This is a genomic window from Demequina litoralis (assembly GCF_030418455.1).
GTDB classification, from domain to species: Bacteria; Actinomycetota; Actinomycetes; order Actinomycetales; family Demequinaceae; genus Demequina; species Demequina litoralis.
Genome location: NZ_JAUHPW010000010.1, coordinates 1 through 112,441, shown reverse-complemented (window position 1 = coordinate 112,441; position 112,441 = coordinate 1). Strand labels below are relative to the sequence as shown.

The window sequence follows — 112,441 nt, the reverse complement described above, 5'->3', positions numbered from 1 at the left end:
GCCGCCTGGCGGGGGCTCAAGGAGGCCGCGACCGCGCTGCAGGCCCTGCAGGTCAGGAACGGCGCGATCCCGGATGCCTCCGCCCACGCCTCCGCGCGCGGCCACGTCGACACGATCGTCGCCGCGATCCGTGCGCTCGCGCCGCTGTTCCCCCACGACGCCGCGTACCTGGAGGCGCTCCCCCGCGACTTCGCACGCTGGGTCGAGGGCGGCTTCGGGGAGCCCGACTTCCTCGACTCCCTGGTCGCGTTCCAGCCGCAGCGCCACCGCGTCGACGGCACCCGCCACCTGGTCGTCTTCCCCATGTACACGCAGAACGGCTCGTCGAGCCGTCACGTCGAGGCGCTGCTCGCGGAGGCGATCTGGCCCGACTTCGTCGCGGCGCTCGAGGCCGGCGACTACGGCAACGCGCTGTTCGTCTCGCTGCGGCTCGTCGACTTCACGCCCGGCTACGACACGAACTCGGCGGTGCTGTTCCCCGAGACCGTCGCGATGCGCGAGATCCCGGCGTTCACCTGGGGCGCGATCTTCCAGGACCGCGAAGCCGCGCGGTACCGCCGCGTGGTGGCGGCCGCCGCGGAGATCACCAAGCTCGCGCTGCCAGCCGACGCCGCCGCGATGCTCGAGGACCAGGCGCTCGCCGAGCGCACCTTCGTGATGTGGGACCTCATCCACGACCGCACCCACATGCGGGGAGACCTGCCGTTCGACCCGTTCATGATCAAGCAGCGCATGCCGTTCTTCCTCTACACGCTCGAGGAGCTGCGGTGCGACCTCACGGCGTTCCGCGAGTCCGTGGGGATCCAGCGGCGGCTCGACGCGCGCGCGGCCGCGGGCGAGGAGCTCTCCTCGATCGAGGCAGACACGCGCAGGCACGCGCGGCTCGTGCAGTACGCGGTGCTGTTCGACCGCATCTTCCGGTTCCCCCTCACGGGGTCGCGGGTGCGCAACTACGACGGGCTGGGCGGACAGCTGCTGTTCGCGTGGCTGCACCAGCGGCACGTCATCGAGTGGCGCGACGTCGAGCTCAGCATCGACTGGGAACGGGTCGCCGACGCGGTGATCGAGCTGAGCGACACCATCAACGCGCTGTACTGGGAGTCGATCGACCGGCCGAAGACCGCGCACTGGCTCAAGGCGCACGCGCTCGTGTCGAGCGTCGTGACGCCGCATCCCGCGTCGGTGTGGGCGCAGGGCCTGCCGCGCGAGGTGCTGGCCGGCCCCCCGAAGGGGTACACCGACCTCGTCATGGACGACGAGTTCCCGCTGTCGATGTTCTTCGAGGCGCTCGACAGGAAGATGCGGCCGGTCATCGAGTCGACCGCCGGCATCCGTTCCACGGCTGGATGACGATGCCGGACCTGACGGGGCGGACGGTGCTGGTCGCGGGGGCGACCAGCACCGTCGGCCACGCGGCGGTGCGCGCGCTCGCCGAGGCGGGTGCACGGGTGGTCGCGGTGGGGCGTTCCGAGGAACGGCTCGCGCCTCTCGTCGCGCTCGGCGCCCGGGGCGAGGCGGCGGACCTCACCGACGAGGCTGCCGTCGAGGCGCTGGCGGGGCGCCTCCACGGCGACGGGCTGACGGTCGACGGCGTGCTCCACCTCGTGGGCGGGTGGCGCGGCGGCGGCGGGCTCGCGGGGCAGACCGAGGCGGACTACCGCGTCCTCGAGGCCTCGCTCACCGCGCTGCGCCACGTCTCGCGGGAGTTCTTCGACGACCTTGCGCGCTCCCCCGCCGGCCGGCTCGCCATCGTCTCCTCGACGGCCGTGGAGCGTCCGCTCGCGGGCGGGGCGAGCTACGCCGCCGTCAAGGCGGCGAGCGAGGCATGGGTGCGGGCGGTGGCGCACGGATTCGAGAAGCACGCCCGCGACGCCGGGGAGCCGGGGCACGCGGCGGCGGTCGTGCTCCGGGTGACGAGCCTCCGCGGGCTCGAGGAGGCGGTCGCCGGTACGTTCGTGGGGCTGTGGGACGCGGGCGCCGAGGCGAACGGATCCGCGGTCAGGATCAGCGCCGACGAGGGCGCCGGCGAGGCCTGAGACCGGTCGGGGAAAGCGAAAGGCCCGGTCCTCGCGGACCGGGCCTTCGCACTCCGTACGCCCCCAGGGACTTGAACCCTGAACCCACTGATTAAGAGTCAGTTGCTCTGCCAATTGAGCTAGAGGCGCTCCGTACCGCACCGCGGCACGAGAGACAACCTTAGCAGGCTTCGCCAGGGAATGTGAAATCGGCACCCGGGTGCGGCCGCCGCTCCCGCGCCGTCCGTCGGCGCGGCTACGGTGGACCCCATGACCGACACCCGTCTCAGCGTGGGCGACACGGCCCCCGACTTCACCGCCCCCACCGATTCCGGCACCTTCACCCTCGCGGACCTCCGTGGCAAGAAGGTCATCCTGTACTTCTACCCCGCCGCGATGACCCCCGGCTGCACCACGCAGGCGTGCGACTTCCGCGACTCGCTGGACGCGCTGCACGCGGCCGGCTACGAGGTCGTCGGGATCTCGAAGGACTCGCCCGCCAAGCTCGCGCAGTTCCGCGAGAAGGAGGGTCTCACCTTCACGCTCGTCTCCGACGAGGACCTCGCCATCCAGAACCTCTACGGCGCGTGGGGCATGAAGAAGCTCTACGGCAAGGAGGTCGAGGGCTCGATCCGCTCGACCGTCGTGGTGGCCGAGGACGGCGCCGTCGCGCTCGCGCAGTACAACGTCAAGGCCACGGGCCACGTGGCGAAGCTGCGCCGCGACCTCAAGCTGGGCTGAGCGCCCGCCCCCACCCCACCACCCCACCCGTCGCCCCCGCCGGGCCTCGTTCGGGGGAACTCAGCGACGGTTTCCGGAGGTTCGCGACTCCCGCGGGAACTCGGCGACGCCCGGCGCCCGTATCCTTGACCGCGCGCGCGAGTGGCGGAATTGGCAGACGCGCTGGATTTAGGTTCCAGTGCCTTCGGGCGTGGGGGTTCAAGTCCCCCCTCGCGCACCTGCGACCCCGCACCGGCCCGCCCGGTGCGGGGTCTTCCGCATCCGCGCTGGTCGCCACCACAATGGCGCCGTGACCCACGACCTCCTCACGCTCGCCGCGGCGGGCTTCGTCGCGGGCCTCGCGGTCGCGATGCCGCTCGGCGCGGTGGGGCTGCTCATCCTGCGCGAGTCGATGGCGCAGGGTCTCCGCTCGGGCCTGGCCGCCGCGGCCGGCGTGGCGTCCGTGGACCTGGTCTACTGCGCGGTCGCCGTCGGCGTCGGCGCGTACTTCGTGGACGCGCTGCAACCGTGGATGACGACCATCGGGGTCGTCTCCGGCGTGGTGATCATCGGCATCGGCGTGACGCTGCTGCGCGACGCGCTGCGGCCCCCGGCGATCGAGGCCGGGGAGACGGTGGCCGGACGCCCGTGGCGGATCTACGCGCGCTTCGTCGGGCTCACGGCGCTCAACCCGGCCACCGTGGTCTACTTCCTCGCCCTCGCCGGCGTGGTCACCACGGTGACGACGGCCGCGTACGGTCCGGCCGTCTTCGTCGTCGCGGCCGGCGTCGCATCGCTGCTGTGGCAGGCGGGGCTGGCCATCGCCGGGGCGGCGATCGGCGCCCGGGTGTCCCCCCGCATCGTGCGCGCGCTCGGTCTCGCGGCGGCGGTCGCGGTCATCGCGCTCGGCCTCGCGGCGATCGCGGCCGCGCTCGCCGCCTGAGCCCGACCCGCGCATCGTCCCAGCTGCACGCTCGCACCGGCGTACGAATCCGGCCCCGCGCGCATCGTCCCTGGTCCCGCCAGACCGCCCGGGCCGGGTACGCCGGTTGCGACGAAGGAGGGGGGCGGCCGCCCCGACACGGCGAAGGCCCGGCCCTCCCGAGGGAGGAGCCGGGCCCGCGTGCGTGAAGGCTTAGTGCTGCGAGGCCTCGTGCTCGGCGATCTTCGCGCGGACCTCGTCCATGTCGAGACCCTCGACCGCGTCGACCAGCTGCTGCAGCGCCGGGCCGGGCAGCGCGCCGGCCTGGTTGAAGACCATGATGCCGTCGCGGAACGCCATCAGCGTCGGGATGGCGGTGACGCCGTACTTGATCCCGAGCTCCTGCTGCGCCTCGGTGTCGACCTTGGCGTGCACGATCTCCGGCTTGGCGTCGGAGGACTGCTCGAAGATCGGCGCGAAGCGCTTGCAGGGGCCGCACCAGTCCGCCCAGAAGTCGACGAGGACGATGCCGTCCTTGCTCACGGTCTCATCGAAGGTCTCGGTGGTCAGGTCGATCGTTGCCATGGGTTCCTCTCTTCGGCGTATACCCCGGGGGGGTATCCTACCATTCCCCTCAGTACGGTGTTTCGATATCCAGGTTGTCACGTCCCGGCGCGGTTGTGGGACCACGCGCGGTCAGGAGGTAGAAAAGACTCATGACCGACATGGCCGAGCTGCCCGACGAGCCGACAGGATGGCTCTCCGACCGAGAGCTGAAGCACGTCCGCACCCAGCTCCCGATGCTGTATGTGAACGTGATCCCCGTCCGGATTAATCCCATGGGCGAGATCACCGAGGTAGGGCTGCTCCTGCGGGCCTACGACGGGGTGATCTCCCGCGCGATCGTGGCGGGCCGCGTGCTCTACCACGAGCGGATCCGGGACGCGATCGTGCGCAACCTGGAGAAGGACCTGGGCCTCGCGGCCATGCCGCAGGTGCCGGTGTCCCCCGTGCCCGTCGCGGTCGCGGAGTACTTCCCCACCAAGGGCGTCACGCCGTTCCACGACTCGCGCCAGCACGCGACCGCGCTCGTCTACGTGGTGCCGGTCGACGGCCACTGCGAGCCGCAGCAGGACGCGCTCGACCTCACGTGGCTGTCGCCCGAGGAGGCGGCGAGCGACGACGTCGCGGCCGAGATGGCCGGCGGCCAGCACGTGCTCCTGCGCCAGGCGCTCGCCCTGTGCGGCGCGCTCAGCTGACGGGCGGCAGCAGCTCCGCCAGCTCGGCCCACCACGCGAGCCGGGTCGCGCGTCCGTCGTAGGACGCGCGGCCCTGGTTGCGGCCGCTCGGGCTGGGCAGCACGAAGACCCGCGCGCCCGCGAACGTCCAGTCCTGCGCTCCCAAGCCCGGGCGCGGCAGCCCGAGCCACCGCGCGGCCTGCGTCCCGGCCTCCTTCGAGGTGAACGCGATCCAGGCGGGACGATGCGCGTCCACCTTCGCGGCGAGCGCGGGCACGTCGTAGGGCAGGCCGCGGTCGTGGCTCTGCGCCATGGTCTTCACCAGGTCGGTGAGGCCGATCCCGTGCGCGGTGACCCGCGCATCGTCCTCCGGCGCGAGCGCCACGGGGACGATGCGCGCGGCGGCCAGGTACTCCCAGAAGCGGTTGCCGGGGCCGGCGTAGTAGTGGCCGCGGGCCGCCGAGGCGAGGCCGGGCGCCGTGCCGCAGAAGACGGCCCGCAGGCCGGGCGCGAGGTGGTCCGGGAGCACCGGCCGGTCCGCCTCGCCCACGGTCAGCCCCCGAGCACCGCCGCGACGTGCGGCGCGAGCTCGCGGAACGCGCGGCCGCGGTGCGAGATCTCGTTCTTGCGCGCCGGGTCGAGCTCCGCGTTGGTGACGGACTCGCCCTCGGCGACGAAGATCGGGTCGTAGCCGAAGCCGGACTCGCCGGCGGGCTCGCGCGTGAGGCGGCCGGGCATGCGCCCGATCACCACCAGCTCGCCGCCGTCCGGCGTGACGAGGGCGGCGGCGCAGACGAACGCCGCGCCGCGGTGCTCGTCGGGGATGTCCGCCATCTGCGCGAGCAGCAGCTCGAGGTTCTCCCGGTCCGCGCCGTGGCGGCCCGACCACAGCGCCGAGAAGATGCCCGGTGCGCCGCCCATGACGTCGACCGTGATTCCCGAGTCGTCCGCGATGGCGGGCAGGCCGGACGATGCGGCGAGCGCGCGGGCCTTGATGAGCGCGTTCTGCTCGAAGGTGACGCCGTCCTCGACCGGCGAGGGGGCGCCGAGTTCGCCGGCGGAGGCCACGTCCTCGCGCGCCAGGCCGGGGACGGCCGGGGCGAGGATGCCCCAGATCTCCCCGACCTTGTGCGCGTTGTGGGTCGCGATCGCGAGGCGTGCCACGGTCAGGCCTGCGTGGGCTCGAGGGCGAGCGCCTGGAGCACCGCGAGGTCCGCGTTGCCCTGGGTCGCGAGCGCGAGCAGCGCGTCCAGCTCGTCCTTGGAGAACGGCGCGCCCTCGGCGGTGCCCTGGACCTCGACGAAGCCGCCGACGCCGGTCATCACGACGTTCATGTCGGTCTCCGCGCGGACGTCCTCGACGTACGGCAGGTCGAGCATGGGGGTGCCGTCGATGATGCCGACCGACACGGCCGACACGGAGCCGGTGAGCGGCTGCGCGCCGCGCTTGATCGCGCCGTGCTCGCGACCCCACTCGATCGCGTCCGCGAGCGCCACGTACGCTCCGGTGATGGCGGCGGTGCGGGTGCCGCCGTCGGCGTCGAGCACGTCGCAGTCGAGCACGATGGTGTTCTCGCCCAGCGCCTTGACGTCGATGATCGCTCGCAGCGAGCGGCCGATGAGGCGGCTGATCTCGTGCGTGCGGCCGCCGATCTTTCCGCGCACCGACTCGCGGTCGTTGCGCGTGTTGGTGGCGCGCGGCAGCATCGCGTACTCGGCGGTGACCCAGCCCTCGCCGGAGCCCTTCTTCCAGCGCGGCACGCCCTCGGTGAAGGACGCCGAGCACAGCACGCGCGTGCCCCCGAACGTCACCAGGCAGGAGCCCTCGGCGTTCTTCTGGAAGCCCCGCTCGAACGAGATGGGGCGGAGCTGGTCGGGGGCGCGGCCGTCGGCGCGGGTGATCGTCATGGTGACGAGCCTATCCGGGGCGCCTCGGGCATCTCTCCACGCGCGCGAGGCGCTCCCCCACCAGCAACCGGGCGTGTCGCCGGCGAGTCGCGCTCGCGCGCCCCGAATCTCGAGGCCTCAGGCGGGGTCGCGTGGAGAGGTCACCGGGGGGTCAGAGCACCACGGTGCGGCCCGGGGCCGCGAGCGCTACCGGCGCCCCGTAGGCGACGGCCGCGAGCTCGAGGGTCGGCGCGGGGTCCACCCAGGACGCCACGTGCGTGACGACGAGCTCGCCCACGCCGGCGTCGCGTGCGAGCGTGCCCGCCTGCGTGCCGTTCATGTGGATGCCCTCGGGGTTGACGCGCGAGTGCGCCCAGCCGGCCTCGGCCAGCAGCACGTCGCAGTCGCGCGCGAGCTCGAGCACCTCGTCGCAGCGGTCGGTGTCGCCCGTGAACACGAGCGTCGCCTCGCCGTTCGCGGCGGACGGTCCCGCGACGCGCACGGCGTTCGCGGGGACCGGGTGCCAGGCCCGCGCGAAGGTGAGCGAGAAGGGGCCCACCTCGACCGCATCGTCCGCGTCGACGGGCATGTAGGCGAAGGGCTCGAGGTCGCCGCGGTCGCCGCCGCCGGCGATCTCCATGATCCGGTCGTCGATACCCGCGGGGCCGTAGAGCGGCAGCGGCGGGAGACCGTCGTCCTTGGCGGGGCCGTAGCGGCGCAGGACGGACAGCGCGGCCAGGTCGGCGCAGTGGTCGGGGTGGCCGTGCGACACGACCACCGCGTCGACGCGGGCGGGGTCGCAGTAGCGCTGGAGCGGGCCGATCGCGCCCGAGCCGAGGTCGAGGACGATGCGCCACGTGCGCCCGTCCGCATCCTCCGCCTCGACGAGGTAGCAGGAGGCGGGAGAGTCCGGGCCCGCGGTGGAGCCGGCCGAGCCGACGACGGTGAGCCTCATGACGCGGCCCCGACCGTGGGCAGCGGCTCGACCTGCGTCACCACAGGGCCGAGGAAGCGCTGCGCGAGCGCCTCGAAGCGATCCCGCGGCCCGGTGGCGTAGAAGCGGTGGGTCGGCGCCGCGGCACCGGAGTTCTCGAGCCCGTTGGCGGCGAGCACGCGGTAGACGTCGCGCGCGGTCTCGGAGGCCGAGTCGACGAGCGTGACGTCGGGGCCCATGACGTACGAGATCGCGCCCGCGAGCAGCGGGTAGTGCGTGCAGCCGAGGATGAGCGTGTCGACGCCGGCCTCCTGCAGCGGCTCGAGGTACTCGTGCGCGACCCGCAGCACCTCCGCGCCGGAAGTCTCCCCCGCCTCGACGAGGTCGACGAAGCGCGGGCATGCCTGGCTGGTCACCTGGATGTCGGGGGCCGCGGCGAGGGCGTCCTCGTACGCGCCGGAGGTGACGGTCGCGCGGGTGCCGATGACGCCGACGTGCCGGGTCCGGGACAGGGAGGCGGCGCGCCGGGCCGCGGGGATGATGACCTCGACGACCGGCACTCCGCGCTCCTTGGAGAACCGCTCGCGCGCGTCGCGCAGCACCGCCGCGGACGCGGTGTTGCACGCGATCACCAGGGTCTTCACGCCGTCCGCGACGAGCGCGTCCATGATGTCGAGCGCGTGGCGTCGCACGTCGGCGATGGGGAGCGGCCCGTAGGGCCCGTGGGCGGTGTCGCCCACGTAGTGCACCGACTCGTGCGGCATGGTGTCCATGATCGCGCGGGCGACGGTGAGGCCGCCCACGCCCGAGTCGAACACGCCGATCGGCGCGTCGTTCATCGAGTTCCTCCTAGCGTGAGCGACACCAGGGACTCCTGGAGCCACGTGAGCGCGTCGTAGACCATGCCGAGCCACAGCCGCTCGGGGTCGATGCCGACCTCGGCGGGCGAGGCCTGCTCGAGCGCCGCGGTCGCACGCGAGATCTCCTCGTGGAGCGCCTCGGCGTCCTCGTCGCGCTCGAGCCCGAGCCGCGACGCGAGCACCAGCCGCACGTCGGTGAGCGCGGCGGCGGTGGCCATCACCTCGGCGGCGGGCACCACCCACTCGGCACCGTCCGCGCTCAGCTCGTCCCAGATGCGGCGCAGCCGTGCGAGCTTGGACGCGCGCAGGTCGTCCTGGGTGAGGCGGCGGAACTCCTCCGCGACCTCGCGGTCCTCGGGCGCGGCGTTGGGCAGCAGGCGCAGCAGCGCGGGGTCGTCGGGCTCGGCGGGTGAGTCCGCGAGCGCGTCGAGGAAGGCGAGCGCCTCGGCGAGGTCCTCGCGATGCGGCAGCGACGAGTGGCGTTCGGCGCCGAAGTCCTCGCCGCCGAGCAGCAGGCCCACGTCCGCGACGATGCGCGCGATGACGAGGCGCTCGTCGTCGTCGAGCGTCGCGACGGCGGCGCCGTCCCGCTCGGCGAATCCCTTCACTTGCCGCTCCGCTCGAGGGTCGCCCACAGGCCGTAGGAGTGCATCGCCTGGACGTGCACCTCCATCTGCTCGCGGCTGCCTGCGCTGAGGATCGACCGGCCGTTCTCGTGCACCTCGCGCATGCGCGCCTCGGCCTCGTGACGGGGCAGGTGGAAGTACTCCTGGAACACGCGGGTGACGTAGCTCATGAGGTTGACGGGGTCGTTCCACACGATCGTGACCCACGGCTCGCTCGCGCGCGTGCCGACGCCCGCCTGCGTGTCGAGCCGCTCCTGGGTGCCCATGGGACCAGGGTAAGGCCGGGACCGGCCGCGGCGAGGTTACTCGTCGTCGTCGGATCCGAACGCGGCGTCGAGGATCTCCTTGCACGCCGGGCACACCGGGAAGCGGTTCGGGTCGCGCCCGGGGACCCACACCTTGCCGCACAGCGCGATGACGGGCTCGCCCGACATCGCCGACTCGAGGATCTTCTCCTTCTTGACGTAGTGCGCGAAGCGCTCGGCGTCGCCGGGCTCCACCAGCTCCTGCGTGTCGGTCCGCTCGATCGTCGCGGTGCCGCCCTGGGGCTGCGTCATCGGCTCAAGGGTCTCGCTCATGCCGACCATCGTACGCGCGCCGGCTTCGCGCGGGTCATGGCGCGGGGACGATGCGGCGGCCTGTCAGGCGACCGCCGCCAGCAGGCGGCCCGACCGGCGGTCGTAGAGGGCGCCGGCGAGCCGCAGCGCGCCGACGTAGGCGCCGATGCCCGCCACGAGGCCCGCGGCGCACGCGAGCCAGCCCCACGCGGGCGCGAGCGTGAGCGACAGCACGAACGGGATCACCACGAACGGCACGAGCCCCACCGCGACGAGGGACGACGCGAGCTGCGCGGCGAGCCCGGCACCCACGGCGCCGACCTCGGCGCCGAAGGGGCTCGCGCCGGGCGCGGGCGCGCGGTACGGCAGCAGCACGGCGCTCACCGCGGCGACGGCGAGGCTCACCCCGAGCACGCCGACGCAGGCGCCGAGCAGGCCCGGCGCGTCCTGCCATCTCCCGGTCCAGATGAGCGTGCCCGCCGCGGCGGCGAGCACGACGGGGAGTGCCCAGCCCGCGGCCGCGGCGAGACGCCCGCCCATGACGGCCCGGCCGAGGCGCCCCGACACCACGTCGAGCCACAGCCCCGTGGAGTCGAAGGCGACGTCGTTGTGACGACCCCAGCCGATGGTCGCGGCGAGCATGAGCGGCACCACGTAGGCCCAGCGGCGGTCGAGGTCGAAGACCGGCATGACGAGCGCGAAGAAGAAGGCGGGCAGGAGCAGCACGCCTGCGAGGGAGGCCAGGTAGCGCGGGTCGGACGTCCAGGCGCGCGCGAGGCGGGCGTGCACCGCCGCGGCGGCCGCGTCGCGCGGCGTCGCGGGCGTGCGCGTGGGGTCGAGGACGCGGTCGTGGTGGCGTCGCGCGCCTCCGCCGCGCCCGAGCGGGGCGACGAGGCTGCGGGCGACGTTGTCGTGCCACACCGCGAGCAGGGCGAGCGCCCAGCCGGCCTGGACCGCGAGCCGCCAGCCCGCGCCCAGCCAGTCGCCGTCCGCGGCGGCGCGCGGCGCGGCGGCACCGGCGCCGAGCGGCGAGCTCGCGAGGCTGGTGAGCAGGATCTCGACGTCCTCGCCGAGCACCTCGGTGAGCCCGTCGCGGAACAGCACGAGCGCGACGGGGGCGATCGCCGCGAGCCCGACGAGCATCGCCGCGGCCGTCGCGGCCTTGGCGCGTCGCGACGACAGCAGCCGTGCCGCCCAGGCGGCGCTCACCCGTGCGCCCAGCACCATCGAGGCGAGCATGAGCGCGAGGCCGAGCAGGCCGGTGAGCAGCACGCCGGCCCCCTCGCCTCGCCACGACGAGCCCAGGATGCCGAGGAGCAGCGCGAAGAACAGCGCGGGCAGCGTGAGGAACGCGGCCGCCACGAGCCCGGGCATGATCGTCCGCGCCGGGACGCCGAGCGAGCGGAAGCGCGCCGGCTCGAGCGTGTCGTCGAGCCCCGACACCACGAGCGGGACGGTCGCCCAGCCCACGGTGAGGACCGCGCACAGGGCGACCAGCGCATCGGCCCGGATGCCGGCGTCCTGGCCCGCGAGCGCGGCCTGCGCGATGAGCAGGGTCGGCAGCATCGCGAGCGCCCACAGCAGCCCGAGCACGAGCACCACGGCGCGCCACCAGTCGCGCCGCAGGAGGTGGCGCGTGGTGCGCAGGCGGATCCCTACGACTGTCGCAACCACGTGAGGTCCCGCTGGTCGCGGACGTCGCCGACGAGCGCGACGAAGCGCTCCTCGAGGTCCCCTCCCCCGCGCACGTCGCCGAGCGGGCCCGCGTCGAGGACGCGGCCCGAGCCGACGACGGCGACGTGGTCGCACAGCCGCTCGACGAGCGCCATGACGTGCGAGGACATCACCACGGTGCCGCCCGTCTCGACGAAGGCGGACAGGATGCGGCGGATCGCGCCGGCGGACACCGGGTCGACCGCCTCGAAGGGCTCGTCGAGCACGAGGACGCGGGGCGCGTGCACGAGCGCGCACGCAAGCCCCACCTTCTTGGTCATGCCCGCCGAGTAGTCCATGACGAGCACCGAGCCCGCATCCTCGAGGTCGAGCGCGGCGAGCAGGTCGTCCCGCCGGGCGCGCACGGTGTCACGGTCGAGCCCGCGCAGGCGGCCGGCGTAGGAGATGAGCTCGGCGCCGGTGAGCCTGTCGAAGGTGTGAAGGCCGTCGGGCAGCACGCCGAGGAGCGGCTTCGCGGCCTCCGGCGCGGCCCACAGGTCCACGCCGAGGACCGCCACGGAGCCCGCGTCGGGCTCGAGCAGCCCGGTCGCCATCGACAGCGTGGTGGTCTTGCCCGCACCGTTGGGCCCCACGACGCCGTAGAAGGATCCCGCCGGGATGTCGAGGTCGACGCGGTCGACCGCCAGCGTGGAGCCGAAGCGCTTGGTGAGGCCGCGGAGGGCCAGCGCGGGGACGGTGGTCACCCGGTCAGCGTATCGCCGCGCTGCCAGGCGCGTTGCGCGAGCGGCGGCCGGGGCATGGCGGGAACGTCGGCGCATCGGATATAGTTAACGCTACAACCAAAATGGCGACGAGAGCATGAGGAGCACGGGATGGGCACGTCGGAGCAGGACCGGATCGCGTCGGGCACCCGGATGGGGCCGGTCGAGCTGCGCGTCGACGACCTCGCGACGATGCTCGCGTACTACCGCGACGTGCTCGCGCTCGAGGAGATCCGCGTCGACGGCGCGCGCCACGTGCTGGGCCGCGGCGGCGTGGAGACCGTGGTGCTCACGCCCACCCGCGGCCTGCCGCGCTTCGACCGGCGCGGCGCGGGCCTGTTCCACACCGCCGTGCTCTTCGACTCGCGCGAGGGCCTCGCCGCGGCGGTGCTGCGCGTCGCACAGGCGGCGCCCGGCTCGTTCACCGGCTCCGCCGACCACCTCGTGAGCGAGGCCTTCTACTTCGACGACCCGGAGGGCAACGGCGTCGAGCTCTACTTCGACCGGCCGCGCACCTCATGGGCGCGCGACGCCGCGGGCCGCCCGCTCATGGGAACCGAGCACCTCGACGTCAACGGCTTCCTGCGCACCCACCTCACCGAGGCCGAGGCGACGGCCCCCGCGACCGCCGCGAGCGTGGGCCACGTGCACCTCCAGGTGGGCGACATCCCCACCGCGAAGGACTTCTACATCGGCGCGCTCGGCTTCGACGAGGTGCTCGACATGGGCTCGGCGCTGTTCGTGTCCGCCGGCGGCTACCACCACCACGTCGGGCTGAACACGTGGAACTCGCGCGGCGCGGGCCCGCGCGCGGCGTCGCTCGGGCTGGGCACGATGGACATCGTCCTTCCCACCGCGGACGACCTAGGCGCCATGCGGGAGCGGCTCGCCCACCGCGGCACGGCGGTCGCCGACGACGGCCGCACCGTCGCGGTGCGCGACCCATGGGGCTCGGAGATCCGCGTCACCGTCGCCCGCTGAACCCCGCACAGACGACGTCATCCCAGGATGACGGGCGATCGGGCGCGTCCCCGTGACACCTAACCTACGGTCGCGTAGGGTTGCGGCATCGACGGCACGGTCGCCCGTGCTCACCCCGGCTGGGAAGTCGCCGCACGAGCCTGGAGACCCATGACAGACGCACCGCGCCTGCCCGCATCGTTCCCCGTCAACCGCATGACCTCGTCGTTCGCCGAGCTGTCCGCGACCATCCGCGACACCGGCCTCATGCGCCGCGCCTACGGCTTCTACGCCGGCTTCGGCGCCGCGCTCGCGCTCGCGCTCGGCGGCCTCGTCACCGGCTTCGTGCTGCTGGGCGACTCGTGGTTCCAGCTGCTCATCGCGGCGGGCCTCGGCATCGTGCTCACGCAGGTCGCGTTCCTGGGGCACGAGGCCTCGCACCGCACCGTGCTGGCGTCGGGCCCGGCGAACGACCGCCTGGGCCGCCTCCTGTCGACCGTGATCGTGGGGATCAGCCACCAGTGGTGGATGACCAAGCACACGCGCCACCACGGCAACCCCAACCGCGTCGGCAAGGACCCCGACATCGAGCGCGACACCATCTCCTTCCTCGAGGACGATGCGGCGCGCGCCCGGGGCCCGCTGCGCTGGCTGACGCAGCGCCAGGGCTGGCTCTTCTTCCCCCTGCTCACGCTCGAGGGCCTCAACCTCCACTACCGCTCGATCGCGTCGCTCGTCACCGGCGGCACGCGCCGCCAGCGCTGGATCGAGCTGCCCTCCATCGCGCTGCACTTCGGGCTCTACCTCGTGCCGGTCTTCCTGTTCCTGCCGCTGGGCATGGCCTTCGCGTTCGTGGGCGTGCAGATGGCGGTCTTCGGCGTGTACATGGGCGCCTCGTTCGCCCCCAACCACAAGGGCATGGCGATCGTGGGCCGCGACGAGCGCCTGGACTTCCTGTCGAAGCAGGTGCTCACCAGCCGCAACATCCGCGGCGGCTGGGCGATGTCGATCCTCATGGGCGGGCTAAACTTCCAGATCGAGCACCACCTGTTCCCGTCGATGGCGCGGCCGCACCTCGCGCGGGCCAGGGAGATCGTGCGCGAGCACTGCGCGACGCTCGGGATCCCCTACACGGAGACCTCGCTGCTCGAGTCCTACGGGATCGTGATCGCGTACCTCAACCGCGTGGGCCTCGCCGCGCGCGACCCCTTCGACTGCCCCGAGCGCGTCGCGATGGGGCGGTAGCGGGACCGCTCAGCGGCCGGGCGCGGTGACGAGGTCCGCCTCCGCGTTGGCGACCACGGGCTCCGGCTCCTCCATGAGCTCCTCGGCGCCCGCCGCATCGTCCTTCGAGAGCTTCCCTGCGACGTAGGCGTAGGCGAGGCCGATGACGATGGCGCCGCCCACAAGGTTCCCCAGCCCCACGAAGGTCATGTTGGTGGCGAAGTCGCCCCACGTCACGTCGCCGCCGCTGAGGAGGCCGATCGCGAACGTGGTCATGTTCGCGACGACGTGCTCGAAGCCGGCGGCGATGAAGGCGAGCACGCCCCAGAAGATGATGACGGCCTTGGCGACCTCGTTCTTGAGGCGCGCGGCGGCCCAGATCGCGACGCACACGAGCACGTTGCACATGACGCCGCGCCAGAACAGCTCGGCCGGGGTGTGCGCGATCTTGCCCGCGAGCGTGTCGACGGCGAACTCCCCCGCCGGCCCGTGCGCGAGGATGCCGGTCTGGATGATCACCCACGCGAAGGCGAACGCGCCGAGCATGTTGGAGAAGAAGATCCCCAGCAGCACCCCGCCGGCGCGCAGCCACGAGATGGTGCGCCGCACGGCGCCGAGCGGCAGGATCATCATCGCGCTGGTGGCGAGCTCCGAGCCCGCGAAGACGACGATGGTGAGCGCCGCGGCGAAGACGCTTCCCGCGACGAGCTTCTCGAACGGGTTGCCGTCGACGTGGAGCGGGCCCGCGGCCGACCACATGAGGACGTCGCCGACACCGATCCACATGCCCGCGAGCATCGCGGACACGATGAGCCGCACCGGGGTGCGCGACAGCGTCGCCTTGGCGTGCGCGGCCTTCGCGTGGACGTCGACGGTTTCGGGGAGAGTCAGCACGGGTCAACGGTACGGGCGGGCGCGGCGTCGCAGCAGGTACGGAGGTCCCGGCGCGGCGGGCCCGCTCAGCCCGCGGTGAGGACCAGCGCCCCGGTGTAGGCGATCCACGCCGCCAGGAGCAGCCCGCCCTCGAGCCGGTTGATGCGGCCGTGGTCGCCGGGCCGGTAGCCCATGAGGAGCAGGGCGCCGGTCATCACCAGCAGCACCGGCAGGTCGCGGGTGACGGCCACCTGGTCGACCGCCATGGGCGAGATGAGGGCGGCCAGGCCCACGACCGCGAGGGTGTTGAAGATGTTGGAGCCGATGACGTTGCCGAGCACCAGCTCCGTCTCGCGGCGGCGCGCGGCGGCGACCGCGGCGGCGAGCTCGGGCGCGGAGGTGCCGATCGCGACCACGGTGAGGCCGATGACGAGGTCCGACCAGCCGAGCCGCTCCGCGATCCCGACCGCGCCCCACACGAGCAGGCGCGACGCGACGACGAGCAGCGCCATCCCGCCGAGCGTCCACGCCCACGCGGCCCGCCGCGTCATGCCGGCGCGACGCTCGCGCTCCTCGACCTCGATCGCGAGCTCGTCCTCCGGCTCGCCCGGTCTGCGCCGGCGGCCCGCCCCGATCGACCACGCGAGCTGCGCGCCGAGGACGAGGAGCAGGACCAGCGCGTCGAAGCGCGAGATGCTGCCGTCGAGCATCACCAGCCCGAGCACCAGCGTGATGCCGAGCAGCACGGGCATCTCGCGGCTGAGGACGCCGCGGTGGACGATCACCGGGATGAGGATCGCGGTCGTGCCGAGGATGAGCCCGATGTTCGCGATGTTGGAGCCCATGGCGTTGCCGAGCGCGATCTCGGGGTTGCCGCCGGCCGCCGCGAAGGCGGACACGACGAGCTCCGGGGCCGACGTGCCGAAGCCGACGACGAGCATGCCGACCAGCAGCGGCGCCATGCCGAGGTGGGTCGCGACGGCCGATGCGCCGGACACGAAGCGGTCCGCGCTCCACGCGAGTGCGGCGAGGCCCAGGAGGGTCGCGAAGATCGCCGCCGTCATGCTTCGAGCCTAGTGACGGGGCGCGGCGACGCTCGCGGCGGCGTCCCCTAGAGCCACCCCTTGCGCACGGCCGCGGCGCCCAGCTGCAGCCGCGTCTCCACGTCGGCGCGGTCCATGAGCTCGCGCACCCGGCGCTGGACGGTGCGCATGGACACCCCGGTGCGGCTCGCGATCGACCCGTCGGTGAGCCCCAGCTCGAGCAGCGCGAGCACCTCACGCTCCTCGGGCTCCAGCTCGGCGGAGGCGACGCCGCCCTCCGCGGCGGGACGCAGGTGGGCCGCGCTCGACCATGTGCGCTCGAACAGCGCCACGGCGAGCGACACGAGCCCACCAGCGTTCAGCAGGAGCGCGCCCGAGGTCTGGTCCTGACCCGCCGCCGCGAGCGGCACCATCGCGACCGCGCGGTCGACGACCAGCAGCCGCGTGGGGAGCTCCCCCGCGACCCGTACCTCGAGGCCGTCGGCGATCGCCTCGCGAACCGCGTCGATCACGCCGGGGGTGTCGAGGCGCGAGCGCTCGAGCACGTACCGGTATCGCACACCGCGGTCGATGGCGACGGACTCCTCGACGTTCTGGTCGCGATCGACCACCGCGGCGTCGCCCTTGACGAAGAGCAGCACCTCCGTGCGGGCGCTGCGCTGCAGCTGGTTGAAGCGGTGCCGCACCGCCTCGGGTCCGCGCACCACGTCGACGACGTCGGCCTCGCCGGAACCGGCGTCGCGGTACTGCTGCTCGAGCAGGAGCATCTCCGCCTCGGCGCGGCGCAGCATGTCCTCGTGCTCGAGGATCAGCGCCCCGAGCGCGACGTCCGGCGGCGCCGCGACGTAGTGGTCCGCATGGGCGCCGTCCGTCGCGACCAGCCCGTTCTCCGTCAGACGCCTGAGCGCGTGGCCGATCTCGTTGGCCCGGATCCCGAGGTCCGCGACGATGCGCTCCATCGAGGCGGCACGATGCCGCACCAGGTGCTCGTACACACGGTGCTCCACGGGCCCCAGGCCCAGCACGTCGAGTCCCATCACGTCTCCCACCCTGGCGCGTCGCGCGCATCGTCCCGTCCCGGGGCGACGGCGAGAACCGGCCATGTCACATATGCGACACCCTATGTCGTTACGTTTGCTGTCACTGTTGCGACACCCACCTTTCACCCCTTTTCTCCAGGAAGGGCGACACCTGCATGTCACTCCCCCTCATCCCGCGACGCGGCGCCTCCCGCGTGGCCGCCGGCGCGGCCACCGCGGTGCTCGGCTGCGCGCTGCTGGTGCCCGCACCGGCCTTCGCGGCCAAGCGCGCGGACGCGTCCGACGTCCTCGCGGCCACCACCGCCGCGGAGCGCCAGGCGCTGGCGCACGCGATCCAGCTCACCGAGCCCGACGAGGTGCACGTCGACTCCAGCGTCGACCTCACGTCGACCGAGCCCGCCGACGTCATCGTGCTGCTGCGCCAGCCCGTCGCGGCGACCGCCCAGGCGCTCGCCGCCGAGGCAGGCACCGCGCTGTCCGCCAAGGACGCCAAGGCTGCGGTCAAGGCCTCGCAGGCGCGCTTCGCGGACTTTGCCAAGGCCCAGGGCCTCGCGAAGGGCATCACGACCGCGTACACCGAGGCCCTCAACGCCGTCGCGCTCACGGCGACCGGTACCGAGATCGCCTCGCTGCTCGACTCCGCCGACGTGGCCGGCGTGTGGCCGAACGAGGTCCTCACGCTCGACCTTCCGGAGGAGACCGAGGCGGGCACCACCGTCACCGGCGGCGGCACCACGTACGACGAGGTCGCCGCGCTGCACGACGCGGGCATCACCGGCGAGGGCGTCAAGGTCGGCGTGCTCGACACCGGCATCGACTACCGCCACCCCGCCATCGCGGACGTGTACGTGGGCGGCTGGGACGCCGTCGACGGGGACGACGACCCGATGGAGACCACGTACGCGGACTGGAAGGCCTCGGGCATGCCCGAGAAGTACTCCGGCTCGCCGTACTACACGAGCCACGGCACGCACGTGTCGGGCATCATCGCCGGCCAGGACGCCTCCTTCGGCGGCAACAGCGCCTGGGGCGTCGCCCCCGACGTGGAGCTCTACGGCTACCGCGTGCTCGGCCCGTACGGCTCGGGCTCGACCGAGGACATCCTCGAGGGCATGGAGCGCGCGCTGGTCGACGGCATGGACGTCGTCAACATGTCGCTCGGCGGCTCGTACAACGACCACCAGTCGGCGCTCTCCCTCGCCGCGGACAACCTCACGCTCGCGGGCGTGACGACCGTGATCGCGGCCGGCAACGACGGTGCGAACGGCGCCGCCACGCTCGGCTCGCCCGGCACGTCGGCGCTCGCGATCACGGTCGGCGCGAACGACAGCTCGATCACGCTCGCCGCGACCGAGGCGGCCGTGGGCGAGGCCGAGGCGTCGCTGCGCCTCGTCGCCCGCCAGCGCGACGAGGCGTCGGTGACCGACCTCGCGGGCCAGACCCTCCCGATCGTCGACGTCGGCGACGGCACGTCGTCCGGCTACATCGGGAAGAGGCCCCAGGGCGCGATCGTCCTGATCGAGCGCGGCGGCACCACGTTCACGAGCATGGTCACGTACGCGCTCCAGCGCGGCGCGGCGGGCGTGCTCGTCTCCAACGACCGCGACGGGTACATCGAGTACTACCTCGGTGAGAACGACGCGTACGCACCCGCGTTCGGCATGACCCAGGCCGACGGCGCCGCGCTGCGCACCGCGCTCGCCGCGGGCGCCACCGAGGTGACGTTCGGCGACATGGGCACCATCACCACGGACGGCGACGCCCTCGCCGACTTCAGCTCGCGCGGGCCGTCCAACGGCACCACCGACATCAAGCCCGAGCTCACCGCCCCCGGTGTCTCGACGATGTCGAGCGTCCCGACCTGGGACATCGACCCCAAGGGCGACGTCGCCTACGCGGACGCCTACGGCCGCAAGTCCGGCACCTCGATGGCGACGCCGTTCGTCGCGGGCGTGGTCGCGCTCATGCTCGGCGAGGACCCCTCGCTCACGCCGGCGGACGTCAAGACCCGCCTCATGAACACCGCCGACGACCTGCGCGACGACTCGGGCGTGTTCGAGTCCGGCGCCGGCCAGGTGGACCCCCGCCAGGCGGTGCACGGCACCACCGACGCGCAGGTGATCGACGCCCTGTGGGCCGCCGAGGCGACCCACGGCAGCTCCGACACCGTCGACGACATCACCGGCGCGCTGTCGCTCGGCATGCTGCCGGCGACCTCCTCCTCGACGGTCACCCGCGACATCGAGATCACCAACCGCTCGGCCTCGTCGCAGACGTACACGCTCGCCCTCGACACCGCGAACGGCGCGGGCACGGCCGACTTCGACGCCTCCGGCATCGAGGTCTCGTTCCCGAGCCGTGTCAAGGTGAGCCCCGGCTCGACCAGGCATATCAAGGTCGTCGTGGACGTCCCCGCGGGCACCCCGACCGGCACCTACGGCGCCTTCGTCGAGATCGCCCAGGCGGCCGAGGAGGCGCTGCGCCTCCCCCTCGGCCTCCGCGTGGACGATGCGGCGTTCACCGACTTCACGATGCTGAAGCCGGTCATGTCGACCGCCGAGAACGTCTACGACCCCGCGGCGAAGTTCTCGCTGGGCGTCGCGACGCCCACGCGCACGATCGACCTGTTCGTCGTGGACGCCGCGACCGGTGAGGACGTCGGCTACGTCGGCGGCCTGTCCGCGACGCTCATGAAGGACGGCCTGCGCTACGGCGCCTTCGCCTGGTACGGCGAGTACCTGCCCCTGACCGGCGACAAGGACTTCCCGATCGGCCACATGCCCGAGGTCGTCGAGCCGGGCCTGCACACGCTGCGCGTGGTCGGCACCGACGACTCGGGGACCACGTTCGAGGCGACGAACCACGTCTACGTCGACAACACCGCGCCGGTGTTCACGACCAGCCTGGACGACGCGGACGTCTACGAGTTCGCCAACGGCCAGTCGACGTTCGAGCTGACCGGCTCGCTGGTCGACGGCGACACCGAGGCGATCCGCGCCGCGGGCATCGACATCGACGAGTCGGACAACGCGATCCAGATGTTCTCGACGACGATCACGCCGTACAAGACGATGCACCCGGAGGCGGACGGCTCGTTCACGACCGACGTGTCGCTCTTCTGGAGCCCGGTGCAGTCGCACCGCTTCCTCGGCATGGACGCGGCGGGCAACATCGGCGAGCTGGTCCAGTCGATGTGGTTCAAGGACACGCAGGCGTACGTCCTGGGACGCGCATCGTCCACCGAGGCGCGCGCCGGCGACGAGATCACCATGTCGTTCTCGACGAACAAGGCCGACATGTTCGGGACGATGACGCTCGAGGTGCTCTACAACCCGCGCGACACCACGATCCTCGACATCACCGAGCAGGAGGCGTTCGCCGCGTACGGCCGCATCTCCGGCGAGATCACGGACGTGGCCATGGGCTCGAGCTACCGCAAGCTCCGCGTCCCGATCACGTTCGACGGCGCGACCGAGTACACGGGTGACGACCTGCCGCTCATCGACGTGGCGTTCGAGATGCCCGACACCATCGCGGCGGAGACCACCGGCTTCCTCACGGTGAGCACGTACGTGCAGCGCACGGACGGCCGCTACGTGTCGATGCAGCGCCACTTCGACATCGTCGAGGCGCTCGCGCCGACCACCACGGTCACGGGCGGCTACTACGCCCAGGGCCTGCTCACGGCGGCCGGCTACATCGACACCGAGCGCGACTACTCGGCCGTCGGCGCCACCGCGACCCTGACCTCCCCCGAGGGCGACGTGCTCCCGCTGTCGGTGGGCGCGGACGGCACCATCGGCCGCGGCGGCCTGACGCTGTTCGACGAGGAGTGGCAGCTCGAGGTCACCCTGCCGGGTCACCTCGCGTGGCACCAGCCGCTCACGCTCTCGCGGACGGCCGAGGACGGCGAGGCCGCCGGCACGATCGTCTCTATCGCGCCGCAGCTCGCCGCGGGCGACGTGAACGGCGACGACGTGGTCGACATCCTCGACGCTGTCGCGATCCGCGACGCCGCCGGGACCGCCGACCGTGCTGCCGACATCAATGCCGACGGGACGGTCGACGCGGCCGACCTCGCGTTCGTGGAGTCCAACTTCCTCGTGCGCAACCCGACGGTGGCCGACGTGCCGACGCCCCAGACGAAGTACAAGGGCGTGACGCTGGACCAGGTCCTCGCGACCTTCGCCAGCTGACGCAGCACCTCACGGAGGGGGTCGGGGCTCACGCCCCGGCCCCCGCCGTCGTGTCGGTGGGCTACAGCCCGGCGACCCGGTCCTCGGGCGCCGTGAGGCCGGGGTTGGCCTCGAGGTACGCGACGAAGTTCGCGAGATCCTCGGGACCGCCGAGCAGGTCGGTGCCGTTGGTGAAGGCGGTGAAGCTGTCGCCGCCGCCCGCGAGGAAGTTGTACATCGCGACGCGGTAGGTGCCCGCGGGGTCGATCGGCTCGCCGTTCAGCATCATCGAGCCCTCGACGACCTTGCTGCCCTCGGGCTGGGTGGCGTCCCACGTGTAGGAGAAGCCTTCGGAGACGCCGAGCGCCAGGTTCGGGCGACGCCGGTCGGCGACGTACTGCTGCTCGAGTGCCGCCTCGATGTCCGCCCCGGTCATGTCGACCGTGACGATGAGGTTGCCGAACGGGTTGACGTCGTACGCCTCGGCGTAGGTCACCTCGCCGTCCGCCTCCTCGTACTTCGGCGCGAGCAGCAGGCTGGCGCGCACGCCGCCGATGTTCATGAAGGCGATCTCGGCGCCGCCCTCGTCGGCGTCATCGGTGCCCCACAGGATGGCGTCGGCGACCAGGTCGCCCATCGGCGTCTCGATGCCGCGGTCCCCGCTCTCGTCGCCCGTGATGTCCTCGTCGACCGACCCGACGACGCGAGCCGCGAGCGGGCCGGAGAGGGCGTCCCACTTCTCGACGATGGCCGTGATCGAGGGGTCGGGGTCGACGTCCTCGACGATGTGGTTGACCGCGGTGGTGCGCCCACGGTCCACGTCGCCGGTGCGGCGGTCGATGACCAGGGTCGTCTCGGTCACCACACGGCCGTAGGACGCCGCCGAGGTCACGAGCCTCGGGTCGCCGTCCGGGTCGTCGAACGCGCAGACGTACGGCTGGTGGGTGTGCCCGGTGACGAGCATGTCGATGGCCGGGTCCATGCCCTCGGCGATCGTCTCGATCGGGTCGGAGACCTGATCGCAGTCGCTGACCCCGCCCTCGACCGGGATGCCGCCCTCGTGCAGCAGCACGACGATGGCCTCGACCCCGCGCCTCTGCAGCTTCGCAGCCTCCGCGTTGGCGGTCTCGACCTCGTCGAGGAAGTCGACCGACGCCACGCCCACGGGGCTGACCAGCGTCGGGGTGTCCTCGAGAGTCATGCCGATGAAGCCGATCTTCATGCCGGCGACCTTCTTGATCGTGGTGCCCGGCAGCAGCGTGCCCGAGCCGTCCTTGTTCACGACGTTCGCCGCGAGCCAGGAGAACCCGGCCCCGTCGTACGGGTCGTCGGCGAAGTAGCAGCCGTCGACCGGGTGGCACCCTCCGTACTGCATGCGGAGGAGCTCGTCGGTGCCCTCGTCGAACTCGTGGTTGCCCACGCTCGAGACGTCCAGCCCCATCGCCTCGAGCGACTCGACGGACGGCTCGTCGTGGAACAGGCCCGACAGGAACGGCGAGCCGCCGATGAGGTCGCCGGCGGCCACGGTGAGCGATCGCCCCTTCGGCGCGTCCTCGCGCAGCTGGTCGAGCATCGTCGCGAGGTACTCGCCACCTCCGGCCGCCTCGCTCTCGTAGAAGTCGTCGGTGTCGGGGGACTCGAGGTGACCGTGATAGTCGTTGAAGGACAGGAGCTGGACGCTCTGCAGCGGGCCAGACCCCTTCCCCTTGCCCGGCTCCGCGTTGCCGCCCTTGGCGGCGAGCGCCGTACTCGGCGCGGCCAAGGCGAGAAGGGCCGCGGCGGCGGCCGCAGCGGTGAGGCCGGCGACGCGGCGTGATGCGTGAATCATGCGTTGATCTCCTGTTCGTAGGCTCCGGGGACGGAGAGTCTGCGAGCGGGCCGGTCAGCCTTCGACCACCGCGTCTCTCAGGAAACGTACTATCTCCACGGTTCGGGCAAAAGTGGAGAAACCCGACGTTCAGGCGGCATTCATGGAGACGTCGGCTCCCGCTCCCTTCGGGAGCCTCCCGTCCAACGCGGCACCCGCGGGGACGATGCGCTGGCGGCTCGGCAGGCGCCGCAAGACGCGCGCCCCGCCGCGCACGGGAACCCCGGGTTCACCGTCACACCTGGTAAAGTGCCCATATGCACCCGAGCGCAGCGCGGGTCGCGGCGGTTGCCGCGGCGGTCCTCGCCCTTGCCGGGTGCGCCGTCGCCGACCGGGGCGCGGCGACCCCGCACCTGCCGGACGGCGTGACCGCCTCCGCGTCCGCGATCATTGAGGGGCCGCTCGTGTCGGAGGAGTCCTGGGGGCACCAGTGCTTCTCCGTCGAGACGGAGGATGGGCCGGTCGCGCTCATCGCGGGCCACCTCGCATCGTCATGGCCCAACGGCAACCACCTCATGGACCCCGCTCCCGACGGACCGATCGCCATCGCTCGCGACGAGCACGTCGAGCTCGCAGGCGAGCGGGTCTCGGGCGAGGAGTACGACGACATGCGCGGCCGCTGCCCGGACAAGGACGAGTACTTCGCGATCGCCGGGGTCGTCTCCGTCGACGGCGAGCCGGTCGAGGACGAGCAGCCCGGGCGCGCGAAAGCCCCCGGCGCCGCGAGGGCGTCGAGGGCTTTCACCAACCGTGGAGATGCCGGGAATCGAACCCGGGTCCGCATGTCCAAACCGAAGTCTTCTCCGGGCGCAGCCTGAAGAAGGTTTTCTCGGCCCCTCACCCACCATCAGGCAGGTGGTGAGCGGGCCCAGTCATCTAAGAGTCCCGCAGCCCCCGGTGACGAAGGGCTGAAGCAAGTTCCCTAGTCGACGCCAGGATCCAGGACGGGAACACGCCTGGGCTGACGGACTTCATGGCGCTCGCTTAGGCAGCGAGGGCGAAGTCGGTGCGCTTGGAATCGGCACCTATTGGTTTGCAGGGGTCGTTAACGAGATAACCCTGCGTTCTCGGCCCGCTTCCCTTCGGAAGTAAACACACGTCGAAACCGATCATCCCCTGTGCAGTTATGGCACCAGTCTACCGGGACGACCGACACCGCCCAAGACCCGGGCGGCGGGCACCCTAGAGCTCCAGCCGCACCGCGGTCTCGAGCGCGACCTCGATGGAGGCGTGCCAGCCGTCCTTGAGCGCGGAGTTCTTCTCCGAGTACAGGCTCGCGCCCGCGACCAGGTTCGACGAGCACGCGCAGATCATGCCCGCCCGCAGCCCCCGCAGCCGAGCGACGACGTACATCGCGGAGCTCTCCATCTCGACGTTGAGGATCCCCATGCGCGACAGCTCGGCGATCCACTCGGGGCCCTCGGCGTAGAACGCGTCGTCGGTCGCGTTGATCCCGGAGAACACCCCGCGGCCCGTGCCCTCCACCAGCTCCTCGGCCACCTCGCGGAGGGACGATGCGATGGTGAGGTCGGGCACCGCGGGGAAGCCCGGGTGCACGTAGGCGGCGGTGGTGCCGTCGTTGCGCAGCGATCCCTCCGACACGAGCAGGTCGCCGGGCTCGATCCCGGGCTGCAGCGCCGCGCTCGAGCCGACCCGGATGAATGACGTGACGCCCACCCGTGCGAGCTCCTCGACCGCGATCGCGGTCGACGGGCAGCCCATGCCGGTGGACGTGGCGGTGATGAGCCGACCCTTGTAGTACCCGGTCATGGTGCGGTGCTCGCGGCGGTGGGCGACCTCGGCGACGTCGGTGAGGTGCTCGGCGATCATGGGCACGCGGAACGGGTCGCCCGGCAGGAGGGCGACGGTGCCGACCTCCCCCGGTGCGAGGCCCACGTGGTACTGGCGGGCATCGATCCCCGCGGTGGACTTGTCGACGATGGCGGGCTCGGACATGAGCGGTCTCCGGCGCAGGACCCGAGGAGCGGGGCCCGCCCCTAGCGGAGGGCCTGCGTGGGACCGATGCTAGCCCGCGGGTGTTTCGGGGGCGTTGCCCGCGCGCACCGAGGGGAAGCCGGCGACGATGCGCCAGATCCAGGTCGCCGCATCGTCCGCCCGCGGGCGGTCGGCCATGGTGAGCCACTCCCCGATCACGCCGAGCACGAGGCCCGTGATGCCGGCGGCGACCACGTCGACCGGGACCGAGCGCGGCACGATCGGCTCGGCCGCCGGGGCGAGGTCGCGGATCGCGTCGCGCGCGTTCGCCCGCAGCCGGGACAGCACCGCGCCGTAGCCGGGCTCGGTGAACACGCGCGCGTAGAGGTCGGCGTTCTGCTCGATGTGGCGGAGGAACACCACGAGCGCCTCCGGCGGCTCGTCGGAGCCGAACTCGATGGAGTCGAGGCTCGCGCCGGCCTCCTCCGCGAAGAGGTCGAGCGCGTCGGCCAGCAGCGTCTCCTTGTCGGAATAGTGCTGGTAGAACGTGCTGCGGTTGACCCCGGCACGCGCCGCGATGTCGCTCACCGACACGTCGTCGACGCCGCGCTCGCGCGCGAGCGCGAAGAGCGCCTCCTGCAGGCGTCTCCTGGTTTTGACGATGCGCGCGTCCACGCGGAGATTGTGGCACCTCGGCACCCGGTTCACCAAGCGATAACCAACATCTGTCGTACAACTCGCCGATCTGTCCTACACTGACCGCAGGCCCTGCCGTCCGTCCCGGTGCACCCGCCCGCGCGACCGTCGGCCGGCCACGGCATCGTCGCCAGTCCCCCTCCTGGACCCCATGAGAAAGGCTCCCCTGTGGCCCACCTCCTCTACCGCATCGGCCGCGCGTCGGCCATGCGGCCGATCGTCGCGATCATCGCGTGGATCCTCGCCCTCGGCATGGCCGGCGGCGGATTCGTCGCGTTCGGCGGCACCCTCACCGACAGCTTCTCCATCCCCGGACTCGAGACCGAGGAGGTCACCGACCAGCTCAAGCAGGAGATCCCCGAGCTCGCGGGCGGCTCGGCCCGCGCCGTCTTCCAGACCGAGGACAGCTCGGAGTTCACCGCCGAGCAGATCCAGGGCGTCAAGGACGCGCTGACCGCCGCGGAGGAGGTCGGCTCCGTCACCGGCTTCGTCGACCCGTTCGACACGCAGCAGCAGCTCGAGGAGCAGATGGCGCAGCTCGAGGCCGCGCCGCAGCAGATCGAGGACGGTCGCGCGCAGATCGCGGACGGCCAGGAGCAGCTCGACGCGGGCCAGGCGCAGCTCGAAGCCGCCCGCGAGCAGCTCGAGGCGAACCAGGCGCAGCTCGACGCCGCCATCGAGGCGGCCAGGCAGGACGCCACCTACCTGCTCGCGCAGCAGGAGTTCCTCAACCAGCAGGCGCAGCTCGACGAGGCCTCGGCGCAGCTGGACGAGCAGCAGCAGCAGATCGACGCACAGCAGGCACAGCTCGACGAGGGCCTCGTCGAGCTCGAGGAGCAGGCCGCCCAGCTCGAGCTGGGCGCTCAGCTCGCGGACGCGACCTCCGGCATCCGCAGCGTCTCCGAGGACGGCACGACCGCGCTCGGCATCATCCAGTTCGACGCCAGCGTCTACGAGGTCGTCCAGGAGGACAAGGACGAGGTCATCGCGCTCGTGAGCGCGGCCGTCCCCGCCGGCGTCACCGTGAACTTCTCGGCGGACATCGCCACGAGCGTCGAGGGCGTCCTGGGCGTCGGCGAGGTCGTCGGCGTGCTGCTCGCGTTCGTCGTCCTCATGGTGATGATGCGCGCAATCTGGCCCGCCCTCATGCCGATCATCACCTCGGTGCTCGGTGTCGGCGTGGGCGTCGCCACGGCGCTGGCGTTCTCGGGCGTGGTCGAGATGTCCTCGGTCACCCCGATCCTCGGCGTCATGCTCGCGCTCGCCGTCGGCATCGACTACTCGCTGTTCATCGTCAACCGCCACCGCGAGCAGTACAAGCGCGGCATGCAGCTGCACGAGTCGATCGGCCTCGCCAACGGCACGTCCGGCAACGCCGTCGTGTTCGCCGGCTCGACCGTCATCGTGGCGCTGCTCGCGCTCAACATCACGGGTATCCCGTTCCTCGGCATCATGGGCACCGTCGGCGCCTTCTGCGTCGGCATCGCCGTGCTCGTGGCGGTGACCCTCACCCCCGCGGTGCTCGGCCTCATCGGCCACCGCGTGCTCGGCAGGAAGGCGCGGGCGACGATCGGCGCGCCCGAGCACGCCGAGGCCCCGATCGAGCCGATGCGCACCGGTCGCGCGCTCCTGCGCCTCACCGCCGCCGTCATCGGCCTGCTCATCCTCGCCATCCCCGCGATGTCGATGCGCCTGGGCCTGCCCGACGGCACGCAGGAGCCCACCGACTCGACGCAGTACATCGCCTACAAGACCGTCGACGAGAAGTTCGGCGAGGGCGTCAACGGCACGCTCCTCGTCACCGCGGAGCTGCCCGAGGCCGTCGCGGACGAGGACCTCCTCGCCGCGCAGGTCGACATCGCCACCGCGCTCATGGCCAACGAGGACGTCTCCGCGGTCGCCCCGGCGGGCGCGTCGGAGGACAACGGCTTCCTCGCCTTCCAGGTGATCCCGAACGAGGGCCCGTCGAGCGAGTCCACCGTGGCGCTGGTCGAGGACCTGCGCGCGCTGTCGCCGCTCGAGGACGGCACCGTCATCGGCGTCGCGGGCGAGGCCAGCGGCAACATCGACGTCTCGCAGAAGCTCGACGAGGCGCTGCCGCTCTACCTCGCGATCGTGGTGGGCCTGTCGATCATCATCCTGATCGTCGTGTTCCGCTCGCTGCTGGTGCCGATCATCGCGACGCTCGGCTTCGTCCTGTCGCTGTTCGCGGCGTTCGGCGCCGTCACCGCGGTGTTCCAGTGGGGCTGGCTGGGCTCGCTCTTCGGCGTCCATGACCCGGGCCCGGTGCTGAGCTTCCTTCCCATCCTGTTCACGGGCATCCTGTTCGGCCTCGCGATGGACTACCAGCTCTTCCTCACGACCGGCATGCGCGAGGCGTACGTGCACGGCATGGACGCCCGCCGCTCGGTGGTCGCGGGCCTGCGTCACGGCCGCGCGGTCGTGACGGCCGCCGCGATCATCATGATCTCGGTGTTCGGCGGCTTCGTGTTCTCGCACATCGCGATGATCCGCCCGATGGGCTTCGGCCTCGCGATGGGCGTCCTCTTCGACGCCTTCGTGGTCCGCATGGTCATCGTGCCGGCGATCATGCACCTCGTGGGCGAGAAGGCCTGGTGGCTGCCCGCGTGGCTCGACCGAATCCTCCCGAACGTCGACGTCGAGGGCGCGGCGCTCGAGCGCGAGCACCCGGTGCCTCACACGGAGGACGCGGAGGCCGCCAAGGCCTGACCCGCGTCACCGCCCACGATTCCCAATGACACGAGTGACTGCTGTGACTGGCGCCCGGCGGGCGCCGAGTCACACACGTCACCTTTGTCATTGGGAATCGTGGCGAGCGGGTCACCAGCCGCCGCCGCCACCGCCTCCTCCGCCGCCTCCGGAGAAGCCGCCCCCGCCGCCGAAGCCCGAGCCGCCGGAGGAACCGGGGGTCGGCGCGCTCATGGCCGCGCCCGCGAGCGTGGCGAACTGGTCCATCCGGTGGCCGAAGCCCGCCGCGTGCATCCAGAACATCCCGTAGGCCGCCCCCCGGTACCAGGTGGGCTCCGCGAGGCGCACGCCCTGCGCGGCGAGCTGCTCGAACTTCTTGGCCCACTGCTCGGTCACGCCGAACGCGATCGCGTACGGCAGGTAGCGACTGAAGATGTCATGGCCCTCCTCGAAGCGCAGCTGGTTCGCCTCCGCCTTGTCGAGGTAGAGCTCGAAGCCGCGGGTCTGCGCGAGGATGCGCGAGCCCTCGGCGGTGCGCGCCGGCGCGACGCTGGTGGTGGCGAGCACCACCAGGCCGAGCAGCACGAACGCGAGCGGGACCAGCGCGATCGTCGTGCCGAGCATCACCGCGGCCAGGGTCGCGAACCCGCCGCCGACGAGCAGCGCGACCCCCGCGCCCGCCCATGCGCCGCGTGCGTGCGAGGGGTTGCCGCGGAACCAGCCGTGGTTCGTCACGTTGCGGTACAGCTGCTTCTGCACGGCCTGCATGTCCGCGTGGAAGGTGGTCTTGAGCTCCCCGAGCGTCACCGCGGAGCGCCCCTCGAAGACGGCGTCGAAGAGCATCTGCTCGTACGGGAACAGGCCCTCGTCGGCCTCCCGCTGCTTGACGAACCGGTAGTCCTTCTCCCCCGCCTCCTCGACCACGAGGTAGCCGCGCACCGCGAGGTCGACGATGGTCGCGGTGACGTCGCGCGTGTCCGCCTTCTCGTCGATGAGCGTGCCGAGCTGGCCCGGACGCAGCCCGTCCGGCGGCGCGAACGCGACCGCGACCGGCGCGCGCTTGTCGCGGCGGCGCACCGCCGCATCGTCCCCGACCGCGGGACCGACGCCCGGGGTGAAGTCCGCGTACTCGACGTCGGCGCCGGCGCCGCGGATGCGCCGCACCAGCACCGCGAGCCCGCCGAGCAGGAGCACCAGGAAGCCGCCCACGGTCCAGCCGTTGAGCCGGAACGCGTGCGCGAGGTCGCTGCTCTCGGTGAGCGCGGGCGCGGTGTCGTACGTGCCGGACGGATAGAGCACCGCGACGGTGAAGGGCTCGCCCGGCTCGAGCGACGCCTGGGTGAAGGTCGCGTCCGTGCCGGTGACGGTCGCGCCGTCGCACGCCGTGTCCGCGCCGGACGGCCCGGCCCAGCACGCCGCGTCGACGACGTCGGCCGCCCCCACCACCGTCACGCTCGCGTCGCGGACCGGCGTCTCCCAGCCGTCGCCGATCGCGTTCCAGTAGAACTCGTCGCCCGCCTCGCCCGTGTCCGTCTCGTCGGCGGTGGTCTCGTTCATCACGTGGTGGACCGTGTACTCGAGGACGTACGTCTGCACGCCGTCGACGTCGCCGATGCCCTCGTCACCCACGCGCACCACGAGCCAGTACTGCCCCTCCTCGAGGTACACCTTCGCGGGCGCGCCGCTCGGCGACGAGGCGCTCACGTCCGTGATGTCGTACAGGCGGTCCCAGTCGGCGTCGTAACCCTGGCGGATGGGCAGCTGCCAGTACGGCCCGTGACCCGGCTCGTTCCCGAAGTCGAAGTCGATCTCCACGCTCACGCGTGCGGAGCCGTCTTCCTGGAGCGCGTACGTCGCGACCCAGCGCTCGACGCTGCGCCCGCCGTCGGGCGCCGCGGCGTGGGCGGCGGCAGGCGTGAACGCCGCTACCAGGGTGATCAGCAGGGACAGGACGATGCGGACCATGGCCCCATCATGCCGGGTGGACGATGCGACGGTGACGCCACGCGCCCGCCCGGGCCGCGCATCGTCCCGCGTCAGCGGTTGATGTTGCGCTGCACGCCCAGCGAGCGCTCGGCCTCGCGGCGGTCCTGCTTCTCGCGCAGCGCCTGACGCTTGTCGTGCTGCTTCTTGCCTCGCGCGACGCCGATCTCGAGCTTGGCGCGGCCGTCGAGGAAGTACAGGCGCAGGGGCACGATCGTGTAGCCCTTCTCGCGCGTGCGTTGCAGGAGGTCCTCGATCTCGTGGCCGTGCAGCAGCAGCTTGCGCTTGCGGCGCGGCGCGTGGTTGGTCCACGTGCCCTGCGAGTACTCCGGGATGTGGATGTTCTCCGCCCAGGCCTCGCCGCCGTCGACGTAGATGTAGCCGTCGCCGATGACCGCGCGGCCCTGCCGCAGCGACTTCACCTCGGTGCCGGTGAGCACGATGCCCGCCTCGAGCACGTCGTCGATGAAGAAGTCGTGCCGCGCGGCGCGGTTGGTCGCGACCACCTTGATCCCCTTCTCGGCCATCGCTCACCTCCTCGCGCGCATGCGGCCATGCGCCCGGTCCCGGGCGCGACGCACCAGTCTAGCGGCCCCGGCTACCCCACCAGGGTCATCGGGTCGACGGTGTTGCCGTTGACGTAGACCTCGAAGTGGAGGTGGCAGGCGGCGGACGTGCCGGTGTTGCCCGCGTAGCCGACGAGCTGACCCTTGGTCACGTACTGGCCGCTGCCGACCGCGAAGCTCGAGAGGTGGTTGTAGCTGCTCATGAGCGACTTCCCGCCGAAGTAGCCGTGGTCGATGAGCACCGAGTTGCCGAGGCCCAGGCGGTACGTCGCCCACTGCACGCGCCCCTCGCGGGCCGCGTAGATGGGCGTGCCGCAGTAGGCGCGCATGTCCGTGCCGGCGTGGAGGCGCCAGTAGTGGAGGATCGGGTGGAAGCGCATGCCGTAGCTCGACGTGATGTAGTGGCTCGGCGCGGGCCACCCGAGGGCGCCCTTGACGAGGCCGCTCGAGGAGCCCGAGCTCGAGCCGCTCGACCCGGAGCTCGACCCGGAGCCGCCGTTGTTCTTGGCGGCCTCCTCGGCGGCCTTGCGGGCGGCCTCCTCGGCCGCCTTGCGCTTGGCCTCCTCCTCGGCGAGCTTCTTCTTGACGAGGTTCTTGATCTCGTCGCGGACGGCCTCCTGCTTCGCCGCGATCTGCCGCTGCCGCTTGAGCTCCTGCTGCTTCTGCGCCTCGAGCTCGGCCTTGATGGCCTGCTGCTTCTTCACGAGGGCGTCGAGGGCGGCCTTCTTCTCGGCGGCCTTCTCCCGTAGTCGCTTGGTCTTGACGACGAGCGCGTCGGCCTCGGCCTTGAGCTCGACGATGTACTCGCGGACCGCCTCCTGGCGAGCGCCGCGGTTGCGGTTGACGGCGGCGATCTCCTCGACGTCCGCGAGCGCGTTCGTCTGCACGCGGGAGGCGTTGTGCTCCTCGGCGAACTTGTCGACGAACTCCTGCGACGTGCTCGCGCCGAACACCAGGCTGAGCGCCTCGTCGTCGCCGACGCCCTGGTACTGCGCGCGGGCGAGCGCGGCGATGATGTCCTCGAGCTCGTCGATGCGGGACTCGTCCGCGGCGATCTGCTCGGTGATGGCGGCGTCCTGCGCCTCCGCCGCGGCGAGCTTGTCCGCCACGAGCTTCTGCTGGACCAGCGCCTGGGCGACGGCCTCCCTGGCCGCGTCGAGCTCGGCCTGGGCGGCCGGCAGCTTCGCCTCGGTCTGGCGCAGCCGGCGGGCGGCCTTGACGATCGCCTCGCTCGTGTCCTCGAGGGCGGCCTCCAGGTCGTCGAGCTGCTCCTCGTACGTGTCCTGCCTGTCCTTGGCCCGCTCGATGTCGTCGTCGTAGCTCGACGCCGTCTGGAACCCGCCGACCGCATCGGCGCCGGACACGAGGGTGCCGGTGACGAGCGCGACGAGGAACACCGCGACGGCGGCGATGAGCGACGGGCGGAGGCGGGCCATCATGCGCGCGTGTACCTCCCGAGCGTCACGACGGAGGCGATCGCGGCGAGGCCCACGGCGATGACGAGCAGCCACGGTGCGACCGACCACACGTCCTGCGTGCCGATGTACTGGACCCACGTGACGGAGCTCCGCAGCCAGTCGTCGATCAGGTAGCGCACGCCGAAGAACAGGCCCGCGACGGCGAGCAACGCGCCGCCCGTCGCGGCGACGGCGCCCTCGAGCATGAACGGCATCTGGATGAGCGAGCGCGACGAGCCCACCATGCGCATGATCTGCGTCTCGCGGCGGCGGCTGAGCGCGCTCAGGCGGATGGTCGTGGTGATGAGCAGCATCGCGGCGAGCAGCATGACGGCGGCGAGGGCCGCGGCGACGATGGTGGCGGCGTTGAGGAAGCGGAACAGCTCGGAGAAGATCTCGCGCTGGTCCCGCACGACGTCGACGCCGGGCAGGCCCTCGGTCGCGTCCGCGACCACCTGGTACTGCTCGGGGTCGGCGAGCTTGACCCGGAAGCTGGGCTGCATCTGGTCCGCGGTGAGCGAGGACCAGATGCCGTCCTCGTCGTTGGCGACGAACTTGTCGAAGGCCTGTTCGCGGGACTCGTAGTAGACCTCCTGCACGAGGTCCTTGAGCGCGCCGTCCTCGAGGACGGACCGGATCGCGTCCTCCTGGGCCACGGTCACCGGGCCCTCGGCGCACTGCTCATTGCGGGAGCTCTCGGGGCACAGGAAGATCGAGATCTCGACCTTGCCGTACCAGTCGTCCTTGAGCTGGTCGATCTGCATCTGCGTGAGCGCCGCGGCGCCCACGAACATGAGCGACACGAACGTCACCAGCACGACGGACAGCGCCATCGTGCTGTTGCGGCGGAGCCCGTTGACGACCTCGCCGAGGATGAACCGCAGCCTCATACTCGCTCCAGCCCGTAGACACCGCGGTCCTGGTCGCGGACCAGCTGGCCGCCGCGCAGCTCGATGACGCGCTTGCGCATCTGGTCGACGATCTCGTCGTCGTGCGTGGCCATGAGCACCGTGGTGCCCGTGCGGTTGATGCGGTCGAGCAGGCGCATGATGCCCACGGAGGTGCCCGGGTCGAGGTTGCCGGTGGGCTCGTCGCACAGCAGGATCGGCGGGTGGTTGACGAACGCACGCGCGATCGCGACGCGCTGCTGCTCTCCGCCGGAGAGCTCGTGCGGGAAGCGCTTCTCCTTGCCGGACAGGCCCACGAGCTCGAGCATCTCCGGCACGGTCGACTGGATGTGGTGGCGGCTCTTGCCGATCACCTGGAGCGCGAACGCGACGTTCTGGTAGACGGTCTTGTTCGGCAGCAGGCGGAAGTCCTGGAACACCGCGCCGATCTCGCGGCGCAGGTGCGGCACGCGCCACGCGCTCAGCTTGTTGAGGTGGCGGCCCGCGACGTACACGTCTCCCCCGGTGGGGCGCTCCTCGCGCAGGATGAGCTTGAGGAACGTCGACTTGCCCGAGCCGGACGAGCCCACGAGGAACACGAAGTCGCCGCGCTCGATCTCCACGGAGACGGAGTCGAGCGCGGGACGGGCGCCCCGCTTGTAGACCTTGGTGGCGTTGTCGAGTCGAATCATGATGTGCACGGGCGCGAGGGGTAGGACCCGCACCACGTCTGCATCGTAGGAACGGGTCCCGGAGCCGCCCGGGAGGCGCGCCGCGCCGGGCGTGTCCGGTACGTCACACACCAAAAGTTCGCAAAGCGCCAACTATCCTGCGCATCGTCCCGTGCCGGGTCCCGCGCATCGTCCCGTTTACCTGTCCACGCGGGCGAGGCGCCCCTCCACGCGAAGCCCCCGATGTGAACGGGAACATGCCTGGAAACGACGGGAGTCGAACGCGCCCGCGTGGAGGGGTAACCGGGGTCAGCCCTCGTTCTGGGAGGACCGGCGCCAGCGGATGCCCGCGTCGATGAAGCCGTCGAGGTCGCCATCGAAGACGATCTGCGGGTTGCCGACCTCGTAGCCGGTGCGCAGGTCCTTGACGAGCTGCTGGCCGTAGAGGAAGTACGAGCGCATCTGGTCGCCCCAGCTCGCCTTGATGTCGCCGGCCAGCTCCTTCTTCTGGGCGGCCTCCTCCTCCTTCTTGAGGAGCAGCAGGCGCGACTGGAGCACGCGCATGGCGGCGGCGCGGTTCTGGATCTGCGACTTCTCGTCCTGCATCGACACGACGATGCCGGTGGGGAGGTGGGTGAGGCGCACGGCGGAGTCGGTGGTGTTGACCGACTGGCCGCCCGGGCCCGACGAGCGGAACACGTCCACCTTGATCTCGGACTCGGGGACCTCGATGTGGTCGGTCGACTCGATCTGCGGGATCACCTCGACCGCCGCGAAGGAGGTCTGGCGCTTGTCGGCCGAACCGAACGGGCTGATGCGCGCGAGGCGGTGCGTGCCTGCTTCGACGGACAGCGTGCCGAAGGCGTACGGCGCGTTGAGCTCGAAGGTCGCGGACTTGATGCCGGCGCCCTCCGCGTACGAGGTGTCGAGCACCTTGGTCTGGTAGCCGTGGCGCTCGGCCCAGCGCAGGTACATGCGCAGGAGCATCTCGGCGAAGTCGGTCGCATCGTCGCCGCCCGCGCCCGAGCGGATGGTGACGACCGCGTTGCGCTCGTCCCACTCCCCCGTCATCAGGGTGCGGATCTCGAGCGCGGCGAGGTCCTTCTTGATGCCCGCGAGGTCGGCCTCCGCCTCGGCGAGGGTGTCCTCGTCCTCGCCCTCGGTGCCGAGCTCGACGAGCACCTCGAGGTCGTCGATGCGCGAGCCCATGCGCGCCACGCGGTCGAGCTCGGCGTTCGCCTGGCTCAGCTGGCTGGTGACGGCCTGCGCGTTCTCCTGGTCGTCCCAGAGGTCGGGCGCGGCGGCCTGCTCCTCGAGGTCGGCGATGCGCGCCCTCAGCTTGGTCGGGTCGGTCACCGCCTCGATCTGGGAGAAGGTCGAGCGGAGCTCCTGGATCTCGGTCGCGAAGTCGGTGGCCACGAGCGTCAAGTCTAGTGGCGCGCGTGCGGGACCTCGCCCGCTGACGGCCTACTCGCCCGTGACGGCGTCGAGCGTGTCCTTCGCGGAGCCGACCGCGTCCTCGACCTGCGTCCTGGCGTCGTCGATCTTCTGCTTGGCGTCCTCGGCCTTCTCCTGGATCTCCTCGGCGCGCTGCGAGGCCTCGTCCTTGATCTCGTTGGCCTTGTCGATCGCACTGCTGACGCCCGCGGTCGCGGACGCGATGGCCTCGCGCGGGTCCGCGTCGCCGCAGCCGGAGAGCAGGGCCGCGAGCGCGGCGGCGGTGACGGCGGCGGGGACGATGCGGCGGTTCATGGCCCCCATCATGGCAAACCCGCACACCCCCGCGGACCCGCACGCGCATCGTCCCCCGCCTACCCCGCCGCGCCACCCGCCCGGCCTGTCACACCTGTCACCTGTGTCATTGGCAGTCGTGGGTGGGGACGACACAGGGCCCCGACACCGGATGGGTGTCGGGGCCCTGAGGGAGGGACTTCCGGGGCCGATCAGCCCCAGGAGCCAGCTTGGGTCAGGCCTTCTTTGCGGAGGCCTTCTTGGCGGGGGCCTTCTTGGCCTCGACGGGGGCCTCGGCCTTGCGGTTGGCCTTCACGTCGTCCCAGCCGATGCCGTAGTACGCGGCCTCCATCATCACCTTCATGTCCTCGAGGATCGGAAGGCGCGGGTTGGCCGGCGCGCACTGGTCGGCGTAGGCGTTCATCGCCAGCGTGTCGAGCGAGGCCATGAAGTCGGTCTCGTCGACGCCCACCTCGCGGAACGAGCGCTCGATGCCCACCTTGTTGCGCAGCTCCTCCACCGCGGCGGCGTAGGACTCCACGCCCTCCTCGGGGGTCGAGGCCGGCAGACCGAGGTGCTTGGCGATCTCCTGGTAGCGCTCCGGCGCGACGTAGGACTCGGCCTTGGGCCACGAGGCCGGCTTGGTCGGGACCTTGCCGTTGTAGCGGATGACGTGCGGCAGGTAGATCGCGTTGGTGCGGCCGTGGGCGACGTGGAACGTCGAACCGGTCACGTGTGACATGGCGTGCACCAGGCCCAGGAAGGCGTTGGCGAAGGCCATACCGGCGATGGTCGCCGCGTTGTGCATCTTCTCGCGGGCCTTGACGGCGCCGCCGCCCACCGTGACGGACTCCTCGATGTGCTCGAAGACCATCTTGATGGCCTGCAGCGCGAGGCCGTCGGTGTAGTCGTTCGCGTAGACGGAGACGAACGCCTCGGTCGCGTGGGTGAGGGCGTCGAAGCCCGAGTCCGCGGCGACGCGCGAGGGCAGGTTCGCGGTGAGGACCGGGTCCACGATCGCGACGGTCGGCGTGAGCGCGTAGTCGGCGAGCGGGTACTTGCGGCCGTTCTCCGGGTCGGAGATCACCGCGAACGGCGTCACCTCGGAGCCGGTGCCCGACGTGGTCGGGATGCAGACCAGCTTGGCGATCTCGCCCAGCTTGGGGAACTGGAAGGCGCGCTTGCGGACGTCGAAGAACTTCTCCTTGAGGTCGGCGAAGTCGATGTCCGGGTGCTCGTAGAGCAGCCACATCACCTTGGCGGCGTCCATCGGCGAGCCGCCGCCGACCGCGATGATCGTGTCGGGCTTGAAGGCGCGGAGGGTCTCGGCGCCCTTGCGGACGGTCGCGACGCTCGGCTCGGGCTCGACGTTGTCGATGATCTGGACCGACACGTTGTTCGAGCGGCGGTTGAGGACGTCCAGGACCTTGTCGACGATGCCGATGCGGGTCATGGTCGCGTCGGTCACGATGGTGACGCGCTCGACGCCGTTCATGTCGTGCAGGTACTGGATCGCGTTGGGCTCGAAGTACGTCTTGGCCGGCACCTTGAACCACTGCATGTTGTTGTTCCTCCGGCCGATGCGCTTGACGTTGATCAGGTTCACCGCGGTGACGTTGTTCGACACCGAGTTGTGGCCGTAGGAGCCGCAGCCCAGGGTCAGCGAGGGCAGGAAGGCGTTGTAGATGTCGCCGATGCCGCCGTGCGAGGAAGGCGAGTTCACGATGACGCGGATCGCCTTGACGCGCTTGCCGAAGTCCTTGATGAGCTCGTCGTCGGTCGCGTGGATCGCGGCCGAGTGGCCGAGGCCGTGGAACTCGACCATGCGCTCGGCGTAGTCGAGGCCCTGCTCGGTGGACTCCGCCTTGAGGACGGCGAGGACCGGGCACAGCTTCTCGCGGGTGAGCGGCTCGCTCTCGCCGACGGTCGAGACCTCGGCGAGGATGATCGAGGTCTCCTCCGGGACGGAGAAGCCGGCCTGCTCGGCGATCCACTGCGGCGACTTGCCGACCACGTTCGGGTTGAGCTTCGCGCCGGCGCAGTTCTGGCCGTCCGCGGTGACGCCGAAGATGAACTCCTCGAGCATCTTCTTCTCGGCGGGGGTGACCTTGTAGGCGTGGAGGCGGTCGAAGAGCGCGAGGCCCTTGTCGTAGATCTCGGCGTCGAGGATGACGGCCTGCTCCGAGGCGCACACCATGCCGTTGTCGAAGGCCTTCGAGATGACCAGGTCGTTGATCGAGCGCTCGAGCACGGCCGACTTGTGCACGTAGGCGGGGACGTTGCCCGCGCCGACGCCGAGGGCCGGCTTGCCGCAGCTGTACGCCGCCTTCACCATGGCGTTGCCGCCGGTGGCGAGGATGAGCGCGACGCCGTCGTGGTTCATCAGCAGGTTGGTGGCCTCGAGCGACGGGGTCTCGACCCACTGGATGCAGTTCTCGGGGGCGCCGGCGGCGATCGCCGCGTCGCGCACGATCTTGGCGGCGGCGACCGAGGACTTCTGCGCGCTCGGGTGGAACGCGAAGATGATCGGGTTGCGGGTCTTCAGCGCGATGAGCGACTTGAAGATCGCGGTCGAGGTCGGGTTGGTGACCGGGGTCACGCCGGCGACGACGCCGACGGGCTCCGCGATCTCGGTGATGCCCTTGATCGGGTCCTCGTGGATGATGCCGACGGTCTTCATCGGGGCCATCGAGTGGGTGACGTGCTCGCACGCGAAGATGTTCTTCACGGCCTTGTCCTCGAACACGCCGCGGCCGGTCTCCTGGACCGCGAGGACGGCGAGCTCGCCGTGCTGGTTGAGGGCGGCCACGGAGGCCTTCTTGACGAGCAGGTTGACGTCGTCCTGCGTGAACACGCTGTAGGCGTCGAGCGCCTCCTGGGCGTTCGCGACGAGCGTGTCGATGGCGGTCGCGACGTCGGTGGCCGCGCTCTCCGGGACAGTGGTAGTCATCTTTGTCTGGCTCCTAATGACGGGTGCCGGCCCCCTCCGGGCCTCGATCCCCATGACCATCACGGTAGGTGGACCGGTCCCGGTTCTCGCGGGGCAGAGGTCCCGGGGACCATGGGCCCACTACCAGGCATTTCATACCCCTTGGGGTATGGCGACCAGGGGTTTTCGGCGGCTTCCGGCGGGACGATGCGGAGGCGCGGCGGCCCCGGAAACCGCCCCGCACGCCTTGACGGACGCCGTCCCGGCACCCACGGACCGCGACGCCGACACGCCCGCGCGACACGCCGGCCCCACCGACCCCGCGCGCGGCCCGAGATTCCGGGACCATGGGCCCCGGTGGACCCCCGGCCCCCCGGTGCCAGACTGGGGTCATACGCCAGGGGGTATCCGTCGACGCCGAGGAGGAACCATGACACCCGAGCCCGCCGCCGCATCGTCCGCCCCGCCCGCGCCGAGCCTGGCCCACCTGCCCGTCGGCGTCTTCGCGGTCGTCATGGGCATCGGCGGCACCGCCGTCGCGTGGTTCCGGGCGGACGAGGCCTTCGGCCTCGCGCTGCCGGTGAACGATGCGCTCGCCTGGCTCGGCCTCGCGGTGCTCGCCGCGGCCGTGGCCGCGTACGGGGCGAAGGTGGCGCGGCACCCGCGGGCCGCCGTCGCCGAGTGGACGCACCCGGTCAAGGCGGCGTTCGTCGCGACCATCCCGGTGTCGATGATGGTGCTCGCGACCGCGTTCCTGCCGATCTCGGAGACGGCCTCGGCGGCGCTGTGGTGGCCGGGCGCGGTGCTGCAGTTCGTCGTGACGGTGCTGGTGATGCGCACGTGGATCGCGGACGCGCGCGTCCAGGCGATCCACGTGCACCCCGCGTGGTTCATCCCGGTGGTGGGCAACCTCGTGGCCCCGCTCGCGGGCGTCACGCACGCACCCGGGGAGGTGAGCTGGTACTTCTTCGGCGTCGGCGCGGTGTTCTGGGTCGGCCTCCTGCCGGTGGTGCTCAGCAGGCTCTTCGTCGAGGGCGTGATGCCGTGGCGGCTCGCTCCCACGCTCGCGATCCTGGTCGCGCCTCCCGCCGTCGCGTCGCTGTCGTGGGTGCGCCTGGGCGGCTCGTGGGAGGACCCGCTCGCGATGATGCTGCTCGGCGTGGTGATCTTCCAGCTCGCGCTGCTCGCGGCCCAGTCGGCCTACCTGCGCAAGGTGCCGTTCGCGGTCAGCGCGTGGGCCTACACCTTCCCGCTCGCCGCCGCGGCCTCCGCGCTGCTCGCGGCGTACGAATCCGGCGCCACGGCGTTCGCGGCGTGGGTCGGGGTCGCGGCCCTCGCGGCGGGGACCCTGCTCGTGCTCGGGCTGGGTTGGCGGACCGCGGTCGCGGTCTCCCGCGGCGAGCTGCTGGCCGCCGAGGGCTGACGCGCGGCTCAGCCGGTGACGACGTCGCCCGTCCAGGCGCCGATGCCGCCCTCGAGGCCCACGGTGTGCTCGACGCCCGCGCCGGTCATGATGTCGATCGCGGCGCGCGAGCGGCTGCCCGAGCGGCAGTAGACCGCGTACTCGGCCTCCGGGTCGAGCGCGGAGACCTGCGCCTCGAAGTCGCCGCCGGAGACGTCGATGTTGACGGCGCCGGGCAGGTGGCCCTCGGCGTACTCCGCGGGGGTGCGGACGTCGACGATGGTGACGCCCTCCTCCGCGGCGGCGACCGCGAACGCCGCGGCGGACACGTGCGAGGCGTCGAAGGCCACGGACTCGGCGACCTCGGCCGCGGGGGCGTCGGCGCCGGTCGAGCAGGCGGAGATCGCGGGGACGAGAGCGAGGAGGGCGCCGGCGAGGGCGCCGCGGACGATGCGTCGGTTCATGACGGAAACTATACCCCAGGGGGTATACACCCATGGGCGGGGCGCAGCAGAGGGCCCCGCACGCGCACGGACGCGACGACGCCCGGCGCGCGCCCGAGGAGAGACGTCTCGGGGGCGCGCCGGGCGTGGCGGGTCAGATGACGCGGATGAGCTTCTTGTTGACGAACTCGTCCGCCGCGAGCAGACCCATCTCGCGCGAGGTGCCGGATCGCTTCACCCCGCCGAACGGCAGCTCGGGGCTGTCCGCGAGCACGCAGTTGACGTAGACCATGCCGGCCTCGATCGCGTCGGCGACGCGCTCGGCCTGCTCGGGGTCGGTCGTGTAGACGTACGAGCCGAGGCCGTACGCGGTGTCGTTCGCGAGGGCGATGGCCTCCTCCTCGCTCGCCACCTTGTACACGGCGGCCGCCGGGCCGAACAGCTCCTCGCGGTACACGTCCATGTCGGACGTCACGCCGGTGAGGACCGTCGGGTAGTAGAAGGCGCCGTCGCGCTTGCCGCCCGCGTGCAGGATCGCGCCCTGCTCGACGGCGGCGTCGACCTGCGCCTCGAGGCGCTCGGCCGCGGCGAGCGAGGACAGCGGGCCCAGCACGGTGTCCTCGGCGAACGGGTCGCCCACGGTGCACGCGGTCATGGCGGCGGTGAACTTCTCGAGGAACTCGTCGTAGAGCGAGTCGATGACGATGAAGCGCTTGGGGGCGTTGCAGGACTGGCCGGTGTTGTCCATGCGTGCCTCGACGGCGCCCTCGACCACGGCGTCCATGTCGTCCGTCGACAGCACGATGAACGGGTCCGAGCCGCCCAGCTCGAGCGCCACCTTCTTGAGGTGGTAGCCGGCGAGCGAGGCGACGGCGGAGCCGGCACGCTCGGAGCCGGTCACGGAGACGCCGGCGATGCGACGGTCGGCGATCATGTCCGCGGCCTGCTCGTTCGACGCGTACACGTTGACGTAGACGCCCTCGGGGAAGCCCGCGTCGCGGTAGATCTGCTCGATCGCGGCGGCCGACTCGGGGCACTGCGGGGCGTGCTTGAGGACGATGGTGTTGCCCACCACGATGTTCGGGGCGGCGAAGCGGGCCACCTGGTAGTAGGGGAAGTTCCACGGCATGATGCCGAGCAGCGCGCCGAGCGGGCTGCGGCGGATCACCGCGGTGCCCTCGCCGAGGATGTCGATCGGGGTGTCGCCCGTGACCTTCTCCGCATTGTCGGCGTAGAACTCGGTGATGTCGGCGGCGAAGTCGACCTCGCCCAGCGCGGCCTCGAGGGGCTTGCCCATCTCGCGCACGATGATCGCGGCGAGCTCGTCGCGGCGCTCGCGGTGCAGCTCGGCCACGCGGCGCACGAGCGCGGCGCGCTCCTCGACCGTCGAGGTCCGCGACCACCCCCGGTACGCGCCGTCGGCCAGGGCGAGGGCGTCCTGCACCTGGGCGTCGGTCATGGTCGGGTAGTCCGCCAGGCGCTCGCCGGTGGCAGGGTTGACTACTGCGTAGCCGCTCATGTCTCTCCTTCGGTGGGGTGGATGGTCACGCCGCGTTCAGTCGTGCGGGATCAGCGTGTACTTGGTCGACAGGTACTCGTGGATCCCCTCGGCACCGCCCTCGCGGCCGATGCCGGACTGCTTGACGCCGCCGAACGGCGCCGCAGCGTTGGAGACCACGCCGGCGTTGAGCCCCATCATGCCGGTGTCGAGCCGGTCGATGAGGCGCTGACCGCGGGCGAGGTCACGGGTGTAGGCGTACGAGACGAGCCCGTACTCGGTCGAGTTCGCGAGGGCGATGGCCTGGTCCTCGGTCTCGAAGGTCGCGATGGCGAGCACCGGCCCGAAGATCTCCGTCGCGAGGATCTCGGAGCCAGGCTGCACGTCGGTGACGACGGTGGGCTCGACGAACGTGCCGGGGCCGTCGACGGCCGCGCCGCCGGTGGCGATCTGCGCGCCCTTCGCCACCGCATCGTCCACGAGCGCGAGCGAGGTCGCGACGGCGCGGTCGTCGATGAGGGGGCCGATCGCGACGCCGTCCTCGGTGCCGCGGCCCACCTTCATGGCGGACACGCGCGCGGTGATCCGGCGCGCGAACTCGTCCGCGACGGACGCGTGCACGATGAAGCGGTTGGCCGCCGTGCAGGCCTGGCCGATGTTGCGGAACTTCGCCATGAGCGCACCCTCGACGGCCTTGTCGAGGTCCGCGTCATCGAAGACGAGGAACGGCGCGTTGCCGCCCAGCTCCATCGACACGCGCAGCACGCCGTCGGCGGCCTGCTTCATGAGCGTGCGGCCCACCTCGGTGGAGCCGGTGAAGGACAGCTTGCGGAGCCTCGGGTCCGCGAGCAGCGGCTCGGTCACGGCGCGCGAGGACGTGGTGGTGATGACGTTGACCACGCCCGCGGGCACGCCGGCCTCCTCGAGCACGCGCGCGAGCAGCAGCGTGGTGAGCGGGGTGAGGGCCGCGGGCTTGACGACCACGGTGCAGCCGGCCGCGAGCGCGGGCGCGATCTTGCGGGTCGCCATCGCGAGCGGGAAGTTCCACGGCGTGATGAGGTAGCTCGGCCCCACGGGGCGCTGGGAGACGACCATGCGGCCCGTGCCCTCGGGGTTGTCGCCGTAGCGGCCCGTGATGCGCACGGCCTCCTCGGAGAACCAGCGCAGGAACTCGTTGCCGTACGCGACCTCGCCGCGCGCCTCCGCGAGCGGCTTGCCCATCTCGAGCGTCATGAGCAGCGCGAAGTCCTCGGTGCGCTCCCGCACCAGGTCGAAGGCGCGGCGGAGGATGTCGGACCGCTTGCGCGGGGCGGTCGCGGCCCACGCGTCCTGCGCGGCGACGGCCGCGTCCAGGGCGGCACGCGCATCGTCCGGCGTGGCGTCGGCGATGCTCGCGAGCACCTCCCCGGTGGACGGGTCGTGGACGTCGAAGGTGGCGCCGGACGATGCGGCGGTCCACTCGCCGCCGACGTACAGGGAGGCGGGGACGGCCTCGAGGAGCGCCCGCTCGGCCGCGGCGGTCATGCCGCCGCCTCCGCCGCGAGGGCGGCCGCGACGACGTCGAGGCCCTCGTGCAGGAGGGCGTCGCCGATGCTCAGCGGCGGCAGGAAGCGCAGCACGTTGCCGTACGTGCCGCAGGTGAGGACGACCACGCCCTGGGCGATGCAGCGCTTGGCGACGGCGCCGGCGAGCGCCGGCGCGGGTGCGTGGGTCGCAGGGTCGACGAGCTCGATCGCGACCATCGCGCCGAGGCCGCGGACGTCGCCCACGCGGGGATCCTCGGCCTGAAGTGCGCGCATGCGGCCCAGCAGGATCTCGCCCAACTCGGCGGCGCGCTCGACGAGGCCCTCGGTCTCGAAGGCGTCGATGCTCGCGAGCGCGGCGGCGCAGGCGATGGGGTTGCCGCCGTAGGTGCCGCCCAGGCCGCCGACGTGCGCGGCGTCCATGATCTCGGCGCGGCCCGTGACCGCGGCCAGCGGGAGGCCGCCCGCGATGCCCTTGGCCGTGGTGACGAGGTCCGGCACCAGGCCGAAGTGCTCGGACGCGAACATCGCGCCGGTGCGGGCGAAGCCCGACTGCACCTCGTCCGCGATGAGCACGACGCCGTTCGCGGTGCACCACTCCGAGATCGCCGCGAGGAAGCCCTCGGCGGGGACGATGAAGCCGCCCTCGCCCTGGATCGGCTCGATGATGACGGCCGCGAGGTTGTCCGCGCCCACCTGCTTCTCGATCAGCGAGAGCGCCTTGGCCGCGGCCGCGGGGCCGGTGAGCCCGTCGCGGTACGGGTACGACATGGGCGCGCGGTAGACCTCGGAGGCGAAGGGCCCGAAGCCGCTCTTGTAGGGCATCGACTTCGCGGTCAGCGCCATCGTGAGGTTGGTGCGGCCGTGGTACGCGTGGTCGAAGGCCACGACCGCCTGGCGGCCGGTCGCCTTGCGCGCGATCTTCACCGCGTTCTCGACGGCCTCGGCGCCCGAGTTGAACAGCGCGGACTTCTTGGGGAAGTCGCCCGGGGTGAGGCGGTTGAGCGCCTCCGCGACGGCGACGTAGCCCTCGTACGGCGACACCATGAAGCACGTGTGGGTGAACGATGCGGCCTGGCGCTGGACGGCCTCGACCACCTTGGGGTGGGCGTTGCCCACGCTGGTGACGGCGATGCCGGAGCCGAGGTCGATCAGCGAGTTGCCGTCCGCGTCGACGACGACGCCGCCGCCCGCGGCGACCGCGGCGATCGGCGCGGCGTGGCCCACGCCCGCGGCCACGGCAGCGGCCTTGCGGTCGAGGAGCTCCTGCGAGCGCGGTCCGGGGATCGGGGTGACGAGGCGGCGCTCCTGGGCGAGGCCCGGGCCTCCGGCGGCGGCTCCGCCGGTCGCGGCGGGCGCGCCGTCGGCGGCGGTGTCGAGGGTGGTCATGAGCCCGACGCTAGGCCCGCCGCGACGGCGCGGGCACTCGCCGCCGCGTACAACCTCTTGCGGCTCGCTGTCCACGGTGGCAGGCTCTCGCCATGGCCTCTCCCACCATCCGGGCGTTGCTCGACCGCCCCGAGCTCCGGCTGCGCCTCGCGGTCCCCGAGGACGCCGTCGCGCCGGGCGCGCTCGACGCCACGGTGCGCTGGGTGCACAGCTCGGACCTCGCCGACCCGACGCCGTTCCTCGCGGGCGGCATGGTGCTGCTCACCACCGGCACCCAGTTCCGCGACGCGGGCGACGACCCGAAGCCCTACGCCGCCTACGTGCGCCGGCTCGCGCGCTCGGGGATGCTCGGGCTGGGCTTCGGGACCGAGGTGGCGCGCGAGGGCGTCCCGGAGGCGCTCGTCGAGGCGTGCCTCGCGGCGCGCCTGCCGCTGTGGGAGGTGCCGTACGACACCCCGTTCATCGCGCTCGCCCGCGCCAACGCCGAGGCGCTCGCCGCGGTCGCGTACGAGCGGCGCACGTGGGCGCTCGAGGCGCAGCGCGCGGTGGCGGTCGCGGCGCTGAGGCCCGACGGGCTGCGGTCGATGCTCGCCGAGCTCGCGCGGCGCCTGGGCACCTGGGTGGGGCTCGTCGACGCGGCCGCGCTGCTGCACGAGCACCCGGGAGGCGGCGTCGACGCGGCGACCGTGTCCGAGCTCCAGCGGCACGCGGGCGAGCTGCTCGTGCGCGGCGTGCAGGCGACCGCGGGCGTCACGGTCGAGGGCCGCGCCTTCCACCTCCAGACGCTCGGCCAGCGCGGACGGCTGCGCGCGGTGCTGGCGATCGCGGCCGAAGAGCTGGACGAGCAGCACCGCGCCGTGGTCACCACCGTGGTCGCGATGGCGGCGCTCGCGCTCGAGCAGCGCCAGGACCTCGAGCAGGCACGCGACGCTCTCGCCGCGGGAGTGCTCGCCGCGCTCGTGCGCGGCGACGTGGCCTTCGCAGGCGACGTGGCGAGCGCATCGGGAGCACCCCTGCCGCCCTCCCCCGTCGTCGTGGCCGTCGCCGACGAGCGGCTCGCGGCGGTGGGCGGCGTGGGCCGCTGGCTCGACACCCGCGGCGTGCCGGTGCTCCGCGCCGAGCAGGACGGGGACCTCGTGATGATCCTCGAGGAGGCGGAGGCGCCGCTCGTCGACGAGCTGGTGCTGCGCCACGGCGGCGCGGCCGGCCTGTCCGAGCCCGTCGCGCTCGCCGGCGTCGCGGCCGGGCTCGCGCAGGCCCGCACCGCGCGCGAGCGGCGCACGGGCCCGGTCACCCGCTTCGCCGAGCTGCCGGGCGCCGGCGTGCTGGCGCTGCTCGACGGGGCCGAGGCGCGCACCGTCGCGCGCGCCGCGCTCGAGCCCCTCGCGCGGCACGACGCGGAGCACGGGACCGATCTGGTCCCGACGGTCGCGGCGTGGTTCGCGGCGGACTGCGCGCACGATGCGGCCGCCCGAGCCCTGGGCGTGCACCGCCACACCGTGCGGGCGCGGCTCACGGCGGCGCAGGAGCTGCTGGGCCAGGACCTCGCGACCGTGGCCGGGCGCGCCCAGGTGTGGGCGGCGCTGCGCGCGGCGGGGCTGCTCGCCTGAGAGCGGGAGCCCCACCGCGCATCGTCCCGTCGCACGGCTCGGCCGCGCCCGGACACGACTCGGCCGCGCCCTACGAGGTGCTCAGTGCTCGGAATCGGTCGGATCGGGCACTGAGCACCTCCCAGCGCGCAGGGTGGCGCGCAGGGTCGCGACTCAGGCGATGAGCGCGTCGACCTCGCTCAGCGCCTCGTCGATGACCTTGAGCCCGCGGCGCAGCTCGTCCTCGGTGATGACCAGCGGCGGGGCGATGTGCGTGCGGTTGAAGTGGACGAACGGCCACACTCCGGAGTCCTTGCAGGCCTTCGCGAACACGCCCATGGGGGCGGCGTCCTTGCCCGCGGCGTTGAACGGCACGAGCGGCTCGCGCGTCTCCTTGTCGCGGACCAGCTCGATCGCCCAGAACAGGCCGGTACCGCGCACCTCGCCCACGCACGGGTGGGACTCGACCCAGCCCTCGAGGATCGGGCGCACCACGCGCTCGCCCAGGTCCTTGACGCGCTCGAGGATCCCGTCGCGGCGGAACACCTCGAACGTGGCGACGCCGGGCGCGCACGCGAGCGGGTGCCCCGAGTACGTGAGGCCGCCGGGGAACGCGCGCTCGTCGAAGGCCGCCGCGATCTCCTTCGAGATCACCACCCCGCCGAGCGGCACGTAGCCGGAGTTGACGCCCTTCGCGAAGGTGATGAGATCCGGCGTGACGCCGTGGCCCTGCACCGCGAACCACTCGCCGGTGCGGCCGAAGCCCACCATCACCTCGTCGGCGATGTAGACGATGCCGTAGCGGTCGCACAGCTCCCGAACGCCCGCGAGGTAGCCCGGCGGCGGCACGAGCACGCCGTTGGTGCCCACCACCGTCTCGATGACGATCGCGCCGATGGTCGAGGCGCCCTCGAGCACGATGGTCTGCTCGAGGTGCTCGAGCGCGCGCCGCGTCTCCTCCGACTCCGTCTCGGCGTGGAAGGCCGAGCGGTAGAGGTACGGGCCGAAGAAGTGGACCACCGAGCCGTCGGCGGGCTCGTTGGGCCAGCGGCGCGGGTCGCCCGTCAGCGAGATCGCGGTCGTGGTGTTGCCGTGGTAGCTGCGGTACATCGCGAGCACCTTGCGCTTGCCCGTGACGAGGCGGGCCATGCGGACCGCGTTCTCGTTCGCGTCGGCGCCGCCGTTGGTGAAGAACACCTTGGAGAAGGTCTCCCCCGCGACGTCGACGATGCGCCGCGCGAGCTCGCCGCGCACGTCGTTCGCGAAGGAGGGCTGGATGGTCGCGAGGCTGCGGGCCTGCTTCTCGATCGCCTCGACCAGGTCGGGGTGCTGGTGGCCGAGGTTGAGGTTGACCAGCTGCGAGCCGAAGTCGAGGTAGCGGTTGCCCTCGTAGTCCCAGAACTCCGAGCCCGCGCCGCCGGCGACCGGCAGCGGGTCGATGAGCCCCTGCGCGCTCCACGAGTGGAAGACGTGCCCGCGGTCGTCGGCGCGCACGCGCGCCTCGGCACCGGTCATCGCGTCGTTCTCGATCGTCATCGTCCCTCCTAGTGGTTGCTCGGGAAGCCCAGGTCGATCTGCGACTCGCTGGCATCCGGCCAACGGGTCGTCACCACCTTGGACCGCGTGTAGAAGTGGATGGACTCGGGTCCGTAGATGTGCGAGTCGCCGAACAGCGAGCTCTTCCAGCCGCCGAACGAGTACGCGCCGATCGGCACCGGCAGCGGCACGTTGACGCCCACCATCCCCACCTCGATGTCCATCTCGAAGGCGCGCGCGGTGCCGCCGTCGCGGGTGAAGATCGCGGTGCCGTTCGCGAACGCGTTGGCGTTCACCAGCGCGACGGCCTCGTCGTAGGACGATGCGCGGGTCACCGACAGCACGGGGCCGAAGATCTCGTCGTCGTAGACCTTCATGCCGGGGGTGACGTGGTCCACGAGCGACGTGCCGACGAAGAAGCCGTCGCCCTCGAACTCCTGGGCGGCGCCGTCGACCACGACGGTCGCGCCCTCGGCCGCGGCCCCGGTGACGTACGAGGCGACGCGGTCGCGGTGCTCGCGCGTGATGAGCGGGCCCATCTCGGAGGAGGGGTCGGTGCCGTCACCGATGCGGAGGGTCGCCATCCGCTCAGCGACCTTGGCGACCAGCGCATCGGCCGTCTCCTCGCCCACCGGGACCAGGACCGAGATCGCCATGCAGCGCTCGCCGGCCGAGCCGTACGCGGCCGAGACGGCGGCGTCGGCCGCGGCGTCGAGGTCCGCGTCGGGCATGACGATCATGTGGTTCTTCGCGCCGCCGAGGGCCTGGACGCGCTTGCCGTTCGCGGTGCCGCGCTCGTAGATCGCGCGCGCCACCGGGGTAGAGCCGACGAAGGACACGGCGCGCACGTCGGGCGAGTCGAGGATCGTGTCGACCGCGACCTTGTCGCCGTGCACCACGTTGAGGACGCCCGCGGGAAGGCCCGCCTCCTCGAACAGCGCGGCGAGGAACAGCGAGGCCGACGGGTCCTTCTCGGAGGGCTTGAGCACGACGGTGTTGCCGCACGCGATCGCGGAGGCGGCCATCCACAGCGGCACCATCACGGGGAAGTTGAACGGGGTGATGCAGCCCACGACGCCCACCGGCTGCCTGGTCGAGTGCACGTCGACGCCGCGCGCGACCTGCTCGGAGTGCTCGCCTTTGAGGTGGTGGACCAGGCCCGCGGCGAACTCGACGTTCTCGATGCCGCGGCTGATCTCACCCTTCGCGTCCGACAGCACCTTGCCGTGCTCGCGGGTGATGATCGCGGCGAGCTCGTCCTGGCGCTCGACGAGCAGGTGGCGCAGGCGGAAGAACACGTCCGCGCGCCGCACCAGGCCCGTCGCGCGCCAGCCGGGCAGGGCCGCCTTCGCGGCCGCGATCGCCGCCTCGGTCTCCGCGACGGAGGCGTAGGCGACCTCGCCCACGACCTCGCCCGTGGCGGGGTTCCAGACCTGGCCGGTGCGCTCGCCGGCGCCGGTCTCCTTGCCTGCGACGTGGTGACGGATCAGGCTCACGGCTCTCCTCTCGGCACGCGCCGGACACTCTGCCGGACGCGGGGCTGGTGCGTTGAGGTTCAGATTCACACATACGATGAGCCGATGGACCCCTCCGACCGTCGCGATTACTCCGCCAGTCCGACACATCGTCCGACCGGCGCCGCGCTCGCGGCCCTGCCCACGGTCACGGAGCTGCTCGAGGACCCCGCGTTCCGCGCGGGGCTGCCCGAGGTCATCGTCGGCGGGCCCGCGGTCGAGGCGCCGGTGCGCTGGGTCCACACGTCCGAGCGCTCCGACATCGCGCGCATGCTCGAGGGCCGCGAGCTGCTGCTGTCCATGGGCACGGCCTGGCCCGAGGACGATGCGGGGCTCACCCGCTTCGTCGCGAGCCTCGCCGAGGCGGGCATCGCCGCGCTCGTGCTCGAGCTGGGCACCCGCTACGCGGCGCCGCCGGCCGTCGTCGTCGAGGCCGCCCGCCGCCACGGGCTCGCGTTCGTGCTGCTGCACCGCGAGACGCGCTTCGTCACCCTCACCGAGGCCGGCCACCACCGGATCATCGCGGGCCAGATGGCCGCGCTGCGGGCGCGCGACGAGGTGCGCGAGGTGTTCACATCGCTCGCGCTGCGCGGCGCACCCGCCGATCACGTGGTCCGCGAGCTCTCGCGCGCGCTCGGCGCGCCGGTGATCCTCGAGAGCCTCGCGCACGAGGCGCTCATCGCGGAGGTCCCCGTCGGGGCCGAGCAGCAGGTGCTCGACGACTGGGAGCGGCGCTCGCGCGCGGCCCACCGCGAGCCGCGCGACGAGGACGGCTGGCTCGTCGTCCCCGTCGACGCCCGCGGCAAGCGCTGGGGCTCGCTCGTCGCGCTGCCGGGGCCCGCGCACCCGGCCGGACGCGTGAACGTGCTCGGGCAGGGCGCGATCGCGCTCGCGCTCGGCCGGCTCTCGGACGGCGGCCGCGACGAGTGGGCCACGCTCGCGCGACGCCATGTGCTCGACCCGCTGCTGTCGGGACGCTTCGCGACCCCCGAGGCGATGGCGGCGCGGCTCGAGGCCGCGGGCGTGCCCGTGACCGACCGCCTGCTGTACGGCCTGGCGCTGCGCGGCGGCGACCCGTCCGCAGCCGAGGTCGAGGCCTGGGCGCTCGGCATCGGCGGCCGCGCGCGGGCCCTCGCCACGACCGGCCGCACCGGCGGCCCGCTCACCGTGGTGCTGCTGTCGATGCCCGCGCATCGTCCCCTCGACGACGCCGCCATCGCGGCGCTCCAGCGCGCGCTGCGCGACTCCGCGCGCGTCGCGATCACCGTCGGGCACGAGGCCGACGAGGTCGATGCCGCGACGCTCTCGCTGCACGAGGCGATCGACAACGCCGGCGAGACCCCGGGGGGCACCGCGCTGTGGGTGGACCGCCGCCCGCTCGCGCGGCTCCTCAGCGGGCTGCGGGACGACCACCGGCTGCTCGACCACGGTGAACGCGTGCTCTCCCCCATCGTCGAGCACGACCAGCGCACCGGCGGCGACCTGCAGCGCGTGCTGCGCGCGGCGCTGGGCCATCCGGGCAACCGCACCGCGGCGGCGCGCGCGGCTCACCTGTCGCGCTCGGTGTTCTACCAGCGTCTCGAGCTCATCGAGGGGCTGCTCGGGGTGGACCTCGAGGACGGCGAGACGCAGACCGCGCTGCACATCGCGCTGCTCGCGCGGCCGGGCGCCCGCGACTGACGCGTCGCGGGTCTACCCCGCGACGTAGACCTTGCGAATGGTCTCGGTGACGGTCCAGCGGGTGCTCATGCCCTCCGTCAGCCACACGAGCGAGCCCGGCCCGACCTCCGCGGTCGGCAGCGCGGGGTCGAGGTACTCGATGGTCGCGCGGCCGGACAGCACCACGAAGACCTCGTCGGCCTCGATGTCGGTCGCCACGCCCGGGGTCATCTCCCACACGCCGACCTCGACCTCGCCGACCTCGGCGAGCGCCGCCGCGCCGGCGACCGGGGCGCCGTCCTCGACCATGTCGGCGGGCACCGGCTCGGTCTCGAGCGGGAGGGTGTGCAGGTCGACGGGGGTGCCGGGCCGGAGGTTCATGAGTCGAACCCTAGGCCCAGGCGGTCGAGCGTGCGCAGCAGCAGGTTGCGGCGGCCCTCACGGTGGTCGGCACGGTCGAGCGACCAGCGGGTGGCGTTGATGCCGAGGCTCGCGAGCGGCTCCGGCGGGAACGGCAGCGGCCGCTCGCGCACCATCCGCAGGCGCGTGCGCTCCGTCTCGTCGCCCGCCAGCATGTCGAGCATGACGTTGGCACCGAAGCGGGTCGCGCCGACGCCCAGGCCGGTGAAGCCGAGCGAGTACGCGACGTCCCCGTCGCGCGCGGTGCCCCAGAACGCGCAGAACCGGGTGCTGGTGTCGATCGCTCCCGCCCACCGGTGCGTCGCGGTGATCCCGTCGAGCTGCGGGAACGTCGTGAGGAGGTGGCTCGCGAGGCGCTCGTACGACTCGGGCCGGTCCTGGTAGGCGCCCTTGACGCGGCCGCCCGCGTGGTAGATCGCGTCGTAGCCGCCGAACAGCAGCCGGTCGTCCGCGGTGAGCCGGTAGTAGTGGAACTGGTTGCCCAGGTCCGCGACACCCTGCCGTCCCTCCCAGCCGAGCTCCGCGAGCTGCGCCGCGGTGAGCGGTTCCGTCATGAGCGAGTAGTCGTAGACCGGGACCGTCATGAGCCGGTTGCGCTTGAGCAGCGACGGGAAGACGTTGGTCGCGAGCGCCACCTGCCCCGCGCGCACCACGCCGTCACGCGTGCGCACCACCGGGCCGTCCTCGAGCGCGGTCACCGGCGAGCCCTCGAAGATCTGCACGCCGAGCTCCTCGGCGACGCGGGCGAGCTCGCGCGCGAGCTTGGCCGGGTGGACCAGCGCCGTGTCATCGGGGCTCAGCTGTCCGCCCAGGTAGGTGGGCGAGTTCACGAGCGCGCGGGTGGCGTCGGCGTCGAGGAAGCCGTCCTCGGCCTCGAGCCACCCGACCTGGTGCGGCTCGACCGCGACCGCGAGCGCCCCGGTGCGCTGGAAGTCGACGTCCATGGCGTAGCGCGCGACGGTCGCCTCGATCTCGTCGAGGTTCCGCATCCCGAGGCGGTCGAGCTCGTCGATCTCCTCGGGCCAGCGCGACGCGCCGTTCTCGCGGCCGTGCGTCAGGCTGGCCTCGCAGAAGCCGCCGTTGCGGCCCGAGGCCGCCCACCCGACGCGGCGCCCCTCGAGCACCACCACGGACCGCTGCGGGTCGCGCTCCTTGGCCATCACCGCGGTCCACAGGCCGCTGTAGCCGCCGCCGACGATCACCAGGTCGGCCCGGTGGCTGCCCGCCAGCGCGGGGCGCTCGGGGCCGGGCGCATCGTCCGTCCAGAACGGGCTGAGGGACGAGCCCTCGAGCATGGCGGCGATGGACGATGCGGCGGCGGGCTGGCGCTCGAAGACCGTGGTGGCCACGGGTATCACTCCTGACGGTGGTGTGCTTGAGCGGCATCGAACCCCAGGTGCGGCGCGGTGCGCAAGGACCGACGTCCCGGTCGCGGCCCTTCCGGACACGGCGGCCGCGGCGCGGAAGGTGCGCGACGCATCGTCCGGCCGCCGTCATGGATTCGAAACACGCCCTGGGATATCGTCGGTGGTGCACTCCCCGGGTGTGCGACCCCAGCGCCAGGCCGGCGGGCGGTCGCGAAACCACCTCATGAAGATGCCCGTCGCCAGGCCGGTCGGGTGGAGGAGTCATGCCTGTCACGCTCGACCGCGCCCGTATCGCGCAGCTCATCGAGGAGCAGACCGCGCTGCTGAACGAGCGCACCACCACGTCCAAGGCCATGTACGCCCACGCCTCGGAGCACCTCTCCGGCGGCGTCGCGTCCAGCTACCAGGGCCGCGACCCGTGGCCGATCTACATCGAGTCGGGTGCGGGCGACCGCATCACCGACGTGGACGGCAACGAGTTCTACGACTTCCACAACGGCTTCGGCTCGATGGTCCAGGGCCACGCGCACCCCGCGATCGGCGAGGCGCTGGCGAAGCGCTACCCGCTCGGCACGCACTTCGCCGCCGCGACCGAGGACGTCATCGACGTCGCGGACGAGCTCGCGCGCCGCTGGGGCCTTCCGAAGTGGCGCTTCACCAACTCGGGCTCCGAGTCGACGATGGACGCGATCCGCATCGCGCGCGCCTACACCGGCCGCGACACCGTGATGAAGATCTTCGGCTCGTACCACGGCCACCACGACACGGTCATGGTGTCGATCGGCGTCGAGTACGACAAGATCGGCGACCGCGAGAACTACGCGTCGCTGGCCTACGGCGCCGGCATCCCGCAGGCGACCGTCGACATGACCGTCGCCGTGCCGTTCAACGACGCCGGCGCCATGGAGCGCCGCATCGAGCGCCTCGCGGAGGAGGGCCGCCTCCCCGCGTGCGTCATCATGGAGGCCGCCATGATGAACCTCGGCGTGGTGCTGCCCGAGCCGGGCTACCTCGAGGCCGTGCGCGAGATCACGTCCAAGCACGGCATCGTGCTGATCTTCGACGAGGTCAAGACCGGCCTCGCGATCGCTCCGGGCGGCGCGACCGAGAAGTTCGGCGTGACGCCGGACCTGGTGACGCTGGCCAAGGTGCTGGGCGGCGGCCTGCCGTCGGGCGCGATCGGCGGCTCCGAGGAGGTCATGTCGGTCGTCGAGAGCGGCAAGGTCTACCAGGTGGGCACCTACAACGGGAACCCGCTGTCGATGGCGGCCGCGAAGGCGTCGCTGCTCGAGGTGCTCACGCCCGAGTCCTACGTGCGCCTCGGCGAGCTCAACGACCGCATCGTGGCCGGCTGCCAGGCCGTGATCGAGAAGTACGACCTCCCCGGCTACGCGGTCGGCATCGGCTCGAAGGGCTGCGTGACGTTCTCGACCGAGAAGATCACGGACTACGAGGGCTTCAAGAACGCGCAGGACGCCGAGCTGTGCGACCTCGCGTGGCTGTGGAACATGAACCACGGCATCTTCATGACGCCGGGCCGCGAGGAGGAGTGGACGCTCTCGGTGGTCCACTCGGACGCCGCGATCGACGCGTACGTCGACACGTTCGACAAGCTCGCGGCGGCGTTGACCGCCTAGTCCTCCTGGTGTGAGGAACGGAGGCCGGGGCCCTGCGGGGTCCCGGCCTCCTGCATGCCCACGCCTGCGCCGCGGCCGCGTGCGGCGCCCGTCACGACGCGATCGAGAGGACCTTGAGGTTGACGAACTCGTGCGCGCCGACGATGCCGCCGATCCGGCCCGACCCCGAGTCCTTGATCCCGCCGAACGGGACGCCAGGGCCGCCTCCCAGGTCCGCGTTGATCGCGACCATGCCCGACTCGAGCAGATCCGCGACCCGCTCGCCCTGAGCGAGGTCGGTGGTGAAGACGCGCGCCCCGAGCCCGTACGGGGTGTCGTTGGCCACCGCGATCGCCGCCGCCTCGTCGGCGACCCGATGCACCACCGCGACCGGCCCGAAGAGCTCCTCCTCGTAGGCGGCTGTGCCCGGCGCGACGTCGACGAGCACGGTCGGCTCGTAGAAGGTCCCCTGCCGACCGCCCCCGCACACCACCCGCGCGCCCTGCTCGACCGCGCGGTCGACCTGCGCCTGCAGCCGCTCGGCCGCGACCAGCGAGGACAGCCCGCACACCTCGACGCCCTCCGCGTCAGGCGGTCCCGTGACGCAGCCGCGCATCCTGCTCACGAGCGCCGCGAGGAACTCCTCGTACAGGTCGTCCATCACGATGAACCTCTTGGCCGCGCAGCACACCTGGCCGGAGTTGAAGTTCCGCATCCAGAAGGCCCCCTCGATGAGCCCGTCCATGTCGTCGGTCGACAGCAGGACGAACGGGTCCGAGCCGCCCAGCTCCAGGGACACGCGGGTGAGATGGCGGCCGGCGGTCTCCGCGACGGACATGCCGGCGCGCCGCGATCCGGTGATCGACACCCCGACCACCCGCCTGTCCGCGATCACGGCCGGGATCTGGTCGACCTCCGCGTACAGCGTGGTGCAGGCGCCGTCCGGAAGGCCGGCCTCGCGGAGGATCCGCTCGACGGCGGCTGCCGACTCGGGACATTGGGGCGCGGGCTTGACCATGACCGTGTTGCCGACGGCCAGGTTCGGGGCGACGATGCGCACCACATTCATGATCGGGAAGTTCCACGGGATGATCGCCAGGACCGCACCGAGCGGCGCGGGCCTGAGCACCTGGCGGACCCCGGGATCCGAGTGCAGCGGGATGTCGGCGGTGAGCATCTCGACGTTCTCGGCCGCCCACGCGAAGTGGTCGACGGCCCAGTCGACCTCCCAGCCCGCCTCGGCGCGGCTCTTGCCCATCTCACGGACGATGATGTCGGCGAGCTCGTCGCGATGCTCGCGCATCAGCTGCGCCGCCCGGGCGAGCGGCACCGCCCGTTCACCCGGCGACGCGCCGCGCGACCAGGAGCGGAACGCGTGGTCCGCTGCGTCGACCACCGCGGCGACCTCGGCCGCCGTCATTGTCGGATACTCCGCCAGCCTGACCCCGGCGACCGGGTCCACCACTGTGAAGGCCATCGTCGGCTCCCCCCGTCGGGCGCAGCCCCGTCACGGCCGCGCGCGATCGTCCCACCCTAGGCACGCCTTCCCCACGTCGCGCAAGGGGCGATTCGCGCGGCGCGGCTGGCGAAGGGCCGGCTACATCACGTTGATGCCGCGGAGGGCGAACTGCTCCTTCACGCGCTCGATCAGCGCGGCGTCCGGCGGCTGGGTGTCCTCGAGGAGGTACGGCTCGCCCGACAGCTCCCACTTCTCGCGGCCCAGCTGATGGAACGGCAGCACCTCGAGGCGCTCGACGCCGTCCAGGGTGGCGACGAAGTCCGCGATCGCGTCGACGTTCTCCGGCGCATCGGTGAGGCCGGGGACCAGCACGAAGCGGATCCACATCTTCTTGCCGAGCCCGGACAGCCGGCGCGCGAAGTCGAGCGTGGGCTGCAGGGGCCGGCCGGTGACGCGCTGGTAGACGTCCGGCAGGCCCGCCTTGATGTCGAGCAGGACGAGGTCGACGTAGTTGAGGTCGTCGTCGGTGAGCCGCGCGCCCAGCAGGCCGGCGGTGTCGAGGGCCGTCGCGATGTCGAGGTCCTTGCAGCGGCGGAAGATGTTCATCACGAACTTCGACTGCAGCAGCGGCTCGCCGCCGGAGATGGTGAGCCCTCCCCCGGTGACCTTCATGATCCGCGCGTAGCGCGTGACCCGCTCCATCACCTCGTCGACCGTGTGGCGGACGCCGTCGCGCATGCGCCACGTGTCGGGGTTCTGGCAGTACTGGCAGCGCATGCCGCAGCCCGACAGGAAGAGCGTCATCCGGGTGCCGGGGCCGTCCGCGCCGGTGACGAGGTCCCACGAGTGGACCGAGCCGGTCTGGAAGTCGCGGATCTCCTCGGACGCGGCCATCTCCCGGTCGGCCACCTCCATGGGAGGCGACGCGAGCAGCGGCACGGGAACGGGCTGGTCAGGCATGTGGGGACCTCCTGCCTCCGATAGTAGAAGCGGCGCCCCGCCCCGATGAACGGGACGGGGCGCCGAGGGAGTCTGTCTGCGGAGAGCGGCTACAGCCCGGCGTGGAAGGTGCGGGAGAGCACGTCGAGCTGCTGCTCGCGGGTCAGACGGACGAAGTTGACGGCGTAGCCGGACACGCGGATGGTGAGCTGCGGGTACTTCTCCGGGTTCTCCATCGCGTCCTCGAGGACGTCGCGGTTGAGGACGTTGATGTTGACGTGGAAGCCCTGCGACACGTTGTACGCGTCGAGGATGCCCACGAGGTTCTTCACCTGGTCCTCACGGGTGCGACCGAGGCCCGAGGGCACGATCGACGTGGTGAGCGAGATGCCGTCCTGCGCCTCGGCGTAGGGCAGCTTCGCGACGGAGAGGGCCGAGGCCATCACGCCGTGCACGTCGCGACCGTTCATCGGGTTGGCACCCGGGGCGAAGGACTCGCCCGAGCGGCGGCCGTCCGGGGTGTTGCCCGTGTGCTTGCCGTAGACGACGTTCGAGGTGATCGTCAGCACCGACTGGGTGTGCACCGCGTTGCGGTACGTCGGCTGCTGGCGGACCTTCTCCATGAAGCGGCCCACGAGGTCCACGGCGATGTCGTCGACGCGGTCGTCGTCGTTGCCGTAGCAGGGGAACTCGCCCTCGACCTCGTAGTCGACCGCGAGGCCGGACTCGTCGCGCACGGGGCGGACCTTGGCGTACTTGATGGCCGACAGCGAGTCCGCCGCGACCGACAGGCCGGCGATGCCGCAGGCCAGGGTGCGGAGGATGGTGCGGTCGTGCAGCGCCATCTCGATGCGCTCGTAGGCGTACTTGTCGTGCATGTAGTGGATGCAGTTGAGCGCGTCCACGTAGGTCTCGGCGAGCCAGTCGAGCAGCTTGTCGTAGGCCTCCATGACCGAGTCGAAGTCGAGGACCTCGTCGGTGAGCGGGGCGGACACGGGCGCGACCTGCTTGCCGGAGATCTCGTCGCGGCCGCCGTTGATCGCGTACAGGAGCGACTTGGCGAGGTTGACGCGGGCGCCGAAGAACTGCATCTGCTTGCCGACCTCCATGGCGGAGACGCAGCATGCGATCGCGGAGTCGTCACCGCACACGGGGCGGATCAGCTCGTCCGACTCGTACTGGATGGCCGAGGTGTCGATCGACACCTTCGCGCAGAAGTCCTTGAAGCCCTCGGGCAGGCGGTCAGACCAGAAGACGGTGAGGTTCGGCTCGGGGGCCGGGCCGAGGTTGTACAGCGTCTGCAGGTAGCGGAACGAGGTGCGGGTCACCAGCGGGCGCCCGTCCTGGCCGATGCCGCCGATGGTCTCGGTGACCCAGGTCGGGTCGCCGGAGAACAGGGCGTCGTACTCGGGGGTGCGCAGGAAGCGGACGATGCGCAGCTTGATGACGAAGTCGTCGATGATCTCCTGCGCGGTCTCCTCGGTGAGGGTGCCCTCGGCGATGTCGCGCTCGATGAAGACGTCGATGAAGGTCGAGGTGCGGCCCAGCGACATCGCGGCGCCGTTCTGCTCCTTGACCGCGGCGAGGTAGCCGAAGTACAGCCACTGCACGGCCTCGCGAGCGTTGGCGGCGGGCTTCGAGATGTCGAAGCCATAGGAGGCCGCCATCTGCTTGAGCTCCTTGAGCGCCTTGATCTGCTCGGAGTTCTCCTCGCGGTCGCGGATGATGTCCTCGGTCGAGCGCTCCATGTCGAGCTCCATGCGCTCGAGCTTCTTGCCCTCGATCAGGGCGTCGACGCCGTACAGCGCGACGCGGCGGTAGTCGCCGATGATGCGGCCGCGGCCGTAGGCGTCCGGGAGGCCCGTGACGATGTGAGACGAGCGGGCCGCACGGACGTTCGGGGGGTACGCGTCGAAGACGCCGTCGTTGTGCGTCTTGCGGTACTTGGAGAAGGTCTCCTCGAGCTCCGGCTTGACGGGGTAGCCGTAGGTCTCGAGCTCCTTGACCACCATGCGCCAGCCGCCGAACGGCATGATCGCGCGCTTCAGCGGGGCGTCGGTCTGGAGGCCGACGATGATCTCGTTGTCCTCGTCGATGTAGCCGGGGCCGTGCGACGTGATGAGCGCGGGCGTCTCCCAGTCGACGTCGTAGACGCCCTTCTCGCGCTCCTCGGGGAACATCGCGGAGAGCTTGTCCCAGATGCCCGTGGTGCGGGCGGTGGGGCCGGCGAGGAACGAGTCGTCACCCTCGTAGGGGGTGTAGTTGGCCTGGATGAAGTCGCGGACGTTGACCGCGTCGCACCAGTCGCCGGTGGTGAAGCCACGCCACGCGTGGGCGCGGGGGTCGCCCGCGTCGTCCTGGATCGTGGTGCTGTCGACGGCTTCAGTGGTCATGGCCTGGTACTCCCTCTCCCTGTTGGAAGGCCCTTGTGGGGCCGATGCGTGGGGCTCGCTCCTGCCGGGATGGCGGTGTGTGGCGCCTCGGGTTTCACGTTACGGCTGGGGGGATTAGTTCGCATGGGACCAAGTGCCTGCGGACCTTCTACCCCGTCATGGTGCGGCGCGGGCGGACGACGTCGCGCTCAGATCCACGGTACCCGGCAACCACGACGCACCGAAGAGCACCGGCGTCCGGAGCGCGAGCGTCACCTCGGCGGTGGTCCCGTCGGGGGACGATGCGGCGACGAGCACCGCGCCGGCGAGGCCCTCGCGCCGGGCCGACGCCGCGAGCTGAGCGCGGGCCTCGTCCGCGAGGGCTTCCGGATCGAGGCGGACCGCGCCCTCGAGGTAGTAGGCGTCGAGGTCGATCGCGTCCGACGCCGCGAGCGCGACCTCGTCGGCCGCGTGCGCGAGCCGCGAGCGCTGCAGCTGGACGTGCGTGACGGCCGCGACGGTGACGATCGCGGCGAGCAGCACCGCCGCGAGGCCGATCGTCAGGACCGTCACGGATCCCTCGTCCCCGGCCGGCCGCCTCACGGCGCGTACCCGTCGACCGGGCTCGACGCCGACGCGGAGAGGGTCACCGCCGCGGGCAGCGCGGCGCGCACCACGGCGGGGAGCCCCGGCAGCGGCACCTCGACCGTCACGCTCGCCGTCACCGCCGTCCCCGGCGCGAGGCACTCCCCCTCGCAGGCGAGCTCGACGCGGGCGCTCGACGCCGACCCGAAGTCCTCGACCGCGACCGCGGCCGCCGCGTCGGCGGTCTCGCGCGCGGAGGCCAGCGCCTCCGCGGGGTCCGCACCGGAGTCGAGCGCGTCGAGGCCCGCCACCACGGCGCCGCGCGCCGCGGAGTAGGCGGCAGCCTCGGCGGCATAGGCGCCCGCCTGGACCCGCGACACGGCGACCACGAGGTAGACGATCGGGAGCAGCAGCACGAGGGTGAGGGCCACGAGCTCGACCGTCGCGGCCCCCGCATCGTCCCGTCGGTCACGCCCCATCGGCGCCCTCCAGCAGCGCGCGCCCGCTCGCCTCGACCGTGCCCGCCGACCACAGCAGCACGGGCGCGTCCCCGGTGACGGTCACCCGCACCGCGGGACGCCCGCCGAGGTCCTCGCGCGCGACCGCGACCACCGTGCCGAGCCCGAGCGACGCCTCGGCGCACGCGGCCGCCCGGGCGGCGCCCGCATCGTCCCCCTGACGCGCCACCGCCACCACGCGCGCCCCCTCGGAGGCGCAGGCGGTAAGCGTGCTGCGCACGTGCGCGGCGAGCGCGACCTGCAGCACGCCGAGCGCCACCGCGACGACGAGCACGGCCACGAGGACCAGCTCGACGACGGCGGAGCCCTCGTCAGCCGCCCGTGACGGACTCAAGGGCGGTGATGAACATGTCGCCGAGCGCGGGCCCGGCGAGCGCCCAGATCGTGGCGACGAGCCCGGCCGTCATCAGGGTGATGAGCACCCAGCCCGGCACGTCGCCGCGGTCGTCCCGCAGCCCTTCCTTCCATCCCTCCATGGGATCCCCCTCTTCCTCGTCGAACTAGAACCCGAGCCGGAGCGCGACCAGCCCGGGGTAGAGCGCGAACAGCACCGTGACCGGCATGATCAGCAGCACCACGGGCACGAGCATCGCGATCTCGCGTTTGCCGCCCTCCTCGAGCAGCGACTGCCGCGACCGGTCGCGCACGTCGGTGGCCTGCGAGTGGAGCACCTCGGCGAGCGGGGTGCCGCGTTCGAGCGCCGTCACGATCGCGTCGCAGAACGACGTGACGCCCGGCTCGCCCACGCGCGCCGCGAGCCCGTCGAGCGCCGACCCGACGGACCTCCCGGCGCGGATCTCAGCAAGCGCGGTCCGCAGCTCGTCGCCGAGGGGCCCGGGCGAGAGCGACGCGACGCGGTCGAGGGCGCCCGGCACGGACTCGCCTGCGACCACGGCGAGCGCGAGCATCTCGGCCGCCGCGGGCAGCTCCGCACGGATGCGGCCCGCCCGGGCCGCGGCGCGGCGGGCGAGCAGCAGGTCCGGCGCGAGCGCGCCGAGCACGGCCCCGATCACCGCGACCACGAGCGCGAAGCCCGGCCCGGTGCCGCGCACCACCCCGACGAGCAGCCCGAGCGCGAGCCCGGCGGCGAGCCCCGCGGCGCCGGCCGCGAGCGCCTGGGCGCGGTGGCGGGCGACGGTGGTCCGGAGGCCCGCGCGCGCGAGGCGTCGCGCGACCTCGTCCGTGGGCGCGCCCCACCGGGAGGCGAGCCGGGCGAGGTCGTCGGCGACGGGGGCGATCATGCGTGCGAGCGGCGTCCGTGCGGACGGCACCGCCGCCGAGCCGCGCAGCCGCGGCGCGATCCGACGCTCGAGCGAGAACCGCCGCGCGTGCGCCCACGACCACACGAGGCCGAGCCCCGCGGCGAGGCACGCGCACAGCACCGCCGTCATCGCAGCACCCTCTCCTCGGTGGGCAGCCGCCCGAGCGTGCGCATGAGGCGGTACGCGCCGAGGCATGCCGCGGCACCGCCGAGCAGCACGAGGACGCCGGGTGCCGTGTCGAAGGCGGCGAGGCCCCCGGGACGCGTGGCGAGCAGCGCGAGCAGGACCCAGGGCGCGGCGACCGCGAGCCGGGCGGCGTTGACCGTCCACGACTGGCGCGCCTCGAGCTCTCCCCTGATCCGCGCATCGTCCCGCAGGAAGCGCGCGAGCGAGCGCAGGACGGCGCCGACCTCGGTGCCGCCCACGTCGCGGGCGAGGCGGACTGCCTCGACGATGCGGTCGGCGACCGGGTCCGCGAGGCGCCCCTTGAGCGCGTCGAGCGACGGTCCGAAGGCGCCGGAGGCGCGGTAGTCCTCGGCGAAGGAGGCGAACGCGGGGCGCAGCGGCTCGGGGCCGCGCTCGCCCAGCGCCGCGAGCGCCTCCGGAAGCGCGAGGCCCGCGCGGATGCCGGAGGCGAGCGTGTCCACCGCCTCGGGCCACGCCTCGCGCAGGAGGGTCCTGCGGCGACGTGCCCGCGCGGTGACGCCGGCGACGGGTGCGTACGCGGCGGCGCACGCGACGATCCCCGCGACCGCGAGCGAGCCCGTGAGGGACCACGCGAGCACGAGCGAGACGAGTCCCAGGCCCGCCGCGGACGCCCCGAATGCGCCCGCCGTCACGCCATGGATACCCGCCTGGACCAGGCGGTCCTCGAAGGAGGCGACGCGCGAGCGACGCACCCGTGCGCGCGGCGGGGACTCCCACCACGCGAGCCACACGAGCAGCAGACCCGTCCCCAGCACCAGACCGAGCACGGCGTCCATGTCAGGCCGCCAGGATCTCGGCGAGCGGCACGCCGCGGCCCGCGAACCGCTCGGCGTGGGGAGGGAAGCCGGTGCCGCGCACGAGCGCGCCGTCGCGGGTGGCGAAGATCTCGGACAGCTCGAACACGCCCGACTCGACGCGGCCGGAGACGCCGACGATCTCGCGCACCCGGCGCGCGCCGTCTGCCTCGAGGCCGACGTGCACGACGAGGTCGATCGCGGAGGCCACCGCGGGGACCACGAAGCGGTCGGAGACGTTGTCGCCCGCGAGCAGCGGCAGCGTGCACATCTTCGCGAGCGCGTCGCGGGCGGAGTTCGCGTGGATGGTGCAGAGGCCGGGCAGGCCGGCGTTGAGCGCGATCAGCAGGTCGAGGGCCTCGGCCTCCCGGACCTCGCCCACGACGATGCGGTCGGGCCGCATGCGCAGCGCCTCCTTCACGAGCCGGCGGAGCGTGATCTCCCCGGTGCCCTCGAGCGACGGCTGCCGGCATTGGAGAGCGACGACGTCCCTGAGCGGGAGGGCGAGCTCGAAGACCTCCTCGCACGAGATGACCCGCTCGCGCGCGGGGATCGCGCCCGCGAGCGCGCCGAGGGTGGTGGTCTTGCCCGCCTGCGTGCCGCCCGAGACGAGCACGGTGAGGCCCGCGCGCACGGCTCCCCCGAGGAAGCGGGCGGCGGCGGGCGTGAGCGTGCCGAGCGCGACCAGGTCGTCGACGTCCGAGGCGCGGGCGATGTACTTGCGGATGTTGACGGCCCAGTGGCGCCTGGTCACGTCGGGGATCGCGACGTGGAGGCGCTCCCCTCCCGGCAGCGCGGCGTCGACGAACGGCGAGCTCAGATCCAGCCGGCGCCCGGCCAGCGCGAGCATCCGCTCGACCAGCCCGCGCACGTCGTCGGCGGTGAGCAGGATGCTGGTGAGCTCGCTGACTCCGCGCCGCGCGACGTAGACCTCGTGGGGCGCGTTGACCCAGATCTCCTCGCGTGATTGTGCGATGTAACATGCGATGCATGAACTCCCCGCACCCCGCCGCACATCTAGTCGATTTGTACCTCCGTCTCAGCGTGGACCGCGAGGGGAAGGACTCACTCGATAACCAGGAGAGCGACCTCCGCGCGTGGGCCAAGGACGCAGGGCTGACCGTTCGCAAGGTGTGGCGCGATCGCGGAATCTCGGGATACAAGGACGTCGAACGCCCGGACTTCGAGAACGCGCTCGCGGCGCTACGCGCTCGCGAGGTCGGGACCCTCGCAGTATGGAAGACCGATCGCCTCAGCCGACGCGGCGCGGGCCAAGTGGGCCTCGTCATGGATGAACTCGAAACCCTCGGCGCGCGGATCTACTTCCTCAAGGATCAGAAGGACACGTCCGTCCCCGGCGATCGCATGATCATCATCCTGCTCAGCGAGTTTGCTCGCGCTGAGTCCGCCAGCACCTCGATCCGCGTGAAGGCGAAGAAGGACAAGGACCGCGCAAAGGGCCGCTACCTCGGCGGCTCGGCCCCCTGGGGCTACACCGTCGGCGACGGGCGCGACGGCCGCCCCTCCGATCGGAAACTCCGCCTGCACCCCGAGGAGGCTCCGCTTCTTCGTGAAGTGGTCGACCGACTGCTCTCGGACGAGACGATGCTCGCGATCTGCCGCGACTTCAACGCGCGCGGCGTGCCGACGCGACGGCGCGGCTCGCAGTGGCGCCCGTCGACGCTGTCGGCGACGCTTCGATCTCCCGTGCTCGCTGGCCTCCAGCCTGAGAAGCGCCGCGACGAAACCTCGGGTAAGTGGAGCACGAGCACCGAGGCCTGGCGCGACCCAAAGACGGGCGAGACCGTCTCTCTCATGGCCGACGGCGCCGAACCCATCGTGTCCGAGTCCGAGCGGCTCCGACTGCTCGATGTGATGGACTCACGGCTCCGGCGCTACGGGCGAGGCCTCCGCCCCGTGAAGCAACCGAAGAGCCTTCTCGGCGGCGTCCTCGTGTGTGCGTCGTGCGGTCGCACGGCCAACACCTTCGGCGGCTCCTACAGGTGCCGCCGCTGGCACTCCGACGGCGTCGACTGCGCCGCGCCGCTCAACGTCAAGATCGACGTCATCGAGTCTGCCGTCCTGCACACCTGGGCCTATGGCCTCGCAGCGATGGAGCCTGACTCACCCGTGCTCGACGCGGTCGCGGAGCACTGGCTCCGCCGCTACGACCCCGCGCCGATGCAGGAGCGCGCCGAACTGATGCGGGATATCGAGGAGGTCCAGGCGAAGGTCGCGGCCGCCGACGACGCGCACTTCGTGACCGGCAAACTGTCCGCCGACCGCTACGAGCGTGTCACTCGCGGGCTGGACGACCGGCTCACTGCGCTCCGGGTTCGCCTGAAGGACCTGCCGGAGCCGGAGGCGAACCTCGCCGCTCTCCTCGACCCCGAGATCTCACACCCGGCGATCCTCGCCGCGCCCGTCGAGGAGGCCCGCGCGCTCCTGCGCCTCGCGATCAAGCGCGTCGAGTGCACCGCCGCGCCGTACTCCGGCGCGCGCTTCGTCCGCCACGAGCGCGTGCGCGTCGTGTGGGTAGGCACCGAGGACGACGACGCGAGCGTGTAGCCTCTCCAAGCCCCGTCGAGACCCTGCCCCCCGGGATCTCGGCGGGGCTTTCTCGCGCCCAGGCACCCCGCTCCGACGAGCCCCTCGGCTTCCCTTGATTGCGGCCCGGTAACGATCCGACGCCCGACCCGCCGAAGCCGCCCGAATCGGGCCCGTATGTGAGCACCCCGGCCTACTCCAACCTCGTAAGGGAAGACACCCGCTGACGGCCGCCAAGGAGGTGCCATGTTCACCGATCGAGCCTGCCTAACCTGTAGGGCGAGCCTCGCCCCGATGCGCTCGGATGCGCGCTACTGCGGTCGCCCCTGCAAATCGCGAGCCACCTGGGAGCGACGTCGCGCGCTCCTGGCCGCTGGCCGCGAGGCCCTCGCCGCCTCCTAGATCTCAGGCCCGGTCCCGGTCCCTCTCCGAGGGCATTGGTCGACCGGCTCCGCGCCTGTCCCTCGTGCCGAGGTCCTCCTTCCCCCGGCGCTCCCCCCTCGCCGTGATGCGCCGCGCGCCCATGAGACGCGACGCGCGCTCCGCCGAGGGCTCCTCTTCAGCGGGCCCAAGGGCCCGCGCAGTAGTCCGGGTGAGGACCCGGATCAGCCCGCGCCGCCTTGTGAGACGGCGGCGCTGGCGCTTCTCGTGGTGACGTTTCAGAAGGGCGTCACGGGCAACCCGCGAGAGGTCGCGGCGACCGCCGCGCTCGGCTTCCTTGGGACGAGCGCTTCGAGCGGTCCCGCACCCCCGCCCATGGCGGCGGGGCGCGTCTAGTCAATGCGCGCCCCGTCGTCGCACTCTTCTCGGCCCGCCGCATGGCGGGCTTCCACTCTTCCGCACGCCGGGCCCGGAGGGCTCCGCCCGGTGTCGCGGTCGACGCCCGACGGCGGCGCGCTGATCTCGTGAGACAGGACCCGCGCGCCGCCGGATGCAGCGTCGCGTCTCCCCCTCGCCCTCCCCCTTCCTGACCGTCGAGCGACGTGTCGGGAGCCCTCTCTCGCCACGACCGCGCCAAGGCGCGCGGTCGACCCCGGGCAGGCCCGGCGGCTAGCGGCGAGATCCGCACACACTCCACCCGCTCCGAAAGGAACTCCCTTGACCAACTCGTTTAATGGCAACGACGTCGCGACCATCTCGCTGAAGATCGCCACCGAGGACCTCGGCCTCGCCTCCCACTTCTACCGAGACGCCGAGACTGACTTCGGCGCCGGTTCGGGTTCGACCGTGCAGGTCGGAATTCCTGGTGTGACGACCGTGGGCACCCGTGCCGTTGGCTCGTCCGAGGACTTCGTCCTGGGCTCGGTCGCCGAATCCACGACCGACGTCACCCTCACGACCGAGGCTTACGCCGTCGTCCCGGTGACCCTCGCCGAGAACGATCTGAACCTGAAGAACCTCACCAAGCAGGTGATCCGCCCGAGCGCGCTGTCGGTCGCGAACCACATCGACAACGCCGTGGCCGCCGTGCTGTCCGGCGTGACCAAGAGCGCGACGATCGCCTACGACGCGACCTCGCCCAAGGCCTCCGTGATCCGCGCCCGCGCCGCGCTCCGCGCCAACGGCGTGAGCGCCGACATGACCGTCAACCCGATCCGGGTCCTCGCGGGCTCGACCGTGTACGCGGACATGCTCCTCGCCGAGGAGATCGACAACGCGAACGGCCTCGACCGGATCGCGGGCCTGCCCGTGTACGAGTCGACCATGATCGGCGCCGATGACCTCTTCGTGTTCATCCCGTCGTCGATCGCCGTCGCGATCCGCGCGCCGCGCGTGCCGATGGGCGCCGCGCTCGGCGGCACCTCGCGCGAGGGCGGCATGGCGCTGTCGACCTGGCAGGCGCTCGATGCCAAGTCGGGCACGACCCTGAGCACCACGATCGCACTCCTGGGCGTGAAGGCGCTCGACCTCCCGGTCGCCGACTACGAGAACGGCATCGTGAACATGGTCCCCGGCGGCGGCATGATCGCGATCAACACGACCGGCGCGTGAGCCTCCGGCCGCTCCTGAGCGGCCTCGCGGCGCGGCTCTGCCTCGGCTCCGGCGTTCCCCGCGCCGACGCCGAGCCCGGGCCCGCTGTGGCGCCTCCGGCCGCTCCGGCGCCCGCCCCGACCGGCCGCGTCTGGACGATCGGCGAGGACGAGATCCTCGTCGTCACCGCCTCCGGCGTCGTCCTCACGGAGGCCGAACGGATCGCGCTCCGACGCTCTACCGGCCGCCCATTCGTCGGCTCTGTGCGAACGCCCCGCCCCTAGGCATCCCCTGAGAATTGCTCTCCCCAAATCTCCCGGCCTCGCACGCCGCCAACGCGACCCGGCTAGGTGGCTCCGTGCCCGGCCCGGAGAACGCGGGAGAGCGCCGCTGAGCAGACCGGCACTCCCGGCCAACTCCAGCACTACGAGCCCCCGCACCGCGCCCGTCCTCGGCTCACCGCGCGCGGTGTGGGGGCTTGTCCTCGGCCCATTCACGTGACTCACGACAAAGGAGAGCCCATGCCCGCCACTGCACGCCATTGCCTCGGATGCGATCCCGCCTCCGCCACAACGGCGCACTCGGCCGCCTGCCGCCAGGCCGCAAAGCGTGCGCGCGATCGCGATCGCGTAGACGACCTTCTCCGGCGCGTCGCTGAGAAGGACGCCGAGATCGCGCGGCTCCGCGCGGCCGTGGCGGCCGTCGGCGCCCCCGTGTAAACGCCGGCGAGGGGCGTGCCGCCCGCCGAGCGACGCCGGAGAGGCGCCCGCGAGGGCCCTCTAGGTGGACTTCTCGCGAAGAGTGAAGGACACAGCCTGTCCCGCCCTATAGGGCAGAGAGGTGGTGGTCTCTCCAACAAGAAACGCTCTAGAGAACTACGAACAACACCCTTCGCCAGAACCTCACCCGAGCCCCTCAGCAGGCGCACCGCGCCCGCCCGATCGCGACCCCCTCGACCTAGCCCACGACCACGACCACGACCACGACCAGGAGATCCCACCATGCCCACCGCATCCCAGACCCTCGCCGCCCTCACCCGCTCCGGCGCCCGCTCCGGCCCCAAGCGCGACCGCGCCGTCCTCCGCAAGTACGCCGACGGCCCTCTCGCCGACCGCGCGCTCACCGTGCCCGCCCCCGCGCTCCTCGCGGAGCACTTCGTCGTGCCGTGGCTCGCGGAGGCAGGCGTCGAGGCCTTCCGCCCCGAGCGCGGCTCCGCCTTCCTCACGCGCCCCATCGGGTCGACGAGTGAGCCCACGGCCCGCGACCAGATCGCCCTCGCGGCAGACCTTCGCGCCGCGCTCGCCGCGCTCCCCGAGGCTCCCCTCCGTTCCCGGCGCCCCGCCCTCGCCGACGACCCCTACTCCGACGTCCGCCTCTTCGCCGCGAACGGCCGCGAGCGCCACGTCCGCGAGTATCTCGCCGACGTCCTCCGCGTCGTCCGGCGCGACGCGCCCCTCTGGCGCGCCCCCCGTCCCGAGAAGGCTCCGAGGTGCCCCGCGAAGGCTCCCGGCGAGCACGCCGCGACGCACCGCGCTCTGTACCGCGCGCTGGAGATCGAGATCTCGCTGCAGTGGCTCGCTCGCTACATCGAGAAGCACGCAGAGCCCGGCCAGCGGATCCGCACCTCGGAACTCTGGACCCAGGCCCAAGAGGACTTCGACGGCATGAAAGCGCGAGCGGCACTAACCGGGAGCGCCTTCACTGCGCCCGGTCGCAATCGCTTCCTGAAGGTCGCGGCTCTCGTCTTCGGACCCGCCCGAAAGGTGAACGGCTACAGCACCCACACCGCGCCCACGCACCCGGCGAGCACGCTCGCGGGGATCGACGAACTACTCGACCGCGTCCGCGAGCGCACCGAGCCCGCGCACACACGGGCCGCGAACCTCGCTGACCGCCGCGAGGCCGCCGCCGAGCGCATCGCCGCAAAGGAAGCCAAGTTTGCGAAGGAACAGCGCGAGGCGCCCCGCTCAATGACCTTTGGCTGACCCGTACCGACGCCACCTCACGACCAGACAGGACCTCACGCGCATGACCGACCCCAAGCCCTTCACCGCCCGCCCGTCGGGCCCCCTCGACCCCGACGACGCCGCCCGCGTCGCACTCGCGGGCGCGTCCCTGCCGAGCAATCGGCCGCGCCTGGCCGACTCCATCGTCCCCGCCGTCAACCGAAAGGACCGAGCATGACCACCACCGCCCCGCGCCACCCGGGCGCCCTCCGGGACGAGGCCCGCCGCGCCGACAAGCGCCGACTCTGTGCCGTCCTCGACTCGATCGAACCGGCGGAGATCGCCGAGCGCGACGCGCTCCTCGCCCGGGTCAACAGTCCGACCGTCGAGCGCCTCATGCGTACCGGCCCGGTCGAGCGCGATGCGCGCTACGGCGACGGCCCGCTCGCCACGCTCGGCGCCCAGGCTCGCGCCGCCGCCCTCACCACGAACACTCAGGAGACCCACGCATGACCACCAAGCCCGCCACCACCGAGACCTACGACCTCGACGCGATCGCCGTCGCCGCCGCCCGCCCCGCGCCCGAGCCCGCCTACAGCCCCGAGCCCGGCGAGCGTTCCGCCGAGGATCTCGACGCGATCGTCGCGGCCGTCATGTCCGAGCCTCGCCCCTTGGTCGCGTGGGTCTACTAGACCAATCGCTCTAGGCGTCGCTGGCGCATCCAGGCGGCTCGTGCTGACCGATGTGTTCTATGCGACGCACCTCGTCGTCGCGGATCATTTCGATCGGCTCCGTGCCAACACGCCGCCACCACCGTCCCGACGAGTCGCGATACGCGATCGTTACGTCGACCGGGGGCATCTCCGCCGGATTGAATGGACGACGCAGGAACACGAGCGTCACGCTCTCCCCCGGTTCAATCACCTGCGACACGATCGCCCACCCCACTGGCGGCATTGCCACGGTGGGCCCCTGGAACAAGACCGGCCCGATCAGTTCGTCGCTGCGATTGTGAATCTCGATGTCGACACGGAGCACCGTCTCGCGGACACGTAGGTTCTCGCGTCCAGCCGCCCCCTTGTCGACGGAGTAGTCCGCATTGCCACGAACGCGCCCGCCCGGCGGGACCACCCTCACCGGACCGGGCTCATGCCTGGCGTTGAAGGTCTCCGTCGCGTAGACCAAGCGGGCCTGTGCCTCGCGCCGTCGCTTCACGTCGCGCGCGTACGACTGTGCCGCAATGACGAGCGCCAAGCCCGTGAGAACGGCCGCCACCCAGCCCGGAAGATCGCCGAAATCGGTGGCGTCCCACCACTCGCCGATCGGCTTCCATTCCATGGCGACCACCGTACACACCAGGTACGACACATCGCGCCCGCCCCTCGCCACACAGAAGGAGACATCATGCCCTGGGAGAAGACCACCGTTAGCGCCCGCGCTTCGCGCCTACCCGCCGACTGGCGCCGTCGCCGCGTCCTCGTCCTGAAGCGCGACGGCTACGCCTGCCAGATGCGCACGTCGACCGGCGCGCTCTGCCGCGATCACGCGAACCAGGTCGACCACATCATCCGTGGCGACAATCACGACCTGAGCAATCTCCGCGCTCTGTGCGTCTGGCACCACGCCCGGAAGACGAGCGCCGAGGGCAACGCCGCACGACGCCCACGACCCACGCGCAAGCGCGCGCCCGAGGCTCACCCCGGCTTGCTCTGACCCTGGCCCACCCCCTCTCTGGGGTAGCAAAGGCTCCCGGATGGCGTCGGCGCCTCGCGGTCCGCGCGGGATGGGAGGTCCGAGACAAATACACAGCGCGCTAGCGACACCCAACGGCGCACCGAGCGCGCGACCGGCGCCTCGGGTGGCCGAGGCACCGGTCGCGTCACGTCAGCGCGACAAGACCTAGAGACGAAGGGCGCGCTTGAGTTCGACGGAGGTGACAGACTCACCGATCTCAATGCACGCCACCGTGGCGTAGTCCCCAAACCGATAGGCGAGCCAAGACAGCGCCTGGTCAGCGTCGATGTGCGACCCGGTAACCTCCCAAGAGGTCTCGGTGCGCTTCAGCGTCTCGGGCCCGAACTTCTGGGTGATGATGCTGTGTGCGCCGGTGCAGGTGCCGGGCATGGGGTTGATGTTCAACAAGAGGTTGTGCGCAGAGTGCGCTCCGGTGCTGGAAATGGCGGCGTCCTTTCGTAGACGGTATCCGGTAGTGCCCCGCCATACGCATGACGAACCAGTTTTCGTCGCCGTGCGCTTGATTAGTCACGCCACTTCCTATAATCTAGAGAAACTGACTCTCTGCTAGACTGAGGGGTGTAGTCTTAGTCAAGACGGTGCATCTTTCAGTATAGCACATGCGCGCGCACGCGCGCTCGGCCTCGTTCGCCGCACTATCAAGTGCGATGGCGAGGCCTTCGTCTTTCCTCACGGAGTGCCTCCAGTCTCTTCGAGGCTTGTGCGACAGCAACCGCCCCTAGGCGCCCTCCGCGCCCCTCAGAGCCCCGTGCGCCTAGACCCTCACCGGACTAGGAGCACGGGGCTCTCTTGCGTCTCCGGGGCTCCTGCGATTGATGGGCCTACGGCAGGAGCCGCGCGATCGCGTCCTCGGCCTCCAGGCGCTCACGTGCGCCGATGTAGGCGCGCATCGTGTCCGCCTGGGCGGCCGAGGTCGCTCCGGCCTCCTGGGCGGCCCGGAGAGCGGCCAGGAGCGCGCGCGTAGCGGCCTCGGGGAGATCGGCCTCGGGGCGGGCCACGATCGCCGCGACGGCGGCGTCTACGGCCTCCGGAGCGGGCTCGGGCGAAGGCTCGGGCGAGAAGCCCCGGGCGAGGAGTTCGTCGCGATCGTACGTGTCGAGCGGCTTCCGGTGAGTCATGCCCGCGACGCTACCGGCGCCCCCTGACAGCAGCGTGGCGAGCGTCGCCGTAGGCAACGCCGTTGCTAGCGTGCCAACCACGTCTACTAGTGAGGGGCACACGATGGGCATTCTCGATTGGCTACTCGGACGCCCGCGTCCGGACCGTAGCGAAGTAGCGGCGCCCGCCCCCACGCCGGAGCGCGCCCGCGTCGCACCATCCGAGCCCGTCGCACAACCACTGCCAGCCGCCCCGCCCGCCCGCCGCACGTCGGGCGGCGTCAAGGTGGTGAACCGCGAGTTTGACCCCGCCCGCGTCGTCGACTTGCGCCCGCTCGGCGGCAAGGACTGGAAGGCAGTAGGCCTCGGCCACTGGCTCCGCGAGCGCGAGCGAGCCGCCCTCCGCCAAGGCTGGTGGGTCCTCCACCGCGAGCCGCGCAACCGCTACGACGCCAACGCGATCGCCGTCTATCTCGACTGCCGCAAGATCGGCTACCTCTCGGCGGCGAAGGCCCGCGCCTACAGCCCCATGCTCGACGCGCTCGGCGCCGACGGCTACGAGGTCGACGCGCGCATCGCGGGCATACAGGTCTACGTCACACTCCCCACGCCCGCCGCCGTTCGCGCCCTCGTCACGGCCAGCCACTCCGAGGACTGAGAAGAACGGACGCGACCTAGTTACACCGTACAGATTGCCTCGACGGTCGGGTCGTCGAGCAGCGGCTGCAGCGGACCGAGCCCGGCCACCGCGTCCGTGACGGCGCGCACGAGACCGTCGCGGTCCGGCACCGGGGCGCGCCCGTCCAGCAGCTCGCGCTCGTCCCACGCGTCGATGGCGGCACCCACGAGGGACTCGACGGCACGCGCATCGCGCGCGGGGTCCACGCCGGTGTCCCGGATCCGCGCGCGCACCTCATCCTCGATGCGCGCACGCACGTCGCCCCCCATGGCTCCCCCCATGGCGGCGACGCTAGCGCGATTCGGACAATTAGGACAAGGGGTGTGGATAAGGAATGGGCTGGCAGGGCCCCGGATGGGCGATGCGGTGGGTGCCCACGTGCCTACCCTGGGAGCATGTGCGGCCGCTACGCCAACTTCCTCACCGAGCAGGAGCTCGTCGACGCCTTCGAGATCGCCGTGATCGCGGACGATGCGCGGCTCGCCCCGCGCTACAACATCGGGCCGATGCAGGACACGTCGATCGTGGTGGCGCGCAAGGAGGAGGGCCGCTCGCTCGAGCTCGCGAAGTGGGGCCTCGTGCCGTCGTGGGCGAAGGACCCCGCGATCGGCTCGCGCATGTTCAACGCGCGCTCCGAGACGGTCGCCGAGAAGCCGTCCTTCCGCTCCGCCTTCGCCAAGCGCCGCTGCCTGGTCCCCGCGAGCGGCTACTTCGAGTGGACCACCGTCGACGGCGTGAAGACGCCGTACTTCATCCACACGGAGGACGGCTCGCCGCTCGCCTTTGCGGGCCTGTTCGAGTTCTGGCGCGACAAGGCGCTCGGGGACGATGCGCCGTGGCTGGCGACCTGCTCGATCGTCACCGCCGCGTCGCGCGGGGACATGCAGGAGATCCACGACCGCCAGCCGGTGATGCTCCTGGGGGACGAGGCGGACGCGTGGCTCGACCACGACTCGAGCAAGGACGACCTGTTCGCGGCCATCGCGTCGCCCGCGCCCGCGCTGGTGTGGCACGAGGTGGACCGGGCGGTCGGGAACATCCGGAACCAGGGCGAGGAGCTCGTGGCGCCTGTATAGGGCGTCGCTCAGCTCCCCGCAGGAGTCGGAAACCTCTCAGAACCGTCGCTGAGCTCCCCGCAGCAGGATCGCAGTGGGAGAGGGGCGGGGTGGCGGCGGCTGAGGGGCGGGGTGGCGGTGGAAGAGGGGCGGGGCGGTTCAGCCGCGGCGGACGCGCACGTCGCCGGCGAGCAGCACCTTCTCCTCGCCGCTCACCGTGCGCACCACGAGCGCACCTTCCGCCGTGAGCGCGACGGCCCGGCCCGCGACCGGCGGGCCCGCGGGCACGTCGACCGCGACGTCCCAGCCCAGCGTCGCGGTGACCTGCTCGACCGCGGCGCGCGGGTGGTCGCCGCCCGCGTCCCACAGCGCGACCGCGCCGGACAGCTCCGCCGCGAGCGCCCGCAGCAGCGCCACGCGGTCCAGCGAGGTGGCGCCCAGCGACGCCAGCGAGGCCGCGTGCGGCACGGGCAGCTCGGAGGCGGCCTGCGAGACGTTGATGCCGATGCCTGCCACGATCGCGTCCTGGCCGGGCACGGTCTCGCACAGGGTGCCGACCGCCTTGCGCCACCGCCCCCAGCCGGGGATCTCGCGTGCGCCGGCCTCGACCACCACGTCGTTGGGCCACTTGAGCCACGCGCCCACGCCCAGGCGGCGCAGCGCGCGCACGGTCGCGAGCCCGACGACGAGCGGCGCCCAGCCGTAGTCCTCGCGCGCGATGTGCGCGGGCCGGAGCAGGAACGATGCAGTGAGGGCCGCCCCCTGGGGCGTCACCCAGGCGCGTCCCGCGCGGCCGCGGCCCGCGGTCTGGTGATCCGCGACGATGGCCGACAGGTGCGGCCAGGCGTCGGGGTCGCTCCCCGCGACGGACAGCAGCCGCGTGTTGGTCGAGGGGGACGAGGGCACCACCACGAGCCGTGCCAGGGTGCCGGGCACGAGGTCCGCGAGCGCGGCCTCGGTGAGCGGGCGGCGCGATCGGGCGACGTCGTCGGCTCCAGGCGTGGTCACCGGGCTAGGCTATCGGGCAGTCCTGACCCCAAGGAGAACCGTGTCACCCATGAGGCCGACGAAGTCCACCGCGTCCGCGCTGGACGACCTGCGCAAGAAGGTCGACGCCGCCGTCACCGCCCCCGAGGCGACCGCGCAGGAGAAGCAGCACGCGCGCGGCAAGAAGACCGCCCGCGAGCGCATCGACCAACTGCTGGACGAGGGCTCGTTCACCGAGCTCGACCGGCTCGCGCGGCACCGCTCCCGCAACTTCGGCCTCGACCGCAACCGCCCCTACGGCGACGGCGTGGTCACCGGCTACGGCACCATCGACGGCCGCCAGGTCGCCGTCTACTCGCAGGACTTCACGGTCTTCGGCGGCTCGCTCGGCGAGGTGCACGGGCAGAAGATCGCGAAGATCCAGGACTTCGCGCTGCGCACGGGCGTGCCTCTCATCGGCATCTCCGACGGCGGCGGCGCGCGCATCCAGGAGGGCGTCGCGGCCCTCACCCAGTTCGCGGAGATCTTCCGCCGCAACGTCGCGGCCTCGGGCGTGATCCCGCAGATCTCGATCATCCTCGGCCCCTCGGCCGGCGGCGCGGTCTACTCCCCCGCCCTCACGGACTTCATCGTGATGGCCGACGGCACCTCGCAGATGTTCATCACCGGCCCGGACGTCATCAAGTCCGTCACCGGCGAGAACGTCACGTTCGAGGAGCTCGGCGGCGGCCAGGCGCACAACGTGAAGTCCGGCGTCGCGCACTACCTCGCGCAGGACGAGGACGACGCGATCGAGTACGTCCAGCACCTCATCCAGTTCCTGCCGCAGAACAACCTCACCGACGCCCCCACGTGGGACGCCGAGGCGGACCTCGAGGTCACCGACGAGGACCTCGCGCTCGACACGCTCGTCCCCGACAGCGACAACCAGCCGTACGACATGACGAGCCTCATCGAGGCGGTCGTCGACGACGGCGAGTTCCTCGAGGTGCAGCCGCTGTTCGCCCCCAACGTCGTGGTCGGCTTCGGCCACGTCGAGGGCCACTCGGTCGGCATCGTCGCGAACCAGCCGATGCAGATGGCGGGCACGCTCGACATCAACGCCTCCGAGAAGGCCGCGCGCTTCGTGCGCACGTGCGACTCGTTCAACATCCCGATCATCACGCTCGTCGACGTCCCGGGCTTCCTGCCCGGCGTGAGCCAGGAGCACCAGGGCATCATCCGCCGCGGCGCGAAGCTCATCTACGCGTACGCCGAGGCGACCGTCCCGCTCGTCACCGTCATCACCCGCAAGGCCTACGGCGGCGCGTACATCGTGATGGCCTCGAAGCAGCTGGGCGCGGACGTGAACCTCGCCTGGCCCACCGCCCAGATCGCGGTCATGGGCGCGGGCGGCGCGGTCAACATCCTCCACCGCCGCACGCTCGCGGACGTCGAGTCGAAGGGCGGCGACGTCGAGGCCGAGCGCCAGGCGCTGGTCGAGGACTACGAGGACCGCATCGTCAACCCGTACGACGCCGCCGACCGCGGCTACGTCGACGCCGTCATCGAGCCCTCCGCGACGCGCGCCGAGATCGTCAAGGCGCTGCGGGCGCTGCGCACCAAGCGCGCCGCGCTGCCGCCCAAGAAGCACGGGAACATCCCGCTGTGACCGAGGACGCGCTGAGCGCCGCGGCCGGCCTCAAGGTGGTGCGCGGCACCCCCGACGAGGCCGAGCTGGCGGCGCTCGTCGCGGCGGCGGCCGCGATGGCCTCCGCCGCGGGGGACGATGCGGAGGAGCCCGGCAGCCCGCGCTCGGCCTGGATGGACCGGTCGCGCACGCTGCGCGGCTACCGCGGCCCGCTCCCCCTCGCGCGCGGCGGGTCCGCGTGGCGCCACTCGCTGCGATGAGGCGGCTGCTCCCCCTCGCCCTCGCCGGCCTGGCCGCGCCGCAGGCCTACGCCCGCGCATCGTCCCTCCGCGACCGCCATCCGGCGGGCTCGGACGCGTTCCGGCCGGCCGACGCGGCGCTCGTGCTCGGAGCCCGCGTGTGGCCCGACGGCCGCCCGTCGCGGTTCCTGCGCCAGCGCGTCGAGGCCGGAGCGGCGCTCTACCACCGGGGGCTCGTGCCGGTGCTGGTGCTCACCGGCGCCGCGCACAACCGCGAGGGCCTCGACGAGACCGAGGCTATGGAACGCACCGCCCTCGAGCTCGCGGTCCCGGCCGATGCGCTGGTGCGCGACGGCTCGGGTCACGACACGCGCGCATCGGCGCGCAACGCACGCGACCGGCTCGGGCTCGCCAGCGTCATCGTCTGCACGCAGGAGTTCCACGTGCCGCGCGCGATGTGGCTGTGCCGCAGCGTCGGGCTCGACACCCAGGGCGCATACCCGCCGGTGCTCGCACGCCAGCACACCGCGATCGGCTACGCGCGGGAGCTGCCCGCGACGTGGAAGGCCGCGCTGGAGATCGCGCGGGACTCGATCGCGCCGCACGACGCGCCGCGCTGACGCCCGCCCCTCGCGCGCGCGGCCGGTCCGCGCGACGATGGAGGCATGAGCGCGCAATGGTCCCTCGCCTCCGAGGACTCGTTCCTGTCGATCGCGAGCCGCGGCTCGACGCTGTCGATCCTGTCCGTGGGCTCGTTCGCGTCGATCGCGTCGATCGGCTCGGCGTTCTCGGCCTTCAGCCTCGCCAGCACCGCGAGCATCGGTTCGGTGATGTCCTTCGCGTCGCGCGGGACGCTCATGGCGTCGCGCGCGGCCGGCGACGTCATGGGCGCGAGCCGCCCCGGGCCCGCGGGACGGTGGGTGCTCGTGCAGGGCGCGCTGGTCGCGGGCCTCGCCGCGGCGGCGATCCTCGGGGCACGACGCCGCTCCTCCTGAGTCCACCCGGGACCTAGGTACTTAGGCAAGCCTCACCTTGCGTAAATACGATGGTCGGGTGCAGCTCCAGTCCCTCGCCCCGGGCGACGTCGCCCGCATCCGCGCCATCAGCGCCGACGCGCCCATCGCGTTGCGCCTGAGGGAGATGGGGCTCCGCCCCGGCACCCGCATCCGCCTCGCGGGCCGCGCCGCCTCGGGCGCCCGCGTCGTCGCGGTCGCGGGCGCCCGCGTCGCGGTGGACCGCCGGACCTCCGCGCTCATCGAGGTGGACCCCGCATGACCACGGCCACCCGCGCCGCCTCCGTCCTGCTGGTCGGCAACCCCAACGTGGGCAAGTCGACGCTGTTCAACCAGCTCACCGGCGCGCGCCAGCGCGTGGTCAACGCGCCCGGCACCACCATCGGCCTGGCGGAGGGCACCTGGCGCGCCGGGGACGTCGACGTCACGCTCGTCGACCTGCCCGGCACGTACTCGCTCATCGCCCGCTCGCCCGACGAGCAGGTGGCGGCGGACGCCGTCTCCGACGCGGGGCACGACCTCGCCGTCGTGGTGCTCGACGCGACCGCGCTCAGCCGATCGCTGTACGTGCTCGGCCAGGTCGCGCGTGCGGGCCGGCCCGTGGTGGCCGCGCTCACCATGACCGACCTCGCGTCCGCGCGCGGGCTGCGCCCCGATCACGAGGCGTTGACGGCCGCGCTCGGGGTGCCGGTGGTCGAGGTCAACGGGCGCACCGGCGCGGGCGCCCGCATGCTCGCCGCCACCGTGGAGGAGGCGCTGCGCACCCGCCCGCGGGTCGCCGGCATCGACCCGCGGCCTCGCGACCACGAGCTCGGCGACGAGCTCGCGCACGCGCAGCAGATCTTCGACTGGATCGAGCGTGTGGCCGATGCGGCGCTCTCGCCCGAGGAGGCCCGCGAGACCCTCTCCGACCGCATCGACCGCGTGCTCCTCAACCCGTGGGCCGGCGTGCCTGTCTTCCTCGCGGTCGTCTGGGCGGTCTTCCAGCTCACGACCGCGGTGGCCGCGCCGCTCATGGACGGCGCCGCCGCGCTGGTCGACGGACCGCTCACGGGTGCCGCGACCTGGGCGCTCGAGGCGCTGCACGCACCCGCGTGGCTCGAGTCGTTCGCCATCGGCGGCCTCATCGCCGGCGTGGGGGCGGTGGTGTCGTTCATCCCCCTCATGGCGATCATGTTCGCCTCGGTGACGATCCTCGAGTCGAGCGGCTACCTCGCACGCGTCGCGGTGGTCGCGGACCGGGCGATGCGGGCGATCGGCCTCGACGGGCGCGCGATGCTGCCGCTCATCGTCGGCTTCGGCTGCAACGTGCCGGCGCTGTCGGCGACCGCGGTGCTGCCGCACGCGCGCCAACGCCTCCTCACCGGGCTCATGGTGCCGCTGACCTCGTGCACCGCGCGCCTCACGGTGTACCTGCTGCTCGCGCAGACCTTCTTCCCCGGCCACGCGGGCACCGTCGTGTTCGGGATGTACCTCGTGTCGATCGCGCTCGTCGTGCTCTTCGGGCTGGCGGCGCGGCGCACCGCGCTGCGGGACGTGCGGCCCGAGCCGCTCATCATCGCCCTGCCCGACTACCAACGGCCGCACCTGCGCACGCTGGCGCTGGGGGTGTGGGCGCGCGTCGTCTCGTTCGTGCGCAAGGCCGGCACCGTGATCCTGGTCGCCGTCGCGGCGCTGTGGGTCCTTCAGGCGATCCCGGTGCGCGGCGGCCACGATCTCGCCGACGTGCCCGTGCAGGACTCGGTCTACGGCGCCACGGCCACGGCCCTCGCGCCCGCGCTCGCACCCATGGGCCTCGACGACTGGCACATCGCGGCGTCGCTGGTCTCCGGGGTGGCGGCCAAGGAGGTCACGGTGGGCGCCCTCGCCCAGTCCTACGCCCTCGAGGACCCGGGCTCCGGCTCGACCGAGACCCTCGGCGAGCAGGTCCGGGCGACTGTCGAGCAGACCTCGGGCGGCGCCGCAGGGGCGGCGGGCCTGGCGTTCATGATCTTCGTGCTGGCGTACCTGCCGTGCATGGCGACGCTCGCCGAGCAGCGGCGGCTCTACGGCTGGCGGTGGACCGCAGGCGCCGCGGGCGCGCAGCTCGCGATGGCGTACGCGCTCGCGACCGCGGTGTTCCAGGTGGGGAGGCTGCTGTGACCGGCGCGTTCGGCGCGGTGATGGAGCGCCTCGCCGCGGGCGAGAGCCCCCGAGCCGCGGCACGCGCGCTCGGCATCCCGCTGGACCTCGCCGAGACCGCGGCCGCCGAGGGCGAGCGCCTCGGCCTCGTCATCCGCGCGAGCGCCGCATGCGGCACATGCACGCCCGGCGGCTCCCCGGTCTGCGCGGGCTGCCCGCTCGCGCGCTGAGGGGAGCGACCGCTCAGACCTCGGTGCGGGCCTTGTCCAGGCCCGCGAGCATGGTGTCGAGCAGCTCGCGCGCCTGCTGGAGCTGCGCGTCGTCGAGCGCCTCGAGCTGGCGGCGGCGCTGCTGGCGCGCGTCGCCCACGACCTCGCCGGCGAGCTCGCGGCCCATCGGGGTGAGGGTGAGGCGCCGGATGCGCCGGTCGACCGGGTCCTCGTGGCGCTCGAACAGCCCGCGCTGGACCATCCGCTGCACGATGCCGGTCGCGACCGACGGGTGCACGCCCACCGCGTCCGCGAGGTCCGTCGTGGTGCAGCCGTCCTCGGCGTACAGGATCACCAGCGCGCGGAACTGGTGGAGGGTGAGCCCCAGGCTCGCCACCGTCTCCGCGGTGCGGGGCACCGACCGTCGCAGGAAGACGACCAGCGCATCGCAGGCCGCCTCCAGCAGCTCGTCACGCCCATCACGCTCGTCCATCATGTCCCCCCATCCCGCAAATGTTGACGCAACCCTCACTATAGCCACGTTATTCAGGCGCTTTGCCCCGCCTCGCCGGCGGCGAGGATCGTTGCGAGGATCCCCCGCAGCTGGAGGATCTGCTCGTCGCTCAGCGCGTCGAGATGCTCGACGAAGCCGCGCTCGGCCTCCTCGACCGCCTGCTCCACGAGCGCCACGCCCTCGGCGGTGAGCGACAGCAGCCGCACGCGGCCGTCCTCGGGCGCCGACCCGCGCTCCACCCACCCGCGCTCGACGAGCCGCTGGACCACGCCGGAGGCGATGTTGGGGCGCAGCCCGGTCGCGTCGGCGGCCTCGGCCGTGGGCATGCCGGGCCGCTCGTGCAGGCACATGAGCAGGTGGAACTGCACGGGGGTCAGCCCCTCCTCGACGAGCGTGCGCGCCTGGTGGCGGACGGAGGAGCGCATGAGGCGGCCCTGGAGCTCGACGACCTCCTCGACCGCGGACTCGCGCGCCATGACCCCTCCGATACTTCGCCTCACACGAACTTGATAGTTCACCTCACTGGAAGTACCTTAGCGAAGGCCCCTCGCAGGGGCCTTCCCCGCCCCGCCTTCCCCAGGAGCACGAGTGCCCCAGCAGCCCGACGCGATGCACGCCAACCTCGAGGACGCCCTTGCCGAGGGCATCACGGAGTCGACCTACCGCCGCCGATGGGCGATCCTTGCCACCCTCTGCTTCGCGCTCATGACCGCGATGATCGCGAACATGAGCCTCAACCTCGCGCTGCCCGACCTGGCGGTCGAGTTCGAGCTCACGCAGCTCCAGATGACCTGGGTGGTCGAGGCCTTCGCCCTCGTCTTCGCCTCGCTGCTGTTCGTCGCTGCGGCCATCGCGGACCGCTACGGCCGCAAGCGCGTCATGATGATCGGCCTCGCGATCTTCGTCGCCTCCTCCGCGTACGCGCCCTTCTTCGCGACCACCGGCGCGGAGCTCATCGCCTCGCGCGCGGTCATGGGCATCGGCGGCGCGCTCGTCATGCCCACCACGCTGTCGCTCGTCAACGTGGTCTTCCCCTCGAAGGAGCGCCCCAAGGCGATCGCGATCTGGTCGGCGGTCGCCGGCGTCGGCATGATGATCGGCTCGGTCCTCACCGGTGTGCTGCTGCACTTCTTCGACTGGCACTCGGCGTTCCTGCTGGGCGCCGTGTTCGGCGTCGCCTCGCTCGTCGTGGCCGCCCGCATCGTCCCCGAGTCCGTCGACGAGAAGCGCACGCCCGTCGATTGGCTGGGCGGCGCCCTCATCACCGCGGCCCTCGCCGGCCTCGTCTACACGATCATGGAGGTGCCGTCGCACGGCTGGGACGACAGCCTCACGGTCGTCGCCGCGGCCGGCGGCGCCGTCGCGCTCGCGCTGTTCCTCGTCCGCGAGACGCGCGCGCGCTTCCCCATGATCGACCTCACGCTGTTCCGTCGCGCGCGCTTCTCGCTGTCGGTCGTGTCCGTGACCCTCACGTTCTTCGCGATGATGGGCGCCTTCTTCGGCATGACCCAGATCTTCCAGCTGGTGATGGGCTACGACGCCCTCACCACCTCGCTGGCCTTCATCCCGTCGATGCTGCCCATGATGATCGTGGGCCCGATGATCCCGCGCCTCGTCGAGAAGGTGGGCACGCGGTGGACCGTGGTGCCCGGCCTCGGCATCATCGCGGGCGGCTTCCTGCTCATGACGACGTGGCCCACCGTGCCGTCGTACTGGGACTTCCTCATCGCGATGAGCATCGTCACGCTCGGCATGGCGATGGTGATGACGCCCGCCACCAACATGCTGATGTCCTCGGTGCCGCGCAACCGCTCCGGCATGGGCTCGGCCATGAACGACACCACGCGCGAGCTGGGCGCCTCGCTCGGCATCGCGGTGCTCGGCTCGATGATCGCGAACGCGTACACCGACAACATCGCCTCGGTGGCTCGCGACCTCCCCGCGCAGGCGGCCGGCGCGGTCCAGGACTCGCTCGCGGGCGCGATCGCGGTGACGTCGCAGATGGGCGAGGGCGGCGAGGCGATCGCGGAGGCGGCGCGCGCGGCCTTCATGGACGCCAACCAGCACGCGATGCTCATCTCCGCGATCATCGCCGGCGTCACCGCCGTCGTGATGCTCGTGGCGCTGCCGCGAGGCGAGCGCTCGCTCAGCGCGGAGCCCGTGGACGATGCGGCGGACGACGAGCCCGTCGACGTCGCCGCGCACTAGGCTCGCCGCATGCCCGTCCCCCTCGTCCTCGCGTCGCAGTCCCCCGCCCGCCTCTCGACGCTCCGCTCGGCGGGCGTCGAGCCGCGCGTCATCGTGAGCGCGGTCGACGAGGACGCCGCGCTCGAGACGGCGCGGGTCGAGCACGAGGCCGCCGGCTGGGGCCCGCTCGAGCCGGACGACGCGGTGCTCGTCCTCGCGCGCGCCAAGGCCGTGACGGTGGCGGAGCTGCACGACACCGAGGCGATCGTGCTGGGCTGCGACTCCATGCTCGAGCTCGACGGCGACATCCTCGGCAAGCCCGTGGACGCCGCCGACGCGATCGCGCGCTGGCGCGCGATGCGCGGCCGCACCGGCGTGCTGCACACCGGCCACTGGCTCGTCGACGACCGCGAGGACGGCACCGGCGGCACGCTCGGCGCTACGTCGTCGACGGTGGTCCGCTTCGCGGACCTCGCCGACGCGGAGATCGAGGCCTACGTCGCGACCGGGGAGCCGCTGCGCGTCGCCGGCGCGTTCACCGTGGACGGCCTGGGCGGCCCGTACGTCGAGGCGATCGAGGGCGACTACCACGGCGTCGTGGGCGTGAGCCTGCCGCTGCTGCGCGGCCTGCTCGGCGAGCTCGACGTCGCCTTCCACGAGCTCCGGGGCTGACCCGGCCCGCTGCCGGTTTGTAGAGGCGACACAACCTACGACCCCGTAGCCGCGCATCGTCCCGCATTTCCTTGTCGATACCCCACAAGCGGCGGGCCGCACGCTTAGAGCCGCGCACAGACTTAGGTCCCGGGACCCCGACGCGCCAGGGAAGGCCCGAAGCCCCGCGCTACGGTTTCGGGGTGACTGCCTTCTCCTCCGTGCTCATCGCGAACCGTGGCGAGATCGCCGTCCGCATCATCCGCGCCTGCGCGGACGCGGGCCTGCGATCCGTGGCGGTGTACGCGGACCCGGACCGCGACGCCCCGCACGTGTCCCTCGCCGACGAGGCGTACGCGCTCGGCGGCGCCACCGCCCGCGAGACCTACCTCGACATCGCGAAGATCGTCGACGCGGCCCGCCGCTCGGGCGCCGAGGCCGTGCACCCCGGCTACGGCTTCCTCGCCGAGAACTCCGACTTCGCCCGCGCGGTCGTCGACGCGGGCCTGACGTGGATCGGCCCCTCCCCCGAGGCGATCGACGGCCTCGGCGACAAGGTGAGCGCGCGCCACATCGCGCAGCGCGCCGGCGCCCCGCTGGTGCCGGGCACCCCGGACCCCGTCGAGACCGCCGACGAGGTGGTCGCCTTCGCGCGGGAGCACGGCCTCCCGGTCGCGATCAAGGCGGCCTTCGGCGGCGGCGGCCGCGGCCTCAAGGTCGCCCGCACGCTCGAGGAGATCCCCGAGCTGTTCGACTCCGCCACGCGCGAGGCCGTCGCCGCCTTCGGGCGCGGCGAGTGCTTCGTCGAGCGCTTCCTCGACAAGCCGCGCCACGTCGAGACGCAGTGCCTCGCGGACGCGCACGGGAACGTGCGCGTGGTGTCGACCCGCGACTGCTCGCTGCAGCGCCGCCACCAGAAGCTCGTGGAGGAGGCGCCCGCGCCGTACCTCTCGGACGAGCAGAACGCGCGCCTGGTCGAGGCCTCCGTCGCGATCCTCCAGGAGGCCGGCTACCAGGGGGCCGGCACGTGCGAGTTCCTCGTGGGCTCGGACGGCACCATCAGCTTCCTCGAGGTCAACACGCGCCTCCAGGTCGAGCACCCCGTCACCGAGGAGGTCACCGGCGTCGACCTCGTGCTCGAGCAGTTCCGCATCGCCGCGGGCGGCTCGATCGAGCACCTCGCCCCGGAGGCCCGAGGCCACTCGATCGAGTTCCGCATCAACGGCGAGGACCCCGCCCAGGGCTTCATGCCCGCGCCGGGCCGCCTCACCACGCTGCGCTTCCCCTCCGGGCCTGGCGTGCGCGTCGACGCGGGCGTCGCCGAGGGCGATACCGTGTCCGGCAACTTCGACTCGATGATCGCCAAGGTCATCGTCACCGGCGCGACCCGCGACCAGGCGCTCGCCCGCGCCCGCCGCGCGCTCGCCGAGATGACCGTCGAGGGCATCCCCACCGTCCTCCCCTTCCACCGCGCCGTGCTCGACGCCCCCGAGTTCACCGCGATCGGCGGCTTCGCCGTCTACACGACGTGGATCGAGTCCGAGTTCGCCGACACCGTCGCCGGCCTCGCGCCCGCGGCACCCGCGGCGGACGATGCGGAGGCAGCCGCCACCGAGCGCGTCGTCGTCGAGGTGGGCGGCAAGCGCCTCGAGGTGGTCCTGCCCGCGTCGCTCGCACAGGCGGGCCGGGCCAACGCGCGCAAGGCCGGACGCCGGCCGATGCGGCGGTCGGGCAACGGCGCCGCGCGCGCGGCCGGCAACGGCACCACCCTCGCCTCGCCGATGCAGGGCACCATCGTGAAGGTCGCCGTCGAGGAGGGCGCCGCGGTCGCCGAGGGCGACCTCGTCGTGGTGCTCGAGGCGATGAAGATGGAGCAGCCGCTCACCGCGCACCGCGCGGGCGTGGTGCGCTCGCTCGCGGCCGGCGTGGGCGTCGGAGTCTCCGCGGGCACGGTGATCTGCGACATCGTCGACGTCGAGGTCGTCGCCGAGGCCTGACCCTTTCGGTCCACGGCCCCGGCCCGCGCATCGTCCTCCTGCCAGGACCTTCGTTCCGCCGGACGCGAATTACGCAACAGCCGCGTTCCCTATATTTGACACGGTTCGCGGGTGCCCATACGCTCGCGTCAGCACGGGTAAGGCCCGCCTTACCGTCCCCGACCGGAAGGCCTCGCCATGCTCGCGAACTACCTCATCGGCCTGCGCGAGGGCCTCGAGGCCGCGCTCGTCGTGAGCATCCTCGTCGCCTACCTCGTGCGCACCGACCGCCGCGCCCTGCTGCGCCAGGTGTGGTTCGGCGTCGGCATCGCCGTGGGTGTCTCGATCGGCCTCGGCGCGATCCTCACGCTCGGCCCCCAGGGCCTGAGCTTCGAGGCGCAGGAGGCCATCGGCGGCGCGCTCTCGATCGTCGCCGTGGGGCTCATCACCTGGATGATCTTCTGGATGGGCAGGACCGCCCGCCACCTCAAGGGCCACCTCGAGAACGCGCTCGAGAACGCGATCGCCGTCGGCAAGGGAGCCGTCATCGCGATGGCGCTGCTGGCCGTCGGCCGCGAGGGCCTCGAGACCGCGCTGTTCCTGTGGGCCGGCATCACCGCCGCCGGCTCGACCTGGGTGCCCATCGTGGGTGCGACGCTCGGCATCGCCACGGCCGTCGGGCTCGGCTTCCTCATGTACAAGGGCGCGGTCAAGGTCAACCTGCGCGTCTTCTTCCAGTGGACCGGCGTCTTCCTCATCCTCGTCGCCGGCGGCGTGCTCGCGTACGGCGTCCACGACCTCCAGGAGGCGGGCCTCCTGCCCGGCCTCAACACCCTCGCCTTCGACATCTCCTCGGCCGTGCCGGCCGGCTCGGTCCACGGCACGCTGCTCAAGGGCATCTTCAACATCTCGCCGCAGACGACCGTCCTCGAGGCCGTCGCGTGGGTCGCCTACGTGGTGCCCGTGATGTGGCTCTTCGTCCGCATGGCGTTCCGCTCCGGACCGCCGCGCCCCCAGCCGGCCGCCGCATCGTCCCGCGACCTCGCCGCCGCCGGCGCCTGACACCCGTCCCGACCCCACCCATCCCCGACGAGACACAAGGACACCCATGCCTCGCCCTGCCCTCGCACGCCCGCTCGCCGCATCCGGCGCCGTCCTCGCGGCCCTCGCGCTGAGCGCGTGCGTCCCCAACGCCTCCGCCGACGACGAGACCATCGCCGTCGACTCGAGCGCCGACGCCTGCGACGTCGCGACCACGGAGGCGCCGTCCGGCACCGTCGTGTTCGACGTCACGAACTCCGGCGACGACGTCACCGAGTTCTACCTGCTCGCCTCGGACGGCCTGCGCATCATCTCCGAGGTCGAGAACGTGGGCCCGGGCATCACCCGCCAGCTCGTCGTGCAGGTTCCCGCGGGCGACTACATCACCGCATGCAAGCCCGGCATGACCGGCGACGGCATCCAGGCGGCCTTCACCGTCACCGACTCGGGCGACGACGTCTTCTCTGGCGACAACGCCGAGCGCCTCGCCGCCGCGGGCGAGCAGTACCTCCTGTACGTGCGCGACCAGATCCAGACGCTCGAGGACAAGACCGCCGCGTTCCTCGCGGCCTACACCGCGGGCGACGACGACGAGGCGCGCGCCCTGTACGCGGACGCGCGCGTCCACTGGGAGCGCATCGAGCCCGTCGCGGAGTCCTTCGGCGACCTCGACCCGATGATGGACGCGCGCGAGGCGGACCTCGCCGAGGGCGAGGAGTGGACCGGCTGGCACCGCATCGAGAAGAACCTGTGGCCGCCGGCGGAGGGCTACGACCTCACCGATGCCGAGCGCCAGGAGCTCGCCGACAAGCTCGCCGCCGACACCGCCGAGCTCGCCGCGCGCGTGAACGCGGAGGACTTCGCGATCGACGCGTTCCAGGTGGGCAACGGCGCGAAGGAGCTGCTCGACGAGGTCGCCGCCGGCAAGATCACCGGCGAGGAGGAGATCTGGTCGCACACCGACCTGTGGGACTTCCAGGCCAACGTCGACGGCGCCGCGGTCGCGTTCGGCGTCCTCCGCGACGTCACGCTCGAGTCCGACCCCGACCTCGTCGAGGAGCTGGACTCGCGCTTCGCGGAGCTGAACGAGCTGCTCGCGCAGTACGGCTCGATCGAGGAGGGCTTCGTGCTCTACACCGACCTCACCGAGGACCAGATCGTCGAGCTCGCGCGCGCGGTCGACGCGCTCGGCGAGCCGCTCTCGCGCCTCACGGCCGCGGCGGTCCTCTAGGGTTCCCCGCATGACCGAGCAGGACCGCATGGACGCCCCCGCCCCCTCCGTCGAGGAGGGCGGGGGCGTCTCGCGGCGCGCCGTGCTGGGCACCGCGGGCGCCGTCGCGGGCGCCGCGGCGCTGACCGCGGGCGGCTTCGCCGCGGGCCGCGCCACCGCCTCGCCGCTGCAGCAGCACGCCTACGACTTCTTCGGCGCCCACCAGAGCGGCATCGTCACGCCGCAGCAGGACCGCCTGCACTTCGCGGCCTTCGACATCACCACCGACTCCCGCGCGCGCGTCATCTCGCTGCTGCGCCGCTGGTCCGAGGCCGCCGCGCGGCTCATGACCGGCTCGGAGCTCGGCTCGGGCGCCGCGGGCGGCGCGTACGCCGCCCCGCCGGACGACACGGGCGAGGCCCTGGGCCTGCCCGCCTCCGGCCTCACCATCACGTTCGGCTTCGGCCCGGGGCTCTTCGACGACCGCTTCGGGCTGGCGTCGAAGCGTCCCGCACAGCTCATCGACCTGCCGCGGTTCTCGGGGGACACGCTCGAGGAGCGGTTCACCGGCGGCGACCTGTGCATCCAGGCCTGCGCCGACGACCCGCAGGTCGCGGTCCACGCCATCCGCAACCTCTCGCGCCTCGCCTTCGGCGACGCCGCGATCCGCTGGTCGCAGCTGGGCTTCGGCCGCACGTCCTCGACCACGCGCGCGCAGCAGACGCCGCGCAACTTCATGGGCTTCAAGGACGGCACCGCGAACCTGCGCGCCGAGGACACCGACCTCGTCGACCGGTGGGTGTGGGCCGACGCGACGGACGGGCAGCCGTGGATGGCCGGGGGCTCGTACCTGGTCGCGCGCCGCATCCGCATCCTCGCGGAGATCTGGGACCGCACGTCGCTGCAGCAGCAGGAGCAGGACGTGGGCCGCACCAAGGGCTCCGGCGCTCCCCTCTCGGGCGGGTCGGAGTTCACCGAGCCCGACTTCTCCGCGACGGGCCGCGACGGGGAGCCGCTGATCCGGCCCACCTCGCACGTGGCGCTCGCGCACCCGAGCGCCAACGGCGGCGCCATGATGATGCGCCGCGGCTACAACTTCACCGACGGCGCGGACGACCTGGGGCGCCTCGACGCCGGGCTGTTCTTCCTCGCCTACGTGCGTGATCCGGCGACACAGTTCGTGCCGGTGCAGAACGCGCTGTCGAGCTCCGACGTCATGACCATCGAGTACCTCCGCACCACCGGCTCGGCGCTGTTCGCGATCCCGCCGGGCCTGCCCGCCGGGTCCGTGCTCGGCTCGGACGGCGCCTTCGTGGGCCAGGAGCTGTTCGCCTAGCACCCCCGCCGGCGGCCCGCTCGGGTAGGGTCCGGGACATCGCATCCGTCGAGGAAGGCCTGTCGCCGTGGACACGTCCCACATCCACCCCGAGCTGCACGAGCCCCTCACGCGCATCCCCGCCCTCGACCTCGACCGGCCGTGGGCGCGGCTCGTCGGGCGCGTCGGCCCGCGCCTGCGGCGCGTCAGGCCCGTCCCCGGCGTGACCGTGCGGTGGGTCCGCGCGGGCCGCCTCCGCCTGCGGATCTACTCCCCCGCATCGCCCGCCTCCGCGCCCGTGCCGGCGCTGCTGTGGATCCACGGCGGCGGGCTCGTCATCGGCACCGCCGTGCAGGACGACGGGCTGTGCGCGCGGACCGCCAAGCGGCTGGGCATGGTGGTGGTGTCCGTCGAGTACCGCCTCGCCCCCGAGCATCCCTTCCCCGCCGGCCTCGACGATGCGGAGGCAGCGTGGACGTGGCTCCACGCGCACGCGGCATCCCTGGGGATCGACGCGACGCGCGTCGCGATCGGCGGGGAGAGCGCCGGCGGCGGGCTCGCCGCGGCGCTCGCGCAGCGGCTGCACGATGCCGGCCCCGCCGTGCCGCGGCCCGTCGCCCAGTGGTTGTTCGCGCCGATGCTCGACGACCGCACGGCGGCGCGCACCGAGCTCGACGCGGTCGGCCACGCGGTCTGGGACAACCGCCTCAACAGGCTCGGCTGGACCGCGTACCTCGGCGGGCCTGCCGGCGCCGACGTCGTGCCGCCCTACGCGGTCCCGGCCCGCCGCGCCGACCTCGCGGGGCTGCCGCCCGCGTGGCTCTACGCCGGCGACATCGAGCTCTTCCACGACGAGGTCGCCGCGTACGCGGCGCGGTTGGACGATGCGGGGGTCGCCGTGAGCTTCGAGGTGGTCGAGGGCGCCGCGCACGGCTTCGAGAACTGGGCGGCGTCCACCCTCCTCGCCCGCGCGCTCGTGGGCGGCGCGTGGGAGTGGCTGGCCGGGCGCCTCGAGGTGCCCGTCAACCGCTGACGCCGCCGGCGCCTCAGCCCTGCTCGCCCATGCGGTGCAGGCGCCGCGCCGCCTCCGACACCGTGCCCGTGAGCGACGGGTACACCGTGAACGCCGCGGCGACGTCGTCGACCGTGAGGTGGTGCGCGACCGCGAGCGACAGCGGGTAGATGTGCTCGCCGGCGCGCGGCGCGACGATGACGGCACCGAAGACCTGCCCGGTCACGGTGTGCCCGAAGACCTTGACGAAGCCCTCCTCGATGCCGAGCATCTTCGCGCGCGGGTTGCGCGCGAGGTCGAGCGTCGAGACCTCGTAGAACAGCCCGCGCGCCTTGAGCTCGGCCTCGCTGGCGCCCACCGCCGCGATCTCGGGCACGGTGAAGACGTTCGACGCGACGAGGCTGAGGTCGAGCGGCGTGACCGCGTCGCCGAGCACGTGCGCCATCGCGATGCGCCCCTGCGTCGCCGCCACCGAGGCGAGCGGGAGCACACCCGTGCAGTCTCCCGCGGCGTAGACGCCGCGCGCGGTGGTGCGGCTCACCCGGTCGACGCGGATGAGGCCGCGGTCGTCGAGCTCGACGCCCGCCTCCTCCAGCCCGATGCCCTCGGTGTTGGGCACGGATCCCACCGCCATGAGGCAGTGGCTGCCCTCGATCACGGTGCCGTCCTCGAGCTCGACCCGCACTCCGTCGCCGACGCGCGCGACCGAGGCGGCGCGGCCGCCCACGAGATGCATGCCGCGGTCCTTGAACACCTGCGTGAGGTGCGCCGAGGCGTCCGGGTCCTCGCGCGCGAGCACCCGGTCCTTGGACGCCACGAGCGTGACCTCGGAGCCGAGCAGACGGTACGCGCCCGCGAACTCGGCGCCGGTGACGCCCGAGCCGACGACGACGAGGTGCTCGGGCAGCTCGTCGAGGTCGTACAGCTGGGTCCACGTGAGGATGCGCTCCCCGTCCGGCTCGCACCCGGGCACCACGCGGGGGCGCGCGCCCACCGCGAGCAGCACCGCGTCGGTCTCGAGCCGCTCGTCGCCGACGACCACCGCATGCGGGCCGTCGAGGCGTGCCTCGCCGGCCACGATGCGCACGCCGGTGCGCTCGAGGCGCGTGCGGATGTCGCCCGACTGCTTGCGCACGAGCGCCTTGACGCGCGCGTTCACCTGCGCCATGTCGACCGTGAGGTCGCGGGCGATCTCGCCGCCGTCGCGACGGCGGATCCCGAGCTCGGACGCGCGCCCGGCGATGGTGAGCCACTCCGCGGTGGCGATGACGGTCTTGGACGGGACGACGTCGGTGAGGACGGCATTGCCGCCGAGACCGTGACGCTCGACGAGCGTCACCTCCGCCCCGGCCTTGACGGCCACCAGGGCCGCCTCGTAGCCGCCCGGACCGCCGCCGACGATGACGACGCGAGGGGACATGGCCCCATTCAACCGCACGCGGCACGATGCGCCGGTATCCGCGCATCGTCCCCGGTCCCGGCCGCGTTCGGCCACCGCCGCATCGTCCGCTCTCCCGCCCTGCCCCGGGCGGGCGCGACGGCTAGGCTCGACGCATGACTTCTGCCACCGAGTTCGCCGCGGAGGCCGCGGCCACCCTCGCCGCCGCGACCGGCGTCGACCACCACGACATCGCCCTCGTCCTGGGCTCCGGATGGGGCGGCGCGGCCGACCTCATCGGGGAGGAGGTCGCACGGATCGATGCCGCCGACATCCCCGGCTTCGACGCGCACGTGGTGCCGGGCCACCACCCGGTGTTCCGCTCGCTCGTCACCCCGAACGGCCGGCGCGTGCTGGTGCTCGGGGCGCGCCAGCACTTCTACCAGGTGCGCGACGCCGCGAAGGTCGCGCACGCGATCCGCATGGCCGCCGCCGCCGGCTGCACGCAGCTGGTGCTCACCAACGGCTGCGGCTCGACCCGGCCCGAGGTGGGACCGGGCTCCGTGGTGCTGCTCGAGGACCACATCAACTTCACGGGCGCGACGCCGCTCGAGGGCGCGACGTTCGTCGACATGAGCCAGGTGTACTCGCCGCGCCTGCGCGACATCGCGCGCGGCATCGACGGCGAGCTCGTCGACGGCATCTACATCCAGTTCACGGGACCCCAGTACGAGACGCCCGCCGAGGTGCGGATGGCCGCGACGCTGGGCGCCAACCTCGTGGGCATGTCGACCGTGCTCGAGGCGATCGCGGCGCGCGAGGCCGGCATGGAGATCCTGGGCCTGTCGCTCGTCACCAACCTCGCCGCGGGCATCGGCGGCGACACCCTCGACCACCAGGAGGTGCTCGACGCGGGCCGCGAGGCGGGGCCCCGCATCTCCGCGCTGCTCGCCGCCATCGTGAGGGAGATGTGATGGAGGAGCTGCTGGCCCGGGCCGAGGCCTGGATCGAGGACGACCCGGACGACGTCACCCGCGAGGAGCTCACGGCCGTGCTCGAGGCGGCGGTGGGCGGCTCCGCGGAGGCGCTCGCCGACCTCGAGGACCGCTTCGCGGGCTTCCTCGAGTTCGGCACCGCCGGCCTGCGCGGACGCATCGGCGCGGGACCGAACCGCATGAACCGGGCGGTCGTGATCCGCGCGGCCGCCGGGCTCGCGCGCTACCTCACCGACGCGCTCGCGGAGCTGGGCGTCGAGGGGCCGGCGCGCGTGGCGATCGGCTACGACGCGCGCCACGGCTCGCACGCCTTCGCGCTCGACACGGCCGCCGTGATGACCGCCGCCGGCCACGAGGCGCTGCTGCTCCCGCGCGCCCTGCCGACGCCGGTGCTCGCGTTCGCGACGCGCCTGCTCGACGCCGACGCGGGCGTCATGGTGACCGCCTCGCACAACCCGCCGCAGGACAACGGCTACAAGGTCTACCTGGGTGGACGCGTGGTCACGGACGAGGGTCAGGGCGCTCAGATCGTGCCGCCGTACGACGCGGAGATCGCGTCGCGCATCGCCGCCGTGCCCGCCGTGGCCGCGGTGCCGCGCTCGACCGAGGGCTGGCGCGTGCTGGGCGAGGGCGTGGTCGACGACTACGTCGCGCAGGTCGCGGAGATCGGCGGCGACGTCGCCCCGGTGGCCGAGCGCCGCGCCGCCACGCGCATCGTCCTCACGCCGCTGCACGGCGTGGGCGGCGAGACCGTCGAGCGGGTCCTGCGTGCCGCAGGCTTCACCGACCTCCACACGGTCGCGGAGCAGGCCGAGCCCGACCCCGACTTCCCCACCGTCGACTTCCCCAACCCCGAGGAGAAGGGCGCGATCGACCTCGCGCTGGCCCTTGCGACCTCGGTGGGCGCCGACGTGATGATCGCGAACGACCCGGACGCGGACCGCTGCGCGGTCGCGACCGTGATCGACGGGGCGTGGACCATGCTCCACGGCGACGTCGTGGGCTCGCTGCTGGGCGAGAGGATCGCGTCGTCGACGCCGGCGGGCGCGCACGTGCTCGCCAACTCGATCGTGTCCTCGCAGCAGCTGGGCGCGATCGCGAAGGCGCACGGGCTCGGGCACGCGAACACGCTCACGGGCTTCAAGTGGATCGGTCGCACGCCGCGGATGGTCTTCGGCTACGAGGAGGCCCTGGGCTACTGCGTCGCGCCCGACCTGGTGCGCGACAAGGACGGCGTCTCCGCGGCGCTGCTCATGGCGGACTTCGTGTCCGAGCTCAAGGCCGGTGGACGCTCCCTGGCGGACGCGATCGACGACCTCGCGCGCGCCTACGGCGTCTACCTCACGTCGCAGGTCTCGGCGCGGTACGCGGACCTCGCGGAGATCCCGGCGACGATGTCGCGCCTCATGTCCGCGCCCCCGGCGACGCTCGCGGGCTCACCCGTGGTCGCGACCGACGACATGTCGCAGGGCTTCCGCGGGCTGCCGGGCACCACCGGCCTGCACCTGGCGGCCGAGTCCGGCGCGCGCGTGATCGTGCGGCCGTCCGGCACCGAGCCGAAGGTCAAGGCGTACCTCGAGGTCATCGTGCCCGTGGAGGGCGACGACGTGGCCGGCGCCAAGGGCGCGGCGGCGACCACGATGGAGCTGCTGCGCGCCGACGTCACCGCGGCGCTGGGGATCTAGGGGTCGCGCCCTACCCCCGCACGCCCGGCCCCGCCCCGCGCCCCCACGCCTCCCGCGCCCGGGTCCGCGTCGGGCGCGCCCGGGTGCATGTCGTGCTCGCGAATTTCAGGAATCGCTTGAACAGCCCCGCGGGCCACCGGTTCCGCCGGCCGCCGCGCGGGGCTGTTCAAGCCATCGCTGAAATACGCGGAAGCGACGTGCGCGCCCATCCGGCACCGACGCGCCCGGAGGTGCTCAGTGCCCGAATCGCTCGATTCCGGGCACTCAGCACCTCCTGCGGCGCAGGGGCGTCGCGCTGGGACGCTGCGGCCTTGCGGCGGGAGGTGGCGCTGGGAGGTGGCGCGGCGCTGCGGCGGAGCCGGGGGCTCAGTAGGACCCGGTGGCCTCGGAGCCGTCCAGCACGGCGGCGGTCCCGGACAGGCCCAGGCGCGTGGCGCCGGCCTCGATCATCGCGACCGCGGCGTCCCACGTGCGGATGCCGCCCGAGGCCTTCACGCCCAGGCGCCCCCCGACGGTCTCGGCCATCAGCCGGACCGCCTCGACGGACGCGCCGCCGGCCGGGTGGAAGCCGGTCGACGTCTTGACGAAGTCGGCGCCAGCGGCCTCGGACGCGCGGCACGCGCCCACGATCGCCTCGTCGGTGAGCGCGGCGGACTCGATGATCACCTTGAGGACCTTGCCCTCGGGCACGGCGGCGCGCACGGCCGCGACGTCGGCCTGGACCGCGTCGAAGTCGCCCGCGAGCGCGGCGGCGATGTCGATCACCATGTCGACCTCGTCGGCGCCCTGCTCGATCGACAGCGCGGCCTCCGCGGCCTTCACCGACGAGTGGTGCTTGCCTGACGGGAAGCCGCAGACGGTGGCGACGGCCAGCCCCTCGGGCGTGGTCACGGGCAGCATCGACGGCGACACGCACACGGAGAACACGCCGAGCGAGGCGCCCTCCGCGATGAGCGCCTCGACGTCCGCCGGGGTGGACTCGGGCTTGAGGAGGGTGTGGTCGACGTAGCGGGCCAGCTCGGCACGGGTGAGAGTCATGGCACCAGCCTAGGACGCGCGCGGGTTTGCCACCCGCCGGGCGGCGTGAGACCCTCGGGCCAGAGCCCGTTCCGCGGCTCCCGGACGAGGGTGACGTACCCGGCCACGCGACAAGACGTCACACGGGAGCACGCCATGTCATGGGCCATCCTCATCCTGTCCGGGATCCTCGAGGCCGTCTGGGCCACCGCGCTGGGACGCAGCGACGGCTTCACCCGTCCCCTCCCCACGACGGTCTTCGCGCTCGCGCTCGCCGCGAGCATGGCCGGCCTCGCGTACGCGATGCGCGACCTTCCGGTCGGCACCGCGTACGCGGTGTGGGTCGGGATCGGCGCCGCGCTGACGGTCGGCTACGCGATGGTGACGGGCGCCGAGAGCGCCAGCCTGCTGCGCATCGTCCTCATCCTCGGCATCGTCGGCTGCGTCGTGGGCCTCAAGCTGGCCCACTGACGCCCGCGCCTACAGGTCGATGCCGTAGCCCTCGATCACGAGCTCGGCGAGGTCCGCCTTCTCGTCGTAGGGCAGGAAGGCGCCCCACGCGGCGGCGAGCGTCGCCTCGAAGAAGTCCTCCGTGGTCCAGCCCACCTCGGCCAGCGCGGCGAACTCCGAGGACATCGTGACGCCCGACACCAGGCGGTTGTCGGTGTTGACGGTGACCGCGAAGCCCAGGTTGCGCAGCTCGTGCATGGGATGGTCGGCGATGGACGATGCGGCGGCCGTCTGGACGTTCGAGGTCGGGCAGCACTCGAGCGGGATCTGCATGTCGAGCGCGTGCTGCGCGATGACGCCGAGCACCAGCTCCTCGCCGCCGAAGCCGTCGATGTCCTCGTGGATGCGCACGCCATGGCCGATGCGGCGGGCCGAGCCCAGGCCGAGCGCCTCGCCCACGGACGCGGCGCCGTCGGCCTCGCCCGCGTGGATGGTGACGGGCATGTGGTGCTCGCGCAGCAGCTGGAACGCCTCGCGGTGGTTCGCGGCCGGGAAGCCCAGCTCGGGGCCGGCGATGTCGAAGCCGACGCAGCAGGTGCCGCGGTTGTCCAGCGCGAGCTGCGCGATCTCGGCCGAGCGGTCGAGGTGGCGCATCGCGTCGAGGATCGCGGCCGCGCGGATGGCGTATCCGGCCTCGAGCGCAGCGGAGACGCCCTCCTCGATGCCCGCCTGCACGGCCTCGACGACCTCCTGCAGCGACAGCCCTCCCGAGACGTGCTGCTCGGGCGCGTAGCGCAGCTCGGCGTAGATGACGCCGTCGGCCGCGAGGTCGAGCACCGCCTCGCGCGCGACGCGCGTCAGGTTGGCGGCGGTCTGCATGACGGCCGTCGTGTGCGCGAAGGCCTCGAGGTAGCGCACCAGGTCGCCGGAGTTGGCGTTGGTCGCGAAGATCTCCGCGAGCTCCTCGGGGTCGGTCGACGGCAGCTCGTGCCCGATCTCCCCCGCGAGCTCGATGAGCGTCGCCGGCCGGAGGCCGCCGTCGAGATGGTCGTGGAGCACGACCTTGGGCAGGGCGAGGATGTCCTCGGTGCTGAGAGTCATGAGGCCAGGCTAGCCGCGGGATGCGGGCGGCGCGTCACGAGCGCCGGGGCACCGGCAGCACCAGCCACGCCGCGCGCGACCAGTTCCCGAGGGCGGGCAGGCGGCCCGCATCGGGGCGGAGATCGGCGTCCGCGAGGGGCAGCACCGCGCCCGCGCCGGGCTCGTACACGAGGAGGCCGTCGCCGGTGTCCGCGACGAGCAGCACGACGTGGCGCGGGATCACGGAGTCGAGCCCCAGCGACGAGTCGCCTGCGGTGAACATCGGCACCGGGATGCCGTCTCCGAGCGCGCGGCGCGCGTGCGCGAGCGACGGCGCGAGCGCCTCCGGCGACGAGTCGTCGACCAGCGAGCCGCGGAAGCGCAGGCCGGCGAAGCGCGTCGAGGCGTCGACCTTCCACGGCGGCGTGCCGAGCGAGCGCGGCCACGCCACGGGCCCGACCGCCGAGGCGGTGGTCTGCGCGTGGATGACCCGCTGCAGCGCATGCCAACGCTCCTCGATCGTGAGCGTCTCGAAGCCCTCCGCCTCGGCGTGCAGCGCCTCGGCGGGCTCGTATCCGGCGAGCGAGCGGCCGGTCGCGATCCACAGCGCCACGAACGGGTCGCCCACCATGAGCATGAGGCCCATCGTCGCGGCGCCGCACGTGGTCTGGTCGACCTGCCTGGCGCGCACGCCGCCCCACTCGAGCGGCCCCGCGCCCTCGCCCTGCGGGTGGGAGACGATGCGCCGGGTCTCCTCCCCCATCCCGTCCCAGCCGGCGGCGAGCGCCGCGACGGCGGGGATGGGTGCCCCGGAGGCGACCGCACGGTGGAGCACCGCCGCATCGTCCGCCATCTGGTCGCGCGAGACCTCGAGGGCCTTGGCGTCGGCCGCGGAGGCGCGGTCGACGGCGCGCTGGAAGGCGCGCTCGAAGAGCCCGTCGAGGGACGACGCCTCCTCGGGTGGGCGCCTCTCGGACAGGCCGAGCAGGCCGGCCGCGCGGGCGGCCACGGCGGTGAGCGTCCAGGCCATCTAGCGGGTGTGCGCGCCGACGGAGTCGAGGATGATGCTGCGCTCGACGGACCCGCCTGGGGTGACGTCGACCGTGCCGGCGCCGTCGCAGGCCTCGGCCAGCGCGGCCAGCCCGCGGGGCATGCGGTCCTCGGTCTCGGTGTGGAGGGTCATGATGACGTCGCCGGCCTTGACCTCGTCGCCGACGACCTTGTGGAGGAAGACCCCGGCGGAGGCCTGCACGGGGTCCTCCTTGCGGGCGCGGCCGGCGCCCAGGCGCCACGCGGCGACACCCACGCCCAGCGCGTCCATCCGGGTGATGACGCCGTCACGCTCGGCGCGCACCTCCTCGACGTGCGGCGCGTCGGGCATCGGGGCGTCGGGGTCACCGCCCTGCGCGGCGATCATGCGGCGCCACGCGTCCATCGCGCGGCCGTCCTTGAGCGCATCGGCCGGGTCCACGTCGGTGACGCCGGCGCCGGCGAGCATCTCCCGCGCGAGGGCGAGCGTGAGCTCGACGACGTCCGCGGGGCCGCCGCCGGCGAGCACGTCGACAGACTCGCTCACCTCGAGACCGTTGCCGATCCCGCGGCCCAGCGGCGTCGACATGTCGGTGAGCAGCGCGGACGTCACCACGCCCGCGTCGGTGCCGAGGTCGACCATGGTGCGCGCGAGCTCGAGCGCCTGGTCGAGGTCCTTCATGAACGCCCCTGTGCCCACCTTGACGTCGAGCACGAGCACGCCCGTGCCCTCGGCGATCTTCTTGGACATGATGGACGAGGCGATGAGAGGGATGGCCTCGACGGTGCCCGTGACGTCGCGCAGGGCGTACAGCTTCTTGTCCGCGGGGGCGAGGCCGGAGCCCGCCGCGCACACGACCGCGCCGACGTCCTCGAGCTGCGCGAGCATCTCCTCGTTGGACAGCGCGGCGCGCCAGCCGGGGATCGACTCGAGCTTGTCGAGCGTGCCTCCGGTGTGGCCCAACCCGCGTCCCGACAGCTGCGGGACCGCGACGCCGCAGGCCGCGACGAGCGGGGCGAGCGGCAGCGTGATCTTGTCACCGACGCCGCCCGTCGAGTGCTTGTCCGCGGTGGGCCGCGACAGCGACGAGAAGTCGAGGCGCTCGCCCGTCTCGATCATCGCCCGGGTCCACCGCGCGATCTCGGCGCGGCTCATGCCGCGCTGCAGGATCGCCATCGCGAGCGAGCTCATCTGCTCGTCGGCGACGACGCCGCGCGTGTAGGCGTCGACCACCCAGTCGATCTGGTCGTCCGTCAGGGTGCCGCCATCGCGCTTCACGCGGATGACGTCGACGGCGTCGTGCCGCTCGGCCATGTCAGCTCTCCTCGAGGTGCTGGGGGCCGAAGGCCCACGGAAGAAGGTCGTCCAGGGTGAGGGTGCCGGCCGGCCCGTCGATGAGCAGGGCCGGGCCGCCGAACTCGTACAGCAGCTGCCGGCACCGCCCGCACGGCTGCAGCGGCGCGCCGGCCGCATCGACGCACGCGAAGGCGACGAGGCGCGTGCCCAGCGCGTCGGTGTGCAGCTTCGACACCAGCGCGCACTCGGCGCACAGCGTGAGCCCGTAGCTGGCGTTCTCGACGTTGGCGCCGGTCACCACCTCGCCCGTGTCGGTGAGCGCGGCGGCGCCCACGCGGTACTTCGAGTAGGGCACGTAGGCCCGCTCGCTCGCCTCGCGGGCACGGGCCCGGAGGAGCTCCCAGTCGACGTCGGTCATCGTCCTACTTCTTGTAGGGGATGCCCTCGGAGGCCGGCGGACGGGCGTGGCCCACGAGGCCGGCGACGGCGAAGATGGTCGCGAGGTACGGGGTCATCGCGAGGAACTGCGACGGGATCGGCGAGCCGATCGCGCCGAGCTGCACGCGCAGGGCGTCCGCGAAGCCGAAGAGCAGCGCCGCGGCGAGCGCGCCGCGCGGGCTCCACCGGCCGAGGATCATCGCGGCCAGCGCGATATAGCCCTTGCCGGCCGTCATCTCCTTGCCGAAGGCCAGACCCGAGGCGACGGTGAAGAACGCGCCGCCGAGGCCGGCGACCGCGCCGCCGAGCACGGTGTTGCGGATGCGGGTGCGGTTGACCTGGATGCCCACGGTGTCCGCGGCCTTGGGGTGCTCGCCTACGGCGCGCACGCGCAGGCCCCAGCGCGACTTGAAGAGCATGATCTGCAGCACCGCGACGGCGACGTACAGGATGTAGACGAGCAGGTTCTGGTTGAACAGCACGGGCCCGAGGACCGGGATCTTCGACAGCAGCGGGATCGGCAGCTTCTCGAGGCCGATGGGCTGGTTGAGCGACGGGTCGTCGCTCATCAGCGTGCTGAAGAAGAAGCCGGTGAGGCCCACGACCAGCATGTTGAGCACGACGCCGACGACGATCTGGTTGACCCAGTACTTGGTCGCGAAGATCGCGAGCAGGAGGCCCACGAGGGCGCCCGCGATCGGGGCGGCGATGAGGCCCACGTACGCGTTGCCGACCATCGAGCCGACGAGCGCCGCGAGGAACGCGCCGGCGAGGAGCTGGCCCTCGATCGCGATGTTGATGATGCCCGAGCGCTCGCACAGCGTGCCCGCGAGGGCGCCGAAGACGAGCGGCACGGCGAGGAACAGCGAGCTGGTGAGCAGGCCGGTGAGCTGGATGCTCGTGGCGTCGCGGCCGGCGCCCGCCCAGGTGAGCAGCGCGCCCATGATCGCCATGCCGTAGACGATGGGCAGCCAGATCCCCACCTTGCGGCGCTGGTTGGCGCGGTACGCGACCCAGCCGGCGAGGGCGAGGCCGACGAGCGACAGCAGGATGGCCGCCAGCTCCGACGGCACGGTGAGGCTCGGCAGCTGGATGAAGTCCGTCTTGCGGGCGACCACGAAGCGCGTGGTCGAGCCTGCCGGCGTGCCGAAGCCGAAGAAGATCAGCGACAGCAGCGCGATCACGCCGAGCGCGATCGCGGGCCCCCACTGCTTCGCGGGGATCGGCGCGCTCGAGGCCGGTGCGGCCGGGGTGTCGGCGACGGTCGCGGTCATGCCGCCACCTCCTTCTCGTGAGCGGGGGCAGGCAGGCGGAACAGCGCACGGACCAGCGGAGGCGCGGCGATGAAGAGCACGATGAGCGCCTGGATCACCACGACGATGTCGACCGGGAGGCCCGCGTTGACCTGGAGCGACGGGCCCGAGGCCTGGAGGCCGCCGAAGAGGATCGCCGCGAGCACGATGCCGAGCGGCCGGGAGCGGCCGAGCAGCGCCACCGTGATCGCGTCGAAGCCGAGCGAGCCGGCCGTCGCGTCCGTGAGGAACTTCTGCGTGCCGAGCACCGGCGCGGAACCCGCGAGACCCGCGAGGCCACCCGCGATCACCATGGTGAGGATCGTGGCGGTGCTGATGCTCATGCCGGCGGTGCGCGCGGCGCTCGGGTTGGCGCCCACGGCACGGAGACGGAAGCCGATCGTCGAGCGCTCCATCAGCCACCACGCGCCCCAGGCGCACGCGAGCGCGAGCAGGAAGCCGAGGTGGAGGTTGAACTGGACGCCCAGGATCTGCGGGTACTGGGCCGTCTCGGCCACGATCGGCGAGATCGGGTTGTCGCTGCCCTCGCGCTGGAAGGCGTCGAGCGACAGCAGCCACGCGACGAGGTACAGCGCGACGTAGTTGAGCATGATCGTGACGATCACCTCGTGCGCGCCGCGCTTCGCCTTGAGGATGCCGGGGATGAAGCCCCAGATCGCGCCGCCGACCGCGCAGCCGATCACGGCGAGCAGCAGGTGGATGCCCCACGGCAGATCGAAGGCGAAGCCGATGTAGGCGCCGAGCGTCGCACCCATGAGCAGCTGGCCCTGGGCACCGATGTTGAACAGGCCGGCGCGGAAGCCGATGCCGAGGCCGAGTCCCGCGAAGATCAGGGGCGTCGCCATGGTGAGCGTCTGCGTGAGCGGCTTGATCACGCCCGCGAACGACGACGCCTCGAGGTTGAGGACGGCGCCGTTGAACATCGCGGAGTACGCCGACCCGAGCGCGGCGCCGATGGCGGAGAACGTGTCGCCCGGGCGGGAGAAGAAGTATGCCGCGGACTCGCGGACCGCCTCGTCCGCGAAGATGATGAGCACGCCGCCGATGATCATCGACGCGACGATCGCCATGAAGACGACCATGGACGAGCTCTCGACGATCTCCCTCAGCGCGCGGCGCCAGCGGTCCTCCGCCGGGGCCTCCTCGTCGGGCCTGTCGGTGGTCTGGCTGTCGGCGCTCACGCGGCCTCCTCCTGGTGGGCGCCGGCCATCATGAGGCCGAGCGTGTCGCGGTCGGTGTCCGGCGGCACGATCCCGACGATCTGGCCGTGGTACATCACGGCGATGCGGTCGGCGAGCGCGACCACCTCGTCGAGCTCGGCGCTCACGATGATGACGGCCGCACCGGCGTCGCGCTCGGCGACGATGCGCTTGTGGACAAACTCGATCGAGCCGACGTCGAGACCACGGGTCGGGTTCGAGGCGATGAGCAGCTTGAGCGGGCGGGACAGCTCGCGCGCGAGCACCACCTTCTGCTGGTTGCCGCCGGAGAGCGAGCCGGTGGTCTGGTCGATGCCGGTCGCGCGGACGTCGAACTGCTCGACGTGCTTGCGGGCCTCCTCGGCGATGACCTTCGGCTGCAGGGCGAGGCCCTTGGCGTACGGCTCCTTGTCGTGGACGTCGAGGATGAGGTTGTTCGCGATCGTCATGGACGCGACGATGCCGTCCTCGGTGCGGTCCTCGGGTACGAAGCCGATGCCCGACAGCAGCACGTCCTTGATCGAGCGTCCGGTGATGACCTCGCCGTCGAGGGTCGCGTTGCCGGCGTCGGCCGGCACCACGCCGAGGAGCGCCTCGGTGAGCTCGGTCTGCCCGTTGCCCTGGACGCCGGCGATGGCGAGGATCTCGCCCGCCTTGACCTCGAAGGAGACGCCGTCGAGCTGGACGATGCCGGCCGCGTCGACCACGGTGAGGCCGTCGACCTCGAGCATCGTCTCGCCGGGCTTCGCCGGCTCCTTGTCGACGCGCATCGTGACCGCGCGGCCGACCATGAGGGAGGCGAGCTCCTCCTGCGACGCGGTCGGCTCGGCGGTGCCGACGACCTTGCCGCGGCGGATCACCGTGATGGTGTCCGCGACGGCCTGGACCTCGCGGAGCTTGTGCGTGATGAGGACGACGGCGGTGCCGGCGTCGCGCAGGTCCTTGACGATGCCGAGCAGCTCGTCGGTCTCCTGGGGCGTGAGCACGGCCGTGGGCTCGTCCAGGATGAGCAGCGAGGCGTCGCGCGACAGCGCCTTGATGATCTCGACGCGCTGCTGGGCGCCGACCGGGAGGTCCTCGATGACCGCGTCGGGGTCGACGTTGAAGTTGAAGCGGTCCGAGATCTCGCGGACCTTCGCGCGGGCGGCCTCGACGTCGAGGAGCTTCGCGGGTCCGCGCACGTCCTCGTGACCGAGCATGACGTTCTCGGCGACGGTGAACGGGTGCACCAGCATGAAGTGCTGGTGGACCATGCCGATGCCGGCGGCCATCGCGTCGCCGGGGCCGTCGAAGACGACCGGCTCGTCGTCGAGCAGCACCTCGCCCTCGTCCGCGTCGTAGAGGCCGAACAGCACGTTCATGAGCGTCGACTTGCCGGCGCCGTTCTCGCCCAGGAGGGCGTGCACGGTTCCGGGCTCGACCACGAGGTCGATCCGGTCGTTCGCGGTGAAGTCTCCGAAGCGCTTGGTGATACCGCGGAGCTCGAGTTTCACAGGGGGTCCTCCCACGTCATTGCCCGGATGAGACCGAGCCTACTAGCGGAGACGGCGAGGGGCGCGCCACGGGCCAGGCCCATGGCGCGCCCCCGCGCTGCGTGCTTCTTAGGAGAGGTCGACCGAGATCGAGCCGTCGATGATGCCGGCCTTGATGGTCTCGAGCTCCGTGAGGACCGCGTCGTCGACGGTGCCCTCGGCGAAGTCCGCGACGCCCACACCCTCGTTCTCGAGCGTGCCGACGTAGGGCTCGGTCGAGAAGCCCGCGTCGATGGTCTCGGAGATGGTGTCGAAGACCGAGTTGCCGATGTTCTTCAGCACCGAGGTGAAGATGATGTCGGCGTAGTCGGTGGTGAGGGTCCAGTCGGAGTCCACACCGATCAGCCACGCGTCGCCGGCCGACTGCACGGCCGAGGCGGCGCCGAGGCCCACGGGGCCCGCGACGGGCATGACCACGTCGGCGCCCTGGCTCAGGAACTCCTCGGTGACGTTCTTGCCCTTGGTCTGGTCGGAGAAGTCGCCGGTGAACTGGCCGTCGGTGCCGTCCCAGCCGAGGACCTTGACGTCGGCCGAGTTGGTGTCGTTGTAGTAGTTCGCGCCGGCGAGGAAGCCGGACATGAAGATGGTGACCGACGGGATGTTCATGCCGCCGAAGGTCGAGAGCGTGCCGGTGCCGGTCGCGCTCGACGCCGCGTAGCCGGCGAGGAACGAGGCCTCGTCGGTCTCGAAGGTGATCGGCTTGATGTTCGGGGCGTCGATCTCGCCGTCGAAGTCGTTGTCGGCGAGGTCGTCGATGATCGCGAAGTGGACGTCCGGGTTCGCGAGCGCCGCGTCGACGGTGGCCTGCGAGAGCAGGAAGCCGACCGTGATGATGAGGTCGCAGCCCGCGGCGACCTGGGCCTCGATGTTCGGCGCGAAGTCGGCCTCGGTGGCGGACTCGGCGGTCGCGATCTCGATGCCGAGCTCGGCCTCCGCGCGGGTCAGACCCTCGAAGCCGGACTGGTTGAACGACTGGTCGTCGAAGCCGCCGGAGTCGGAGACCATGCAGGCCTTGAAGTCGACGGGCTCGGCGGCGGCGGGCGCGTCGGCGGTGGCCGACGAGGTCGCCTCCTCCTCGGGCGCGGACGCACAGGCGGCCAGGGCGAGCGCCGAGACGGCGGCGATCGCACCCACACGGATGGTGTTCTTCATCAGGTGTCTTCCCTTGAATGTCATGCCCGGCTGCCACCGGGCGTGGGTAGTACGTGGGTCATCGTACGGGTGTCAATGTTACGAACGGTCGCATGCACGTTGCGCCTTCGCAACGATTCCGTGATGTTTCAGGTGTCGGCGAGCGCCGCTGCCGCATCCTTCACGCGCTGCGCCGCGGAGCGCACCGTCACGAGGATCGCCTCGTCGGACTCGACGACCACCGCATCGTCCACCCCCACGACGACGACTGGCTTGGTGCCGCCCACGACGAGCGGGCCGCGCGCCGCGACCGTCGCGACCGGGAGGTCGCGGCCGATGGCCACGGTGCCGCCCGCGGCGCCGGAGAGCTCGGCGAGCGAGTCGAAGTCGCCGACGTCGTGCCACTCGAACGAGCCGGGGACCACGGCGACGCCGCCCTCGGCGGCCACGGGCTCCGCGATCGCGTGGTCGATCGCGATCTTCGTGAGCGTGGACCACACGCGGGCGACCACGTCGGCGCGCTCCGGGCCGTCCCAGGCCGCGGCGATCTCCCGCACGCCCGCCGCCAGGGTCGGCTGCAGGCGGTCGAGGTGGCCGAGCAGCACGTCGGTGCGCATGACGAACATGCCGGCGTTCCACGCGTAGCCGCCACGGGCGAGCATCCCGGCGGCGGTCTCGGCGTCGGGCTTCTCGGTGAAGGCCGCCACCTCGCGCGCCTCGCCGGACAGCGGGTCGCCCATCTCGATGTAGCCGAAGGCGGTGGAGGGCTCGGTGGGCTCGATGCCGATGACGACGACCTTGCCGTCGCGCGCCACGCGGGCGGCCTCACGGACCGTGGCGCGGAAGGCCTCGCCGTCGGGGATGAGGTGGTCGGCGGCGAACGAGGCCATCACGGCCGTGCCCCAGCGCTGCTCGATGAGCGCGGCCGCGAGCGCGATCGCCGCCATCGAGTCGCGCGGGCTGGGCTCGGTGACCAGGTTGGCCGCCGGCACGGCCGGCACCTGGGCGCCCACCGCATCGGCGTGCCGCTCGCCGGTGACGATCATGACCCGCTCGGACAGCGGGCTCACGCGCGCGACCGTGTCCTGGATGAGCGTGGCGCCCGTGCCCAGGAGGTCGAGCAGGAACTTGGGGCGATGCGGCTGCGACAGCGGCCACAGGCGCGATCCCACTCCTCCCGCAGGTATCACGGTGATCAGATCGTCTAGGAAATCGGACACGATTCGCGGGTCGGGGTTCTCAGCCGTCATGGCGACCACACTAGGATGACCGTCAAGCCCGGAGAAGTGCTGTGAGGAGTCCCGTGTCACCGACGACGTTGTACCGAGGCCATGAAGGCATGTGGATGTGGGTGGTCCACCGTGTCACAGGCGTGGCCATCTTCTTCTTCCTGCTCGTCCACGTCCTGGACACCTCGCTCGTGCGGGTGTCCCCCGAGGCGTACAACGAGGTCATCGGGAGCTACAAGACGCCGCTCTACGGACTCGTGGAGGCGGGGCTCGTGGCCGCGATCCTGCTGCACGCGTTCAACGGCATCCGCATCATCGCGGTGGACCGCTCCACGTGGGCCCTGCGCCACCAGCGCCAGCTCGTGTGGGCGGTGTGGATCACGTTCGCGGTGCTCATGGTGCCCTTCCTGTGGCGCCACCTCGGCCACGTCTTCGGAGGTGCCTGATGAGCGCCCAGCCGTCCACCCGCCAGCCGCGGGTCCCCTCGGGCCGCACGCGCCGCAACGCCGAGAAGTGGTCGTGGGTGTTCATGCGCGTCACCGGACCGGTGCTGCTCGTGCTGATCCTCACCCACCTCTTCATCAACCTCATGACGGGCGACGGCATCAGCCAGATCGACTTCGCCTTCGTCGCCGGCAAGTGGGCCTCGCCGCTGTGGCAGTGGTGGGACCTCCTCATGCTCGTGCTCGCGCTGCTGCACGGCGGCAACGGCATGCGCCTGCTCATCAACGACTACGCGCACCACGCGTGGCTGCGGAAGGTGCTGCACAGCGCCCTCGGCGTCGCGGTGATCGGCATCATCGTGCTGGGGTCCCTCGTGATCTTCACCTTCGATGCGTGCCCCGTCGACGCCGACCCGTCCCTGCTCCCCAGCTTCTGTGAGGATGTCCGATGACCCACCACGAGTACGACGTCGTCATCGTCGGCGCCGGCGGCGCCGGCATGCGTGCGGCCCTCGAGAGCTCGCAGCGGGCGCGCACCGCCGTGCTCACCAAGCTCTACCCCACCCGCTCCCACACGGGCGCGGCCCAGGGCGGCATGGCCGCGGCCCTCGCGAACGTCGAGGACGACAGCGCCGAGTGGCACGTCTTCGACACCATCAAGGGCGGCGACTACCTGGTGGACCAGGACGCGGCGGAGATCCTCTGCCACGAGGCCATCGACGCGGTGCTCGACCTCGAGAAGATGGGCCTGCCGTTCAACCGCACGCCCGACGGCAAGGTGGACCAGCGCCGCTTCGGCGGGCACACGCGCAACCACGGCGAGGCCGCGGTGCGTCGCGCCTGCTACTCCGCGGACCGCACGGGCCACATGATCCTCCAGACGCTGTACCAGCAGTGCATCAAGCAGGAGGTCGAGTTCTTCAACGAGTACTACGTGCTCGACCTCATCCTCGACCAGGACCCGCAGGCGGCCGCCCCCGGCGAGGAGGTGTCCGTCGCGGGCGTCGTGGCGCTCGAGCTGTCGACCGGCGAGATCCACACGTTCCGCGCCAAGTCCGTCGTCTTCGCCACCGGCGGCGCCGGGAAGGTCTTCAAGACCACCTCGAACGCTCACACGCTCACGGGCGACGGCATGGGCATCGCGCTGGGCGCGGGCCTGCCGCTCGAGGACATGGAGTTCTTCCAGTTCCACCCGACGGGCCTCGCGGGCCTGGGCATCCTGCTGTCCGAGGCCGCGCGCGGCGAGGGCGGCATCCTGCGCAACTCCGAGGGCGAGCGCTTCATGGAGCGGTACGCCCCCACCATCAAGGACCTCGCGCCGCGCGACATGGTGGCGCGCGCGATGGCCAACGAGGTGCGCGAGGGCCGCGGCGCCGGTCCCCACAAGGACTACGTGCTGCTCGACCTCACCCACCTCGAGCCCGCGCACATCGACGAGAAGCTGCCGGACATCACCGAGTTCGCGCGCACCTACCTGGGCGTCGAGCCGTACACCGAGCCGGTGCCCGTCTACCCCACCGCGCACTACGCGATGGGTGGCATCCCCACCACGGTGCGCGGCGAGGTGCTCCGCAACAACACCGACACGGTCAAGGGCCTGTACGCCGCCGGCGAGTGCGCGTGCGTCTCGGTGCACGGCGCCAACCGCCTCGGCACGAACTCGCTGCTCGACATCAACGTGTTCGGCCGGCGTGCCGGCATCGCGGCCGCGGAGTACGCGGCCGGCGTCGAGGAGGCGCCCGTCCTGCGGGACGATGCGGCGGCCCGGGTCGAGGCCGTCGTCGCCCGCCTGCTCGCCACCGTGGGCGGCGCGGGGACCGAGCGCGTCGCCGACGTCCGCAAGGCGCTGCAGGAGACCATGGACCGCAACGTCCAGGTGTTCCGCGACGCGACCTCCCTCGAGGAGGCGCGCGGCGTGATCGCCGAGCTCAAGGAGCGGTACAAGGAGATCGCGATCCACGACCGTGGCAAGCGCTTCAACACCGACCTCCTCGAGGCGATCGAGCTGGGCTTCCTGCTCGAGATCTCCGAGGTCGTGGTGGCGGGCGCCCTCGCGCGGCAGGAGTCGCGTGGCGGCCACTACCGCGAGGACTTCCCCACCCGCGACGACGAGAAGTTCATGCACCACACCATGGCGTACGCGTCCGAGGACGGCGTGCGGCTCGACACCAAGCCGGTCGTGGTGACCAAGTACCAGCCGATGGAGAGGAAGTACTGACATGACGGCGACCGCCGAGTCCCCCGCTGTCGGCGAGGTCAAGGCCATGCTGGTCACGCTGCGGATCCTCCGCACCAACCCCGAGGGCACCGCCGAGCACGCCGCCGGCGAGTCCTACTGGCAGGAGTTCCAGGTCGAGGCCCACGCCACCGACCGCGTGCTCGACGCGCTCCACAAGATCAAGTGGGAGCAGGACGGGTCGCTCGCGTTCCGCCGCTCGTGCGCGCATGGCGTGTGCGGTTCCGACGCGATGCGCATCAACGCGCGCAACCGCCTCGCGTGCAAGACGCTCCTCAAGGACCTCAACCCGGCGAAGCCGATCATCGTCGAGCCCATCAAGGGCCTGCCGGTCGAGAAGGACCTCATCGTCGACATGGAGCCGTTCTTCGCGTCGTACCGCGAGATCATGCCGTTCCTCGTCACCACCGGGAACGCGCCCGCGCGCGAGCGCCTCCAGTCACCCGAGGACCGCCAGCGCTTCGACGACACCACCAAGTGCATCCTGTGCGCCGCGTGCACCACCTCGTGCCCGGTGTTCTGGACCGACGGCCAGTACTTCGGCCCGCAGGCGATCGTGGGCGCCCACCGCTTCATCTTCGACTCGCGCGACGAGGGCCAGTGGGACCGCCTCGAGATCCTCAACGACAAGGCCGGCGTGTGGAAGTGCCGCACGGCCTTCAACTGCACCGAGGCCTGCCCTCGTGGCATCGAGGTGACCAAGGCGATCTCCGAGGTCAAGAAGGTGCTCACCACGGGCGAGATCTAAGGCCTCCCCCGCCGGCCGGCCGCCACCGCCCCGCCGCAACCGGCGTACGAGACCGCGCATCGTCCCCTTGACCAGGGACGATGCGCGCGAGCCGGGCCTGGTACGCCGGTCGGTGCGGCGGGAAGCGGCGCCGGCTCAGCCCTCGTCGTACTCGGGGTTGCGCACCGTGACCCGCGCGGTCGAGACCGGGGTGCCGAGGCGGCGCGGGCCGGCGAGCACCACGGTCGGCGCCTCGATGCTCTCGGGGTGGATCTGGCCCTCGTGGTGCTCGCGGTCGTGCGCGCCGAGCCAGGCGGCGCACATGAGGATGATCCGGTTGACGTAGTCGACGAACACCAGCAGCGTGATGATCGCCGCGAACGGCGCGAGCACGGGGCTGTCGATCGAGCCCTGCACCACGAGCGACACGCCCAGGCGGAGCACCCCGATCGCGAGCGCCGCGAGCAGGATCACCCAGAACACCCGCCACGACATCCGCGCGCCGCCGAGCAGCATGAGCACGAGCGCGACGTAGAGCATGTCCGCCACCACGCCCGCGAAGTATCCGATGAGCCGGATCTCCCACGCGGGCACCGTGAGCCCCACCGCGTCGGCGATGGTCCGTGCGGCGCCCGACGCCACCACCTGGATCGTCACGCCGACGAGCGCGATGAGCACGAGCGCGAACAGGCCGCCGAAGTCCCGCAGCTTGCCGAGGACCGGCGAGGCGACCTCCTTGCCCAGCATCGTGCGCGTGGACGTCCGCAGCCCGCGGATGAACTTGGTGGCGCTGTTGATGAGGATGAGGAACGAGATCACGCCGATGATGCCCGCGACCGACGTCGCGCTGCCCGAGCCGAGGTCGTCGGGCTTGATGATGCCGTTCTGGCCGTCCTCCGCGATCAGGCCGGGCACGGCGGTCGCGAGGTAGTCGACGAGGGAGGACCGCAGCTCGTCGTTGCCCGCGAGGAACACGGTCGCGAGCGTCGTCGCGACGACCAGGCCCGCGGCGACGGACGCCAGCGTGAAGTAGGCGATGCCGGCGGACAGCACGGCGCCGTTCTGCACGGAGAAGCGCTTGAGGCCCCTCCCCCAGGACGAGCCGTCCCACCACGCCTTGAGCCCCTTGCCGCGCTCGACCGCCTCGGTGGCCTTGGCCTTGAGGTCGGCGTCGCTCGACATGGGACTCCTTCCCTGGTCAGAGGGTCAACGGTGCATCGGGGGCAGCAGTCCCAGTCTGTCGTAAATGCGGTCGAGCGTCGCCTGGGCCAGCGTCGAGGCCTTCGCGGCGCCGTCGGCGAGCACCGCGTCGAGCTTCTCGGGCGACTCGATCCAGTCCATGGCCGCATCGTGGAACGGGGTGAGGTAGTTCACCACCACCTCGGCGAGGTCGACCTTGAGGTGGCCGTACATCTTGCCCTCGTAGTCGGCGACGAGCGTCTCCACCGACTGGCCCGTCAGCGCCGAGTAGATGGTGAGGAGGTTCGACACGCCCGCCTTGGCCTCGCGGTCGAACGCGATGACGGTGTCGGAGTCCGTGGTCGCGGACTTGATGTTCTTCGCGACCTTCCTCGGGTCGTCGAGCATCTCGATGATGCCCTTGGGGTTGCCCGTGGACTTCGACATCTTCTTCGTCGGGTCCTGGAGGTCGTAGATCTTCGCCGTCTCCTTGACGATGTGCGGCTCCGGCACCAGGACCGTGCCCTCGCCCAGGCGGGTGTTGAGGCGCTCGGCGAGGTTGCGCGACAGCTCGAGGTGCTGGCGCTGGTCCTCGCCCACCGGCACGACGTCGGTGTCGTACAGCAGGATGTCCGCCGCCATGAGGATCGGGTAGGTGAACAGGCCGACGTTCGCGCCGGACTCGCCCGTCTTCTGGGCCTTGTCCTTGAACTGGGTCATGCGCGAGGCCTCGCCCATGCCGGTGAAGGTCGACAGCACCCATGCGAGCTCGGCGTGCTGCGGCACGTGCGACTGCACGAAGCACAGCGAGCGCTCGGGGTCGACGCCCGCGGCCAGGTACTGCGCGGCGGTGCGGCGCGTGCGCGCCCGCAGCAGCTCGGGCTCGGGACCGGTGGTGAGCGCGTGGAGGTCCACCACCGAGTAGATGGCGTCGTGGGTGTCCTGCAGCTTCACCCACTCGACGAGCGCGCCCAGGTAGTTGCCGAGGTGCAGGGAGTCGGAGGTGGGCTGCATGGCCGAGAACACGCGGGTCATGGGGCCATTCTTCCAAACCCGCGCGGGTGCTCCGGACGCCCGGCGGCGGGACGATGCGTCAGGTCGCCTCGGTGTCGAACGGCGCCTCGCCCGGGGGCGCCTGGGTGACGCGGCGAGCCGACGCCGCGGAGGGCGGCGTCGGCTCGTTGAGCGCGTCGCGGACGATGCGACGGGGGTCGTACTGCCGGGGGTCGAGCTGGCTCCAGTCGACGTCGGTCCCGACCTCGCTCTTGAGGGTGTTCTTGCCCTCCTGGAACATATCGCGTCCGCGCACGACGAGGGACCGGAGCTGCTTGGCGTACTCCGGCATCCTCTCCGGGCCGATCACCACGATGGCGACCAGCACGAGGATGAGGAGCTCCCCGCCGTTGATGTCGAACATGGACCCTATTCTGACGGGTCCGGGAAGAGCTGGCCGCCACCGCCGCCCAGACCGCCCTGGTCCTCCTCGCCGCTGTCCTGGTAGGTGACGTCCGTGTTGGGCACGAGCGTGACCGAGATGTCCTGCGTCTCGCCGTCCCGCTCGACCGTCAGCACCACGGTGTCGTCGGACGCCTTCGCACGGATCGCGACGATGAGCTCCTCGCTGCGGGTGATGACGCGGCCGTCGATCGCGGTGATGACGTCGCCCGCCTCGATGCCGGCCTCGGCGGCGGGACCGCCCGCGGCGACGGCGTTCGAGGCGTCGGCGACCTTGACGCCCTCGCCCGTATAGGTCGAGTCGAGCATGACGCCCACGACGGGGTAGGTGGCCTCGCCGGTGTCGATGATCTCCTCGGCGGTGCGGCGCGCCTGGTTCGACGTGATCGCGAAGCCCAGGCCCACCGAGCCGGCCTCGGAGGACGAGCTGCCGAGCGATGCG

At 72.3% G+C, this 112,441-nt stretch carries 108 protein-coding genes, 2 tRNA genes, 1 other RNA gene and 1 riboswitch (1 of these 112 cut by a window edge); of the genes, 44 read left to right on the top strand and 67 right to left on the bottom strand.

Translation table 11 applies throughout. The annotated features are described in order from the left end of the window. Positions 1-1,350, top strand: partial view of a DUF6421 family protein gene (locus QQX09_RS12515; protein WP_301135253.1) — the 3' portion only. The gene continues 81 nt to the left of window position 1, outside the view; 1,350 of the gene's 1,431 nt are visible here — the last part of the coding sequence; its start codon lies off the left edge, out of view; it ends in the stop codon at positions 1,348-1,350. Between the two features lie 2 nt (positions 1,351-1,352). Beyond that, positions 1,353-2,036, top strand: a complete 684-nt coding sequence (locus QQX09_RS12510) for an SDR family NAD(P)-dependent oxidoreductase (protein WP_301135251.1) — start codon at positions 1,353-1,355, stop codon at positions 2,034-2,036. A gap of 56 nt (positions 2,037-2,092) precedes the next feature. Here QQX09_RS12510 and QQX09_RS12505 read toward each other — a convergent pair. Further along, a tRNA-Lys gene (locus QQX09_RS12505) sits at positions 2,093-2,165 on the bottom strand. Between the two features lie 120 nt (positions 2,166-2,285). Here QQX09_RS12505 and bcp point away from each other — a divergent pair. From bcp to QQX09_RS12490, 3 genes are all read left to right on the top strand, one after another. Next, on the top strand, positions 2,286-2,756 hold the full coding sequence (gene bcp / locus QQX09_RS12500; protein WP_301135249.1) for a thioredoxin-dependent thiol peroxidase: 471 nt from the start codon (positions 2,286-2,288) through the stop codon (positions 2,754-2,756). A 135-nt stretch (positions 2,757-2,891) separates the two neighbouring features. Continuing rightward, positions 2,892-2,973: transfer RNA gene (locus QQX09_RS12495), tRNA-Leu, on the top strand. A gap of 72 nt (positions 2,974-3,045) precedes the next feature. Continuing rightward, the gene (locus tag QQX09_RS12490) at positions 3,046-3,678 is read left to right on the top strand and encodes a LysE family translocator (RefSeq protein WP_301135247.1); all 633 of its coding nucleotides are present in this window, start codon (positions 3,046-3,048) and stop codon (positions 3,676-3,678) included. Between the two features lie 192 nt (positions 3,679-3,870). Here the strand turns inward: QQX09_RS12490 and trxA are convergent, their stop codons facing one another. After that, positions 3,871-4,242 carry a thioredoxin gene (gene trxA, locus QQX09_RS12485; protein ID WP_062296869.1) on the bottom strand — a complete coding sequence of 124 codons (372 nt, stop codon included), beginning with the start codon at positions 4,240-4,242 and terminating at the stop codon, positions 3,871-3,873. Positions 4,243-4,373: 131 nt separating this feature from the next. On the opposite strand from trxA, the gene QQX09_RS12480 reads away from it, so the two are divergent. After that, complete coding sequence (locus tag QQX09_RS12480) at positions 4,374-4,916, top strand: DUF4916 domain-containing protein (RefSeq protein WP_301135240.1); 543 nt, start codon at positions 4,374-4,376, stop codon at positions 4,914-4,916. Here QQX09_RS12480 and QQX09_RS12475 read toward each other — a convergent pair. The 10 genes from QQX09_RS12475 to QQX09_RS12430 all read right to left on the bottom strand — a co-directional run bounded on the left by QQX09_RS12475 (position 4,909) and on the right by QQX09_RS12430 (position 12,250). Beyond that, positions 4,909-5,445, bottom strand: coding sequence for a mismatch-specific DNA-glycosylase (locus tag QQX09_RS12475; protein ID WP_301135238.1), 537 nt, complete (start codon positions 5,443-5,445; stop codon positions 4,909-4,911). The two genes, QQX09_RS12480 and QQX09_RS12475, sit on opposite strands and share 8 nt — an antisense overlap. Positions 5,446-5,447: 2 nt before the next feature. Continuing rightward, complete coding sequence (gene rdgB, locus QQX09_RS12470; RefSeq protein ID WP_301135305.1) at positions 5,448-6,065, bottom strand: RdgB/HAM1 family non-canonical purine NTP pyrophosphatase; 618 nt, start codon at positions 6,063-6,065, stop codon at positions 5,448-5,450. Continuing rightward, complete coding sequence (rph, locus tag QQX09_RS12465) at positions 6,062-6,802, bottom strand: ribonuclease PH (RefSeq protein ID WP_301135236.1); 741 nt, start codon at positions 6,800-6,802, stop codon at positions 6,062-6,064. Before rph ends, rdgB begins: the two co-directional genes overlap by 4 nt. Before the next feature lie 151 nt (positions 6,803-6,953). After that, positions 6,954-7,736 (bottom strand): MBL fold metallo-hydrolase, encoded by a 783-nt coding sequence (locus tag QQX09_RS12460; protein WP_301135234.1) that lies wholly within the window; start codon positions 7,734-7,736, stop codon positions 6,954-6,956. Next, positions 7,733-8,554, bottom strand: coding sequence for a glutamate racemase (gene murI / locus QQX09_RS12455; RefSeq protein ID WP_301135231.1), 822 nt, complete (start codon positions 8,552-8,554; stop codon positions 7,733-7,735). Before murI ends, QQX09_RS12460 begins: the two co-directional genes overlap by 4 nt. Beyond that, positions 8,551-9,183: a DUF2017 family protein gene (locus tag QQX09_RS12450; RefSeq protein WP_301135229.1), complete on the bottom strand. Its 633-nt coding sequence runs from the start codon at positions 9,181-9,183 to the stop codon at positions 8,551-8,553. Before QQX09_RS12450 ends, murI begins: the two co-directional genes overlap by 4 nt. After that, positions 9,180-9,467, bottom strand: coding sequence for an ATP-dependent Clp protease adapter ClpS (gene clpS, locus QQX09_RS12445; protein ID WP_301135227.1), 288 nt, complete (start codon positions 9,465-9,467; stop codon positions 9,180-9,182). Before clpS ends, QQX09_RS12450 begins: the two co-directional genes overlap by 4 nt. A gap of 36 nt (positions 9,468-9,503) precedes the next feature. After that, positions 9,504-9,779 (bottom strand): DUF3039 domain-containing protein, encoded by a 276-nt coding sequence (locus QQX09_RS12440; RefSeq protein ID WP_301135225.1) that lies wholly within the window; start codon positions 9,777-9,779, stop codon positions 9,504-9,506. Positions 9,780-9,842: 63 nt separating this feature from the next. Next, positions 9,843-11,432 (bottom strand): hypothetical protein, encoded by a 1,590-nt coding sequence (locus tag QQX09_RS12435; RefSeq protein ID WP_301135219.1) that lies wholly within the window; start codon positions 11,430-11,432, stop codon positions 9,843-9,845. Then, positions 11,414-12,250: an ABC transporter ATP-binding protein gene (locus tag QQX09_RS12430; RefSeq protein WP_436969071.1), complete on the bottom strand. Its 837-nt coding sequence runs from the start codon at positions 12,248-12,250 to the stop codon at positions 11,414-11,416. Before QQX09_RS12430 ends, QQX09_RS12435 begins: the two co-directional genes overlap by 19 nt. 54 nt (positions 12,251-12,304) lie before the next feature. Here QQX09_RS12430 and QQX09_RS12425 point away from each other — a divergent pair, with 54 nt between their 5' ends. After that, entirely contained in the window at positions 12,305-13,174 is an 870-nt protein-coding gene (locus QQX09_RS12425) for a VOC family protein (protein ID WP_301135214.1), read from the top strand. Positions 13,175-13,324: 150 nt separating this feature from the next. After that, positions 13,325-14,398 (top strand): fatty acid desaturase family protein, encoded by a 1,074-nt coding sequence (locus tag QQX09_RS12420; protein WP_301135212.1) that lies wholly within the window; start codon positions 13,325-13,327, stop codon positions 14,396-14,398. A gap of 9 nt (positions 14,399-14,407) precedes the next feature. On the opposite strand, the gene QQX09_RS12415 is transcribed toward QQX09_RS12420, so the two are convergent. The 3 genes from QQX09_RS12415 to QQX09_RS12405 form a co-directional block, all read right to left on the bottom strand. Then, positions 14,408-15,271, bottom strand: coding sequence for a formate/nitrite transporter family protein (locus QQX09_RS12415; protein ID WP_301135210.1), 864 nt, complete (start codon positions 15,269-15,271; stop codon positions 14,408-14,410). A gap of 65 nt (positions 15,272-15,336) precedes the next feature. Next, positions 15,337-16,314, bottom strand: a complete 978-nt coding sequence (locus tag QQX09_RS12410; RefSeq protein ID WP_301135208.1) for a calcium/sodium antiporter — start codon at positions 16,312-16,314, stop codon at positions 15,337-15,339. Between the two features lie 47 nt (positions 16,315-16,361). Beyond that, a complete protein-coding gene (locus QQX09_RS12405) occupies positions 16,362-17,330 on the bottom strand; it encodes a helix-turn-helix transcriptional regulator (protein WP_301135303.1) in 969 nt (322 codons plus the stop codon). Between the two features lie 158 nt (positions 17,331-17,488). Here QQX09_RS12405 and QQX09_RS12400 point away from each other — a divergent pair, with 158 nt between their 5' ends. Next, positions 17,489-21,529, top strand: coding sequence for a S8 family serine peptidase (locus tag QQX09_RS12400; RefSeq protein ID WP_301135206.1), 4,041 nt, complete (start codon positions 17,489-17,491; stop codon positions 21,527-21,529). Positions 21,530-21,590: 61 nt separating this feature from the next. On the opposite strand, the gene QQX09_RS12395 is transcribed toward QQX09_RS12400, so the two are convergent. The 4 genes from QQX09_RS12395 to QQX09_RS12380 all read right to left on the bottom strand — a co-directional run bounded on the left by QQX09_RS12395 (position 21,591) and on the right by QQX09_RS12380 (position 25,985). Continuing rightward, positions 21,591-23,336, bottom strand: coding sequence for a bifunctional metallophosphatase/5'-nucleotidase (locus QQX09_RS12395; RefSeq protein WP_301135203.1), 1,746 nt, complete (start codon positions 23,334-23,336; stop codon positions 21,591-21,593). A 787-nt stretch (positions 23,337-24,123) separates the two neighbouring features. Beyond that, positions 24,124-24,492, bottom strand: a transfer-messenger RNA (tmRNA) gene (gene ssrA, locus QQX09_RS12390). A 65-nt stretch (positions 24,493-24,557) separates the two neighbouring features. Beyond that, complete coding sequence (locus QQX09_RS12385; RefSeq protein ID WP_301135201.1) at positions 24,558-25,331, bottom strand: nucleoside phosphorylase; 774 nt, start codon at positions 25,329-25,331, stop codon at positions 24,558-24,560. 69 nt (positions 25,332-25,400) lie between these two features. Next, a complete protein-coding gene (locus QQX09_RS12380) occupies positions 25,401-25,985 on the bottom strand; it encodes a TetR/AcrR family transcriptional regulator (RefSeq protein WP_301135199.1) in 585 nt (194 codons plus the stop codon). 189 nt (positions 25,986-26,174) lie between these two features. On the opposite strand from QQX09_RS12380, the gene QQX09_RS12375 reads away from it, so the two are divergent. After that, a complete protein-coding gene (locus QQX09_RS12375) occupies positions 26,175-28,736 on the top strand; it encodes an MMPL family transporter (RefSeq protein ID WP_301135198.1) in 2,562 nt (853 codons plus the stop codon). Between the two features lie 111 nt (positions 28,737-28,847). On the opposite strand, the gene QQX09_RS12370 is transcribed toward QQX09_RS12375, so the two are convergent. The 8 genes from QQX09_RS12370 to adhE form a co-directional block, all read right to left on the bottom strand. Next, complete coding sequence (locus QQX09_RS12370; protein WP_301135196.1) at positions 28,848-30,680, bottom strand: DUF2207 domain-containing protein; 1,833 nt, start codon at positions 30,678-30,680, stop codon at positions 28,848-28,850. A gap of 71 nt (positions 30,681-30,751) precedes the next feature. After that, on the bottom strand, positions 30,752-31,225 hold the full coding sequence (smpB, locus tag QQX09_RS12365) for an SsrA-binding protein SmpB (RefSeq protein ID WP_301135195.1): 474 nt from the start codon (positions 31,223-31,225) through the stop codon (positions 30,752-30,754). A 71-nt stretch (positions 31,226-31,296) separates the two neighbouring features. Next, positions 31,297-32,703: a M23 family metallopeptidase gene (locus tag QQX09_RS12360; protein ID WP_301135194.1), complete on the bottom strand. Its 1,407-nt coding sequence runs from the start codon at positions 32,701-32,703 to the stop codon at positions 31,297-31,299. Further along, on the bottom strand, positions 32,700-33,611 hold the full coding sequence (gene ftsX, locus QQX09_RS12355; protein WP_301135193.1) for a permease-like cell division protein FtsX: 912 nt from the start codon (positions 33,609-33,611) through the stop codon (positions 32,700-32,702). Before ftsX ends, QQX09_RS12360 begins: the two co-directional genes overlap by 4 nt. Further along, positions 33,608-34,300: a cell division ATP-binding protein FtsE gene (gene ftsE, locus QQX09_RS12350; RefSeq protein ID WP_062296920.1), complete on the bottom strand. Its 693-nt coding sequence runs from the start codon at positions 34,298-34,300 to the stop codon at positions 33,608-33,610. Before ftsE ends, ftsX begins: the two co-directional genes overlap by 4 nt. Positions 34,301-34,588: 288 nt before the next feature. Further along, positions 34,589-35,698, bottom strand: a complete 1,110-nt coding sequence (prfB, locus tag QQX09_RS12345; RefSeq protein WP_301135189.1) for a peptide chain release factor 2 — start codon at positions 35,696-35,698, stop codon at positions 34,589-34,591. A 48-nt stretch (positions 35,699-35,746) separates the two neighbouring features. Further along, the gene (locus QQX09_RS12340; RefSeq protein WP_301135187.1) at positions 35,747-36,031 is read right to left on the bottom strand and encodes a hypothetical protein; all 285 of its coding nucleotides are present in this window, start codon (positions 36,029-36,031) and stop codon (positions 35,747-35,749) included. Between the two features lie 214 nt (positions 36,032-36,245). Then, on the bottom strand, positions 36,246-38,960 hold the full coding sequence (gene adhE, locus QQX09_RS12335; protein ID WP_301135185.1) for a bifunctional acetaldehyde-CoA/alcohol dehydrogenase: 2,715 nt from the start codon (positions 38,958-38,960) through the stop codon (positions 36,246-36,248). Positions 38,961-39,369: 409 nt separating this feature from the next. Here adhE and QQX09_RS12330 point away from each other — a divergent pair, with 409 nt between their 5' ends. Further along, a complete protein-coding gene (locus QQX09_RS12330) occupies positions 39,370-40,362 on the top strand; it encodes an SLAC1 anion channel family protein (protein ID WP_301135182.1) in 993 nt (330 codons plus the stop codon). 8 nt (positions 40,363-40,370) lie between these two features. On the opposite strand, the gene QQX09_RS12325 is transcribed toward QQX09_RS12330, so the two are convergent. From QQX09_RS12325 to gabT, 4 genes are all read right to left on the bottom strand, one after another. Beyond that, the gene (locus tag QQX09_RS12325) at positions 40,371-40,805 is read right to left on the bottom strand and encodes a rhodanese-like domain-containing protein (protein ID WP_301135180.1); all 435 of its coding nucleotides are present in this window, start codon (positions 40,803-40,805) and stop codon (positions 40,371-40,373) included. Positions 40,806-40,938: 133 nt separating this feature from the next. Next, complete coding sequence (locus QQX09_RS12320) at positions 40,939-42,303, bottom strand: NAD-dependent succinate-semialdehyde dehydrogenase (RefSeq protein ID WP_301135178.1); 1,365 nt, start codon at positions 42,301-42,303, stop codon at positions 40,939-40,941. Between the two features lie 36 nt (positions 42,304-42,339). Then, positions 42,340-43,806, bottom strand: coding sequence for an NAD-dependent succinate-semialdehyde dehydrogenase (locus QQX09_RS12315; protein WP_301135176.1), 1,467 nt, complete (start codon positions 43,804-43,806; stop codon positions 42,340-42,342). Next, a complete protein-coding gene (gabT, locus tag QQX09_RS12310; protein WP_301135174.1) occupies positions 43,803-45,194 on the bottom strand; it encodes a 4-aminobutyrate--2-oxoglutarate transaminase in 1,392 nt (463 codons plus the stop codon). The genes QQX09_RS12315 and gabT overlap by 4 nt, the downstream gene beginning before the upstream one ends. 92 nt (positions 45,195-45,286) lie before the next feature. On the opposite strand from gabT, the gene QQX09_RS12305 reads away from it, so the two are divergent. Beyond that, the gene (locus tag QQX09_RS12305) at positions 45,287-46,804 is read left to right on the top strand and encodes a PucR family transcriptional regulator (protein WP_301135172.1); all 1,518 of its coding nucleotides are present in this window, start codon (positions 45,287-45,289) and stop codon (positions 46,802-46,804) included. Positions 46,805-46,957: 153 nt separating this feature from the next. Here the strand turns inward: QQX09_RS12305 and QQX09_RS12300 are convergent, their stop codons facing one another. Together QQX09_RS12300 and QQX09_RS12295 are read right to left on the bottom strand one after the other, a co-directional pair. Next, positions 46,958-48,319 carry an aspartate aminotransferase family protein gene (locus tag QQX09_RS12300; protein WP_301135170.1) on the bottom strand — a complete coding sequence of 454 codons (1,362 nt, stop codon included), beginning with the start codon at positions 48,317-48,319 and terminating at the stop codon, positions 46,958-46,960. An 8-nt stretch (positions 48,320-48,327) separates the two neighbouring features. Beyond that, positions 48,328-49,815, bottom strand: coding sequence for a CoA-acylating methylmalonate-semialdehyde dehydrogenase (locus tag QQX09_RS12295; RefSeq protein WP_301135168.1), 1,488 nt, complete (start codon positions 49,813-49,815; stop codon positions 48,328-48,330). An 84-nt stretch (positions 49,816-49,899) separates the two neighbouring features. Here QQX09_RS12295 and QQX09_RS12290 point away from each other — a divergent pair, with 84 nt between their 5' ends. Then, entirely contained in the window at positions 49,900-51,513 is a 1,614-nt protein-coding gene (locus QQX09_RS12290) for a PucR family transcriptional regulator (RefSeq protein WP_301135166.1), read from the top strand. Between the two features lie 12 nt (positions 51,514-51,525). Here QQX09_RS12290 and QQX09_RS12285 read toward each other — a convergent pair whose 3' ends face one another. Both QQX09_RS12285 and QQX09_RS12280 read right to left on the bottom strand, forming a co-directional pair. After that, on the bottom strand, positions 51,526-51,873 hold the full coding sequence (locus QQX09_RS12285) for a cupin domain-containing protein (RefSeq protein ID WP_301135164.1): 348 nt from the start codon (positions 51,871-51,873) through the stop codon (positions 51,526-51,528). Continuing rightward, positions 51,870-53,261 (bottom strand): NAD(P)/FAD-dependent oxidoreductase, encoded by a 1,392-nt coding sequence (locus QQX09_RS12280; RefSeq protein WP_301135162.1) that lies wholly within the window; start codon positions 53,259-53,261, stop codon positions 51,870-51,872. The genes QQX09_RS12285 and QQX09_RS12280 overlap by 4 nt, the downstream gene beginning before the upstream one ends. A gap of 281 nt (positions 53,262-53,542) precedes the next feature. On the opposite strand from QQX09_RS12280, the gene QQX09_RS12275 reads away from it, so the two are divergent. Then, positions 53,543-54,916: an aspartate aminotransferase family protein gene (locus tag QQX09_RS12275; RefSeq protein ID WP_301135161.1), complete on the top strand. Its 1,374-nt coding sequence runs from the start codon at positions 53,543-53,545 to the stop codon at positions 54,914-54,916. A 91-nt stretch (positions 54,917-55,007) separates the two neighbouring features. Here the strand turns inward: QQX09_RS12275 and QQX09_RS12270 are convergent, their stop codons facing one another. The 10 genes from QQX09_RS12270 to QQX09_RS12225 form a co-directional block, all read right to left on the bottom strand. After that, complete coding sequence (locus QQX09_RS12270) at positions 55,008-56,372, bottom strand: aldehyde dehydrogenase family protein (protein ID WP_301135159.1); 1,365 nt, start codon at positions 56,370-56,372, stop codon at positions 55,008-55,010. A 120-nt stretch (positions 56,373-56,492) separates the two neighbouring features. Continuing rightward, positions 56,493-57,314, bottom strand: coding sequence for a pyruvate formate-lyase-activating protein (gene pflA / locus QQX09_RS12265; protein WP_301135157.1), 822 nt, complete (start codon positions 57,312-57,314; stop codon positions 56,493-56,495). Positions 57,315-57,403: 89 nt separating this feature from the next. Further along, entirely contained in the window at positions 57,404-59,686 is a 2,283-nt protein-coding gene (gene pflB, locus QQX09_RS12260; RefSeq protein WP_301135155.1) for a formate C-acetyltransferase, read from the bottom strand. 156 nt (positions 59,687-59,842) lie between these two features. After that, positions 59,843-60,238, bottom strand: coding sequence for a pilus assembly protein TadG-related protein (locus QQX09_RS12255; protein ID WP_301135153.1), 396 nt, complete (start codon positions 60,236-60,238; stop codon positions 59,843-59,845). A gap of 26 nt (positions 60,239-60,264) precedes the next feature. After that, positions 60,265-60,729 (bottom strand): pilus assembly protein, encoded by a 465-nt coding sequence (locus QQX09_RS12250; RefSeq protein WP_301135151.1) that lies wholly within the window; start codon positions 60,727-60,729, stop codon positions 60,265-60,267. Beyond that, entirely contained in the window at positions 60,719-61,102 is a 384-nt protein-coding gene (locus tag QQX09_RS12245) for a TadE/TadG family type IV pilus assembly protein (RefSeq protein WP_301135150.1), read from the bottom strand. Before QQX09_RS12245 ends, QQX09_RS12250 begins: the two co-directional genes overlap by 11 nt. Further along, on the bottom strand, positions 61,080-61,244 hold the full coding sequence (locus QQX09_RS12240) for a hypothetical protein (protein ID WP_301135148.1): 165 nt from the start codon (positions 61,242-61,244) through the stop codon (positions 61,080-61,082). Before QQX09_RS12240 ends, QQX09_RS12245 begins: the two co-directional genes overlap by 23 nt. A 24-nt stretch (positions 61,245-61,268) precedes the next feature. After that, on the bottom strand, positions 61,269-62,159 hold the full coding sequence (locus tag QQX09_RS12235) for a type II secretion system F family protein (protein ID WP_301135147.1): 891 nt from the start codon (positions 62,157-62,159) through the stop codon (positions 61,269-61,271). Further along, positions 62,156-63,013 carry a type II secretion system F family protein gene (locus QQX09_RS12230; protein ID WP_301135145.1) on the bottom strand — a complete coding sequence of 286 codons (858 nt, stop codon included), beginning with the start codon at positions 63,011-63,013 and terminating at the stop codon, positions 62,156-62,158. The genes QQX09_RS12235 and QQX09_RS12230 overlap by 4 nt, the downstream gene beginning before the upstream one ends. A 1-nt stretch (position 63,014) precedes the next feature. After that, the gene (locus QQX09_RS12225) at positions 63,015-64,046 is read right to left on the bottom strand and encodes a TadA family conjugal transfer-associated ATPase (protein WP_301135144.1); all 1,032 of its coding nucleotides are present in this window, start codon (positions 64,044-64,046) and stop codon (positions 63,015-63,017) included. Here QQX09_RS12225 and QQX09_RS12220 point away from each other — a divergent pair. The 6 genes from QQX09_RS12220 to QQX09_RS12195 all read left to right on the top strand — a co-directional run bounded on the left by QQX09_RS12220 (position 64,022) and on the right by QQX09_RS12195 (position 70,187). Further along, positions 64,022-65,599, top strand: a complete 1,578-nt coding sequence (locus QQX09_RS12220) for a recombinase family protein (RefSeq protein WP_301135142.1) — start codon at positions 64,022-64,024, stop codon at positions 65,597-65,599. The genes QQX09_RS12225 and QQX09_RS12220 overlap by 25 nt on opposite strands. Before the next feature lie 1,077 nt (positions 65,600-66,676). After that, positions 66,677-67,570 carry a hypothetical protein gene (locus tag QQX09_RS12215; RefSeq protein WP_301135137.1) on the top strand — a complete coding sequence of 298 codons (894 nt, stop codon included), beginning with the start codon at positions 66,677-66,679 and terminating at the stop codon, positions 67,568-67,570. Between the two features lie 980 nt (positions 67,571-68,550). Further along, positions 68,551-69,534: a hypothetical protein gene (locus QQX09_RS12210; protein ID WP_301135135.1), complete on the top strand. Its 984-nt coding sequence runs from the start codon at positions 68,551-68,553 to the stop codon at positions 69,532-69,534. Positions 69,535-69,577: 43 nt separating this feature from the next. Beyond that, positions 69,578-69,733: a hypothetical protein gene (locus QQX09_RS12205; RefSeq protein WP_301135133.1), complete on the top strand. Its 156-nt coding sequence runs from the start codon at positions 69,578-69,580 to the stop codon at positions 69,731-69,733. Then, on the top strand, positions 69,730-70,008 hold the full coding sequence (locus QQX09_RS12200) for a hypothetical protein (RefSeq protein WP_301135131.1): 279 nt from the start codon (positions 69,730-69,732) through the stop codon (positions 70,006-70,008). The genes QQX09_RS12205 and QQX09_RS12200 overlap by 4 nt, the downstream gene beginning before the upstream one ends. Further along, entirely contained in the window at positions 70,005-70,187 is a 183-nt protein-coding gene (locus QQX09_RS12195; RefSeq protein ID WP_301135129.1) for a hypothetical protein, read from the top strand. Before QQX09_RS12200 ends, QQX09_RS12195 begins: the two co-directional genes overlap by 4 nt. A gap of 10 nt (positions 70,188-70,197) precedes the next feature. Here QQX09_RS12195 and QQX09_RS12190 read toward each other — a convergent pair whose 3' ends face one another. Next, positions 70,198-70,833: a hypothetical protein gene (locus QQX09_RS12190; protein WP_301135128.1), complete on the bottom strand. Its 636-nt coding sequence runs from the start codon at positions 70,831-70,833 to the stop codon at positions 70,198-70,200. A 66-nt stretch (positions 70,834-70,899) separates the two neighbouring features. Between QQX09_RS12190 and QQX09_RS12185 the strand changes: the two genes are divergently transcribed. Then, entirely contained in the window at positions 70,900-71,208 is a 309-nt protein-coding gene (locus QQX09_RS12185; protein ID WP_301135127.1) for an HNH endonuclease, read from the top strand. Between the two features lie 186 nt (positions 71,209-71,394). Here QQX09_RS12185 and QQX09_RS12180 read toward each other — a convergent pair whose 3' ends face one another. Both QQX09_RS12180 and QQX09_RS12175 read right to left on the bottom strand, forming a co-directional pair. After that, a complete protein-coding gene (locus QQX09_RS12180; RefSeq protein WP_301135126.1) occupies positions 71,395-71,634 on the bottom strand; it encodes a hypothetical protein in 240 nt (79 codons plus the stop codon). A 437-nt stretch (positions 71,635-72,071) separates the two neighbouring features. Further along, positions 72,072-72,368 carry a hypothetical protein gene (locus QQX09_RS12175; RefSeq protein ID WP_301135125.1) on the bottom strand — a complete coding sequence of 99 codons (297 nt, stop codon included), beginning with the start codon at positions 72,366-72,368 and terminating at the stop codon, positions 72,072-72,074. Between the two features lie 268 nt (positions 72,369-72,636). Here QQX09_RS12175 and QQX09_RS12170 point away from each other — a divergent pair, with 268 nt between their 5' ends. After that, a complete protein-coding gene (locus QQX09_RS12170) occupies positions 72,637-73,005 on the top strand; it encodes an HIRAN domain-containing protein (protein ID WP_301135124.1) in 369 nt (122 codons plus the stop codon). Between the two features lie 20 nt (positions 73,006-73,025). Here the strand turns inward: QQX09_RS12170 and QQX09_RS12165 are convergent, their stop codons facing one another. Further along, positions 73,026-73,307, bottom strand: a complete 282-nt coding sequence (locus QQX09_RS12165) for a hypothetical protein (RefSeq protein ID WP_301135123.1) — start codon at positions 73,305-73,307, stop codon at positions 73,026-73,028. 114 nt (positions 73,308-73,421) lie between these two features. Between QQX09_RS12165 and QQX09_RS12160 the strand changes: the two genes are divergently transcribed. Continuing rightward, positions 73,422-74,102, top strand: a complete 681-nt coding sequence (locus QQX09_RS12160) for an SOS response-associated peptidase (RefSeq protein ID WP_301135122.1) — start codon at positions 73,422-73,424, stop codon at positions 74,100-74,102. 138 nt (positions 74,103-74,240) lie between these two features. On the opposite strand, the gene QQX09_RS12155 is transcribed toward QQX09_RS12160, so the two are convergent. Then, entirely contained in the window at positions 74,241-75,089 is an 849-nt protein-coding gene (locus QQX09_RS12155) for a biotin--[acetyl-CoA-carboxylase] ligase (protein WP_301135121.1), read from the bottom strand. A 49-nt stretch (positions 75,090-75,138) separates the two neighbouring features. On the opposite strand from QQX09_RS12155, the gene QQX09_RS12150 reads away from it, so the two are divergent. Genes QQX09_RS12150 through QQX09_RS12120 form a run of 7 tightly spaced genes read left to right on the top strand, consistent with a single transcriptional unit; the run spans position 75,139 to position 80,301 of the window. Next, positions 75,139-76,719 carry an acyl-CoA carboxylase subunit beta gene (locus QQX09_RS12150; RefSeq protein WP_062296773.1) on the top strand — a complete coding sequence of 527 codons (1,581 nt, stop codon included), beginning with the start codon at positions 75,139-75,141 and terminating at the stop codon, positions 76,717-76,719. After that, positions 76,716-76,958, top strand: a complete 243-nt coding sequence (locus tag QQX09_RS12145; protein WP_301135120.1) for an acyl-CoA carboxylase epsilon subunit — start codon at positions 76,716-76,718, stop codon at positions 76,956-76,958. Before QQX09_RS12150 ends, QQX09_RS12145 begins: the two co-directional genes overlap by 4 nt. Beyond that, positions 76,955-77,557, top strand: a complete 603-nt coding sequence (locus tag QQX09_RS12140) for a SanA/YdcF family protein (protein ID WP_301135119.1) — start codon at positions 76,955-76,957, stop codon at positions 77,555-77,557. Before QQX09_RS12145 ends, QQX09_RS12140 begins: the two co-directional genes overlap by 4 nt. A 45-nt stretch (positions 77,558-77,602) precedes the next feature. Beyond that, positions 77,603-77,932 (top strand): hypothetical protein, encoded by a 330-nt coding sequence (locus tag QQX09_RS12135; RefSeq protein ID WP_301135118.1) that lies wholly within the window; start codon positions 77,603-77,605, stop codon positions 77,930-77,932. A 58-nt stretch (positions 77,933-77,990) separates the two neighbouring features. Next, complete coding sequence (locus QQX09_RS12130; protein ID WP_301135117.1) at positions 77,991-78,212, top strand: FeoA family protein; 222 nt, start codon at positions 77,991-77,993, stop codon at positions 78,210-78,212. After that, complete coding sequence (gene feoB, locus QQX09_RS12125) at positions 78,209-80,092, top strand: ferrous iron transporter B (RefSeq protein ID WP_301135116.1); 1,884 nt, start codon at positions 78,209-78,211, stop codon at positions 80,090-80,092. The genes QQX09_RS12130 and feoB overlap by 4 nt, the downstream gene beginning before the upstream one ends. Next, positions 80,089-80,301 carry a hypothetical protein gene (locus QQX09_RS12120; RefSeq protein WP_301135115.1) on the top strand — a complete coding sequence of 71 codons (213 nt, stop codon included), beginning with the start codon at positions 80,089-80,091 and terminating at the stop codon, positions 80,299-80,301. The genes feoB and QQX09_RS12120 overlap by 4 nt, the downstream gene beginning before the upstream one ends. Before the next feature lie 13 nt (positions 80,302-80,314). Here QQX09_RS12120 and QQX09_RS12115 read toward each other — a convergent pair whose 3' ends face one another. Together QQX09_RS12115 and QQX09_RS12110 are read right to left on the bottom strand one after the other, a co-directional pair. Then, positions 80,315-80,776: a MarR family winged helix-turn-helix transcriptional regulator gene (locus tag QQX09_RS12115; protein ID WP_301135113.1), complete on the bottom strand. Its 462-nt coding sequence runs from the start codon at positions 80,774-80,776 to the stop codon at positions 80,315-80,317. Between the two features lie 50 nt (positions 80,777-80,826). Then, complete coding sequence (locus QQX09_RS12110; RefSeq protein ID WP_301135111.1) at positions 80,827-81,270, bottom strand: MarR family winged helix-turn-helix transcriptional regulator; 444 nt, start codon at positions 81,268-81,270, stop codon at positions 80,827-80,829. A 112-nt stretch (positions 81,271-81,382) separates the two neighbouring features. Here QQX09_RS12110 and QQX09_RS12105 point away from each other — a divergent pair, with 112 nt between their 5' ends. The 7 genes from QQX09_RS12105 to QQX09_RS12075 all read left to right on the top strand — a co-directional run bounded on the left by QQX09_RS12105 (position 81,383) and on the right by QQX09_RS12075 (position 90,207). Further along, positions 81,383-83,002, top strand: coding sequence for an MFS transporter (locus tag QQX09_RS12105; protein ID WP_301135109.1), 1,620 nt, complete (start codon positions 81,383-81,385; stop codon positions 83,000-83,002). Between the two features lie 9 nt (positions 83,003-83,011). Further along, positions 83,012-83,653, top strand: a complete 642-nt coding sequence (locus tag QQX09_RS12100; protein ID WP_301135107.1) for a Maf family protein — start codon at positions 83,012-83,014, stop codon at positions 83,651-83,653. A 182-nt stretch (positions 83,654-83,835) separates the two neighbouring features. Continuing rightward, the gene (locus tag QQX09_RS12095; protein ID WP_301135106.1) at positions 83,836-85,629 is read left to right on the top strand and encodes an acetyl/propionyl/methylcrotonyl-CoA carboxylase subunit alpha; all 1,794 of its coding nucleotides are present in this window, start codon (positions 83,836-83,838) and stop codon (positions 85,627-85,629) included. Positions 85,630-85,806: 177 nt separating this feature from the next. Beyond that, the gene (gene efeU, locus QQX09_RS12090; protein WP_301135104.1) at positions 85,807-86,670 is read left to right on the top strand and encodes an iron uptake transporter permease EfeU; all 864 of its coding nucleotides are present in this window, start codon (positions 85,807-85,809) and stop codon (positions 86,668-86,670) included. Positions 86,671-86,716: 46 nt separating this feature from the next. After that, positions 86,717-87,880 (top strand): iron uptake system protein EfeO, encoded by a 1,164-nt coding sequence (gene efeO / locus QQX09_RS12085; protein ID WP_301135103.1) that lies wholly within the window; start codon positions 86,717-86,719, stop codon positions 87,878-87,880. 10 nt (positions 87,881-87,890) lie between these two features. Further along, on the top strand, positions 87,891-89,195 hold the full coding sequence (efeB, locus tag QQX09_RS12080) for an iron uptake transporter deferrochelatase/peroxidase subunit (protein WP_301135101.1): 1,305 nt from the start codon (positions 87,891-87,893) through the stop codon (positions 89,193-89,195). Between the two features lie 67 nt (positions 89,196-89,262). Then, positions 89,263-90,207 carry an alpha/beta hydrolase gene (locus tag QQX09_RS12075; protein WP_301135099.1) on the top strand — a complete coding sequence of 315 codons (945 nt, stop codon included), beginning with the start codon at positions 89,263-89,265 and terminating at the stop codon, positions 90,205-90,207. A gap of 13 nt (positions 90,208-90,220) precedes the next feature. Here QQX09_RS12075 and QQX09_RS12070 read toward each other — a convergent pair whose 3' ends face one another. Further along, positions 90,221-91,606, bottom strand: a complete 1,386-nt coding sequence (locus QQX09_RS12070) for an NAD(P)H-quinone dehydrogenase (RefSeq protein WP_301135098.1) — start codon at positions 91,604-91,606, stop codon at positions 90,221-90,223. A gap of 134 nt (positions 91,607-91,740) precedes the next feature. On the opposite strand from QQX09_RS12070, the gene QQX09_RS12065 reads away from it, so the two are divergent. Then, positions 91,741-92,538, top strand: a complete 798-nt coding sequence (locus QQX09_RS12065; protein WP_301135097.1) for a purine-nucleoside phosphorylase — start codon at positions 91,741-91,743, stop codon at positions 92,536-92,538. Then, entirely contained in the window at positions 92,538-94,244 is a 1,707-nt protein-coding gene (locus tag QQX09_RS12060; protein ID WP_301135095.1) for a phospho-sugar mutase, read from the top strand. The genes QQX09_RS12065 and QQX09_RS12060 overlap by 1 nt, the downstream gene beginning before the upstream one ends. Positions 94,245-94,610: 366 nt before the next feature. Here the strand turns inward: QQX09_RS12060 and deoC are convergent, their stop codons facing one another. Next, on the bottom strand, positions 94,611-95,282 hold the full coding sequence (gene deoC / locus QQX09_RS12055) for a deoxyribose-phosphate aldolase (protein WP_301135087.1): 672 nt from the start codon (positions 95,280-95,282) through the stop codon (positions 94,611-94,613). 59 nt (positions 95,283-95,341) lie between these two features. Next, positions 95,342-95,407, top strand: a riboswitch (guanidine-III (ykkC-III) riboswitch). 10 nt (positions 95,408-95,417) lie between these two features. On the opposite strand from deoC, the gene QQX09_RS12050 reads away from it, so the two are divergent. Further along, positions 95,418-95,732 carry a DMT family transporter gene (locus QQX09_RS12050; protein WP_301135084.1) on the top strand — a complete coding sequence of 105 codons (315 nt, stop codon included), beginning with the start codon at positions 95,418-95,420 and terminating at the stop codon, positions 95,730-95,732. A 9-nt stretch (positions 95,733-95,741) separates the two neighbouring features. Here QQX09_RS12050 and QQX09_RS12045 read toward each other — a convergent pair whose 3' ends face one another. The 9 genes from QQX09_RS12045 to QQX09_RS12005 form a co-directional block, all read right to left on the bottom strand. After that, positions 95,742-96,812: an adenosine deaminase gene (locus QQX09_RS12045; RefSeq protein ID WP_301135083.1), complete on the bottom strand. Its 1,071-nt coding sequence runs from the start codon at positions 96,810-96,812 to the stop codon at positions 95,742-95,744. 34 nt (positions 96,813-96,846) lie between these two features. After that, complete coding sequence (locus QQX09_RS12040; protein ID WP_301135080.1) at positions 96,847-97,821, bottom strand: hypothetical protein; 975 nt, start codon at positions 97,819-97,821, stop codon at positions 96,847-96,849. Beyond that, positions 97,822-99,135, bottom strand: a complete 1,314-nt coding sequence (locus QQX09_RS12035) for a thymidine phosphorylase (protein WP_301135078.1) — start codon at positions 99,133-99,135, stop codon at positions 97,822-97,824. Between the two features lies 1 nt (position 99,136). Next, positions 99,137-99,535 carry a cytidine deaminase gene (locus QQX09_RS12030; protein ID WP_301135075.1) on the bottom strand — a complete coding sequence of 133 codons (399 nt, stop codon included), beginning with the start codon at positions 99,533-99,535 and terminating at the stop codon, positions 99,137-99,139. A gap of 4 nt (positions 99,536-99,539) precedes the next feature. Then, positions 99,540-100,829 carry an ABC transporter permease gene (locus QQX09_RS12025; protein WP_301135072.1) on the bottom strand — a complete coding sequence of 430 codons (1,290 nt, stop codon included), beginning with the start codon at positions 100,827-100,829 and terminating at the stop codon, positions 99,540-99,542. Then, positions 100,826-102,049, bottom strand: a complete 1,224-nt coding sequence (locus QQX09_RS12020) for an ABC transporter permease (protein WP_301135070.1) — start codon at positions 102,047-102,049, stop codon at positions 100,826-100,828. Before QQX09_RS12020 ends, QQX09_RS12025 begins: the two co-directional genes overlap by 4 nt. Continuing rightward, a complete protein-coding gene (locus QQX09_RS12015; protein ID WP_301135067.1) occupies positions 102,046-103,560 on the bottom strand; it encodes an ABC transporter ATP-binding protein in 1,515 nt (504 codons plus the stop codon). The genes QQX09_RS12020 and QQX09_RS12015 overlap by 4 nt, the downstream gene beginning before the upstream one ends. A 108-nt stretch (positions 103,561-103,668) precedes the next feature. Continuing rightward, entirely contained in the window at positions 103,669-104,751 is a 1,083-nt protein-coding gene (locus QQX09_RS12010; RefSeq protein WP_301135065.1) for a BMP family lipoprotein, read from the bottom strand. A gap of 128 nt (positions 104,752-104,879) precedes the next feature. Next, complete coding sequence (locus QQX09_RS12005) at positions 104,880-105,980, bottom strand: mannose-1-phosphate guanylyltransferase (RefSeq protein WP_301135063.1); 1,101 nt, start codon at positions 105,978-105,980, stop codon at positions 104,880-104,882. A gap of 89 nt (positions 105,981-106,069) precedes the next feature. Here QQX09_RS12005 and sdhC point away from each other — a divergent pair, with 89 nt between their 5' ends. The 4 genes from sdhC to QQX09_RS11985 are packed head-to-tail and all read left to right on the top strand — an operon-like array spanning position 106,070 to position 109,386. After that, positions 106,070-106,405, top strand: coding sequence for a succinate dehydrogenase, cytochrome b556 subunit (gene sdhC, locus QQX09_RS12000; RefSeq protein WP_436969070.1), 336 nt, complete (start codon positions 106,070-106,072; stop codon positions 106,403-106,405). Next, positions 106,405-106,854 carry a succinate dehydrogenase hydrophobic membrane anchor subunit gene (locus QQX09_RS11995; RefSeq protein WP_301135059.1) on the top strand — a complete coding sequence of 150 codons (450 nt, stop codon included), beginning with the start codon at positions 106,405-106,407 and terminating at the stop codon, positions 106,852-106,854. Before sdhC ends, QQX09_RS11995 begins: the two co-directional genes overlap by 1 nt. Beyond that, the gene (gene sdhA, locus QQX09_RS11990) at positions 106,851-108,620 is read left to right on the top strand and encodes a succinate dehydrogenase flavoprotein subunit (RefSeq protein WP_301135057.1); all 1,770 of its coding nucleotides are present in this window, start codon (positions 106,851-106,853) and stop codon (positions 108,618-108,620) included. Before QQX09_RS11995 ends, sdhA begins: the two co-directional genes overlap by 4 nt. Before the next feature lies 1 nt (position 108,621). Continuing rightward, entirely contained in the window at positions 108,622-109,386 is a 765-nt protein-coding gene (locus tag QQX09_RS11985) for a succinate dehydrogenase iron-sulfur subunit (protein ID WP_301135055.1), read from the top strand. A gap of 135 nt (positions 109,387-109,521) precedes the next feature. Here the strand turns inward: QQX09_RS11985 and QQX09_RS11980 are convergent, their stop codons facing one another. The 4 genes from QQX09_RS11980 to QQX09_RS11965 all read right to left on the bottom strand — a co-directional run. Beyond that, a complete protein-coding gene (locus tag QQX09_RS11980; protein WP_301135053.1) occupies positions 109,522-110,547 on the bottom strand; it encodes a YihY/virulence factor BrkB family protein in 1,026 nt (341 codons plus the stop codon). A gap of 24 nt (positions 110,548-110,571) precedes the next feature. Further along, positions 110,572-111,579 carry a tryptophan--tRNA ligase gene (gene trpS / locus QQX09_RS11975; RefSeq protein ID WP_301135051.1) on the bottom strand — a complete coding sequence of 336 codons (1,008 nt, stop codon included), beginning with the start codon at positions 111,577-111,579 and terminating at the stop codon, positions 110,572-110,574. A gap of 58 nt (positions 111,580-111,637) precedes the next feature. After that, the gene (locus QQX09_RS11970; protein WP_301135049.1) at positions 111,638-111,961 is read right to left on the bottom strand and encodes a twin-arginine translocase TatA/TatE family subunit; all 324 of its coding nucleotides are present in this window, start codon (positions 111,959-111,961) and stop codon (positions 111,638-111,640) included. A 5-nt stretch (positions 111,962-111,966) separates the two neighbouring features. Beyond that, positions 111,967-112,441 (bottom strand): PDZ domain-containing protein (locus tag QQX09_RS11965; RefSeq protein WP_301135047.1); only part of this gene is annotated, 475 nt, incomplete at its 5' end.

Bases quoted from the DNA above. Each gene is read 5' to 3' on its own strand.
- QQX09_RS12510 (WP_301135251.1), top strand. From the start codon at position 1,353: ATGCCGGACCTGACGGGGCGGACGGTGCTGGTCGCGGGGGCGACCAGC.
- bcp (WP_301135249.1), top strand. From the start codon at position 2,286: ATGACCGACACCCGTCTCAGCGTGGGCGACACGGCCCCCGACTTCACC.
- trxA (WP_062296869.1), bottom strand. From the start codon at position 4,242: ATGGCAACGATCGACCTGACCACCGAGACCTTCGATGAGACCGTGAGC.
- QQX09_RS12480 (WP_301135240.1), top strand. From the start codon at position 4,374: ATGACCGACATGGCCGAGCTGCCCGACGAGCCGACAGGATGGCTCTCC.
- rph (WP_301135236.1), bottom strand. From the start codon at position 6,802: ATGACGATCACCCGCGCCGACGGCCGCGCCCCCGACCAGCTCCGCCCC.
- QQX09_RS12460 (WP_301135234.1), bottom strand. From the start codon at position 7,736: ATGAGGCTCACCGTCGTCGGCTCGGCCGGCTCCACCGCGGGCCCGGAC.
- murI (WP_301135231.1), bottom strand. From the start codon at position 8,554: ATGAACGACGCGCCGATCGGCGTGTTCGACTCGGGCGTGGGCGGCCTC.
- clpS (WP_301135227.1), bottom strand. From the start codon at position 9,467: ATGGGCACCCAGGAGCGGCTCGACACGCAGGCGGGCGTCGGCACGCGC.
- QQX09_RS12440 (WP_301135225.1), bottom strand. From the start codon at position 9,779: ATGAGCGAGACCCTTGAGCCGATGACGCAGCCCCAGGGCGGCACCGCG.
- QQX09_RS12430 (WP_436969071.1), bottom strand. From the start codon at position 12,250: ATGCGCCGACGTTCCCGCCATGCCCCGGCCGCCGCTCGCGCAACGCGC.
- QQX09_RS12425 (WP_301135214.1), top strand. From the start codon at position 12,305: ATGGGCACGTCGGAGCAGGACCGGATCGCGTCGGGCACCCGGATGGGG.
- QQX09_RS12420 (WP_301135212.1), top strand. From the start codon at position 13,325: ATGACAGACGCACCGCGCCTGCCCGCATCGTTCCCCGTCAACCGCATG.
- QQX09_RS12410 (WP_301135208.1), bottom strand. From the start codon at position 16,314: ATGACGGCGGCGATCTTCGCGACCCTCCTGGGCCTCGCCGCACTCGCG.
- QQX09_RS12405 (WP_301135303.1), bottom strand. From the start codon at position 17,330: ATGGGACTCGACGTGCTGGGCCTGGGGCCCGTGGAGCACCGTGTGTAC.
- QQX09_RS12400 (WP_301135206.1), top strand. From the start codon at position 17,489: ATGTCACTCCCCCTCATCCCGCGACGCGGCGCCTCCCGCGTGGCCGCC.
- QQX09_RS12395 (WP_301135203.1), bottom strand. From the start codon at position 23,336: ATGATTCACGCATCACGCCGCGTCGCCGGCCTCACCGCTGCGGCCGCC.
- QQX09_RS12385 (WP_301135201.1), bottom strand. From the start codon at position 25,331: ATGTCCGAGCCCGCCATCGTCGACAAGTCCACCGCGGGGATCGATGCC.
- QQX09_RS12370 (WP_301135196.1), bottom strand. From the start codon at position 30,680: ATGGTCCGCATCGTCCTGTCCCTGCTGATCACCCTGGTAGCGGCGTTC.
- smpB (WP_301135195.1), bottom strand. From the start codon at position 31,225: ATGGCCGAGAAGGGGATCAAGGTGGTCGCGACCAACCGCGCCGCGCGG.
- QQX09_RS12360 (WP_301135194.1), bottom strand. From the start codon at position 32,703: ATGATGGCCCGCCTCCGCCCGTCGCTCATCGCCGCCGTCGCGGTGTTC.
- ftsX (WP_301135193.1), bottom strand. From the start codon at position 33,611: ATGAGGCTGCGGTTCATCCTCGGCGAGGTCGTCAACGGGCTCCGCCGC.
- ftsE (WP_062296920.1), bottom strand. From the start codon at position 34,300: ATGATTCGACTCGACAACGCCACCAAGGTCTACAAGCGGGGCGCCCGT.
- QQX09_RS12340 (WP_301135187.1), bottom strand. From the start codon at position 36,031: ATGAACCGCCGCATCGTCCCCGCCGCCGTCACCGCCGCCGCGCTCGCG.
- adhE (WP_301135185.1), bottom strand. From the start codon at position 38,960: ATGACTACCACTGTCCCGGAGAGCGCGGCCACCGACGTCGCGACCGCC.
- QQX09_RS12330 (WP_301135182.1), top strand. From the start codon at position 39,370: ATGACACCCGAGCCCGCCGCCGCATCGTCCGCCCCGCCCGCGCCGAGC.
- QQX09_RS12325 (WP_301135180.1), bottom strand. From the start codon at position 40,805: ATGAACCGACGCATCGTCCGCGGCGCCCTCGCCGGCGCCCTCCTCGCT.
- QQX09_RS12320 (WP_301135178.1), bottom strand. From the start codon at position 42,303: ATGAGCGGCTACGCAGTAGTCAACCCTGCCACCGGCGAGCGCCTGGCG.
- QQX09_RS12315 (WP_301135176.1), bottom strand. From the start codon at position 43,806: ATGACCGCCGCGGCCGAGCGGGCGCTCCTCGAGGCCGTCCCCGCCTCC.
- gabT (WP_301135174.1), bottom strand. From the start codon at position 45,194: ATGACCACCCTCGACACCGCCGCCGACGGCGCGCCCGCCGCGACCGGC.
- QQX09_RS12305 (WP_301135172.1), top strand. From the start codon at position 45,287: ATGGCCTCTCCCACCATCCGGGCGTTGCTCGACCGCCCCGAGCTCCGG.
- QQX09_RS12300 (WP_301135170.1), bottom strand. From the start codon at position 48,319: ATGACGATCGAGAACGACGCGATGACCGGTGCCGAGGCGCGCGTGCGC.
- QQX09_RS12290 (WP_301135166.1), top strand. From the start codon at position 49,900: ATGGACCCCTCCGACCGTCGCGATTACTCCGCCAGTCCGACACATCGT.
- QQX09_RS12285 (WP_301135164.1), bottom strand. From the start codon at position 51,873: ATGAACCTCCGGCCCGGCACCCCCGTCGACCTGCACACCCTCCCGCTC.
- QQX09_RS12275 (WP_301135161.1), top strand. From the start codon at position 53,543: ATGCCTGTCACGCTCGACCGCGCCCGTATCGCGCAGCTCATCGAGGAG.
- QQX09_RS12270 (WP_301135159.1), bottom strand. From the start codon at position 56,372: ATGGCCTTCACAGTGGTGGACCCGGTCGCCGGGGTCAGGCTGGCGGAG.
- pflA (WP_301135157.1), bottom strand. From the start codon at position 57,314: ATGCCTGACCAGCCCGTTCCCGTGCCGCTGCTCGCGTCGCCTCCCATG.
- pflB (WP_301135155.1), bottom strand. From the start codon at position 59,686: ATGACCACTGAAGCCGTCGACAGCACCACGATCCAGGACGACGCGGGC.
- QQX09_RS12250 (WP_301135151.1), bottom strand. From the start codon at position 60,729: ATGGGGCGTGACCGACGGGACGATGCGGGGGCCGCGACGGTCGAGCTC.
- QQX09_RS12240 (WP_301135148.1), bottom strand. From the start codon at position 61,244: ATGGAGGGATGGAAGGAAGGGCTGCGGGACGACCGCGGCGACGTGCCG.
- QQX09_RS12235 (WP_301135147.1), bottom strand. From the start codon at position 62,159: ATGACGGCGGTGCTGTGCGCGTGCCTCGCCGCGGGGCTCGGCCTCGTG.
- QQX09_RS12230 (WP_301135145.1), bottom strand. From the start codon at position 63,013: ATGGACGCCGTGCTCGGTCTGGTGCTGGGGACGGGTCTGCTGCTCGTG.
- QQX09_RS12220 (WP_301135142.1), top strand. From the start codon at position 64,022: ATGAACTCCCCGCACCCCGCCGCACATCTAGTCGATTTGTACCTCCGT.
- QQX09_RS12210 (WP_301135135.1), top strand. From the start codon at position 68,551: ATGCCCACCGCATCCCAGACCCTCGCCGCCCTCACCCGCTCCGGCGCC.
- QQX09_RS12205 (WP_301135133.1), top strand. From the start codon at position 69,578: ATGACCGACCCCAAGCCCTTCACCGCCCGCCCGTCGGGCCCCCTCGAC.
- QQX09_RS12200 (WP_301135131.1), top strand. From the start codon at position 69,730: ATGACCACCACCGCCCCGCGCCACCCGGGCGCCCTCCGGGACGAGGCC.
- QQX09_RS12195 (WP_301135129.1), top strand. From the start codon at position 70,005: ATGACCACCAAGCCCGCCACCACCGAGACCTACGACCTCGACGCGATC.
- QQX09_RS12190 (WP_301135128.1), bottom strand. From the start codon at position 70,833: ATGGAATGGAAGCCGATCGGCGAGTGGTGGGACGCCACCGATTTCGGC.
- QQX09_RS12185 (WP_301135127.1), top strand. From the start codon at position 70,900: ATGCCCTGGGAGAAGACCACCGTTAGCGCCCGCGCTTCGCGCCTACCC.
- QQX09_RS12175 (WP_301135125.1), bottom strand. From the start codon at position 72,368: ATGACTCACCGGAAGCCGCTCGACACGTACGATCGCGACGAACTCCTC.
- QQX09_RS12165 (WP_301135123.1), bottom strand. From the start codon at position 73,307: ATGGGGGGAGCCATGGGGGGCGACGTGCGTGCGCGCATCGAGGATGAG.
- QQX09_RS12160 (WP_301135122.1), top strand. From the start codon at position 73,422: ATGTGCGGCCGCTACGCCAACTTCCTCACCGAGCAGGAGCTCGTCGAC.
- QQX09_RS12150 (WP_062296773.1), top strand. From the start codon at position 75,139: ATGAGGCCGACGAAGTCCACCGCGTCCGCGCTGGACGACCTGCGCAAG.
- QQX09_RS12140 (WP_301135119.1), top strand. From the start codon at position 76,955: ATGAGGCGGCTGCTCCCCCTCGCCCTCGCCGGCCTGGCCGCGCCGCAG.
- QQX09_RS12135 (WP_301135118.1), top strand. From the start codon at position 77,603: ATGAGCGCGCAATGGTCCCTCGCCTCCGAGGACTCGTTCCTGTCGATC.
- feoB (WP_301135116.1), top strand. From the start codon at position 78,209: ATGACCACGGCCACCCGCGCCGCCTCCGTCCTGCTGGTCGGCAACCCC.
- QQX09_RS12115 (WP_301135113.1), bottom strand. From the start codon at position 80,776: ATGATGGACGAGCGTGATGGGCGTGACGAGCTGCTGGAGGCGGCCTGC.
- QQX09_RS12110 (WP_301135111.1), bottom strand. From the start codon at position 81,270: ATGGCGCGCGAGTCCGCGGTCGAGGAGGTCGTCGAGCTCCAGGGCCGC.
- QQX09_RS12100 (WP_301135107.1), top strand. From the start codon at position 83,012: ATGCCCGTCCCCCTCGTCCTCGCGTCGCAGTCCCCCGCCCGCCTCTCG.
- efeU (WP_301135104.1), top strand. From the start codon at position 85,807: ATGCTCGCGAACTACCTCATCGGCCTGCGCGAGGGCCTCGAGGCCGCG.
- efeO (WP_301135103.1), top strand. From the start codon at position 86,717: ATGCCTCGCCCTGCCCTCGCACGCCCGCTCGCCGCATCCGGCGCCGTC.
- efeB (WP_301135101.1), top strand. From the start codon at position 87,891: ATGACCGAGCAGGACCGCATGGACGCCCCCGCCCCCTCCGTCGAGGAG.
- QQX09_RS12070 (WP_301135098.1), bottom strand. From the start codon at position 91,606: ATGTCCCCTCGCGTCGTCATCGTCGGCGGCGGTCCGGGCGGCTACGAG.
- QQX09_RS12065 (WP_301135097.1), top strand. From the start codon at position 91,741: ATGACTTCTGCCACCGAGTTCGCCGCGGAGGCCGCGGCCACCCTCGCC.
- QQX09_RS12060 (WP_301135095.1), top strand. From the start codon at position 92,538: ATGGAGGAGCTGCTGGCCCGGGCCGAGGCCTGGATCGAGGACGACCCG.
- deoC (WP_301135087.1), bottom strand. From the start codon at position 95,282: ATGACTCTCACCCGTGCCGAGCTGGCCCGCTACGTCGACCACACCCTC.
- QQX09_RS12050 (WP_301135084.1), top strand. From the start codon at position 95,418: ATGTCATGGGCCATCCTCATCCTGTCCGGGATCCTCGAGGCCGTCTGG.
- QQX09_RS12045 (WP_301135083.1), bottom strand. From the start codon at position 96,812: ATGACTCTCAGCACCGAGGACATCCTCGCCCTGCCCAAGGTCGTGCTC.
- QQX09_RS12040 (WP_301135080.1), bottom strand. From the start codon at position 97,821: ATGGCCTGGACGCTCACCGCCGTGGCCGCCCGCGCGGCCGGCCTGCTC.
- QQX09_RS12035 (WP_301135078.1), bottom strand. From the start codon at position 99,135: ATGGCCGAGCGGCACGACGCCGTCGACGTCATCCGCGTGAAGCGCGAT.
- QQX09_RS12030 (WP_301135075.1), bottom strand. From the start codon at position 99,535: ATGACCGACGTCGACTGGGAGCTCCTCCGGGCCCGTGCCCGCGAGGCG.
- QQX09_RS12025 (WP_301135072.1), bottom strand. From the start codon at position 100,829: ATGACCGCGACCGTCGCCGACACCCCGGCCGCACCGGCCTCGAGCGCG.
- QQX09_RS12010 (WP_301135065.1), bottom strand. From the start codon at position 104,751: ATGAAGAACACCATCCGTGTGGGTGCGATCGCCGCCGTCTCGGCGCTC.
- QQX09_RS12005 (WP_301135063.1), bottom strand. From the start codon at position 105,980: ATGACGGCTGAGAACCCCGACCCGCGAATCGTGTCCGATTTCCTAGAC.
- sdhC (WP_436969070.1), top strand. From the start codon at position 106,070: ATGTGGATGTGGGTGGTCCACCGTGTCACAGGCGTGGCCATCTTCTTC.
- QQX09_RS11995 (WP_301135059.1), top strand. From the start codon at position 106,405: ATGAGCGCCCAGCCGTCCACCCGCCAGCCGCGGGTCCCCTCGGGCCGC.
- sdhA (WP_301135057.1), top strand. From the start codon at position 106,851: ATGACCCACCACGAGTACGACGTCGTCATCGTCGGCGCCGGCGGCGCC.
- QQX09_RS11985 (WP_301135055.1), top strand. From the start codon at position 108,622: ATGACGGCGACCGCCGAGTCCCCCGCTGTCGGCGAGGTCAAGGCCATG.
- QQX09_RS11980 (WP_301135053.1), bottom strand. From the start codon at position 110,547: ATGTCGAGCGACGCCGACCTCAAGGCCAAGGCCACCGAGGCGGTCGAG.
- trpS (WP_301135051.1), bottom strand. From the start codon at position 111,579: ATGACCCGCGTGTTCTCGGCCATGCAGCCCACCTCCGACTCCCTGCAC.
- QQX09_RS11970 (WP_301135049.1), bottom strand. From the start codon at position 111,961: ATGTTCGACATCAACGGCGGGGAGCTCCTCATCCTCGTGCTGGTCGCC.